The following is an 89480-nucleotide window of genomic DNA, read 5'->3' on the forward strand; positions in this document are numbered from 1 at the left end:
TAGGATTGCGTGTGCCTTTTTAAAACACATCTTTTAATCCTAAAATTGAAAAAAATCAACAAAAACCATAATGGATGAAAAAGAAAATCGCCTAAAAATAACTTTTTAGACGACCTCTTTTTGTTATATGATCGATTATTTAATTTGAAAGTGGTCTGTTTAAGATCAAATTCAAATACAAATTTATCTTTTGTTTCAACTCATGTCTTGGTGTGATGAAATCCAAAAAGCCATGTTCTTTTAGAAATTCTGCCGTTTGGAATCCTTCAGGTAGTTCTTTTCCTGTAGTGTCCCTAACTACTCTAGGGCCTGCAAAACCAATTAAAGCACCTGGTTCTGCAATGTTAATATCTCCTAACATAGCAAATGAAGCGGTAGTACCCCCTGTAGTTGGGTCGGTACATAACGATACATAAGGAATTCCAGCATCTGCCAATTGCGCTAGTTTGGCAGAAGTTTTGGCAAGCTGCATTAATGATAATGCTGCTTCCATCATACGAGCACCTCCTGATTTAGAAATGATCATCAAAGGAACTTTGTGTTTTAGCGAATAATCTGCTGCTCTTGCAATTTTTTCACCTACAACGCTTCCCATAGAACCACCGATAAAAGAAAAATCCATACATGCCACTACCAAATCATTTCCATTTGATTTTCCTACTGCGGTACGAATTGCATCTTTTAGGTTTGTTTTTTCCTGAGCTTCCTTTAATCTGTCAACATATTTCTTTTTATCCTCGAACTTAAGGGGATCCTTTGAGCTAAGGTTTTTGTCTAATTCCTTATACTTATTATCATCAAATAAGATTTCAAAATATTCTTTACTACCTATTCTAACATGATAACCATCCTCTGGACTTACATAGAAATTTTTTTCAAGCTGTTCTGCATCTACGATTTTTCCAGTTGGTGATTTGTACCAAAGGCCTTTTGGAACATCTTTTTTGTCCTCTGTTGGGGTTTGGATACCTTTTTGTGTTCTTTTAAACCAAGCCATATTGTTTGTATATTAAAATCTGGAATCTTATTTAAAGACTTCAGTTTTGGTTCTATAATGTGTTTACATTATTTAAATCTTCAAAAGCTTTTTTAAGTCGGGTCTTGAAAGTTACTTCCCCTTCTCTTAACCACTTTCTTGGGTCATAATATTTTTTGTTAGGTTCTTCAGAACCTTCTGGATTACCTATTTGTGTTTTTAGATACTCGATTTTGGTATTCATGTAATCACGAATCCCTTCATTAAATGCAAACTGAAGATCAGTGTCGATATTCATTTTGATAACTCCATATCCAATAGCTTCTCTAATTTCTTCTAGAGTAGATCCACTACCACCATGAAAAACAAAGTCAATATGATTAGATTCTACATTGTATTTTTCTGAAATAAACTCCTGAGAATTTTTAAGGATTTTCGGAGTTAATTTTACATTTCCTGGCTTATATACCCCATGTACGTTCCCAAAAGCAGCAGCTACAGTAAACTTATCACTTACTTTACTTAGCTCTTCATAAGCATAAGCAACTTCTTCTGGTTGTGTATATAATTTAGAATCATCTACATCTGTATTGTCAACTCCATCCTCTTCACCACCAGTGATTCCTAGTTCTATTTCAAGCGTCATACCGATCTTACTCATGCGATCTAAGTATGATTTACAAATATCAATATTTTCTTCTATAGGCTCTTCTGATAAGTCAATCATATGCGAGCTATACAGAGGTTTTCCTGTTTCTTTAAAAAACTTTTCTCCTTCATCTAATAAGCCGTCAATCCAAGGTAATAGTTTTTTAGCACAGTGATCGGTGTGTAGTATTACAGGTACACCATATGCTTCTGCCATTAAGTGAATGTGCTTGGCACCTGCAACAGCACCAGCTATGGCTGCTTTTTGGTTTTCATTTGATAAGCCTTTTCCGGCATTAAATTGTGCTCCACCGTTTGAGAATTGAATAATTACAGGCGAGTTAATTTCTGCAGCTGTTTCTAAAACTGCATTAATCGAATTAGAACCGATTACATTAACTGCAGGTAAAGCAAAAGCTTTTTCTTTAGCATATTTAAATATAGCTTGCACTTCGTCTCCTGTAGCAACCCCTGGTTTGATGTTGTGACTCATAATTTAGTTTTGGTTTATAAGGCTACAAAAATAGTAAAATTATACTGAAACCTAAACCATAAAAAAATAGCTTTGTAACTTATATAGCTATGATAATTTATACCCTTTAATATTTAGAATTACGTGATAAAACATGCTTTTTTTTCAAAATATATAAATATGACTGCATGATTATCTTTACAAGAAAGCAGTTAAGTTGTTGATATATGGTTAAAAAGGATAGTTAATTCCAAAATTATAAACAGCTTCAGAGAAATTATACTTTTTGAACCACCTATTGTCTTCGTCACTAGCCGGGTTAAAAGTTTTAAATCCAATATCGAGGCGTAATACAAAGAAATTGAAATCATAACGAAAACCGAAACCACTTCCTACAGTGATTTCTTGTAGATCGTCCAAGCCAGAGAAAACGGCATCTTCATCTTCGATGTTATCTAACACATTCCAGATGTTACCGGCATCAATAAACAATGCTCCATGAAGCGCTCCTAATACATTAAACCTGTATTCTCCATTTAATGCAATTTTCATATTGGCTTCATTAAACTGATCTTTACCTCCAGTACTTCCTGGACCAAGGCCATAAACTACCCATGCACGATTGTCATTAGGACCTCCTCCAAAAAAACTTCGAGCAAACGGGATATTATTAGCGTTCCCAAAAGGAAGTGCAATTCCACCAAAGGCCCTAAAAGCAATAACACTTTTTCTTCCTAGATCCCAGTGTTTTATATAGTCTAATTCTGCTTTCACATATTGAGAAAATTCTACTCCAAAAATTTCAAAACGGTCATTTTCATTTTTCTTTAAGTTCGTCAAATTAGAAATAGTAGTTAATACATTACCTGCAAGTTCGATCTTTGCTTTAAATCTTGAATAATCTTCGTCATAAAGATTTTCTCTATTATTTTTTGTAAAACTATAATTAGATGCAAAAATAAGATTGTCTTCGGTTAGCCTCACTTTTCTTTCATCAATATCTTTGATTTCCTGTATTTGATCCGGAGTTAAATTTGAGTTAGTTTCTGACCCTAATGTTTGTGCAATAAAACCATTTGCACCATCTGGAATACGTAAAGCAACATTGTTTATGTTTGGTTCTTCATTTGCAGGTTGCAAAAAGAACGAAGAACTGGGGTCAAGTACTTGCAGTGCAATGTCATTTAGTCTATTGTAGGATACATTATATATATTAAAGTAATTACTGGTGTTTAAATTCCTAACATATTGCGTATTGATAATATCTATTTGATGTGATAAGATGTTGCTTGGTTTCCATCTGTAATTAAAAACCCCTGTTGCATTTTGTTTATCCAAACCTATATTTTGCTGGATGTTTGTTCCGAAAATAAGGTTGGTTGTTGGAGACATGTGTTTGGGGATAAGCTTATTTATATTGAGAGGGAAAAGTATTTTAGGAAACGATAGTTTTACATCGGTACCTACCTCTGATATGTTAAAGAATTTTTCACCCCCGTCTACTGCATCACTAGATGATCCGATACTACCACGGGCAGATATTTCTAAAATTTCTGCACCTCTAAAAACATTCCTTATTAATAAAGAGCCACCAAAGCCAATTCCGAATGCTTGGATACTAGAAGTAGAAACATCAAAATCTATGTTAGTGCTGTATTTTTTTTTGGGTGTAAGTAATATATTAGCAATAAGGCTCTTTCCTGTAGGGTCTTTTGGGTCGGTATTGTATCTAATATTGGGGTATTTAAAAGCTCTAAGATTATTAATCTGATTGTAAGTAAATGTTCGGTCTTTATCTTTAAATATTTCACCAGGAGTGATGAGTACCGCATTTGTGATGGCTTTTTTTGTGTAATTAATCTTATCAAATCCATAGATGGAATATCCTTTATAGAAAGCGGTATCTTTAGGAGTTTTATTTCGGTTTTGAAATGTGTAATCTGTAAAAATATTAACCTTACTTACTTTGTGTACTTTAAAAGGGATTTTGGCTACAGAATCTCCAGATGTAACGGTTCTGTTTTTAATAAGTAAGTTTAGATTCACTTTGTGGTCTGTATTTACTGTATCGGCATCAAATTTTATAAATTCTTTTTCAAAATTATATAATCCAGAGTTTCTGTAAAGCGATGTTAATCGGTCTCGTTCTGTTTCAATATCTAGCGTTTTAAATTGCTTTCCTTTTATAATTAAAGATTTTTCTGAATTGTATTTGTAAATAGAATCGGCAACACGAGATTCTATTTTGGTTCGTAACGAGTCAATTATATAAGGATCCCTTAGTGTAATATGATAATCTACAGAAGCCTTTTTATTGTTTTTTGTGTTGATTTTATAGGCTGTTTCAACATTAAACCAACCATTATTCCAGAAATAAGCTTGCAGTTGTTTTGTAGAACGTTTTATTTTGGATTCATCTATGATAGAAGGAGACTCTCCTGTGCTTCTAATCCAATCATTGATTCCGGATAATCCAACTCCCAATCTATCTACCTGTTTTTTAGAAAGTAAATTCGTGATTCTCTTTTTTCGATTCGGTTTTCGGTGTAACCAATCTTGGTATAAAGAATCTTGATCTACTGATGCAAGATTATAGAGATGAAGACGAATAGGAATACTTAATAATTTTGTGTTAGGTTTTAAGTGTAACAGATTGTATATTTTAGAATCCTTGCTTAGGGTACTATCAATAAAAACCTGATTCTTATCTAATAAATATTCCTGCTCAGGAACTCTTTTTACCGCATCACATGAAAATAAAAAAGTGGTGATTAAGGTAATTAATAATATTTTTGTCTGAAAATGTTTCAATCCTTACTTATTATTGATCCAAAAATACACTATTTGTATGGTTAGCAAAAACCAAAAGAAGTTAATAAAGAGTTTATATCAAAAAAAATACCGAAAACAACATGGGATGTTTGTTGCAGAGGGTAAAAAAGTAATTTGTGAGTTTATTGATGCTGGTTTAAAACTACATTCTCTTTTTACTATTGATACCGGTGCTTTTGAAGTAGAATCAAAACTAGAGTTTGAGGTTACTCAAAATGAATTAAAGCAACTAAGTTTTTTAGCAACTCCTCAGGTTGCTTTAGCTGTATTTTATATGCCTCTAAAAAACGTAATGTCTCAAGAAGGATTAATTCTTGCGTTAGATGATGTTAGAGACCCGGGTAATTTGGGTACTATCATACGTTTATGTGATTGGTTTGGTGTTAAAAACCTGGTTTGCTCTTTAAAAACAGTTGATTGTTATAATCCAAAAGTTGTACAGGCTACCATGGGTTCTCTCACAAGGGTTCATGTAGTTTATACAGATTTGGAAAAGTTTTTACAAGAAAAAAAATCAACTATAAATGTTTTCGGAACTTTTATGGAAGGAAATTCTCTTTATAAAGAATCATTACCAGAAAATGGAATTATTGTAATGGGTAATGAAGCAAACGGTATTTCTGATACCATAGAAAAATTTGTGGATACTAAAATAACAATCCCTCGATTTGGATTGGATCAGAAAACAGAAAGCCTTAATGTAGCTACAGCAACGGCTATTACATTAAGTGAGTTTAAAAGACGTGGGTAAAAAAGAGATGTTTTTACTGAAATGTAAAATTAATAAATATCCCTCTTGATGACATCTTATCTATGGTAGATGTATAAGGGCTATTAGGGTCATTATCTCGTACCAATTCGTCAGACATTGCAAATACGCCACGTATTGAAGGAGTAAATTTAAAATAGTATAGATAGAGATCAATCCCAAAACCTATTTCAAAATAATTGGCATTGGTTTTCATTCTAAATTGACCTGCACTGTTATCTTCGGGGTTTTTTTCATTACTCGATAAATTAATAGATCTTGAGATCCCACCAACTATAAAAGGTTTGATGTTATTGATTCTTTTTGTAGATACTTTTAGCAAAAGTGGAAGATGTACATAGGTAGATTTTACTTCTCTTAATGATTCAAATTCTGTGGTAAACTGTGGATCAGTAAATCGTAAATTTCTAGTGTTAAAAGTAACAACAGGTTCGAATCTAAGGTCTAAATAATCGTTTATTCTCATATTTCCTAAGAGACCTACGGTAAAACCCATTGATTCATTGTGATCGATGTCTACAGCAGAAGCATTAGCATCATAATCAAAATTAAAATCATAGAAGTTAAATCCTAAGATATATCCATAGCTAAATCTTGGTTTGTCAAAATTCTGAAGGTTTTGAACCTTTTCTTTAGAAAACAATTGTGCACACAAATTTTGAGTGCATAATACGATAACAATTAAGATAAGTAATCTTTTCATCTAAATTAAAATTAACCTTTGTTCGATTAACACCCTTCATTAAAGTAGTTCATATATGTACTACTCGAATAATTTGTGTTACTATATTATTTTGTGGCTGTATAAATTGTCGCAACACCAAAAGTCTGAGGGGTATCCCTGACATCTATAAACCCAATTTTTTTCAAAATATTGTTGAAAGCTTCTCCATAAGGAAATGCTGCAGCACTTTTACTTAGATACGAATATGCTGATTTATCCTTAGAAAATAACTTCCCTATAAGGGGTAAAATTTTTGTTGAATATACTTTGAATCCCTGTTTATAAGGGGTTTTTGTAGGTAAAGAAGTTTCTAAAACAACAAAAACACCTCCTGGTCTAAGGACTCTAAAAATTTCGGAAAGACCTTTTTCAAGATTTTCGAAATTTCTAACACCAAATGCTACTGTAATTGCGTCAAAATAATTATCCTGATAGGGTAGATTTTCACTATCTCCTTGCACCATTGTAATAACAGGGCTTAGGTTATTGGCAGCAATCTTTTGTTTTCCAATTTCTAACATTCCAGTAGAAATATCCAAACCAATAATTTCTTTAGCACCTGTTTTTGAAAGCGTAATAGCAAGATCTCCTGTTCCTGTAGCTACATCCAGAATTCTATTAGGTTTAGAGTTTCCTACAAACTTAACTACTTTTTTACGCCACTTCACATCAATACCAAACGAGATTACTCTATTTAGACCATCATAATCCCCAGAGATGGTATCAAACATCTGGGTTACCTGTTCTTTTTTGGACTTTGTCTTATCTGTATAAGGAGTTATGTTCTCTGACATTCAAAAAAATTTAGGCAAATATACATTTTTGAGTTTGATCCTCAGAATAGTTTTGAATTAAGTTAAAGGGAATCAAATTTTATCAGTTAATCAATTTACACTATCTTTGTACACTTTTATATTTTAAGGTCTTATTTATTACCCTTTTTACGATAAGTTTCTGGCCTTGATTTGATTTTATCTTTAGATGGAAAACAATATACAAAACCAATGAAAATCATTATTGCCGGCGCAGGTGAGGTTGGATTTCATTTGGCGAAATTACTGTCCTTTGAATCACAGGATATTACACTTATAGATACAGATAAGGAATGCCTTAATTATGCCGATACTCATTTAGATATACGTGTAATTAAAGGAGATTCGACTTCAATAGCAATACTTAAAGAAGCTAGAGTAGAAAATGTCGATATGGTTATAAGTGTAACCTCTAGTGAAACTACAAATATTACAATATGCGTATTGGCCAAACAATTAGGGGCAAAACGTACTATTGCCAGAATTTCTAATACAGAGTTTATAGAAAATAAGGAAGAAGTAGGGTTTATTAAGTTTGGTATCGATGAATTGATCTCTCCAGAAGCGCTTGCTGCTAGCGAAATAGAACTACTCCTTAATCAATCTGCATTTCATGATAGTTATGAGTTTGAAAATGGCGCGTTGACCATGGTAGGTACTACCTTGTTAAAAGAAGCATTGTTTGTAGGCAAGTCGGTTCGAGAAGCTGCAGAAGTTTTTCCAGAACTGCACTTTATGCCAATTGCAATTCAGCGTTTAGGAACCCAATACACACTTATACCTAGAGGAGACACGATTTTTAAAGAAGGTGATCAGGTATATTTTGTAACCTCTAAAGGAGGAGTTGAGGAGTTATATAAACTTACTGGTAAGGTTAAAGAGGATATTAGAAATGTAATGATCCTTGGAGGAAGTAAAATTGGATATAAAACCTCTAGAGACCTTTGTGATCATAAGTTTAGAGTAAAACTTATTGAAAAAGATAAAGAGAAAGCTTTTGATTTGGCAGATGAACTACCGGCCGCATTAATAATTAATGGAGACGGAAGAGATGTAGAGCTTTTGCAAGAAGAAGGTATTGATGATATGGATGCGTTTATTGCAGTAACAGGTAATTCTGAAACGAACATCATGTCATGTCTGGTTGCAAAATCAAAAGGAATAAGAAAAACAATTGCACTGGTAGAGAATATGGATTATTTTCATTTATCTCACTCTATCGGTATTGATACATTAATTAATAAAAAACTCCTGGCAGCCAATAATATATTTCGTTTTATAAGAAAAGGAGAAGTGGTGGCAATGACCAAGCTTAATAATATGAATGCCGAACTTCTGGAATTTATTGTTAAGCCAGATTCAGAAGTAAGTGATAACTTTATTAAAGACCTGGATTTTCCTCGTTCTGCAATTATTGCAGGTGTAATACGAGATGGAGATGGGATGATCCCTTTAGGAGATTTTTATATTCAGGCAGGGGATCGGGTAGTAGTATGCTGTTTGCCAAAATCTATTAAAAAAATAGAAAAACTTTTCTTATAGTAATGCCAAAGTTAAATTATAAAATTATACAACACATTATGGGGCTTTTGTTGCTCTGTAATGGTGGCTTTATGTTATTGGCAACCGTTATTAGTTTTGCGTATAAAGATGGCGTGACCTTAGAGATTATGATGGCTTCTTTGGCAACAATGTTTGTCGGGATTGTACTGATGTTTTTAACCAGAGAGCATAAAAAAGAAGTTAATAAGCGTGAAGGTTATATTGTGGTAACCTTTGGTTGGATATTTATGTCTTTAAGTGGTACATTGCCGTATTTGTTTTCTGGGGCTATACCTTCTTTTACAAATGCATTTTTTGAAACAATGTCTGGGTATACCACTACAGGAGCTACGATTCTTAATGAAATAGAGATTATTCCTAAAGGTATTTTGTTTTGGCGTAGTTTGACACACTGGATAGGAGGTATGGGAATCATTGTACTTGCAATAGCTATCTTGCCTCTACTGGGGATAGGTGGTATGCAGTTGTTTGCTGCAGAAGCACCGGGTCCAAGTGCAGATAAATTGCATCCTAGGATTACAGATACTGCCAAACGATTATGGCTTATTTATTTTGGATATACAGCTGCAGAAACAATTCTTCTTAAGCTTGCGGGGATGAACTTTTTTGATGCAATTAATCATGCTTTAAGTACACTTTCTACTGGAGGTTTTTCTACAAAAAATGCAAGTGTGGCGTATTGGAATGATCAACCTATTATACAATATATTATTATATTGTTTATGTTTTTGGCAGGAATGAATTTTGTTCTTAGTTATTTTGGTTTTAAGGGTAAGGTTCAGAAAATTATCAAAGATGAAGAGTTTAAATTGTATTCTTTGTTTGTTCTTGTTTTTAGTATAATTGCAGCGTTTGTGATTTATTTTAAAACAGACCCTTCTCTTTCTTCTATTGATCATCCTATGGTATGGGGTAAGGCAGAAAGTGCCTTTCGTCATGCTTTGTTTCAGGTGTTGGCAGTGATTACTACAACTGGTTTTGTAAGTGCCGATTTTACTATGTGGACCTCTTTTTTAACAGTTTTTTTCTTTGGTATTATGTTTTTAGGAGGATCGGCAGGATCGACATCAGGAGGTATGAAAGTAGTTCGACATTTAATAACTATTCGAAATGGTATTTTAGAATTTAAACGAACTTTACACCCCAGAGCAGTATTGCCAGTGCGATATAATACCAAAGCAGTTTCTAAAGAGATTGTGTTTAATATACTAGCATTTTTTGTGCTGTATATGTTGTCTTTTATAATTGGTGCGGTAGTATTGGGAGCATTAGGTCTCGATTTTGAAACAGCTATAGGTGGAGCCGCTTCTTCTCTTGGGAATGTTGGGCCAGCTTTTGGAAAACTAAGTCCCGTTAATAACTTTGATATACTACCAGCTTTTGGGAAATGGTGGTGTTCCTTCCTAATGCTTATAGGTAGATTAGAACTTTTTACGGTTTTAATATTACTTACTCCTTTTTTCTGGAGAAATAGATAAATCTAAGTAATATACAAATATTATTATTCAAAAGATGTAATTCTTAATAGTGTACTTACTATTAAGAAGATCTAATCTTTATTGCATTCTCCAATCCCAATTTGCAGAACAATAAGGAAGTGTGTCCCAAAGTTCTGTTACTCTTAAGATAGTATCTTTGACTCTTCCGGTAATGCTTTCAAAATATTGCTCTTCAAGTAAGAAAATATCTAAAATAGATTCGTAATATCCCACATAATTAGGATTGAATTCTTTTTCGGGAATAATGTTTAGAATTTCATCATCTGTTTGAGAAATATCAAAATTTTCTTTGAAAATATCTAAGACATTTTTTTTAACAATACGCTCTTTTTCGAGAGTGTTCATGACAATTGTTTTAAGTTGGTGTTAACGAGATACTTAGTTTTTTTAGGGTATTTCTAAGTATTTCGAAGGGTCTAATATAACATCATTTTTTATTTTTTAGTATTAAATAATCCTTTTAAATTTCTAAAATATGGTTAAAATTTCCAAACAAATGTATTACCGTAATTAGGTTACGTTTTATTTGTATTTTCTAGTGTTTACGGGTTGAAACGGAGTTTTAAGCTCTGCAAAATAAAAACCGATTGTATAAAATCTTATACAATCGGTTTTGGCTTTTTTTTTTAAGAAAAAGTGGTTAGCTTAACTAACTGCTTTTTTTATTCTATCGATAGCTTCAATAATTTCTTTGGTACTAGCTGCATAAGAAATTCTTATACAATTACTATTACCAAATGCTATTCCTGTAACTGTAGCTACATTTGCTTCTTCCAAAATAAACATAGAAAAATCTGTAGCGTTTTCTATAGTATGTCCTTGTAATGTTTTTCCAAAATAGTAAGAAATATCAGGGAAAACGTAAAAAGCACCTTCTGGCTCATTACACTCAAAGCCAGGAATGTCAGCTAATAAGCCTAATATCAATTTTCTACGCTCCTTAAACTCATCTATCATGTATTGAATCTTGCTTACTGGTGCTTCTAGTGCGGTAATTACTGCTCTTTGTGCAATACAATTTGCTCCGCTAGTAACCTGTCCTTGTATTTTGTTACATGCTCTTGCAATGGCTTCGGGAGCACCGATATATCCAATTCTCCATCCTGTCATTGCAAATGCTTTGGCAACACCATTAACCGTGACTGTTCTGTTGTACATGTCCTCGAATTGTGCCATAGATGCATGACTACCACTACCTTTATAGTTGATATGCTCGTATATCTCATCACTTACAACAATGATATCGGGATACTTTTGTAGTACATCTGCCAATGCTCTTAATTCTTCTTTACTATAAATAGACCCACTTGGGTTGCAAGGAGAACTATACCATAACATTTTTGTTTTTGGTGTGATTGCTTTTTCTAGTTGCGATGCGGTCATTTTAAAATCTGTATCTATAGAAGTTGCTACTTCTACAGGAACCCCACCCGCTAGTTTTACGATATCGCTATAACTAACCCAGTAAGGACAAGGTAGAATTACTTCGTCGCCGGGATTAAGGTATACTTGAGCAACATTGTATAGAGATTGCTTGGCACCAGTAGATACGACAATTTGAGAGCGATCATAAATAAGATTATTGTCACGCTTAAATTTTGTAATTATTGCGTCTTTTAATTCAACATACCCATCTACAGGTGTATACGAGTTATAATTGTCATTGATAGCTTGTATAGCAGCTTCTTTAATGAAATCAGGGGTGTTAAAATCAGGTTCTCCCAAGCTAAGACCAATAATGTCTTTACCTTCTGCTTTAAGCTCTCTGGACTTTGCTGCCATGGCTAAGGTAGCAGATGCTTTTAAGGCCTTAATTTTGTCTGATAACAGCATTCTGGTTTCTGATACTTTTGTACTCATTATGGTGAAATAAAATAATTATGATTGTATTGCAGGCTTTATCCCCATTTCTTTAAGATGTTTGAAATGAGCAATAATAGCTTTGCGTGTGGTTTTATACTCGTGATAAGGTAAATTAAATTCTAAAGCAGTTTCTTTTACAATTTTAGAAATTTTGGTGTAATGTATATGGCTAATGTGCGGAAAAATATGATGCTCTACCTGATGATTTAATCCGCCTGTAAACCAATTTACAAGTCTGTTTTTTGTAGAGAAATTTACAGTTGTAAATAACTGATGAATGGCCCATGAGTTTTTCATATTACCTTCATTATCTGGTAAGGGCATTTCTGTGTCTTCTACAATATGCGCCAACTGAAAAACAATACTCAAAATTAATCCAGCTATGTAATGCATAACAAAAAAACCAATTAATATTTTCCACCAGGCAATAGACATAATAATCATCGGAATAACAATCCAAATCAATATGTATATTATTTTGGTAACTACAACAGTACTCCATTGTTTTAGAGGGCTAGGCAGTTTTCCATATGAAAGTTTACGAGCTAGGTAATTTTTTGTCTGTTTAAAATCAGTCGTTAATGCCCAGTTAAAAGTTAATAGACCATAAAGGAATATTGAATAGTAATGTTGAAACTTATGAAAACGTCTCCATTTGGCATGTTTGGTAAAACGAATCACCCTTCCTGCATCCATGTCTTCGTCATGACCATGTATATTAGTATAAGTGTGATGTAATACATTGTGCTGTACTTGCCAATTATAAACATTACCAGCAAGTATATACATGCTACTACCCATTAGTTTGTTGATCCATTTTTTTGAAGAATACGACCCATGATTGCCATCATGCATAACATTCATGCCGACACCTGCCATTCCTATTCCCATAACAATAGTAAGTAAAAGCATTAACCATTGATTAATATCAAGAGTTAACATTAAGAAATATGGAGTCAGAAAAAGGGAAAACATTACGATAGTTTTTAGATGTAGACGCCAGTTTCCGGTACGTTTAATATTATTTTCTTTAAAATATTGATTTACGCGCTTATTCAATGTTTTAAAGAACTTAGTAGAATCTGTTCTGCTAAAACGTATGTTTGTTGAAGCCATAGGTATTGAGGTTGATGACCAAATTTTATATGTCAAAATTATATTTGGTAAAGTTAGGTATTTAAATTTTTTTAAGTTCCTAAAAAGAAATGAAATATATCATCTTAACGCGTATTTTTGTGTTCAAATTTAAATTATTGATGGATATTCTATTAAAATATTTTCCAGACCTAAGCGAAGAACAAAGAAATCAGTTTGCCAAACTTGAAAAGTTGTATAGAGATTGGAATGCAAAAATAAATGTGATTTCTCGTAAAGATATCGAATCTCTGTATGAACGACATGTTTTGCATTCTTTGGGAATTGCAAAAGTTATGAGTTTTAAATCAGGCACACATGTTATGGATGTCGGTACAGGTGGAGGTTTTCCGGGTATCCCTTTAGCAATCCTTTTTCCTGAAACCAAATTTTATTTAATAGATGTAATTGCCAAGAAAATAAAAGTTGTAAACGAGGTTGCAAAAGCATTGGGGTTAGAGAATGTTGTAGCAGAACAAAGAAGAGCGGGAACTTTTGAAGATAAGTTTGATTTTATAGTAAGCAGAGCGGTGACCAATATGCCGGATTTTGTGAAATGGATTCGAAAAAATACCAAAAAGAAGAATGAAAACGAACTGCAAAATGGTATTTTGTATCTTAAGGGAGGAGATCTAACAGAAGAATTATCGTTGTATCCAAAAGCATTGCAACACGATCTCTCAGACTTTTTTGAAGAATCATTTTTTGAAACTAAAAAAGTGGTGTATATGCCCTTGAAGTATAAGGTGTAATGGTTATTTTTTGTGTATAGATAGCTTTTTACTATTAAATTTTGCTCCTATAGGTAAGGATATTCCGTTTTTCATTTCTACAGTGTCATTATCATAGGAGCGTAAATAGCTGGTATTGATAATAAATGATTTTTGAATCCTAATGAAATTGTCGCTTTCTAATTGTAGTAAGCATAGTTTTAAACTAGTGTATACCGTTATTTTTGAATTATCATTTAAATGATAATTTACATAATTACCTAGGCCTTCTATGTATATAATAGTATCGGTAGGGATAATATGAGTACGTCGGTTCGATTTTAATTCGATCGTTTTTGAATTAGTTTCTTCGTTTTTCTCTCTTTCTTTAAAGTACAGAAGTAATATGTAGATGGCAGAAATAAAAAAGACCGTACTGTTTATAAGAATAGACGACCTCACAATAGCCGATGGTTTAAAAATCTTACTAAAATCAAATTGTTCAAGATTTTCGAAGAAAAAATACATAAAAAAGCGTTGCGCCAAGCTTGCAAAAATCAATAAGACTAAATAATAAAAGATAAAATTCTTAAATCTTTTGTAAAGAAGGTATTTGGGGATGAGATAAAGTATACAAAAGTATACTGTCAAAATTCGTATCGGTAATAAAATAAATTCTAGAAAAAAGGAAGATTTGTAATCGTCATTTTTAACCCATATCAGACTAAATGCGATATAGTATAAAATCCAAAACAGGACCTGAAGAATAACCTTATTTTTTTTGGTAAGCTCTGTGATCATACTTTATTAACAGTCAAAAGGGATTATTTGAAATAAAAACTACGGTACTTCGTATAAATTAAAGCAAGTAGCCCCATAATCGTTATAATATTGTCTTTGTGTGAGTAAAAAAAATCCCTCTATATTTTTTTTGATAGCACACTTTTAGTCAACAACTCACAAAGATAAAAACTAAGAAATGAAAAAAATACTTTTAATACTTGTAACTTTTTGTGGTTTTGTAATGCAGGTTTTCTCTCAGGATTTAGCAAGAAGAGCCTCTTTTGAAGCTCAAATTGAGGGACCTGGTAAAGAAATTCCGGGGGCAACAATCCAGCATTTGGAAGAAAAATCTCCGCTGTTTGAAGCGGGTTTTAGGTCAGACGATGTTATTGTTCAAGTTAATGAAAGAAGAGTCGTGTATCCAGAAGATTGGAGTGCTATTGTTTATGGAATTCGCTCAGAAGAACAAACTAAGATAGTAGTTAAGAGAGGACCAGAAAGAATAAGTAAAGAATTAGTTCTAAATCCATTACCCAAAGAAACACATGAGAGTTTAGAAGTTTTTTATGAAAGTATAGTAAGTGAATATGACTTGAAACAAAGAGTTATTGTTACAAAACCTAAAGGAAATGGACCTTTTCCAGCAATTTTCCTGATACAAGGCCTTAGCTGTTCTACTATAGAAAAATATTCGGGAAGAAGTAATAATTGGGTGCGATTAATAGAAGATATAGCCCAAAAATCAAATATGGTTTTACTTAGGGTAGATAAGCCAGGGGTAGGTGATAGTGAAGGAGATTGCGGAAAAACAGATTTTAAAACTGAAATTGCCGGTTACGAAGCCGCAATGCATTTACTGAAGTCAAAAAACTATGTTGATTCAAAAAGAATAGTAATTTATGGGAATAGTATGGGAAGCGCATTAGCACCGTATTTTGCTAATAAATTTGATGCAGTTGGAGTTATATCTGATGGGACTTTCTTTAAGTCCTGGTATGAGCATATGCTCGAGATAGAGCGTAGAATATTAGAAATAGAAGGAAAATCTCAAAAAGAAATATATGATTTAATGAATCAGGTGTATATACCCATATATTATGAAATGCTTATTAAAAAAAGAAGCTATGCAGATGTGTTAAAAGAAAACCCTTTGTATAAAAAGCATCACAGACATTCGTTTCAACATATGTATGGGCGATCTATGAAATATTATCATCAGGTACAGGATTTTAATTTTGCTGCCGAATGGCAAAAAATAAAGGTACCCGTAAGAATTAGATGGGGAACAAATGATTGGATTATGACCGAAAATGATAACGATATGATTATTGATTTACTAGACAAAAAGGGACATAAGGATCATCTGTTATATAAATACGAGGGATTAGATCATTGGTCGACAATTCACTTAGATTATAATTCGAGTTTCAATTTTAAGCCAGGAAAGTGGGAAGATAAAATAAGTCAACAAATTATAGATTGGGCTCATGAATTTGTTAAGTAGATTTGTAGATGGAGAAATAGATTATCCTTTTTCTTTTAAGTTGTAACGCATTTCTACAATATGTCTTTCGAAACCTGCTTTTTCATAAGCGCGAATAGCTCTTGGATTTTTATCATATACTGTAAGCCTTATTTCTTCAATTCCTTTTGAGGTAAACCATTTGGATAACTCTTCGAGAATGTTTTGGACAATTCCTTGTCCGCGATATTCTGGTGCTAAATATATAAAACCAATATATCCAAGTTGTTTTTGTATAAAGTACCCTTTTCGGTTCCTGATTTGGCCATACCCACTTGCAATTACTTTTCCTTCGTGCTCTGCAACAATAACTTCGGTATGATCTGCGGTAATGTAAGATTTGATATCGTAATAACTGATTTTTTCACGTTTTAATGTCACATCCATAGGTCGTTCTGTTTCTATAATTTTTTGTTCAAAATCTAGTAAAACAGGTAAATCCTTTAGAGTAGCCGTTCTAATAAGTATATTGGATTGTTGCATATTGTGTTTTTAATAATCAAATATAATCAATACCGCAGAATGGAAGTTCTTTGATTTCTTTAGAATAAAAAAAGCGCCGTAATGGCGCTTTTTAAAGTATTTTAGAATGTTACTACTCTCCTAAGAAAGGGTATCTGTAGTCTGCCGGAGAAACAAATGTTTCTTTTATCATACGAGGAGAAACCCAACGTAATAGGTTTAGGTATGATCCTGCTTTATCATTTGTACCAGAAGCTCTTGCTCCTCCAAATGGCTGTTGTCCAACAACTGCACCAGTACATTTGTCATTAATATAGAAGTTACCCGCACAATTTTCTAATGCTTTAGTAGCTTCTGCAGCAGCATAACGATCTGTAGAAAAGATAGCTCCTGTAAGTGCGTATTCACTAGTTCCATCAACAAGTTGTAATGTTTCTTCCCATGCTTCGTCTTCATAAACGAATATGGTAATTACTGGTCCAAAAAGCTCAGTACACATTGTTGTGTATTTAGGATCTTTAGTTACAATTACGGTAGGCTCTATAAAGTATCCTACAGATTTATCATAATTACCACCAGCTATAACAGTTACATCTTCATCCTTTTTAGCTTGATCAATATATTTTGCAAGTTTATCAAATGAACTTTCAGTAATAACAGCAGTGATAAAGTTGCTCATATCTTCTGGAGATCCCATTTTGAAAGAAGCAACATCTTCTTTGATATATTTTTCTACATCGGCCCATAAACTTTTTGGGACATAGGCTCTAGATGCAGCACTACATTTTTGTCCTTGGTATTCGAATGCACCACGTGTGATTCCTGTAGCAACTTGCTTAGCATTTGCGCTTGGGTGTGCAATAATAAAATCCTTACCACCAGTTTCACCTACAATTCTTGGGTAGGTTTTGTAATTATGGATGTTGGTTCCTATTTTACCCCAAATATCATTAAATACTCCAGTACTTCCTGTGAAATGAATTCCAGCAAAATCAGGACTAGCTAATAAGGTTTCAGTAATCATAGAAGGACTACCGGCTACTAGATTGATTACTCCTGCAGGTACACCTGCTTCCTGAAATACATCCATAAGCACTTTTGCAGAATACATTTGTGTGCTGCTAGGCTTCCATACGACTACATTCCCCATCAATGCTGCACTGGCAGGAAGGTTTCCAGCAATAGCAGTAAAGTTAAAAGGTGTAATAGCGTAAACAAAACCTTCTAGTGGTCTGTATTCTAATCTATTCCAAGCAGCAGAAGTAGATTCTGGTTGTTCATTATATATCTGAGTCATAAATTCTACATTAAAACGTAGGAAATCTATAAACTCGCAAGCAGCATCGATTTCTGCTTGATATATATTTTTAGATTGTGCTAACATGGTAGCAGCGTTAATTTTCGAACGGTAAGGACCTGCAATAAGTTCTGCAGCTCTTAAGAAAACAGCAGCTCTTTGTTCCCAAGGTAAATTAGCCCATTTCTTTCGTGCTTCTAACGCAGTATCTATAGCTTGTTGAACATGCTTTTTCTCTGCTTTGTGATAAGTCCCTAATATATGTTTATGGTCATGAGGAGGAGACATAGTTCCCGTATCCCCAGTTCTTATTTCTTCGCCATTTATATATAAAGGAACATCAACAGATGAATTGTACATTGATTTGTATGTTGCCAAAACTTCTTCTCTTTCTGGTGTTCCAGGAGCATATGACTTAACGGGCTCGTTTAATGCGGTAGGAACTTGAAAAAAACCTTTTCCCATAACGTGTTGTATTAGTTTAAATTAGTAAAATGTTTTGCTGTCGCGAATTTATTATTTCGGAGGGCAAAGATAGAAAATTATAAAAGGTATATTTACTTTTGACTTTAATATATACTATTCAGAGTGTATTTTTTTTTGTAAGTTGTCAAAAAATTGGCCGACCTAGAATTTATGTGTACAGTAACATTAATCCCAACTCAAGAAAATAATTTTATTTTGACCTCAAATCGTGATGAGGCAATAAATAGAAAAACATTACAACCAGAGTTTTATCGCATTGGTTCGACAAGAATGTTATTTCCAAAAGATGCTTTGGCAGGAGGCACTTGGATTGGTGTAAGTGATAAGAATACGATGATTTGTTTGCTTAATGGTGGATTTGTAAAGCATCAGAGAAAGTCCTCTTATAGACAAAGTAGAGGGGTGGTAGTGAAAGACTTACTTGAAGCTAATGATTTAGAAAAAGCAATTAACCAATATAATTATAAAGGTATAGAGCCTTTTACAATAATAGCTGCAAACTGGCAATCAGAGTTGTTGTTTTTTGAATTAGTTTGGGATGGAGAGCAGGTACATATACGAAGGTTGAGTAAAGAAACGCATATTTGGTCATCCTCTACGTTGTATGATGATGAAATAAAAGCAGTTCGTAAAAAATGGTTTGAAACATTTGAAAACAAAAATGATTTGACCGTTGACTCTCTTTTAAACTTTCATAAAACAGCGGGAGTTGGAGATAAGAATAAAGATTTGCTAATAGATAGAGGTGCACTAAAAACAATTAGCATCACCCAAATAGTAAAAAATGAAGAGGAAATTTCGATGCGATATGAAAATCTTCAGGATAGTAAGGTTAATACTGTTGTTTTTGAAACAGTAACGGCTTAATGAATGATCGATAAATTTTGAAATGTTGAAGTATACTGGTAAAATAATTTCGCTTGCTTTTCCTGATACATTTGTAAAATGTTCTGATGAGCGATTTGTAAAAGCTTTGATAGCAGTGGGTTTTGGAAAAAAAAACTACATCAAAGCCGGCCATGCGGCTTTTGTTCTTATAGAAAATCAAACCGGCAAAGCAGAATATTTTGATTTTGGAAGATATATTACTCCTAATGGATATGGTAGAGTAAGAAGTGCTATAACAGATGTCGAGTTAGAAATCCCTTTTAAGGCAATAATAACTAGAGGTAACAAACTTGATAATTTAGAAGAGTTTTTAGTGTGGTTAGAAGCAAATCCTGAAAAAACACATGGGAGTGGTAGATTGGTAGCTTCGGTCTGTGATTATATAGATTACCAACGTTCCAGAGATTTTGTGCTATCTATTCAAAAGCAGGGAAGTGTTAAGTACAAGGCCTTTGGTAAAATAGGAAGTAATTGTTCGCGTATTGTGACAGACACAATTTTGGCAGGAACAGATCATCCAAAAATAAGAAAGCCTTTGTTAAGAAATAAGTTGTTTACTCCTAGTCCCTTAGGTAATGTAGCTAAGGCTGGTTTAGAAAACCCAATTTATCAGGTAGAAAATGGAGTAATGGATATATATCCAGGGTCGATTTTTAAGGAAAACCTAACAAATTATTTTGATCAAAATATTCCAGAAAACAATACTCACAGTTTGGTAAATGGGGAGTTAAATGGCGAGAATGCCCACTTTCTTGAAGGTATTGGGAGCAGTGCTTATTTTATATTAGAAGAGTCTTGTGAGAAAAATGTTTTTGAGATTAAAAGGTATACAGAATGTGGTAAGCAAGATTTTAATGGCTTGTTCGAGGTAGTAGAGGGTAATTTTGATGCTTCCAAAACATACAGGTTTATTTATGACTCTAATTGTAAATACTGTCATTTAGAACAAAGTGGTAAAAAAATAAAACTAGAACGAGTTAGCAGAACAGTTAATTCAGTGCAAAGGAAGCGAGCAGTTTGAAACTAGGAATCATCACCTGAAACTTTTGCGCTGACGTGAAATTAATCATGTTATAATGCCCTTTCATAGATCCAAAAGGTGAGTTAAGTAAACAGCCGCTATTATAAGTATGAGATTCACCTGGTTTAAGAACGGGTTTTTTGCCAATCACGCCTTCTCCTTCAACAATTTCAGTATTATTTAGAGCGTCTTTAATTTCCCAGAAGCGAGAAGTAAGTTGTACAGGGTACTTGCTTTGGTTTTCTATGCTAATACGGTATCCAAAAGCAAAATGGACTTTATGATTTTTGTAGAACGTACCTTCAAAGTTAGTATCTACCGAAATTTTTATGCCGCTAGTGATCTGTTGAACCATAGGTGTGATATAATAATAGATTCTACAAATGTAAATATATAGAATCCGTTACCGCTAAGATAGAAAATAATCGATTTATAAACAGAAATTTAACAATTGTTTTACCTCAAATTTTTTATTTGTAAAATGTAAATAATACCTGTGATAACAAAGAAGGTGTTCTTTTTATAAACACCCTCTTTATCATTTTTGTTTTATTTTAAGATTAGCTTTTTTGTTTTTGATTTGTTCCCAGATGCTACTGTGATAAGGTATAAGCCAGAACTTAGATCATTTAGATGGATTTCTTCTGTAGTGATTTTACCCTTTTTGACCACTTGCCCAATTTGATTTTGTATATAATAAACCGTGTCGGTTAATAGGTTTGTTTTTATTAGAATAAAGTCATTTGTTGGGTTAGGAAAGATGTTAAAATTTAAAGTTTTTGAATCGGGTTTTTGATCGGTTTTTGATGTTGCATTTATAATAATGTTGTAATCTTCCACTTCTCCATAACGAAAAGAAGCACAGGGGGCTGGAGTGCCGTTATATTGCAAAACAACCCTCATACGTGTAGGTCCGTTTTGTGCATTATCGGGTATTATAAAGTTTCCATTTACTGGAGTTGCTCTTGTAGAGGTATTCCATACCTGTTCTCCTGGATCTGCAAAATTACCGTCTTGGTTATAGTCTATCCATACGGTATATACTTCATTGTAGGTGGTGGTTCTGGGCCATATAGGCGTTATAGAGATGTTATTACTAATTCCTTTTGATAATTCGGTAGATTCTGAAGTAAAGTCACTATACCCGTTGGTGCCAGCCATTGAGGTTTTATTAATTGTTCCAATGGTAACATTTCCAATATATTCGTAAGAAGTATCATTTCCGTTTGATTCGCAATAATTGATTTGCTCATTTAGAGTGGTAAACAAAGTAGAATTACTGTAATTAGAAACAGTATTGTCGGGACATTTACTTCTTATTTGTGCTTCATATGGGGTGTTGGACTTTAAGTTTTCTATGCTATAGGTATTTTCTGCAGTTGAAATGGTAACCCAGTCATTGGTTGTTGTTTCACGATACCTTACATCATAGGTTGCAGATGTAACGATTTTCCAGGATAACTGCACGCTGGTAGTTTTGATATCTGAAGAAGTAATGTCTGATGGTATGACGGCGGTACAGGATGTATCTGTAGAATTTGTCCATATTGCCGTGTTATGAGCTGTAATAGCCCCCGCTTTAGAAAAATTACCTGTTGCAATTATTTTTTGTGTATCGTCTAAGGAGAATGTCATTGCGTTAACAATAATATCTATACCTACACTAGTGTTTGTTCCCATTGCTTTCCAACCACCATTTTCACTCCATTGCGCTATGTTGTTTACGATATCATTGCTAGTATTATTTGATGCAATATCAAAAGCTCCTGCTGCATAAAGATGTGTGCCGTCATGTAATAAAGTGCGTACAATATTATTTACCCCGTTGCCAAGTTTAGACCAGCTTTTTGATTGGATATCCCATTTGGCAATTCGATTTACCGTAGTTCCTCCTGCGAGTGCAAAATTACCTCCTATAAATACACTTGATGGGGTAGTTGTAATGGCTTCTACAAAACCACTGGTTCCAATGCCCAGAGTCCCCCAGTTGGATCCGTTCCAGGTAGCAATTCTGTTGGCTGTATTTCCTCCTGCTTCATCAAAATTACCACCAGCATAAAGAATGTCATCGTTTCCGATAGCCAAAGATCTTATTTCATTATTGGTTCCTGATTGTTGATTGCTGCTATCGGTGAGAGCAGACCATTGGTTTGAATTCCATTGTGCAATGTTTCTTACCTCAGTTCCTCCGGCAGTTTTAAATACTCCGCCAACAAAAACAGTATTGTTGTGGATTTCTATCGCTGCTACAGCTCCATCTACTCCCGATCCCAGGGCAGACCACTGTGTGCCGTTCCATACAGCAATATGATTGGCATTAATACCGCCAATTTTTGTAAATGATCCCCCTGCATATAAGTTACCATTTGTATCTGTTTTTAATGCATTTATACTTCCGTTAATCTCACCTCCCAGAGCAGACCAACCAGAATTTTGATTCCATACTGCAATGTTTTTTGCATTGACTGTACCAGCTTTGTTAAAAACACCTCCATGGTATACGTTGCCATTTGTATCGGTAGCTATGGCATGCACAATACCATCTATACCTTCATTTAAAGCGGCCCATGAGCCTATGCCATTTACTTGGGTTCCTGTAGGAGAGGTAGTTCCATCTACCAATTGGTATATTTTTCCGTTTGTACCATAACTTGAAAAGTAAAGTTCTCCCAGAGTATCTACTCCAAAAGAAGATACAAACAATCCATCGGTTTTAAAAAGTAATGTGCTGTCTGCATCTCCTGTTGAAGGGTTGTAGTTTAGTGCCCAGACTCTACCACTTACATAATCAGCAAAGATATACTTAGAGTTGATATCAGGGTTTAAGCTAGTTATTTCTGAGCCTCGATAAACATAGCCACCGGTAATAGAAACATCTCCCTGATTGTGGTTATAATTAAAAACAGGAGATGCAACAGGCCCAGAAATAACAACATTACTGTTTGCAACCGAATTGCCTTCAAATCTACTCCAACCATAATTCTTACCTTTTTCGATGTTATTGATCTCTTCAAAAGCGTTTTGCCCCACATCTGCACCCCAAAGTTTTCCTGAAACGGCATCAAACGAAAATTTCCACGTGTTGCGGATACCATAGGCGTAAATTTCGTCTAATCCATCAACGCCTACAAAAGGGTTGTCACTTGGGATTTCATAGTTATTATTAGGTAGAACTGGATTGGTTTCTATAGGATTGCTGCCGTCAATATCGACATCAATGCGACAAATACTTCCAAATACCGTGTTTTTGTTTTGCCCGTTGCGTTGGGGATCGTTTCCGCCACCACCATCACCAAAGGATATGTATAAATATGAATCAGAACCAAAGGCTATCTTACCTCCGTTATGATTACTGTTGTTTTGATTTTTATCAAATTGAAAAATTACCAGTTCACTATTAGGGTCTGCCAGAGTAGGATCGTTTGCTTGGGCAGAAAATCGAGATAATACCATTCGGGTTGAAATTCCAGAAACCGGACTGTTCGTAGTATAATACACATAGAAGTATTTATTGTTTTTATAGTCTGGGTGAAAAGCAAGCCCCAAGAGTCCTAATTCCTGTCCGTTCGAAAACTGAACTCTATCCGTAATGTCTAAGAAGGTTTTTACCTGAGATGAGGTAGCTGTTGCTGTTTTTGGGAATACTTTTATTCTTCCTCTTTGCTCTACTACAAACATTTGTTCTGTCTCGTTATCAATACACTGTATTTCTACAGGAAATTCGAAATTTAGATTTGGAAAAGCTGATTGATAGGTGACTTGAGAAAATAATATGTTACAGAAACATAACAGAGTCGTTACGATAAGAAATTTATTGGTTAATGGTTTCATTTTCAGTTGGTTTTGAGTGTTTTACTCAAAACCAATCTAAAAACATATTTATTGTTTAAAGAGAAAATTTATTATAATATTTAACTAAAATTATAAGGAATTAACTATTATTTTGGATGTAACTTATTGATTTATTGTGTTGAAGGTGAGTTGAGGTTGTTTTAAAAAATAAAAATAGACCCTACAAGGATTAGGACTGATCCAATCCCCGCAAGAATAATAAAGGATAGGTTAATGAAAATAAATTTAAAAAATGTTTTACCATTGTTTTGTTGGTAAAACTTACGCATTGCAATAAATAGATAGATTAGAAAAGTAACTATCGCAATGTGAAAAGCAGTTTCATTACCTAGTATTTCATCTATTAGGTACGAGATTCCTATCAAAAAAAAGAACATGGTTTGGGTGTGAAAAGTAAATATTAGATGTTCCATGTAGGTAAATGACCTTCTGAAATAAAATATCCAAAGGACTATTGCAAAAAAAGGTAAGAAAAAGAAAATGATAAAAGGAAGTTTGTTAAAAACAAATTCGAACAAAGCAATAGGATTGTCACTTAGTTTATATGTTTTTAAACTTCTTTTATAAAGATACTTGTTATACCAGTTTTTTTCATGCCCCAGGTTGTCTAATGCGGTTTCAGGAGAGAGTTCATTCGTTTTTTTGTAATACCTGGTGTATGTTTTTAAACGATTATTAAAATCTTCAAAACCGCTCATGGTGTCTAGTTGACTTTCTGAATAATAAACAGGAGATGTGTTTTCTTTAGAAGTAAGATAAGGTGTGAAAATTGATTCTTCTGAGTTATTGATCTCATTATTGGATGTTGTTTTAATCTCTTTTTTTAATGTATTAGCTTCTTTAGTATTTAATTGATTTGACATGTAGTCAAAGTCTATAAACATACCATTTATGATAAAGAAAATAATAGATACACTAAGGTAGAACCTAAAGGGGTTAGAGTATTTTATTCTTTTTCCTTCGATATATTCTTTGGATATTTTTCCGGGCTTAAAAAGTAAGGCAACTACAGTATGTCGAAGCTTTGAGTCATATGAGAAAATACTTGCAAAAAACTCACTAAAAAAATCTTTAAAAGAAAGTCGTTTTGTGGTATTAGCTTGTCCACAATTATGACAATATTTGTCAATAATATCTAAAGGAACACCACAATTAAGGCATTCGTTTCCTCTGTATTTTTTTAAAAACCTTTCTTGGTCTTTCATGCCCATATATGCTGGTTTACTTTTTGTATTGTATTAAAAGAAGGTTTTTAGTTAAGAATAGGGCTAAAAAGATATTTAATTAGTGATGTTGGCAGAGTTTCCGGTTCCTTTGCCAATGGCTCGATCATAACGTGAATTTGGAGCTCTGTAATAGGGGATAACGGTATATTCATTTTCGGTTTCGTCAAAATCACCGCTAATAAAACCATAATCAATGGTATTATCTGGTTTTAAAAGTACGTATTTGTAATTGTAAAACCCTTGTTTAAATAATCTTTTGGTATAATATAAACCACTGTCTTCGTCATAAGAAAGTCTTGTAGAATCGTCTAAAGTAAAGTTGTTGAAATTTCCGTATAAGTGAATTTGACCATCGCCAATGGATTCATAACATTTTAAAACAAAATGCATCCAAACATAATCAGCTTCAGTAGTATTGTCTTCAGCATCTAGATTTCGAATAACAAAACTTCCATTTATATCTGGGTTATAAGTATATCTTCTATTTGACCGAACTATATTTGGGTATAAGTAATTATTGTACAAATCTTTTAATTCGATACTTTGAGTACTAACCGTAGAGGCTCTTACATCTTTACTATCAAATGATAAATATTCATTTCCGCCTCCAAAAGAAGATTCTTGATCATATTTATATACTAATGTATTGGCTATAGTGAATTGAGGAACTAAATTGGTAATGGCGTTTTTTAAATCATTATTCTGTAATACTAATGTTTTTATATTCTGTCTGGGGTTTCTTATAATGTCCTTAGAATCTATTTCAAATTGAACCGATTGTCTTGAGTCAATATATTTTAGATTTCGGGATCTTTTTATATATACCTTTACAGTTGTTAAAGGCTCGTAAATAATAAATTTTCTTGTGAGAACAACTTCATCATCATCGTCATAAATTTCTAACTTATAATTACCGCTAACCTTAAAACCTCTCGTGTCTTCGTTTGGGAGACTCAGGTTGTAATGGCTATAGAGTTTTAGGGTGTTGAAAGAATTTTCGTAGTTTATAATTCTAATTTCGTCAAAACCGTCTAGATATTCATTTTTGTATAAAACAGAGGGGCTCCAGTCAAAGTTATGATGTGTTATTCGATAATAGTAATCTGCTTCATCACCATTTATGTCGTCAAATGAAATTCTTAAGGGTTTCCCCAGTTTTAAGAGAGGTATTCCTGCATACTTTTCACCTGTATGTATTTGTATGGTTTTGATATGTGCTGCAGTTATATTTTCAGAATGATCAGACTGCCCAAATGAATGAACAGGAATTACGATACATAAAAAGAGTGCTATTTGTTTTAATCGTTTAAGCATTGTAAGATAATTATCGAGGGTAAATATAAGTAAAAAGCACTCATTAGGGTGAATAATGAGAACAGCTTATCTACATATTTTATTGTTGTTTGGATTTTTTTTGATTGAATAAGTCGACGTTGGTTTATTATTTAGAACGAATATAAATAAAAATCTTATAACAAAACCAGCTTTCACTTACGTGTTTTAATTAGTAAATTTGCACGATTTTTTTAGTTAATTAACATAGACTACAAATATGTCAAAAGACATTCGTATCAGAAAGGGCTTGGACATTAATCTGGTAGGAGAGGCAGAAAAAGTTACTGCCGATGCTACAAGAAGTAATGTTTACGCAATTAAGCCTGACGATTTTCACGGTATTATCCCTAAAGTTGTTGCTAAACAAGGGACAGAAGTTAAAGCTGGTGAACCGCTTTTTCACTCAAAATCCAATGAAAATTTACTTTTCCCTTCTCCCGTTAGTGGAGAAATTGTAGAAATTATTCGCGGTGCAAAGAGAAAGATTTTGGCTTTCAAAATTCTTGCGGATAAGGAACAACAATATGCAGATTATGGAGTAAAGGACGTAAATGCAATGAACGGTGATGAGATAAAGACTCATTTACTGTCATCTGGTTGTTGGCCTTTTATAAAACAACGCCCTTATGATGTAGTTGCAAATCCTGATGTGGCACCAAAAGCAATTTTTGTTTCTGGGTATTCAACAGCTCCATTGGCAGCAGAGAGTGATTATGTATTGCAAGGAAAAGAGAAAGAGCTTCAGACTGCAATAACGGCATTAAGCAAGTTGACCCAGGGAGAAGTACATGTTTCTGTTGGTAAAAATGGAAATTCTCCATTAGCCGGGTTAGATAATAGTAAGGTGCATAAAGTATCAGGGCCTCACCCTGCAGGAAACGTAAGTGTGCAAATTGCTCAAATCAATCCTATCAACAAAGGAGAGATTGTATGGGTAGTTAGCCCACAAGATCTTGTTATTATAGGAGAACTGTTGTTGACAGGAAAATATAATGCAGAACGTATTATTGCATTGGCAGGCTCATCGGTAAAAACACCTAAATACTTTAGAACAAAAATAGGAGCCGAGGTAGCTTCTGTAGTGTATTCTTCTGGGGTAAATGATGAAGGTAATATTCGTGTGATTAGTGGTGATGTGCTTACCGGCGACAATGTAAAACCAGATGGTCATTTAGGGTATTATCATAATACCATATCTGTGATACCAGAAGGAGATGATTACGAATTATTTGGTTGGAATAAACCAGTTTTTGATAAAATATCTCCCTCAAGAGCATTTACTTTTTCATGGTTGTTCCCCAATAAAAAATATGATTTAAATACCAATACTAACGGAGAGCACAGAGCTTTTGTGGTTACAGGAAGCTATGAAAGTGTTTTTCCTTTTGATATTTATCCATTGCAATTGCTTAAGGCATGTGCTGTAAATGATTTGGATGCGATGGAGCAATTAGGAATGTATGAAATAGCGCCCGAAGATTTTGCGCTAACAGAATTTATATGTGTTTCTAAACAACCACATCAAAAAATTATAAGAGAAGGGTTGGACTTAATGTTAAAAGAAATAGGATAGTGCTATGGGATTAAAAGATAAATTACATAAACTAAAACTTAAGTATAAAGATACAAAGGTGTCTGCTGCATACAATGCAATTCATACCTTTTTGTATATGCCTAACGAAACAACTCATTCTGGAGCACATATTAGAGCTGTAGATGATTTGAAACGTACCATGAATACCGTTATTATGGCGTTGGTGCCATGTCTGATATTTGGAATGTTTAACGCAGGATATCAGCATCACCTAGCAGCTGGTGAAATCGAAGCAGTGAGTAATGGCTTTTTTAGCTCAGTATTCTGGTCTTTCGATAATTTGGTTGTTGGATTATGGAAAGTACTTCCGTTAGTCGTTGTTTCTTATGTAGTAGGACTTACAGTAGAAATTATTTTTGCAACTATCAAAAAACACGAAGTAGAAGAAGGTTACCTTGTTACAGGGATGTTAGTGCCTCTTATTGTACCTATTGATACGCCACTTTGGATGTTGGCAGTAGCGGTTGTTTTTGGAGTTGTAATTGGTAAAGAAGTATTTGGTGGTACAGGGATGAATATTCTTAACCCTGCACTTACTATACGTGCATTTTTATTCTTTGCTTATCCTACCTGGATGTCAGGAGATAAAGTATGGGTGCATGGAGCGGTAGAAAGAGCCAATGAAATAGCAGGAGGAGCACAATTAGATGCAATTTCTGGAGAAACAGTTTTAGGAAGCCTTGCCCAGGGAGCAGAAGTTAAGTATAGTGTTTCAGATATGTTTTTAGGATTTATACCAGGTTCTGTAGGCGAAACTTCTACCATTTTAATTTTATTGGCAGGGTTGTTCCTTGTTTTTGCAAAAATAGGAAGCTGGAGAATCATGCTTAGTGCTACTATTGGAGCCTTGGTAATGGGACTAATTTTTAATGGAGTAGTAAGCTCGGGATGGATAGGAGAAGGAAGCAAGTTCTTCGGATTAATGAGTACAGAATTCTGGCATCATCTACTTATTGGTGGATTTGCATTTGGAGTTGTCTTTATGGCAACAGACCCAGTAACTGCATCACAGACCAATAAAGGGAAATGGATTTATGGATTTCTTATAGGGTTTATATCAATCCTGATTCGAGTTTTCAATCCTGCATATCCAGAAGGAGTAATGCTTGCCATTCTTCTAATGAATGTGTTTGCACCAACTATCGACCATTATGTGGTACAAGGAAATATTAAGAAAAGAATGAAACGTTTAAAATTAAAAACGGCGTAATCATGGCAATTAATACAGATAAAAATTCATATACAATCATTTTTGCCGTAGCTATGGTGGTAGTGGTTGGTTCGTTGCTAGCTTTTACAGCATCTTCTCTTAAAGAGAAAATCGATGCGAATAAGCGTACAGAAAAACAACAAAACATACTTTTTGCTATGGGAGTGTCGGATGCAGAAGACCCTAATGAGTTTGTTCCTGCAGAAAAAGCACAAGAGTTGTTTGATCAATATGTAGGAGATCAACAATATATTATTGTTGGTAGCAAAGCAGAGAAAACTTCTAAAGCATTTGATATAGAAGTAAAGAAAGAGAATGATAAGATAAAGCAAGATGCAAATTATCAAAGAAAAATGCCTTTGTTTATAGGAAAGAAAGATGGAGAAGAGTTTTACGTCGTTCCTATGAGAGGAAATGGACTTTGGGATGCTATTTGGGGATATGTTTCTTTGGATAAAGAATTTAAAACTGTTAAAGGAGCATTTTTTGATCATAAAGGAGAAACTCCTGGATTAGGAGCTAATATAAAAGAGGCTTATTTTAGAGATGATTTTATAGGCGAAAGTATATTAGACGCATCAGGAACTTACAAAGGAATTACTGTAAAGAAAGGAAATGCTGATCCTAAGAATGAGGATAAAACAGATAATGAAGTAGATGCTATGGCAGGTGCAACAATTACTGGTGATGGTGTTACGGTAATGGTAAAGAAAGGCATCAAAATGTATCAACCTTATTTCGAAACTTTAAAAAAATAACAGATGGCTGAAGTAACAGAAGAAAAAGTGAAAGCTAAAGAACCTAAAGAGCCTTTGTTTTCTAAGAAAAACAAGAAATTGTTATCAGATCCTCTAGCAGATAATAATCCAATTACTATTCAAGTATTAGGGATATGTTCGGCTTTGGCGATTACAGCACAATTGAAACCTTCAATTGTAATGGCTATTTCGGTAATTTTTGTATTAGGAATTGGGAACGTCGTTATTTCTTTAATGAGAAATATCATTCCATCTAAGATTAGAATTATTGTACAACTTGTTGTTGTAGCTGCATTAGTAATTATAGTGGATCAGGTACTAAAAGCATTTGCATATACATTAAGTAAAGAGCTTTCGGTATTTATTGGTTTGATTATTACTAACTGTATTATTATGGGACGTTTCGAGGCCTTTGCATTAGGTAATGGTCCTTGGAAATCATTCTTAGATGGTGTAGGAAATGCTGCTGGTTACGGAGTACTATTAATTATCGTGGCATTCTTTAGAGAATTACTTGGGTCAGGAACCTTATTCGGAATAAAAGTATTAGGAGATCCTATCGAGAAAACCGGATTGTATGCTATCGGATACGAGAATAATGGTTTTATGGTATTAGCGCCGATGGCTTTAATTACTGTGGGAATCATTATTTGGATTCAAAGAAGTAGAAATAAAGCATTAATAGAAGATCACTAGAGAGTTCACAGTTGCTGGCTGATAGTTGTATAGTAAACTATCAACCGTCAACCTTCAACTAAAACTGATAAAAAAATGGAATATTTAGAATTATTTTTAAAATCAATCTTCATAGATAATATGGTATTCGCATTCTTTTTAGGAATGTGTTCATACCTGGCTGTATCAAAAAAGGTATCTACCGCCGTTGGTTTGGGGGCTGCCGTTATATTCGTATTGGCTATTACAGTACCACTTAACTTTTTATTAGATAAGTATATCCTTAGAGAAGGAGCATTGGTATGGTTGGGACCAGAATATGCAGATTATGATTTAAGCTTTTTAACATTTATATTATTTATTGCTACCATAGCAACTATGGTGCAATTAGTAGAGATTATAGTAGAAAAATTCTCACCTTCTTTATATAATTCGTTAGGGATATTTTTACCTCTAATTGCTGTAAACTGTGCAATATTAGGAGGGTCATTATTTATGCAACAGAAAGAATTTGCTACCATTTCTCATGCAGCAGTCTATGGTATAGGATCTGGAATCGGATGGTTTTTAGCAATTCTTGCGATTGCTGCGATTCGTGAAAAAATTAGATACTCTAACGTGCCTGCACCACTTCGTGGATTAGGGATTACATTTATCCTTACTGGATTAATGGCCATTGGATTTATGAGTTTTGGTGGAATGTTAACAGGTGGAGAGGAAGAAGAGAAAAAAGAAGCTAAGACTGTACAAACAGAGAAAGAAGAAAAGACTACAAAGAAAGTAGCCGAAAATACTAACGTTACAATACTTAAATAATATGATATTTTTAGCATCTACCGGTGGAACAATCGCGATAACCATAATTTCGTTTTTGGTGCTGATTCTTGTTTTAGTAGGGATTTTGTTATTTGCAAAAGATAAGTTACTTCCTTCGGGACCTGTAAAGATTAAGATTAATGGAGAAAAGGAAATAGAAGTAGCCTCTGGAGGTACACTTTTATCGACTTTAGGTAACGAAAAAATATTTTTACCATCAGCTTGTGGTGGCGGTGGAACCTGTATCCAGTGCGAATGTCACGTATTAGAGGGTGGAGGAGAAGCACTACCAACAGAAACACCTCACTTTTCTAGAAAAGAATTACAACATGGTGCTCGTTTGGCTTGCCAGGTAAAGGTAAAGCAGGATATGAATATCGAAATTCCTGAAGAAGTTTTCGGAATTAAAAAATGGGAAGCAGAAGTAGTACGAAATTATAATGTAGCTTCTTTTATTAAAGAATTCGTTGTACGTATCCCAGAAGATATGGGATATAAAGCAGGTGGATATATACAGATAGAAATACCTCAGTGCGAGATTAAATATGCCGATATTGATATTACGGCACACCCAGAAGAGCACGAAACACCAGATAAGTTTCAGGCAGAATGGGATAAATTTGGATTGTGGCCTTTGGTAATGAAAAACACAGAAACTGTAGAGCGTGCGTATTCTATGGCTTCTTACCCAGCAGAAGGAAGAGAAATAATGCTTAATGTACGTATTGCTACTCCGCCATGGGATAGAGCTAAAAATGGATGGATGGATGTAAACCCTGGAGTTGCTTCGTCTTATATTTTTGCTCAAAAACCAGGTGATAAAGTGGTGATTTCTGGGCCTTACGGAGAATTCTTTATTAACGAATCTGAAGCAGAAATGCTGTATGTAGGAGGAGGAGCCGGTATGGCACCAATGCGTTCTCACTTGTATCATTTATTCAAAACTTTAGAAACGGGAAGAAAAGTAACTTATTGGTACGGAGGACGTTCTAAGCGTGAACTATTCTACTTAGACCATTTCTATGACCTAGAGAAGAATTTCCCTAATTTCAAGTTTTATTTGGCACTTTCAGAACCATTAGAAGAAGATAACTGGAAAGTTAAAAAAGATATAGACGATACAGAAGGTGATGGATTTGTAGGGTTTATTCATAACTGTGTTATTGATAATTACCTAAATCATCATGATGCTCCAGAAGATATAGAATTGTATTTCTGTGGACCACCATTAATGAACAAGGCTGTTCAGAAAATGGGTGAAGATTTCGGGATTCCAGATGAGAATATAAGATTTGATGATTTTGGCGGGTAAACCAACGATAATGATCAATAAGATTTTAAAAACCGATGCATGTTTATGTGTTGGTTTTTTTAGTTTTGTTTAACATTTAAAAATTAAGAATACGTATGAAATCAATACACATAATAAGAACTTTATTTTTTAGTTTATTCATCTGCTTTTTTGTAAATGGGCAAGATTTGAAAAAAAAGTTTATTCCAAAGTGGACAATCGGAGATCATAAGGTTTTTTTAAAAGAAGAAAAAGAAATCATAAGAAAAAAAGATAGTGTACATAGTAAAGTTTCAAGTTCTAAGACAATTATAGATGTAAAAAGCGAGACAGATGAAGCCTATATCATTAATGTTAAATATAGAAATCCAAGTTATACATTAACATGGTATGCATATAAAAATATTGCAAATGTATTGCCTGAGATAGAATATCTTAATTTTGAATTGGCATTCAATAAAAATGATTATTCATTAAAACTTTTAAATAGGAAAGCAGTAAGTAAGGAATATAAACAGTCGATACGTAAAATTGAAAATTATTTTTTCTCAGAGATTAAATATAAAGACGAAAAATTGGCTCCAGTTGGAAGGATTTTATATTCTTATATCTCGATACCTATTAATACTATTAAATACGGGTTTAATACAAAAAAAGGTATTGAGGAATTTATTGTTGCTGAAATGGACGTTTTTTTTAATTCTTATGGAGAGTTTTTTGTAATTAATAAAGAGGAAAAAAACGAAAAATATCTTCCGTATAAAAAGAATCCTAATAAATTAGTAAAAGTTGTAGAAAGTGTAAAAAAATCTGAAATAGATGACGGAAATATGTATTATTCACTTGTTGAAGCAGTTCATTTTGTAGTAGATAAAGATGATAAAGAAGGGAAGGATCCTACAAGTGGATTTTATACCAAAAATATTGATTTGAAACAATTAGACTTTGGTTCTTCCTGGATGGTTAATTATGGAAGTAAAATAGAAGCAAATTATAAGGACAAATTAGTTGAATATAAATCCATTGTGATATCCTTGCAAGAGTAGGTGTATAATACTGTAATAAATTGATAGTATTGTAAGGTATATTTATAGTTATTAAGCATATATTGGAGGGATTTCTTGGAGTGTTAGTTTCAGATACTGTATAAAATGATACTATTAAAACTATGAAAAAATATATTTTATCCCTGATAATTGCAATAACCATTGTAGTGTTATTAAAGAAAACCAGAACGGGAGCCGTAGTGGCTAATCAGGTAAAAGGAGTGGTGGTGAATGCAGTGGTTAAACCTGATTATATAAACACAAAAGGTGATTCTATTGTTACACGGGTGATGGTTCCAGAAGGGTATCAAAGAGTAGCTTATGATCGTGGTACTTTTGCAGAATATTTACGTAACTATAAACTAAAACCTTATGGTAGTAAAATCATTAACTATGACGATAGTGAATATTTTGCACAACATTGGCATGAGGCTATTCTAGAAGTGCCAGTGCCAGCAAATGGGCTTCAACAGTGCGCCGATGCACTTATGAGAATACGATCAGAATACCTTTGGAATGCTAATAGAAAAGATGAGATTGGATTTAAGTTTACATCTGGTCATTATTGTTCCTGGAAAAAATATGCAGCTGGATTTAGACCAAAGGTTAAAGGAAATAAAGTAACCTTTCATAAAACTGCTACAGCCAATCACTCAAAACCTAATTTTTATAAATATCTAAATTTGATATATACCTATGCAGGGACATTGTCAATGTATAATGAGCTTCAAAAAGTAGCAATTAAAGATATTCGAATAGGTGATATGCTTGTTAAACCAGGAACTCCAGGTCATATAGAGATCATTGTTGATGAGATTATAAATGAAGAGGGAACAAAAATGTACCTGTTAGCGCAAGGTAATACCCCTGCACAAAGTGTTTGTCTGCTGAAAAATTTCGAAAATACAGAGACTTCTCCATGGTATGTGTTTCATGAAAATAACCCTGTAGATACACCAAGTTATTATTTTGATAAGGCATTGTTTATACGATTTAAATAGTTTATAATTTACTTTTTAGATAGTATCTTTGCAGGCTATGACAAGAATACTTACCAAACAAGAACTGCATAACCTTGCAATGAACATTGTAGGGAAAGAATTAGAAGAAAAAGGGTATGAGTTTATTGCTATCAACAGCACCCTAGGAAAACACCCTCAATTTGTTTGTATTGATAAAAGTAATCAGCGTTACTTCGTGTTGGTAAAGGCAATTTCGTATCCAGACAATCCTCATAATTATGATATGGTTTGGATGGAGTCTTTTAAGAAACACGCAAGAGAGCAAGAGGCAAAAGTGTTTTATGCAGGAGTAGGACTACAAAACTCTCAAGACCCTAGAAAACCGATATTACTTAATGAAGAATATATCCTAGAATATGCAGGTCTTCAGGTTATAGAAACTCATTTAAATTAAATAAAAATGGTTAAGAATTTCGTTGTTATTGCTGCTTTAATAGTGCTTGTTTCTTGTAAACAAGAAACAAAATTATACCTCAATTATGTGAAAGGAGAAGCTTTTGGAACTACTTTTTCTGCCCAATTTATAGCGAAGGAAGAAATAGACTTTAAGCTTTCTTATGATAGCATCATAGATGTTATAAATACCTCTATGTCTACATACATGCCTAATTCAGATATTTCCAGAATTAATAAAGGAGATACTAGGGTTACAGTAGATGAGCATTTTAAAAATGTATTTAAAGCTTCTAAGAAGATACACGTGGCAACCAATGGGGCTTTTGATCCCACAATTGGTGTTTTGGTAAATGCATGGGATTTTGGCCCAGAAGGTAAAATAACGTCGTTAGATAGCTTAAAAATCGATAGTTTGATGCTTTCTGTCGGTTTGGATAAAGTTGCATTAATAGAAAGTAAAATTGTCAAAAGTCATCCTGAAACTTATATCGATTTTAATGCGTTGGCAAAAGGATATGCTGTAGATGTTTTTGCTAGCTTTATAGAAGCAAAAGGTATTGAAAATTATTTGGTAGAAATAGGAGGAGAGATTCGTGGAAAAGGAAGTAATTTAACCAAGAAAAAACCTTGGAGAATAGGGGTAGAGGACCCTAATTTTGACGATACACAGTCCTATAGTAAAGTAATTTCTCTACAGAATGAGGCTATGGCTACATCGGGTAGTTATCGTAAATATAAAGTAGATGACTTAGGTAATCGGTATGCTCATATTCTTGATGCCAAAACAGGATATCCTCATAAGTCCAAGCTATTAAGTGTGTCAATACTTGCAGCCTCATGTATGGATGCCGATGCATACGCTACGGCGCTAATGTCAATGGGACTAGAGCAAGCAAAAATCTTTTTGAAATCACATCCAGAGTTAAAAACGTACCTTATTTATGAAGATGATCAAAAACAGTTACAAACGCTTGCTGTAAATGGATTTTCTAATGATTAATGTTTGTAGCAAACTGGTAGTATTTCTCCAGGAGCCAGACAATATCTTTTCACTTCTTCGAGAGATAAAACAGCCGTATAGTCTACTTCATCTACTTTAAAACCAATAGCCCTTAACTTTTCAAAATAATCTCTACCATATACTCTAACATGATCGTATTGACCAAAAATTTTAGCTCTCTCTTTAGGATCAGTAATGGTATTGTCTTCAAAGGTGATTTCTCGATCTAATTCTTGAGGGATTTGTAAAATTGCCATACCACCATGTTTTAATACCCTATAGAGTTCTTGCATGGCTTTGGTGTCGTCTGGGATGTGTTCTAATACATGATTACAAAAAATAATATCATAGGTATCATCTGCAAAAGGGAGGTTGCATATGTCGGCCTTTACATCAGCTAATGGAGAGTTAAGATCTGTTGTAGTATAGTCTAGATGCGATAACTTTCTAAATCTTTTATAAAATGCTTGTTCTGGAGCAAAATGCAAAACCTTTGCAGGGGTGGTGAAAAAGTTTGTTTCTGCTTTAAGGTACAACCAAAGTAATCTATGACGTTCTAGCGAAAGCGTAGAAGGAGAAAGTACATTGGTTCTTTGCTTACCATACCCATATGGCAGAAATCTTGAAAAACGTTTTCCATCTATAGGATCCATATAAGTATTTCCTTTTAGAAAAAAAGAAATTATAGGGCGTATCAAATAACTCAATCGAATTAAAAGAGGTCTTGGTACCGTATTTAATATGAATTTAAAGAGTTTTTTCATGATTAATTGTTAGAAAAACGAAGAAACCTTTAAGATTTACAACGTACTACTTTGATTTTATTAGTGAAACTCTGTTTTGAAAAGTTGTGCAGCAAGGCATTCAAAATAGATAATTGAACAAATCCCACTTTTTTAGCGAGATTTTAGTTTTAATACTTCGAAGCTTACTTCGTAACTCTAAAAATCATTCTCTGTTATATGCCTCTTGAGCTTACCTCAAGAATCATTTACAGATACAAATTATATATTCGTTTGTAATTACTATATAGTCAACATTTCTTGTCTAAAAGCATCTTCTTCATCAGACTCAATACCTAACGCTTGGTGTACGTACTTAAATGTAGATAAAATCTCGGGTTGTCCGTCAATAATAGCTACATCATGTTCGAAATGTGCACTTGGTTGTCCATCTTTTGTCAAAATGGTCCATCCATCCTGTAATTGTTTGATGCGATGCGTTCCCATATTAATCATAGGTTCGATGGCTACCACCATACCTTCTAAGAATTTTTTTCCTTTTCCTCGTCGACCATAATTTGGCATTTCGGGATCTTCATGCATTGTACGACCAAGACCATGTCCTACCAACTCTCTAACAACACCATATCCTGCTTCTTCGGTAAATTTCTGAATCGCATATCCCACATCACCCACGCGATTTCCTAGTTTAAATTGGGCAATACCTACATATAAAGATTCTCTTGTAATACGCAATAAACGTTCTACCTCTGAAGAAATCTCGCCAACAGCAAAGGTATAGGCATGATCGCCATAAAACTCATTTTTAAGAGCACCACAATCAATAGAAATAATATCTCCTTCTTGCAACGGTGTATTGTTAGGGATACCATGAACCACTTGCGCATTAGGACTCATGCATAATGTGTTAGGGAAATCATACAATCCCAAAAAACCTGGGACCGCACCATGGTCTCTAATAAACTCTTCTGCTAGCTTATCCAACTGTAATGTGGTTACACCTGGTTTGATTTCTGATGCCAGCATTCCTAGGGTCTTGGATACGATCAATGCGCTTTCTCGCATTAATTCTATCTCTTCACGTGTTTTGGTAATGATCATATGCTAATAAACTGTTCAAAATTCGAGAAGGCAAATTTACAAAGAATAACCTTAATCTTGGTAGGAATGCTTATATGGTTTCTCAGATGTGATCGTTAGCATGTCTTTTTCAAGCGTTTCTCTGGCAAATTCTACATACCTTCCCAGTTCCTTGCCGTCTTTATAAAAAATAAAAGTAGGTACTCTAACAATGTCTAATCCCTTTTCGTACCCTTTTGGAGTATCTTTTGTACGAGTTACAGTAATTAACTCTAGATTGTTGTAGTCGTAATTTGCCTGATCTAGTATTTTATAAAAAGTAGGCGTTTCTCTTTTACTATCGCTACACCATGTTCCCATAAAAGCTTTTATAGTAATGCCTTTTAGATAAGGTTTTAGTTGTTCTACAGTCTTTGTGTCGACTTTGTATTCTTTGTAATTCGTGTTAAACCACTTGCTATAAGGCGCTTGCTCTAATGCTTTTCGATCTTGTTTTCCTACCAAAATCTTTGGTTGGGTTTGGACACCAGAAATTGCAGAAGATGTTTTGTTAGTTGTCTTTTCGGTAGTTGTTTTAGTATTGTCATTAGTAACTATAGTGCTACTGGCGCAAGAAAAAAAATATATAGATAAAATAATAAAGGTTACATTTTTCATGGTATTCATAAAATTAGGTGTTTACGAATATACTATGAACTGGTTTAAACTTTTTTGATTCATACGAAAAATGAGGATTTTTTAATTAATTCAAGTGTTTTTTGTACTTCATAGTAGCGCTACGAATTGAGAAAAGATGAAAATTGAGTAAAATGTTTATTTTCTTTATCGAAGGGTATATAGGTGTTTGAACGATAGTAATAATTTGCACACCTAATTTTTTTAAATCCAACCTCTTTACTCTCGTAACTTTAAGTATATAATCCTAAAAATAGTAAGTCATGAAGTATTTATACCCCATTTTTAAGTTAAGTTTTGAGATGTTAATGTTTTTAAGAACCCTACCAAGTGCATCGCGATATGCATTACGTAGATAGAGTGTCAATTAGTTAATTATTAATCAATAATAAGTATTAATGTGTTAAGTATATCATTTAATTTGAGTGAGAACATAAAAAAGATGAGTATTATATAGAAGCAGGCTCATCTTTTTTATGATTCAATTTATTTTTAATTTGGCTAATTAACGAATTTTGTGTCATTGCAGCCGGTTTCTCCAGTTTCATAAGGTCTAGTATGGTTGGAGCAATATCTCCCAAAATACCATCATTTACAGGGATTTGATCTTTGTCAATTAAAATTATTGGTACAGGATTAGTGGTGTGGGCAGTATGAGGAGAACCATCAGGATTAACCATTGTCTCACAATTACCATGATCGGCGATTAGAATTGTGGTGTAATTGTTTTCTAACCCAACCGTAACAATGTCTTTTACACATTGATCTACAGCCTCACAAGCCTTGATAGCAGCTTCCATAACTCCTGTATGTCCTACCATGTCACCATTGGCAAAATTGAGACAAATAAAATCGGGATTACCTTGTTGTAACTCGGGTAATAAAGCATCTTTTAGCTCGTATGCACTCATTTCGGGTTTTAGGTCATAAGTAGCTACTTTTGGAGAATCTCTCAGAATCCTTGATTCGCCTTCAAAAGGAACTTCTTGTCCTCCTGAAAAAAAGAAAGTTACATGAGGATATTTTTCTGTTTCGGCTATTCTAATTTGCTTTTTTCCAGCTTTTGACAACACTTCTCCCAGAGTTTGAGTAATATTATCTTTATTATAAATGACGTTTACGTTTTTAAAATTTTCGTCATAGTTTGTCATAGTAACATAATGCAAAGGCATTTTTTGTGTACCATACTCGGGCATATTTTTTTGAGAAAGCATTTCTGTTAATTCTCGCCCACGATCAGTTCTGAAATTAAAAAATAGTACTACATCTTCTTCTTGTATGGTTGTTGCTTTTGTTTGATTTTCGTTTACAAAAATAGGTTTAATAAATTCGTCTGTAATACCTTTGTCATAATTAGCTTGTATGCTAGCAAGAGGGTCTGTACTTTTTTCTCCAATTCCATTCACTAATAAATCATAGGCTAATTTTACACGTTCCCATCTTTTATCTCTATCCATTGCATAATAACGCCCAATAATAGAAGCAAGTTTACCGGTGGTTTTTGACATATGTTGTTGTATGTCCTTAATATGACCTTTTCCTGATTTAGGATCTACATCCCGTCCATCGGTAAAAGCATGTAAAAATACATCCTCTAAACCAAAAGAATGAGCAACATCTAGTAAACCTTTAATATGATTGATATGAGAGTGTACGCCTCCATCACTTACTAAACCTAATAAATGAACATTTTTTTTGTTACTTTTTGCATACTCTAAAGCTGCTGTTAGTACAGATTCGTCTTTTAAAGTATTATTTTCTATAGCCAGATTAATTTTTGCTAAATCTTGATATACAATTCTTCCTGCACCCAAATTCATATGACCCACCTCACTATTTCCCATTTGCCCATCGGGTAAACCAACGTGTAAACCATCTGTTCGAAGAGAAGCTGTAGGGTATTTTGTGTATAGGCTATCTATAAACGGAGTATTTGCATGGTCAATAGCAGATACTTTAGGATCTGGAGAAGTACCCCATCCATCGAGAATCATTAGAATTACTTTCTTATTCATATATCTTGTACTACTTGGCGTTATTTTTTAAGAATATTCTTAAAAGAAATACAGAAACGCCAAAGGTACAACATCGCTTATAAGCGCACAAAACTATTAGCTTATATGCGAGTAAATGGTCTTTTTTAAAATGTTGTATAAAAAGATAATTTTTGTGAAATTATTAACGCAATCACGTTAATAAGGTTAAAATTAAGTTATTCTAAGGATTTGAGGCTTTTATGTGTGAATTATGCAATTTATTTGCGCCGTCAAAAAATGACTTACACAAATCATTAAAATTAAACGAAAGAAAAAAACAATGAAAAAATTATCAATCTTAGTAATGTGTATGGTAGTTAGTTTTAGTTTTGCTGGAGATCCAGTAGATGAAAAATTAAACACCTATAAGGTAACCAAAACCAAAATTACCAACGTTGAGCCATTTTGTATTTCTATAGTCGAAGGAAACTATGAAATGGTTAAAAAGATGATAGAGCTTGGCTCTAAAGTAAATGGATATTCTCATGGGATGACTCCTTTAATGTATGCCGCTAGACATAACAAGGTTGAAATAGCCAAACTTTTAATAGCTAATGGCGCAAGAATAAAATCCAGAAATGCTAGAGGGTATAATGCTATGAATTATGCAGAATTATCTCATGCAAATGATATCATTGTATTCTTAAAAGAGCTTAAGAAAAAATAAACCCCGAATGTACCATACTTAACCTATGGTCGCCCGCTTTCTATGTTTACTAATTAGAAAGCGGTTTTTTTTTTATAATTATTTTAATTCGTTAATGTTTTATTTTTCTATAGGATTTCTTACTAAAAACTCTAAAAGTTAAAAATCTGTTATATAATCAAAAATAGTGTAACAGTTACTTACAGTTTGATGTCTTATAAGTATCAATCAAAATAATTTTAAAACGAATTCATTATGAAAAAAACTGTTTTTGCCATTTTAATGGCTATTTGTGTTACTTCTGTAAGTTTTGCATCAGAAGTAAATTTGAAGACTACTAGCTCATTAGATTATGAAGTGACTACTAAAACGACTCCTTTTTGTATGGCTATTATAAAAGGGGATTTTGAAGTTGTCAAAAAAATGATCGAACTAGGAAATGACGTAAATGAAAAATCTCATGGTATGACACCATTAATGTATGCCGCACGTCATAATCGTATCGAAATTATTAAGCTACTTGTTAAAGAAGGAGCTAATGTTAAGACAAGAGATAGTAAAGGTTTTAATGCTATGAAATTTGCAAAAATTTCTAATGCAAAAGAAGCTATAGCACTTTTAGAAGAATTGTCTTAATAGAATAACTGTAGGATTAATTTAGTAATGTTTAGGACCCATCTGCCAATTTAAAATGGTAGGTGGGTTTTTATTTTGTGTTTTAACCATATATTTTATGCGTAATAACACTTAATACACTCAAAACGTACTTTTATGTACTAATATGTGCCGTTTATACAATTACCGATGTTTTTTTGAGAATAGCTTTGTATTTTTACAGAGTAACCTATAAATCCTTCAATGTTAATAATATAACATTTTGTCAAAATGAAAAAACCGTTAGAATATGTACTATGCTAATGGTTTTTTTTATTATAAAAGCTAACGCAATTTTCTTTAGTTTTTACTATATTCTCTAATAGCTTCTCTAATCTTTTCTATTCTATTATCTGGGTCGGGATGGGTACTTTGAAACTCTGGAGTTCTATTGGGACCCGCTGCTGCCTTAAGGACTTTCATAACATCGATCATTTCTTCAGGGTTGTATCCAGCATTAATCATGAATAACACCCCTAATTTATCACTTTCTAATTCGTCGCCACGACCATTACCCAAAAGTACATTTTTTCCTATACCATTAACTAACCCTCCCATATCAGCTCCTACAGAAGCTCCCGTAGATATGGTTTTCCAAAATTCATGTTCAGCAATTCGTTCTGCAGAGTGTCTTCCTAATACATGACCAATTTCATGACCTAAAACACCTGCTACCTGATCTTCATTTTCTAGTTTGGATAGCAATGCATAGGTAATAAATATTTGACCACCAGGGAGTGCAAATGCATTAATTGTATTAGGGTCTGCTAATAAATGAAATTCGTATCTATATGGTGTTTGTTTTGCCATACTAGAATTTACAAGTTTATTACCTATCATATCAATGTAACTTTGTAGCTTTTGATCAGGATATAGTCCACCGTGTTGCTGTGCCATTTCGGGAGCACTTTGTAGACCTATTGCAATCTCTTGATCACTGGTCATATTTATGTTTTGTACCTTGTTGGTGTAAGGGTTTAAGGTTTTATTATTGCATTTCTTAATAAAAGCAAATGCAACAATAGCTATACCTATCAAAATTCTAATTTTTAAACCACCACGTCTCATCAATAAATTAATTTATGATTAAAAAGTCAAATATAAAGTTAGTAAATATAAAAGTTGCTTACTAATAAAATGTAAATAACACTTTTTAGTAAGCAACCACTAGAGGCTTCCGTTTTGAATTACAAAACGGGCTTTTAGTGCTAACCACAGCATAGTTGAGTTAGCGCGGTAGGTTTATAGATAAAATAATTGTGTATAATAATAATTTCCATCGTCATCTTTAATAGCGGCGATACCTATATGGGTATAATTACCTTCGAGATTTTCTCTATGCCCATCACTTTCAATCCAGGCGTTAACAACACTGGCGGCATCTCGATAATGACTTGCTACATTTTCGGCAAAACCAGAAGCATTTACTTGCGCTCTTAACTCATCTCCTCTTTCAGAAAAACCATCATGACTAATTTTTTTTTGAGCAATCATATATAGTGTATGTTCTATTGCTAATTGATCGGCTATTTCATTTGATGCTAAGGCGGCTAATTTTTTTTCTGCTCTATATTCATTTACAAGTTTTAATATTTCACTGGTAATAAGAGCTTCTTCGGGGGAGGTGGTAACAAGGTTTTCATCTTCAGGGGTTGTATCATTATCCTTGGTACAGGATACAATACCACATATAAGTAGCATGATACATAGGTATTTAACCATAGAATTGTTCATAGAAAGGGGTTTTTTATTAAATAACTGAATTACAACCGTTTTAGTATATAAAACCTACGGGTTTTGTAATAATTTGGGATTAATGTCCAATACATTATCTTTAATATATTGTTTTATAAAGTTTTCTGTGATATGAGCATCCCCCAGTAGATTAGCTTTTTTTAACTCCAAGGCTATATCTAGTTTTAGATAGTCTTTTAGCATAGGTATAGAGAGAGGAGCATAGGAGTAATGCCAAGGTTCGTATTTAAAACCTTTTCTGTCTATACGATCTGTATATACCAGAAAAAAACCAAAATCGGCAGCGTGTAGATCTAACCATTCTTTAAATTTACAAAACGGGCCATTTTCTTCAAAATGTTTGGCTAATAGTAAGTTTTTGGGTTGCTTGGCACTCCCATCGACGATATCGATATCCGTCCCCCAGTGATGTCTGGATGTGCCAGGTATAGTAGAATATTCTATGATTTTTGAGATTGCTTTGAGAGGAGATAATCCTTGAGTGGTAAACCTTTTATATTTACCTTCCCATATTCGATTTTGATGCGCATAATTTCTATAGCTAGAAACTACTTTGATATCAAATCCGCTTTTTAGTGCTTCAGTTTTCATTCTTAGAAAAGCATCATGTGCTTGCTTCCTAAGGCGATAACCGTCACCAAAAAGCGGAGGATTATTTTTTCCCATCAAATCTGCCGTAGAAAAATTAGATTGTTTCATTGCAAAGATTGGTAATGACATTCCAACCATTGCTAATGAACTTATACTAATAAAATCTTTTCTTCTCATACGGCAATTTTATACAATACTATTTTCTGAAAATTATAAATAAGATTTATTCTGCAATTCCATCTACAATTCCGTATGCTAAAGATTCTTCTGCATCCATCCAATAATCACGATTGAAGTCTTTTAGAACTTTTTCAACGTCCTGACCACAGTTATCGGCTAAAATCTGAGCACTTAATTCTTTCGTTTTAACAATTTCTGTAGCCTGAATTTCAATATTAGAAGCTTGACCTCTGGCACCACCGCTAGGTTGATGAATCATTACTTTTGCATGAGGTTGTATAAACCTACGTCCTTTTTCTCCAACACTTAGAAGAATAGACCCCATAGATGCTGCTAACCCGGTACATATAGTAGAAACGGGACTTTTTAAACTTTTTATCGTATCATACATAGCAAATCCCGAAGTTACATATCCACCAGGGCTATTTATATATAATTTGATTTCATCATTACTTATCATATCCAGGTACATTAGTCGGTCAATAACATGTTTGGCAGACTTGTCGTCTACTTGACCCCAAAGAAATACACTGCGTTCTTCTATAAATTTTTTATCGATCAGATCTTGTATTTTTCCTGATTTTTCTTTCATTTTTGTGCTATTTGATTCTGTGTTTTATTTTAACTTAAATAGATGTAAAAATTAGTGGTTGCATATACATCTAAAAACATAAATGTATAATTATTTTTGCAGACTAGCATCATTAGAATTTGGCAATTAATAAAAAATCACAAATGCTATTTGTTATGTCCTAAAAACATTTTTTCGAAAAGAGGAAGATTTAAAAATCACTCACTGTAAAATACCAGTCCGCATCATCTATAAATAACGTTGTATTACCGTTAAGTCTTACATATATTTGAACCGTAAAGGTAGTTGTTGTTTGATTCGTTACTTGTATCGAAGACTGAAAAACGCTTGGATCGTTAACAGTTAACTGAATAATGTAATTACTACTTGATCTTGCGGTTCCCAAAGTAACCGTGTAATTACCAACCCCATTTCTTACAGCAGAAGCCCCTTGAGTTTTTAAGTTGGTTCCATTACCTGCTATCTTTCCCAATGCAACTATTGGCGAAGTACCAGAACTACTTCCTCCGATATTATTTATTTGTTGCCAGTTTGTGCCATCACTTTTGATCCATAGAATAGTTTCAGAAGTAATAGTAGTTTGGTTAGCATTGGTATGATCTCTATATGTGCTAATGGTTCTATTGGCATTGGTACTATTTTTTATGACATACATTCGACCTTCACAAGTATTGGCGGCGGGAAGTGTGATGTTATGAGCTCCTATAATATGAATGGTATGATGATCCTCGGTCAAGGTCAGGTTTCCTGTAGTGCTTAAAATTGATGTTGCAAAAGACCCTTCGAGCTGAAGCGTAGAATTGGCCATGGTAAACCCAGATGATGGGTCATCATAATCACTATCTATCGGAACTTCTTGTGTGTTTAGATTGATCCCAAAACGAGTGGTGGCATCTGCAGTATTATTACTTCCTTGTACTCTAAAAAATTCTCTATGAAATTGTCCACGTCTATAATCATATCGTTTAAATACAATTTGCTCATCACCATCATCACCAACGGTAAACTCTAATCGACCATCATTGTTAGGGCCTGCAGACCCTATTTCAAAAATATCAGTTATTCCTGCACTACCTTTTAATCGAAAGCTTCCGTTGGGGGTTGTAAAGAACATTGGTTGGTAGAAAGATCCTCCAGGTGCTCTAAACTGAAGTGCAGATGTAGTACCATTGCCATTGACATGAACCAAAGGTTGATCATTATCGGTATAATCTGGAAGTGCTGCAGTTAGACCCAAAGTTTGTCTGCGTCCAAATTGTAATAGAGGTAAATTGTTAGATCTAATTTCCATAGCAATATCATCGATATGCCCTAGGAAAGAAGTGGTTGGCAACCCGGTATTTCCATCGACTAACCAATTATCATTAGAAGTAGATACCCAATTGGTGCCATCAAAAACATAGATTTTACTATCTTCAAGATTGTATAGAATAGATCCTGTTGCCGCTCCTGTAATTCCATTCATTTCTACTATGGTGGCACTAGTTGGTAATCCCATGACCGAGAGCGCGTCTATTTGAGAAAATACAAATCCAGGTAAAATAAGTAGAATAAAGAGTAGTCTTCTAATCATAACAATATTTTAATTAAACCATCAATTTACTTAAAACTAGGCACAATAAGAAATTGTCATTAGATTATACCGTATGAACAAATATATTATCGATTAATATATAGGTATCCTGCACGATCTTTTTGTCCACTACCAAGTTTTAAAACATAATAATAAGTTCCTACAGGAAGTTCTTCTCCTTTAGCAATAGTAGTTCTTCCTTCAGAAATCCCTCCCCAAGAATTATCATATCCTTTTTTACGATATACTTCTACACCCCATCTATTAAAGATAGCTAATTCGTTATCAGGAAATTGTTCAATACCTTGGATAATAAATGTATCATTATCACCATCTCCATTAGGTGATACTCCTGTAAATACCTCAAGGTCACCGTCTAATAAAATCTCTGAAGAACCGAAAGTAAGTATTTCATAGTTGTCTGGTATGATAAGATCAGATGTGATTTCACCACTATTAAGATCACCGGTAAAAGAAGTGTTTCCAAGGTTCACCCATCGATTTGTGGCTTTATCCCATCCAACAACTCTTAAATTTTCAAGATTGTCTACCAAAGTTGGGATATTACTGTTATCATCCCAGGTAAGTGTTACACGAGTTTCTGTAGTACCATCTAAATCCCAAAACTCAAAGTTACTTACACCATAAAGTAAATTATCAAAATTGTCTGTATCAAAGCTACCAGAGAAAAAATTTGGTGTATTAGGGTTTTCAAAATAATAAGCTCCTTTTGCAGTGTTTACAGCAGCATTTGTTTCAATACGCATAGGACGAAGTCTGAAATCATCTCCTATAGGGAAAGTAAAGTCTAGAACTCCTGTTATAGATGAATAACCATCTACATATCTGGTATCATTTTCGCCCATATATGGAGCGTCATTTATATAGTGTAAGGATATATCTTTTTGATCTCTTGGTGTTTGAACTCTACCGTTTACGAATTCCTGAAAATTAGCTACGCCCACATTTACGTTAAGAAATAAATCATCTATAACATTAACTTCCATATCATAAAAAATAGGTTGATTGCTTCCGGATATGGTTAAACTATTGATTGTATTATAAAAACCTGCAAAACCTCTGTTTTGATCAAAAGTTCCATCATTAATCACATCGATATGGAACCCTACTTGCCCTAGGTCATGTATCTGTACATTGCCAAAATTGCGAAATGCTTCCTGTGCAAGGGAAATATTCGTCAATAAACAAACAGTTATAAAGGCTATTTTTTTCATAATTTTTAGGTTTCTGCACCGTAGTTACGGTATTACAGTAATTGGTATAAGGTAAAAATACTAAAAAAAATGTTATAACCGTAAAATAACTACGATAAAAAGCGTAAAAGTATCGATGAAATGTAGTTTTTGTAGGATAAAGGGGTTTTTTTAGTGTTTACCGTTAATTTTCTAAATTTATTATTGCCTCACTCTATAAGTGATTTTTCTATTTGTAATTATTGTTCCTGTTGTTAATGCCATAGAACCTCCAAATTCAGAAGTTGAATTACCTACTGTTGCGGTCGCTGTTATCATACTACCTACTAGTGCTGGAGATGCTAATGTTATTGTGAAATTGAATCTATTTGTGTTATCTGTATTACCATCTGCATCATTGTACGTAGAAGTTGTTACATCAGAATCTGATCCACTACCTTCTGTAGCGGCTCCTAAAAATATTTGCCCCTCTCCGTAGTCTTGGGATACACCACCAACTTGATTGTCTCCGGCAGTTGCACTTCCTTGGCTAACATCGGTTAGGAAAAATTCGATAGTAGCACCAGGTCTTGACCAACCTACTACTGTCATGGTAGTACCAGATATCGATGCAGATTCGAAAACCGGAAAATTGATACTTTCGTTGGGGCCCACATCTATATCTCCATTATCATTTAGAGTTACTCCATCACCTAAAGGGTTACCTGTTGTAGCTTGATCAATATCAATTCCTAATGAGGGATTTAAAGTACCATTTGCATATATCGAATTTTGCGAAATCAAATTACCAGAAGTATTGCCTCCTGTGATAACAACTCCTGCACCACCACTACTTGTAATAATATTAGAAGTGATAGAAGAGTTATTTCCATATAATCTTATTCCACTGTTTTCGATTGATCCAGAACATAATCCACCGTTCAGACCAGAATTTGTAATGGTGTTTTCATTAATGGTGACACCTCCTGGGTATTGCCACCCTTCAATACCGATAGCAGCGGTATTGTTAATTAAATTAAACTGGACAGATACTCCTGTTCCAGAACCTAATTCAATAGCATCAGCACAAGAATTGGTTCCGTTGGATTCCATCGCATTAAATTGTATGATAGTAGAAGTACCACCACTAATAGTAATACCGGTGCTACTGTTTTGCGAAATATAATTATTAGTAATTTGCGTGACTGCACTACCCGAAACTCTAATACCTCTGCTTAATCGATTACTTATCGCACCATCGGCATTGATCCCAATTAAATTTTCGGTTACCACAAGAGGGTCAGCTACAGATCCAGCAGTATTCTGAATACCTACATTTCCACTAGAATAGATTGCCATATTTCTAAGAGTTACACCATTAGCTTGTACTGTAAACACATCACCCAGCGTAGAACCATCAATTTGAATTTCTGGTAAATTATAAGTGGGTAATGCTGTGACAGAGACTCCAACATTTGTTTGTGAAGGAGCAATTGTACCTGTATTGGTATCACCAGAGTATGCCGTTTGTGTTCTTCCGTCGATATGTGTGTTGTCACTAGTAATTGCAGATAGATTAACACCGTTTCCAATATCAATATTAAAATATCCACTGGTAAAATTTCCATCTGCTGTTCTTCCCAATGCATCACCTGTAGGAGGGATCATAAAAATAGAAGTATCTTCTCCTGCGGCAGGATTAAAAATACTGTTCGCTTCTATATTCAAACCGGTTTCGTCTAAATTGTTAGAGTTTACTATAAATTGTTCTAATGACCCTTGTCCATTTTCGTTAGTATTTACAATGGTGTTGAAGTTGAATCCAAAGTCAAAATCTACAACTCCTTCACTTACAATGGAAGCTGTTGAAATAGTTTGTGCTCCAGTTAAAACACCAATACCAACATCTGCTCCTGCAGGATTAGCTCCTCCAATTTCATTGGTAATATCTGTATAAGTGCCTCCTGTAACATAATTTCTTCTAAATGTTTGTATGGGAATACATGTTGGGCAACTTGTACCACCACCGCGTGTTGAAGGAAGACCACCATTTACAACTCTAACACTATAGGAACCATTTGCCATCCCTCCAAAAGTATAATCTCCGCTGGCATTTGTCGTTGTGGTTTCTTGCAAAACACCTAGATTGTCATATAATTCTAAGGTTACTCCAGGGATACCCACGCCAGAAGAAGTAGCTAAATCTCTTCCAACACCCCCTGGGTAATTAATATCTTCAAAAACGGTACCGGTAATCAAGTTACTAGGTACTTTTAGTAATACAGAATTAAGAACTACAAGATCATTACCGGTTTGTATCTGTGTTGTTGCCGTTGTCTCTCCTTGTGCAATTAAAGAAGAGATGTCATACGTGTCTAAGTCAAAACCAAATAAAGAGGTGTCTTCAAATATAGGAACCGCTGTATCGTCGTATATAGTAGCATTAAATACGTTTTCAAGAACAGCAGAGTTATCTCCATCACCAAGTAGAGTAGTAGTCCCTAAACCAGTAGTAACAGATATTACTTCATTTCCGGTTCTTGCAACGTCTCCTTCCCAGGATAACACTGAAGTTTTAGAACCAGTAGAACCAATAGCATAAAACCCACTTAATGTATAACTGGTTGTATTATTAGATTCGGCATCAAAACCATTGTACATATTGATACTAACCGCAGGAAATGCAGGGTTTGTATAAAATATATATAATGCCCACCCTCCAAATACGGTCGTATTATTACATAATGTTTTATTATCAATAACTAGGTCTGTAAAATCATAAGTATTGGTAGAAGGGTCGGGAATGCCCTGAACAATAGTTGTTACGTCGGCTACCATTCCAAAGAAAGCGCCACCACCAGCCGAATTAATAGTGCTAGCGGTTACAGATTGTCCTTCAAAAGTAACAACGTCATCTGCTGCAGTACTAGAATGCCCCCATAATAAATAAGCATTTTCTATGGTAGATCCTGCTGGGATCGAAGTAGTAAGAACGTTAGATGATGAATCGGTAATAGCACAAGGATCACTAGATTCATCCTCAGTTCTTAAAGTACCTGCTGTTAATGCGTAATCAAAATACCCATTAAATTCATCAAAAAGTGTTAAGGGTACATCGTCGCTTACAGGAGTATCTCCAACATCATCGGTAATTGTTCCTGTCCCTGGAATTAATCCTACCAATGGATTACTTACATTTTCTAAAACGACAAAAAAGTTTTCATTATTTTCGGCAAAGGTATTATTAATAATAGGTACTGTAATTGTTCGAGTTTCACCGTTGGTACCTGCAAAATTTAAAGTACCTGTACTCTCTGTAAAATCAGAATCTGCAAAAGCAGTCCCATCTTCTGTTCTAAAATCTACCGAAAAAGGACCTCCTGTAGCACCATTAAGAGTGGCTGTGAAAGTTGCGGTTCCGGCAGCTTCATTTACTGTTATATCATTAACACTTAAAAATGATGTAGCACAAGAAATGTTTGCAGTCCAACCGTCTTCAACAATACTGAAATCTGAAGTAAAAACAAAAGTTAAACAACCGGAAGGATCTGTAGAAATTATAGGTAATACAGTACTAGGGGCATTGCCATTGTGATAAATATCAATTAATGTGGTTGTAGTTGTGCCATCATACACTGTTAAAAAATCAAAGTTGTTTTCCACATCAAATGATGTAAAATTCAATACGAGTGTAGAGCCAGGTGTATCTGGGCAAAGTGTATAGGTAATGTTTTCATTATTTGCGTATTGACCATTAAAGCTCCCAGAATCAACAAAAAAACCACTACAAGTATTGTCTGTAACAAGGTCTGTAATTATAAATGGTACTTCGTCATCGATAATGGTACCTACACCTTGTGAATCGGTTATCGTAACTGAAGGACTACTTGGACTACTAAGGTTAACAAAAAAACTTTCATTTCCTTCTGTATCAGTATCATTAATAATGGTTACTGTAATATTTTGTGTTTCCCCACTGGTTCCTGAAAAATTAAGGAGTGGGGGGGAGCTGGTTGCAGTATAATCTCCCGGTGCAACTGCTGTATTATCTGCTGTAGCAAAGCTTATCGTAAATCCACCAGGGATATCGGCTCCAGAATGTGTAACCGTAAAAGTTGCAGTTCCAGATGCTTCACCAATAGATACAAGGTCACCAATGCTAATTCCTGCATCATTATCTTGAATGGTTACTTCTCCTTGATTGTCAGCTACCGTAACAAGTGCATTACTTGGAGTACCAAGATTGATGAAAAAATTATGATCTCCTTCTAGATCACTATCATCAATAATAGGAACTGTTATTTGTTGTGTTTCATTAATGGTACCCGCAAAATTAATCGGGGAAGCTGTAGAGCCTGCAGCTGTATAATCAGCGGGATCTGTAGCAGTACCATTTGCTAGAGTATAAGGAACAGTAAATCCACCAGAGACATTAGCCCCTGATAATGTTACGGTTAACGTAGCAGTTCCATCACCTTCATTAACGGTAACATCATTAATAGCTATAGATGCTAAATCATTATCTATAATAGTACCTTGCCCTTGCGAATCTGTTATTATAACTGTTGGGTCACTTGGACTACTAAGATTTACAAAAAATGTTTCAGTCGCCTCTGCTGTGGTATCATTAATAATTGGCACCACAATATTTTGTGTTTCTCCACTAGTCCCCGAAAAGTTAAGAAGGGGAGGGGAACTGGTTAAGGTATAGTCACTAGGTGTCGTTGCTGTATTGTTTGCTGTGGTATAGCTTATTGTAAAACCTCCTGGAACATTTGCTCCCGAATGAGTAACAATAAAAGTAGCAGTACCATCAGCTTCATTAATAGATGCGAGATCTCCAATACTAATACCAGCTTCATTATCTTGAATGGTTACTTGTCCTTGGTTATCCACTATTGTGACCAAAGGGTTACTTGCAGCTCCTAGATTCGCAAAAAAGTTATGATTTCCTTCAAAATCCGTATCATCAATAATCGGAATTGTTATTTGTTGTGTTTCGTTTATAGTACCCGCAAAATTAATTGGCGAAGCTGTAGCACCGGCAGATGTATAATCGGCAGGATCTGTAGCAGAGCCATCGGCAAAAGTAAAAGGAATAGAGAAACCACCAGATACATTAGCGCCTGATAATGTTATGGTTAATGTGGCAGTACCATCCCCTTCATTAACAGTAATATCATTAATAGCAATAGAAGCAGTGTCATTATCATTAATGGTTCCTATACCTTGTGTGTCTGTAATACTTACGGACCCATCACTGGGGTTACTTATATTTACGAAGAAATTTTCAGTATTTTCTGCAAAATTATCATCTATTATAGGTATAGAAATAGTTTGCGTGCTTAATGTTGTTCCTGTAAACGTAATATTTGATGATGATGCAGTAAAATCTCCTGGTGCAACTGCTGTATTGTTGGCGGTTGCAAAATCAACTGTAAAACTTCCGCTAGTTGTTCCTCCTGTATGAGAAACTGTAAAATCTAGAGTTCCTGCATTTTCATTAACTGTAACATCATCTATAGATATTTCTGGAGTTGTAGGTGCAGTGGCAGTAATTACAATATTATCAATAAATATTCTTTCAAAACCTCCATCATAACTACCACTTCCGGATCGAAAACGAATCGCAGAAGCTGCAGAAATTTGATCAGCTGTAAACGTATGATTTAAAGTTGAAAAGAAAGCACCATTAAAAACCAATGTTGCTATAGTTTCATAAGTTCCTGTGTTGTTATTAAACAATTGTACTTGTAAAGATTCATCATTTAGATCAAAAGAGTCGTAATTAAGAGTAAGCGTTGCAGAAGCATACGAAGATAAGTCTACAGACCTGGTAATAGTTCTGTTATTCCTCATGTTTCTAAACGTTAGCCAATTAAAATTGTATCCTATTTGTCCTGAATTTACAAACATTCTTCCTCCATTTGGATTGGTGGTTTCACCAGTTTCTATCCAATTCGATGACCAATTTTGACTCCCTGTATTTAGATTATATGCAACACTATTAAATTGATCACCAAAAGTATCTTGTCCAGTAAGAATATTGGAAAAAAATATGCTTATAGCTATAATTATAAAAGAGTACTTTATACTTGGTATTGGGATCATAATGTTTATACGATTAGGTTTTACTTAACCACAAATACAACATTAATTATTGCATTATTACTTGTTGGTTGACCAATGACACTATAGGTCATAACTCCAAATTCGTTAATTGAAATATTATCAAATATGAAAGGGTCTGCGTAGGTAACATAATAATAAAGTTCTGTATTTTGATAAACGGGTATTGTTGCCGGAGCACCATTACTAACAGCTGTTTCGACAGCTGTTGCACCAATGGGGTCGGGTGATAACGAATATTGTTGTAAATATTGATCGTATAAATCTAATGTGCGTCCAACACCATTAGTAGAAACATCAATTTCTATAGAAGGAGGAAAAAATACACGTCCTGCTTTTGAGGTAATAGGGGCAATTGCCTGCACCACTTGCTCTACATTACTTTCTGTAACTATTGCGGGAGTAGTGGAGGTGGTACCTGTTCCTGTTGAAGTATCGTAATTGACATCAACATTTGTGACCAAGGGTACTTCTGAAGCATCTTGATCATCAGATGAAACAAGTTGCCAGCCATTAGTAAGGCCGGTATATCGATAAAGTTCTTCGTCGGCTGAATTAAATACCACAGAACCAATTTGCGGATTTAAAATAGCATTTATTTCTGTTAAATCAGTGGCAACAGGAACCCCTAACAACGCATTAGCATCATTTGGACCTATTTGAGAATACGTATGATTCATCAGGAATATGAATAATAAATATAGGGGTATTTTCTTCATGTGATAAACTATATTTTTTACTTTTTTAAGCTTTGGTTCGTTCTTTTATTTTTTAGATATCTTATTTTAAAAATCAAATACAGTGATCATGAATTCTAAATCGATATCATCTTTTTCGTTACTTCCGTTATCACTGTCACCAATGTTAACTCTAAATCCACTAGTAGTTTGATTATAGTAAGTAATTCCTGGGTCATCGAATCTAGCATTTGTGTTACCTGGACAATTACCATCACAATCTACCACAGATAATTGAATTACATAATTAGCATCTGGCATTGCATTGGTAAATGTAATTTGATAATCCCCTTCATTAATTCTTGTTACACTCGCAATATTATGTTGTTTCGCAATCGCATGAGATGCATATGTAGAGGTTGCATCGGCATTATAGGTCATTGTTACTTTAGCAATTGCTTTTACCGGGCTAGCAAAGAATGCTCCTCCATCGCTTCCTGCCGAAACTTCATTTCCTGAATCTGTACTTACAACATTTGCTGTTTGTGCAGTACTATTTTCATTGGTATATGTGATAACACCTGTACTTGTATCCTGAGTTAAATTTGTTACAATATTTGTTGCAGGGTCACCAGGTGCACCAGCAGGAGTGAAGTTAATATATCGTAAATCTCCTGCACCAGGTAATGCTAAACCAGTAGCTGAGTCTTCATAAGTTACATCAATCACCCAATTAGTTCCGTTAAATGTTGGTAACGAATTAACTGAATAAGTCACAAAATCGGAAATGTCATTAGGATCTTCCATTAGGATTACAGAGTTCTCTTCTAAACTTTGAATCCAAGCATCTGTTGTAATTCCATTTAGGTCTGTAGGGTGTATTGATATTTCTGTAACCAGGGTATAGTCGCTATTATTGTAACGATATTCATTTGGACCTACATTTCCAGCGGTTGCCGTATTGAAATTATATTCAAAAGTATGTGGTCCCATAGCTCCAGTTTCACCGGTTGCTCCTGTTCTACCAGTCAGTCCAGTACGACCAGTCAATCCTGTGCGTCCAGTTAGTCCTGTTCTACCAGTTAATCCAGTTCTACCGGTTAATCCTGTTCTACCAGTCAGTCCTGTACGACCTGTTAATCCGGTTCTACCGGTTAATCCTGTACGACCTGTCAGTCCTGTACGACCTGTCAGTCCTGTTCTACCGGTTAATCCTGTTCTACCTGTCAATCCAGTGCGTCCAGTCAGTCCAGTACGACCAGTTAATCCTGTTCTACCAGTTAATCCTGTACGTCCTGTAAGTCCAGTTCTACCGGTTAATCCTGTTCTACCTGTCAATCCAGTGCGACCAGTAAGTCCAGTTCTACCGGTTAATCCTGTTCTACCTGTCAATCCAGTGCGACCAGTCAGTCCTGTTCTACCAGTCAGTCCTGTACGACCTGTTAATCCTGTGCGTCCAGTCAGTCCAGTTCTACCTGTTAATCCAGTTCTACCAGTTAATCCTGTACGACCTGTCAGTCCTGTTCTACCAGTTAATCCAGTTCTACCGGTTAATCCTGTTCTACCAGTCAGTCCTGTACGACCTGTTAATCCGGTTCTACCAGTTAATCCTGTTCTACCAGTCAGTCCAGTACGACCTGTTAATCCTGTGCGTCCTGTAAGTCCGGTTCTACCAGTTAATCCAGTACGACCTGTTAATCCAGTGCGACCTGTTAATCCAGTTCTACCTGTCAGTCCTGTTCTACCGGTTAATCCTGTTCTACCTGTCAATCCAGTGCGTCCAGTCAGTCCTGTACGACCAGTTAGTCCAGTTCTACCGGTTAATCCTGTTCTACCTGTCAATCCAGTGCGTCCAGTAAGTCCTGTTCTACCAGTCAGTCCGGTTCTACCAGTTAATCCAGTGCGACCAGTAAGCCCTGTTCTACCAGTCAGTCCTGTACGACCTGTTAATCCTGTGCGTCCAGTCAGTCCAGTTCTACCAGTTAATCCTGTTCTACCTGTCAATCCAGTGCGTCCAGTTAATCCTGTTCTACCTGTAAGTCCTGTTCTACCAGTTAATCCAGTTCTACCAGTTAATCCAGTTCTACCAGTTAATCCTGTACGACCTGTTAATCCGGTTCTACCGGTTAATCCTGTACGACCTGTCAGTCCTGTTCTACCGGTTAATCCTGTTCTACCGGTTAATCCTGTACGACCTGTCAGTCCTGTTCTACCGGTTAATCCTGTTCTACCTGTCAATCCAGTGCGTCCAGTACGACCAGTAAGTCCTGTTCTACCAGTCAGTCCTGTACGACCAGTTAATCCTGTTCTACCAGTCAGTCCTGTTCTACCTGTTAATCCTGTGCGTCCAGTCAGTCCAGTTCTACCTGTCAATCCTGTTCTACCAGTCAGTCCTGTACGACCAGTTAATCCTGTTCTACCTGTAAGTCCGGTTCTACCAGTTAATCCAGTTCTACCTGTTAATCCGGTGCGTCCTGTCAATCCTGTGCGTCCTGTAAGTCCGGTTCTACCTGTTAATCCAGTGCGACCAGTTAATCCTGTTCTACCTGTCAATCCAGTGCGTCCAGTCAGTCCAGTACGACCAGTTAATCCAGTGCGTCCTGTAAGTCCTGTTCTACCAGTCAATCCAGTACGTCCTGTTAATCCGGTTCTACCAGTTAATCCTGTACGTCCTGTTAATCCAGTGCGACCAGTAAGTCCGGTTCTACCAGTTAATCCAGTTCTACCTGTAAGTCCTGTTCTACCTGTAAGTCCAGTACGACCAGTTAATCCTGTTCTACCAGTTAATCCTGTTCTACCAGTCAGTCCTGTTCTACCTGTTAATCCTGTGCGTCCAGTCAGTCCAGTTCTACCTGTCAATCCTGTTCTACCAGTCAGTCCTGTACGACCAGTTAATCCTGTTCTACCTGTAAGTCCGGTTCTACCAGTTAATCCGGTGCGTCCTGTCAATCCTGTGCGTCCTGTAAGTCCGGTTCTACCTGTTAATCCAGTGCGACCAGTTAATCCTGTTCTACCTGTCAATCCAGTGCGTCCAGTCAGTCCAGTACGCTACCAGTCAATCCAGTACGTCCTGTTAATCCGGTTCTACCAGTTAATCCTGTACGTCCTGTTAATCCAGTGCGACCAGTAAGTCCGGTTCTACCAGTTAATCCAGTTCTACCTGTAAGTCCGGTTCTACCTGTAAGTCCAGTACGACCAGTTAATCCTGTTCTACCAGTTAATCCTGTACGACCTGTCAATCCAGTACGACCAGTTAATCCTGTTCTACCTGTAAGTCCGGTTCTACCAGTTAATCCAGTTCTACCAGTCAGTCCAGTACGACCTGTTAATCCTGTCAATCCTGTGCGTCCTGTAAGTCCGGTTCTACCTGTTAATCCAGTGCGACCAGTTAATCCTGTTCTACCAGTCAATCCAGTACGTCCTGTTAATCCGGTTCTACCAGTTAATCCTGTACGTCCTGTTAATCCAGTGCGACCAGTAAGTCCGGTTCTACCAGTTAATCCAGTTCTACCTGTAAGTCCGGTTCTACCTGTAAGTCCAGTACGACCAGTTAATCCTGTTCTACCAGTTAATCCAGTTCTACCAGTCAGTCCAGTACGACCTGTTAATCCTGTGCGTCCTGTGCGTCCTGTAAGTCCGGTTCTACCAGTTAATCCTGTTCTACCAGTCAATCCAGTGCGACCAGTTAGTCCAGTTCTACCGGTTAATCCTGTTCTACCTGTCAATCCAGTGCGTCCAGTAAGTCCTGTTCTACCAGTCAGTCCTGTACGACCTGTTAATCCTGTGCGACCAGTAAGTCCTGTTCTACCTGTAAGTCCTGTTCTACCTGTAAGTCCTGTTCTACCTGTAAGTCCGGTTCTACCAGTTAATCCAGTGCGACCAGTAAGCCCTGTTCTACCAGTCAGTCCTGTACGACCTGTTAATCCTGTGCGTCCTGTAAGTCCGGTTCTACCTGTTAATCCAGTGCGACCAGTCAGTCCAGTACGACCAGTTAATCCAGTGCGTCCTGTAAGTCCTGTTCTACCAGTCAATCCAGTACGTCCTGTTAATCCGGTTCTACCAGTTAATCCTGTACGTCCTGTTAATCCAGTGCGACCAGTAAGTCCGGTTCTACCAGTTAATCCAGTTCTACCTGTAAGTCCTGTTCTACCAGTAAGTCCTGTTCTACCTGTAAGTCCTGTTCTACCTGTAAGTCCTGTTCTACCTGTAAGTCCTGTTCTACCTGTAAGTCCTGTTCTACCTGTAAGTCCAGTACGACCAGTAAGTCCGGTTCTACCAGTTAATCCAGTTCTACCTGTAAGTCCTGTTCTACCTGTAAGTCCTGTTCTACCTGTAAGTCCTGTTCTACCAGTTAATCCTGTTCTACCAGTTAATCCTGTTCTACCAGTCAGTCCTGTTCTACCTGTTAATCCTGTGCGTCCAGTCAGTCCAGTTCTACCTGTCAATCCTGTTCTACCAGTCAGTCCTGTACGACCAGTTAATCCTGTTCTACCTGTAAGTCCGGTTCTACCTGTTAATCCTGTTCTACCTGTTAATCCGGTGCGTCCTGTCAATCCTGTGCGTCCTGTAAGTCCGGTTCTACCTGTTAATCCAGTGCGACCAGTTAATCCTGTTCTACCTGTCAATCCAGTGCGTCCAGTCAGTCCAGTACGACCAGTTAATCCAGTGCGTCCTGTAAGTCCTGTTCTACCAGTCAATCCAGTACGTCCTGTTAATCCGGTTCTACCAGTTAATCCTGTACGTCCTGTTAATCCAGTGCGACCAGTAAGTCCGGTTCTACCAGTTAATCCAGTTCTACCTGTAAGTCCTGTTCTACCTGTAAGTCCAGTACGACCAGTTAATCCTGTTCTACCAGTTAATCCTGTACGACCAGTTAATCCTGTTCTACCTGTAAGTCCGGTTCTACCAGTTAATCCAGTTCTACCAGTCAGTCCAGTACGACCTGTTAATCCTGTGCGTCCTGTGCGTCCTGTAAGTCCGGTTCTACCAGTTAATCCTGTTCTACCAGTCAATCCAGTGCGACCAGTTAGTCCAGTTCTACCGGTTAATCCTGTTCTACCTGTCAATCCAGTGCGTCCAGTAAGTCCTGTTCTACCAGTCAGTCCTGTACGACCTGTTAATCCTGTGCGACCAGTAAGTCCTGTTCTACCTGTAAGTCCGGTTCTACCAGTTAATCCAGTGCGACCAGTAAGCCCTGTTCTACCAGTCAGTCCTGTACGACCTGTTAATCCTGTGCGTCCAGTCAGTCCAGTTCTACCAGTTAATCCTGTACGACCTGTCAGTCCTGTTCTACCGGTTAATCCTGTTCTACCTGTAAGTCCGGTTCTACCAGTTAATCCAGTACGACCAGTTAATCCTGTTCTACCAGTTAACCCTGTTCTACCAGTTAATCCAGTACGACCTGTTAATCCTGTGCGACCAGTAAGTCCTGTTCTACCAGTTAGTCCTGTTCTACCAGTTAATCCAGTACGACCAGTTAGTCCTGTACGACCTGTTAATCCTGTTCTACCTGTTAATCCTGTACGACCAGTTAATCCAGTACGACCAGTTAATCCTGTTCTACCGGTTAATCCTGTTCTACCAGTTAGTCCTGTTCTACCTGTTAATCCTGTACGACCAGTTAGTCCTGTTCTACCTGTTAATCCGGTTCTACCTGTCAATCCAGTGCGTCCAGTCAGTCCAGTACGACCAGTAAGTCCTGTTCTACCAGTAAGTCCTGTACGACCTGTTAATCCGGTGCGTCCAGTCAGTCCAGTTCTACCTGTCAATCCTGTTCTACCAGTCAGTCCTGTACGACCAGTCAGTCCTGTACGACCAGTTAATCCTGTTCTACCTGTAAGTCCGGTTCTACCAGTTAATCCAGTTCTACCTGTTAATCCTGTTCTACCAGTAAGTCCTGTACGACCTGTTAATCCGGTGCGTCCTGTCAATCCTGTGCGTCCTGTAAGTCCGGTTCTACCTGTTAATCCAGTGCGACCAGTTAATCCTGTTCTACCTGTCAATCCTGTTCTACCTGTCAATCCAGTGCGTCCAGTCAGTCCAGTACGACCAGTTAATCCAGTGCGTCCTGTCAGTCCTGTTCTACCAGTCAATCCAGTACGTCCTGTTAATCCAGTGCGACCAGTAAGTCCGGTTCTACCAGTTAATCCAGTTCTACCTGTAAGTCCGGTTCTACCTGTAAGTCCAGTACGACCAGTTAATCCTGTTCTACCTGTTAATCCTGTACGACCTGTTAATCCTGTACGACCAGTTAATCCAGTACGACCAGTTAATCCTGTTCTACCGGTTAATCCTGTTCTACCAGTTAGTCCTGTTCTACCTGTTAATCCTGTACGACCAGTTAGTCCAGTTCTACCAGTTAATCCTGTTCTACCAGTTAATCCAGTACGACCTGTTAATCCTGTGCGACCAGTAAGTCCTGTTCTACCTGTTAATCCTGTACGACCAGTTAGTCCTGTTCTACCGGTTAATCCTGTTCTACCTGTCAATCCAGTGCGTCCAGTACGACCAGTCAGTCCAGTTCTACCAGTCAGTCCTGTACGACCTGTTAATCCGGTTCTACCAGTTAATCCTGTTCTACCTGTTAATCCTGTTCTACCTGTTAATCCTGTACGACCAGTTAGTCCTGTTCTACCGGTTAATCCTGTTCTACCTGTCAATCCAGTGCGTCCAGTACGACCAGTAAGTCCTGTTCTACCAGTCAGTCCTGTACGACCTGTTAATCCTGTTCTACCTGTTAATCCTGTACGACCAGTTAGTCCTGTTCTACCTGTTAATCCGGTTCTACCAGTTAATCCAGTTCTACCTGTTAATCCTGTTCTACCGGTTAATCCTGTTCTACCTGTTAATCCTGTTCTACCGGTTAATCCTGTTCTACCGGTTAGCCCTGTACGACCTGTAAGTCCAGTTCTACCTGTCAATCCTGTGCGTCCTGTAAGTCCTGTTCTACCTGTCAATCCAGTGCGTCCAGTCAGTCCAGTTCTACCTGTTAATCCTGTGCGTCCTGTAAGTCCGGTTCTACCAGTTAATCCAGTTCTACCTGTTAATCCTGTGCGTCCTGTAAGTCCGGTTCTACCAGTTAATCCAGTTCTACCTGTTAATCCTGTTCTACCTGTTAATCCTGTTCTACCGGTTAGCCCTGTACGACCTGTAAGTCCAGTTCTACCTGTTAATCCTGTTCTACCAGTCAGTCCAGTACGACCTGTTAATCCAGTGCGTCCAGTCAGTCCAGTACGACCTGTAAGTCCAGTTCTACCGGTTAATCCAGTACGTCCTGTCAATCCTGTGCGTCCAGTTAGTCCTGTTCTACCTGTTAATCCAGTTCTACCAGTTAATCCAGTTCTACCTGTTAATCCTGTTCTACCAGTCAGTCCAGTACGACCTGTTAATCCTGTGCGTCCTGTAAGTCCAGTACGACCTGTTAATCCTGTGCGTCCTGTTAATCCTGTGCGTCCTGTTAATCCTGTGCGTCCTGTAAGTCCGGTTCTACCAGTTAATCCAGTTCTACCTGTTAATCCTGTTCTACCTGTTAATCCTGTTCTACCTGTTAATCCTGTTCTACCGGTTAGCCCTGTACGACCTGTAAGTCCAGTTCTACCAGTTAATCCAGTACGTCCTGTCAATCCAGTGCGTCCAGTCAGTCCAGTACGACCAGTTAATCCAGTTCTACCGGTTAACCCTGTACGACCTGTTAATCCTGTTCTACCGGTTAATCCAGTACGTCCTGTAAGTCCGGTTCTACCTGTTAATCCTGTACGACCTGTAAGTCCTGTTCTACCAGTAAGTCCTGTTCTACCAGTAAGTCCTGTTCTACCAGTAAGTCCTGTTCTACCAGTAAGTCCAGTTCTACCTGTTAGTCCAGTTCTACCTGTTAGTCCAGTTCTACCTGTTAGTCCTGTGCGTCCAGTTAATCCTGTTCTACCAGTAATTCCTGTAGGACCTGTTGGTCCCGTTAGACCAGTAGCACCTGTTGTGCCAACAGCTCCATTAATATCTATAAGTGTAATTGTACCGTCTTCGGCAGTATACCTGAAAATTCCTCCTCCTAAATCTTCAAGTGTTGATATCGTTTCATTAATGCTTCCTCCTCCATTAGATAAAGTAATTGTCGTTCCAGTTTTACTTAAAACCTGAATCTCATTAGTTGGGTCTGGATCAGGGTCGTTTATTAAAGAGGTTAAATCTACCGAACCTCCATTTTGAAGAGTTAATATGTTAGTTAATGAGTCAAAACTAAGGGTTTGATTGTCGGTTCCCGTACAAAGACTACTCCAACTATTATTATTGTATTGATATATACAATCATCATCTAAGTTGTATACCAATGCTCCGTTTAAAGGGATAATAGCATTCATTTGAGATGTAGTAACTCTTGTTAAAACAAAAGCTTTGTCTATACTTTGTAATTCTAAAACAGATGAGTTATCTATTTGATTGGGGTTGTCACCAATTTTTACCTGAGCCCGCATTTGGGTCAATGTAAAAAGTATGAATATAAGCAGGAGTATTTTTATCTTCATATTAATTGGGGTTTCTAATATATAAAAAGACGACTTTTTTAAATCTACGGTATTAACGTAAGTTATTTGTTTTAAAAGTGTTCTATTTTACTAAAGATACATTAACAGCTAATATATTAATATTTCTTTAACTACAAAAATATAATTTTTTATCGATAAAACACAAATTTTATCGATAAAACGTGTTTTTGTCTTTTGATTTTGAATCAGTATTGACTCATTTTACTAACTTATTGATACTCATTAAATCAAAATAAGGAAACATACTTTTTTGAAAAATATTTTGATTTAGTTTTTTCTTTTTGAAGAAATCTAATACATTTGTTGAAAGTAAAAGCGGGAGTAGCTCAGTTGGTAGAGCGTCAGCCTTCCAAGCTGAATGTCGCCGGTTCGAACCCGGTCTCCCGCTCAAATACTTTATAGATTCTTTTATACCTGTTCAAGGTTTACTTACTAAACATATTCTGAAGATTTTTATAAATATTTATTGTTCTATTTTCTCTCTGTGAATAATAGAAGTTTTACTTCATTATATTTATATTCGTCATTTAAATTAATATTGTTTCATATTATGAATAGTAGAAGTTTTACTAATACCATAAGGTATTTTATGGATGAATGGCTTCCTCCTGCAATCAGAGATTCAAAATTTTTTATGTACCCATTTTATTATTATGCGTATAAAGGAAAGAATTTAAAAGTTATCATGAATTTAAAATCAATAATTTATAAATGGACGGATAAAGAATTCTCTGACTTTTATTCTGCTAGGGATACAAGATTTTCTAACAGTAGGCAAACAGATATGTCAAGACAATGTATTAATTATGTTTTTAATCAAATAAAGTCTGACAATTCTACTTTTATTGATGTTGGTTGTGGAAATGGCTTTTTATTGGATTATGCGAATAAGAAAGGATTTAGAACAACTGGATGCGATATAATCGGAGGTAAAACCTTTGAGCATAGTGATTATTATCAAGCTAGCATTGAGAACCTGCCTTTTGAAGATAATTCATTCGATGTGGTGTTTTCAACTCATACCTTAGAGCATGTTATTGATTTTGAAAAAGCGGTTAAGGAACTTAAAAGGGTAACTAAGAAAACACTTTGTGTGGTTGTTCCCTGTCAGCGAGCTTATTATTATACTTTGGATGAACATGTACGGTTTTTCCCATACAAATGGATGCTCGAGCAAGAGATGAAAATGAAATTTTATACTTGTGAAAAAATTCATGGTGATTTAGTGTTTATAGGTGATATGGAAAAAGAGAAAAATGAAGAGAGTGAATAGTGTCTTTTTAAAGAATAAAATCTTGTTTTATTAATTTCTTAATAAAGTGTTATATTGAAGCGAATAGGTTATTGGGTAAAGTTTATTGGTTTTCTTCTTTTGTTTTTTTTGATCTATAAAATAGGATGGAAAGAAACGATTGCTTCTATACAAAAAATCTCATTTCATCATTTTTTGATTTCATTGTTAATTTTGTGGGTAGCGTTTTATTTGAAAAGTGTGAGATGGAGAGTTATTTCTATTTCATACGGTATACCTTTAAACAATTATCGGGCTTTTAAAGTTTTTTTTATTGGACTTTTTTTAGCAAATATAACACCAGGACGATTAGGTGATTTTGGAAGGTTGTTGTATATAAAAGATGTATTACCAAATCAAAAAGTTGGATGGGCAAGTCTTATTATGGATCGTATTTTTGATCTCATATGCTTGTTGTTATTTAGCTTAGTAGCTCTTTTCTACTATCAATTAAACTTTACAATTCTAAAATTACCGAAAAATGATGGGTCTATTTTGTTTTGGATCTCAGGTGTTATTTTGTTTGCTATTTTCATTTTAATCTTTAGAAGGAAATTCATAAAAATAATTTCCCCGTGGTGGGAGGCTTTTAATTCTCATGATTTGGGATATGCGAAAAGTTTTGGGAGCTTTTTTCTTACTTGTTTAAGTATGTCTTTGATATATGGTGTTTTTAATTATATCGCTTTTTCTATGGGGTTGCAAATTGATCATTTAGGATTGTTTTTAGGAACCTTTATTCTGGGTATATTAACACTTCTTCCGATTTCTATTTTAGGGATTGGAGTTAGAGAAACTTCTTTAGTAATAATTTTTAAGCTCTATGGATTGCCTGCACAGGATGCCATAGCATTATCTTTAATTATATTTTTAATACAACTTATATCATTTATTCCAGGAGCAATCTGGTTTTATCTTTCGCCAATTAGATTACAAGATTTACGTAGGTCTTAAAATAGTATTATTTGGATAGCCTTTCGTTATCCTGAATATCCATCCACATGGCAAATAATAGAGATTGAAAACCAGAGATGGTAAGAAAAATAAATATGATTAAATAATCAGTAGGAGTTTTAGTATTAGGATCAAAAAAATTGACAATTAATTGATATAAAAAATACGTGTTTATTGCCCCAATAATAAAAGCTGACCAATATAACAGGTATAGCGGATGGAAACTCCTGTATAAGTATTTTGTTTGTAGCCTCGTGAAAAAAGAACGTATTAATAAAAGTAGTATAGGTATTGAAACTTTAATAATATTTAGTTTAGATTTTTCACCAACACCATAGATTGGCTTTATTTTTACTTCGCGTATAGTACAAAAGGCTATATTTAGTTTTACCAACAAGTCATTTGGCATGCCATATCTTTTGTATATATCATAAAGAGGGACAGAATTGAGAGCATTGTTGGAAATAGCTGTATATCCACTTTGGGTATCCGAAACTCCCCAATACCCTGAAGCAATTTTTGTAAGTATACTCAAGATAGAGTTTCCTAAAAATCGAACTCTGGGGATGATGACCCAAGCACTTTTATGAATTAATCTATTTCCTTTTACATAATCGATACCTTCATTGACAACAGGAGCACATATAGATTCTAGTTCATTAGGGTCCATTTGACCATCTCCAGCCATTACTGCTGTACAATCTATATCATGGTCTTTGCACCATTTATAACCGGTAGCAATTGCTGCGCCAACACCACCATTTTCCAGATGTTTAATAACAATAATTCGTTCTTCTTCCGGATTTGTATTGATAATCTCTGAAGGGATGAATTTTTGGATTTCATCTATGCTTTTTTGCCTTACTTCAATATCGGCACGGTTATATATGTTATGAGTTATTTCGTTTTTAAGAACAGAGGTTAATTTAAGTGTAGAAGAGTTATCTGTTATAAGTTTCATTACTGTGCCTGCAGTATCATCTTTTGATGCATCATCAACTACAATTATTCTATCGACATAAGAAGGCATACTATCCAAAACCATTTTTATTTGTTTGGATTCATTATAACACGGTACTACAACTGCGACTGTTTTATTATTAAGCATTCTATGGGGGTTTACTGTTTTTTATTGTTTTGTTATTGGATATTATTTGTGGCCCATTTCAGGTTGTTTTTGGCCAGTTGAAAATCAGGGTTTATTTCTAAAGCTTTTTTGCAAGCTTCAGCTCCAAGTTTCCATTCTTTTAATTGATTGTAAGCGACACAGATATTGTTATAAGCATCAGCGTTGTTAGGAGATAATTTTAGCAATTCCTGACAAGCCGAGATGGATTTTCTATACGCTCTCATTTCATAGTATTTAATACTTAAATCTAAGTATAATCTTGGTGTAGGGGTTTGTTTTATTTTTTCAAGTAACAAAGCTATTTCTTCTTCTGCCGAGGTAACATTTCCAGAAATGTGAGCGAGCAATTCTTTGGATTTTGTATGATTAGGGCTTTTGCCGATAGCTAAATTTAAATAATCAGAAGCCTCGTTGTATTTTTTTTGTCCAACAAGATACCTTGCATAGTAATATTCTGGTGCCGGAGATGTTGTGTTTAAGTTAATAGCTGATTTAAAATGTGATACGGCTTTAGTGTGGTTATTGGTTCCTCCGTATAAAATTGCAAGATTTATATGTAAGGTGTAATAGTTAGGTGTAAATTCAAGAGCTCGATTAAAATAATCAAGAGCTATTTCATAATTACCTTTGGCCATATGGGTTAGGCCATAGTTCATTAATCCTCTTCCATTTTTAGGGCTTTTGACAACTACATCTAACCATAAAGACTCACTAGAGTCCCATATGTTGTTTCTTTGCGTTGTTCCGTAGGCATGAGCGACAAGGATCATCACTATTGCTGTAAAGACACGTATTTTATTTTTTTCTAATAGAGTGTACTTTTTTAATGTTAGTAATATTCCCCAGGGAACAGCAATAAAAAGCCCGATAAAAGGGAAAAACATTCTATGGTCATTTGCAATCTGAAACAATGGATTTATCGTTGTTGGTAATAAAGCGATGAAGAACCAGGCGATCCCAAAAGAAACTGGTCTAAGTTCTTTTTTGAAAGCAGTTCTTATCATAATAAATAACAACCCAAGAATTATCGATAATCCAAACAATAATTTTGGACTGTACCAAGGTTTTACAATTGCGATATCTGGATCTGCGCTAAGGTTTATAGGAAGAATGAAATTTCCTACATAATGCATAATTACATACCATTGCGTGCTAATGTATTCAAATCTTGTAACAAAATAATTAGTCGAATCCGTAGACTCGGGAGTTAAATAATATTGATTAAAAAGGAAAAGAAAAGAGCCCAACATTCCTGCAGGGGCAATCTTTTTTATTAGGGCACTTATTTTTTTAGTTGTGTCTTTCTTGAAATCTGTTAATAATGTGTGTTCTTCAAAAAGTATTATGTAAACAAAGAGAATAGGGAAAAACATTACTCCTGTCTGTTTGGTCCATATACCTATACACATTGTGATTAAATAAAGATGCCATTTTTTGCCTAACGGATGAATATATAGGAGGAGTGAAGCTACTATACAAAGTGTAGAAAAAGAATCAGATCTTGCACAAATATAATTTATTGTTTCTGCATTTGCGGTATGCAATGCAAACCATGCAGTGGCAAAAAGAGAAGTTATTCCTATCCATTTGTATTTTGGAAGTGCTTCTTTGTAAAGGTGTTTAGTAAGAATATATACCAAGATGATCAATACCAGAAACCATAAAAAGATGTGGTAATGAAAATATTGGGAGTTTAACCCATCTGCAATAGAATAATCAATAGCATTCATTAAGGTGATCATAGGGCGATATGCTCTATTTGCAGGAAGAGAGCTAAACGTATCAGCATTGGAGAAAAAGGAAGTCCAGTTAGAAAGACTTCTTATAGATTCATTTTCTGAAATGGTATGTGTGTCATCAAAAAAGAAGGGGTTGTCAAAATGATTGAGGTAGACCAAAAATGTTACAATAAGAATTGCTATTAAAGTTTTGGTTTCAAATTTTTGTGAAGTAAAGTTTTTAAACATATACCTTTTTGAAATTAGTAAAGACTATGGGATGTTTCGTTTTTATTAATATCACATATAACATGTAGAGTTTTTCCTACGTAAATAGAATTTATTTAATAAAACTCGTGAATAAATATAACAGTTTTAAGTTGTTTATGATGTTATAGGAGATATTTTTTTAGATTATGCTATAAATGTGTAAAACGTTTTTCAGCTTTTTTCTAAAATTAAAGTATCTTTCAACATCAAAGAAGTGAATTATTTGTTTTTTTGAGATTATAAAATCAAGGAAATCGATATGGTAGTTTTTTAAAAAAATACTATACCTTAGGTGTATTATAAAATAACTCTTTTATTCTCTAACTAAATGAAAAGCCAAAGTATCTCAATAGTAATATCATTATTTAATGAAGCGGGCGGGGTACTTTATTTTTGGAATTCATTAAAGGATGTTCTTACGAAAGAGAATAATATCAATTTTGAATTGATTTGGGTAAATGATGGAAGTACAGATGGTACGCAAAGTCTTATTGATCAGATACTTGAGGAAGACATAGTTAATATTAAAAACGTAGGTATAGAATTTTCTAAGAATTTCGGCCATGAATCGGCAATGATTGCGGGTATTGATAATGCAAAGGGAGATGCAGTTATATGCATTGATTCTGATGGGCAACACCCCCCTGAGGAAATACCAAAAATGATTGAAGCTTATAACTTAGGTCATGATATCGTATTGATGAAGCGTATAGATCGCGGAGATAGTAGTTATTTGAAGAAAAAATTCTCGAAGTTTTTTTACAAAACTATTAACCTGTTGTCCGCTATTCGTTTTGAAGAGAATTCTACAGACTTTTTTTTAATATCAAAACAAATAAAAGGGATTTTAAGATCTAATTTTAGGGATCAAAATAGATTTATTAGAGGGTTTGTTCAATCCTTAGGTTTTTCGAAAAAAACATTGTCTTTTGCTGCTCCTGCCAGGCAATTTGGAGAAAGCAGTTATTCGTATTTAAGTTTACTTAAACTTGCTTTTAATGCCATATTTTCTTTTTCGAACAAACCTCTAAGAATTAGTATTCTTTTATCAGTAGTTTTTATTTTATTTACTTTAGGGATGATTGGGTTTACTTTATATACATACCTGTACGGAACTGAAGCTCCATCTGGATATAATACTATTATAATTTTTATGTCGGCTTCATTTTCTATTCTATTTGTAACACTTTCTGTGCTGTCACTTTACTTTGAAAAACTTATCCAGGAAATGAGAAAAAGGCCTATTTATATCATTAAAGACAAAAAAGATTAATATGAATCAATTGATTAATTGGTTAAGTCAGCTTAATTTATTTCTAAAGAATACAAAAGGGCTTAGGGTAGTTGTGGTACTAATTATTCTGGTGAATACTTTGGTATATGTGAAATCTAATTCTGAACCATTTGTTTCTTCTCAGGTAAGAGCAGATGCGGCTGGTTTTTCGCCTGATAAGGCTTATAAATTTGCCTATTTTTACTTTTATACAGGACAGTTCCCGTTGGCAACGTTAAACACCGATCTCACTTATTCTGAAGAAGGAGCAAAACATGAAATCACTACCAGAGGGAAGGATTTGATAATGGAATATTTGCATTGGTCCAGATTAGGTGAGAGTGCCAGAATTTGGGCATATTTGCCTAATGCGTATTTGAGAGGTTCATCAGAACAACCATCAATCAAACTGTTTAATTCTATATGGTTTGTCATAGGGCTTGTAATACTTTTTTGGGGGTTTTGGCAGATAGAGAAACCTTTGTTTGGATTAGGGTTGGTTATATTAATTAATTGTACACCTTTTTTCTTGTACGAAGTCTATTCTCACGAGAATATTTTTGGATTAATGGGAACAGTGTTTTGTATGATTTTAGGATTAAATATAAAGGTGCTGTTTGTGAAATCTTTAGATTATTTTAGTCTTGGTCTTATGGCGGCTGTTTCAGGAGGTTTAATAGGTTTGTTTAGTGAGTTTAGAAATGAAATATCAGTGGTCATAGTTTCATTGTTGTTGCTTTATGTTTTGTCAAAGCAGATTAAAGTTATTCCTAAAATTGTTTATGTATTGGTCATTGTTTTTTCTTTTACTTCTACTAAGGGATTCATTAGAAACTATTTTAATTTGAAATTTGAAAAAACAAGCCAATTGGTAAGCCTGAATAAAGGGCATGTATATAACGGAGCAAAAATAAGTGGGCATAATTTTTGGCATCCTATGTTTTGCGGTTTAGGAGATTTTGATACCAAATATGGATATGAATGGAATGATATAAAAGCATATGACTATGCAATACCTATTTTAAATAGAAAGTATAAAATGGGAATTAGTTATTCAAGAAAATATCACACAGATGATTATTATGATGATGCTAAATTATATTATAAAAAGCCCGAAGAATTACCTCATTATGAAGAGGTAGTAAAAGAAAAAGTGCTTTCTGATATAAAAAATGATCCTGTATGGTATATTGAGATCATTGTTAAGCGAATATTTAGAACATTAACAAGAACTATTCCTATTTCATATGTGGGCTTACTTTTGCTTCCTTTGGTGTATATTTTAATGAGGCGGAAGCAATGGAATTGGATAAAAGTAATAGTAATTTCTCTTCCTTTGTCAGCTACATCGATCATTGTACACTCAGGAAGAGGAACTACTTATAATTCGGTTTTTGTCTACTTTGTTATAATGATATCGGTTTTGTTGATATATGAAAAATACATAGTAAAAAGAGACATGACAGAATCAATTATCTCGACTAAAAAATCGACAATCCAGTCAAAGTAGTTAACCTTTCTAATGCATACATTCCTAGTTCAGAGTTTCCTTTTGGGTTAAGAGGGGGGCTCCAAACAGATACTGCATAGTGTCCTGGGTGTATGGCGACGATGCCGCCTCCAACACCACTTTTACCAGGTAATCCAACTCTGTAACTAAACTCTCCTGCTTCATCATAAAAACCACAGGTTTGCATAATAGCATTGATACGCTTAACACCTCTGGGTTGTAATATTTGTTTACCATTAGTTAGTTTTCCGCTATTGGCATATATCATAAATGCAGTAGAGAGTTCTTTACATGACATTTCTATAGCACATTGGTAAGTATAAAAATCAAGAACCGTTTCGATATCATTTTTGATGTTTCCAAAAGATTTCATAAGATTTAACAACGCAGCGTTGCGATAGCTATGTTTTTTTTCTGAAGCAAAAACATTAGTGTTTACAGCAATATCATCTGCGCCTGTAATTTGATGAATAAAATCTATAAAATCTTTTTTAGGGTTTTCTAATAGCGATATCAGGATATCACAAATTACCAAAGCACCAGCATTGATAAAGGGGTTTCGGGGGATGCCATTTTCATACTCTAACTGCACTAACGAATTAAAAGGATCACCCGATGGTTCTACATCAACCCGTTTAAAAAGCTCATCTCCCATCAGAGACATGGCCCTTGTTAGTGCAAAAACTTTAGAAATACTTTGTATAGAAAACCGTTCCTCGCTATTTCCAAAATTATAATGCCCAGAATTACTGCAATAGAGATTCATTCCAAATTTATTGGGATCAATTTTGGCTAATTCAGGGATGTAAGAAGCTACTTTTCCAGAGAATAGCTTGGTAGAAATTTCATTTTTAATGATATTCAATATTTCTTGATATTCCATAAAGAAAAATTAATTTAATTCAGACAAAGCACTATTTGTTTCTATTTCATATGGAGTTTTATTTTGCTCAAAAATACGAGCACTAAGATTCCCCTTTAGGGTAATTTCGCTATCCTTAACTCTAAGCCAACTACCTTCTCTAAGGCCTATAACAGGAGGAGAGTTAAACCTATGAAATTCTTTAATTCTTGTTTCTCGAGTTTCTCCTTTGTGAGTAGAATCTGGATCTGGATCAAGATAGTGAGGATTAATATTAAAAGGAACAATTCCAAGTGTTTTAAAACTTGGAGGATAGACGATAGGCATGTCATTGGTAGTTTGCATGGTAAGTCCGCAAATATTGCTTCCTGCACTAGTGCCAAGATATGGAGTTCCTTGCTGTATTTTTGATTTTAAGGGTTCTAAAATTTTGTTTTGATACAGTTGATCGACTAATAAAAAAGTATTTCCACCTCCTGTATAAATTCCTTTTGCATTTTTAATAGCTTCTATTGGATCAGAAAACATATGAACACTAACAATTCTTTTGTGTATTTTTTTAAAGATGTTATTAATTCCTATGGTATATTCATCATGGGAAATCCCCCCGGGACGGGCATAGGGTACAAATAGTATTTCATCAACTCCATCGTACAATTCTATAAGCGTTTCTTGTAAATATGACAAAGGTGAGCTTCCGTGAATAGTAGATGTACTGGCAATTATGCAATTTTTCATTACTTTTTTATAAAAGTTATTTAATGATTCCTTGTTTCTAAAACTTTGCGGAAGATAAAAAAAATGTAGTATCTTAATAAGGAAAATTAATATCATTCATAATGAAAATAAAATTATTTATTCTTTTGGCATGCTTTACACTAAGTACAACTATAGCTCAGATTACATCTCGTGTTATGATTTCGGGAACTATAAACGCCCCAATAGGTGATGATGTAGAGGGAGTTGTTGTGTATAATCGAAGTACTAATAAAGGTACTATTACAAACCAAGAAGGCCGCTTTAAGATTAGTGCAGGAATTAACGATAGGATAGAGGTGGTAGCGATGCAATACCAACACTTTGTTGTATTAGTTGATAAAGGAAGTGTAAATAGTAAACGATTAAATATCTTTCTTAAAGAGACCGTTAATAAATTAGAAGAGGTAGTTGTGACACCTTATGATTTATCAGGAAATGTAACGGTCGATGTAAATAAAGTAGCTAGCAGGCAAAACAAAATGAGTAATCTGACAACAAATTCTTTTCCTGATCCTAATGATCCTAAAATAGATTTTAGACCAGATGAACTTTCTTTGGTGAAAAATAATGCTGTAGAGGATAAAAGATTAATCAATGGGTTAAATTTTGTGAACTTGTTTAAATTGGTTTATGATGCAGGAAGTACTAATAAGAAAATACGTACGAATGATATTGATGTGAAAGTAAGGAATATGTATAATGATCAATTTTTTAAAGATTACCTGGCATTAGAAATTGATCAAATAAATAGTTTTATTGTTTTTGCAGAGAATAATGGTTTAGATGAAGGTTATTTTAAATCAGGAAAAGAATTGGATCTTTTACAATTTCTGGCGTACCAGAGTAAACAATATAAAAACCAGAAGTAATGTATAAGTAAGGTGGCTGCTGCAACATTGATCAGCTCTTTTTGTCTTTACAGTAAATGTTTAAGACTATTTTTATGCAAAAAAAATACTTGCTGGTCCTCTTTTCTTTATTTTTTTTAAATGTTCTGTTTTGTCAAAGAAAAGAGATAAAGGGTACTGTCTTGAATAAAGATTCTGAAGGGATTCATGTTATTAATAAAACAGTAAACTTATTTACAATTACAGATAGTAAAGGTGTGTTTTTTATTAATGCTGCTATAGGGGATGTTATAGTGTTGTCTTCTGTGCAATACGATCTCAAAATTATTAAGGTAGATAATGATATTTATCTGAAAGGAGAACTTCACACTACTTTAAAAGAAAATCTTACCGAATTAGATGATGTTATTGTTGGAGTGCAGTTATCGGGTAATTTAAATAAAGATCTAAAAAAAATTGAAGTAAAAGAACTTTTCTCGCCCGAAGATGTTGGGATCCCAGAATATCATGGAGTACGAGAGGAAAAAATAGTTCCTATGCATCGAGCCATTAAATTCTATGGTGTTGCTTTTGCCGTTGATATAGATGCGGTTTATAAAAACCTTTCTGGATATTATAAAACTTTAAAAGCAACTAGAAAGATGGACCGAGAGAATACTGTTTTGGAAGAAATCCAAAATTTTTATGGTAAAGGATTTTTGACCACAGTTTACAAGCTTCCTAAAGAAAAATTGCATGAATTTTTATTATTTTGTATTGAAACCAGTACTATTCAAAGCGAATTTGCAAATGAAAATCATAATTTGGTTTTGAAAATATTCTCTGACAAACGAAAAGCATATGTTCTAGCAAAAGAGTAACTGTTTTATGATTATATGTGCAAGGTGAATAGTAGTTTATTGTATTTTTGAAATTTTATTGATTTCAGAAACCATTTATAGAATTTAATTTGTGATGAACAAAGTCAAATTATTATTGTTTATAGGAGTACTTTTCGTAGGAAGTTCTTATGCCGTGATCCATAAATTTTATGTAAGCGTTACACAGGTAGAATACAATCCATCTCAACAATCTTTACAGATTGTTTCAAGAGTATTTGTAGATGACTTAGAGGATTTATTGAGAGAAAGATATGATGCTTCGATAAGTTTAAACAAGGACAATACAAAAACTGAAACAGATCGTTATATCGCTACATACTTTGCCAAAAAAATAACTTTTGAAGTTAACGAAAAACCAGTCACTTTTAATTTTATCGGTACAGAATATGAAGATGATCTTATAGTTTGCTATCTTGAGGTAGAAAACATAGCAGCTATAGAAACTATTAAGATTAAAAATCAATTGTTGCTAGATCTTTTTAAAGAACAGCAAAATATAATTCACGTAAAGAAAGGAAATCAAAGAAAAAGCTTGATTCTGGAAGAAGAAAGAGATACAGGCATGTTAAAATTTAGTAAATAAATTATTAAGTTTTTAAAAAACAATTATTTTGCGAGAATATATATAGTTAATTCAAAATGATTACGATGAGAAAGGTACTTTGGGTATTTTTAATTACTTTTTTGGTTTCAGGTATTTCATACGCCCAAAACAAGGAAAAGAATGATAATAAAAGAGAATTAGGGCATACCAATCAGAATAAATTTAAGCAACTCTATGATGAGTTTGCAACACCCAATATGTACCGAACCGGTTCTGGAGCTCCGGGTGCTGCTTATTATCAACAACAAGCTGATTATAAAATGGATATCGAGCTGGATGATAAAAATAAAAAGCTTTCGGGTAAAGAAACCATAACTTATACCAATAATTCACCAGATAATTTAGAGTTTTTATGGGTGCAATTAGATCAAAATATGCGGGCCAGAGATTCTAAAACCCCGTTAATAAGCCCTAATGGTATTAATCCTGCAGAAACGCAGAGTGGCTTTGTAAGTAAGTATCTTACCGATAGTTTTGATGGCGGTTTTAATATTACTTCTGTAAAACATAGTGATGGAGCTCCTCTAGAGTATACCATTAATAGAACAATGATGAGAATAGAACTTCCTAAGGATTTACAATCTGGAGAAAAGTTTGTATTTTCTATAGAATGGTGGTACAACATCAATAATCATGTGAACGGAGGAGGAAGATCGGGTTATGAAGAGTTTGAAGATGGTAATAGATCTTATGTAATTGCCCAATTTTACCCTCGAATGGCAGTATATAATGATGTCGAAGGATGGCAGAACCATCAATTTTGGGGTAGAGGAGAGTTTGCTTTGCCTTTTGGTGATTTTGAGGTAAATATTACAGTTCCTGCTGATCATATTTTGGATGGAACAGGAGTATTGGTAAATAGAAAAGAAATGTACACCAAGGAGATGTTAGAAAGATACGAGGCTGCAAAAAAATCATATGATAAACCTGTAGTTATTGTAAATCAAGAGGAAGCTATTGCAAAGGAAAAAAAGTTCTCTAATAAAAAGAAAACCTGGAAATTAAAAGCAGAGAATGTACGTGATTTTGGGTTTGCTACTTCAAGAAGATTTATTTGGGACATGATGGCAGTTAAGATTGGAGATAGAGATGTAATGGCAGTATCGATGTATCCAAAAGAAGGGAATCCACTATGGGAAGATTGGTCAACAAAGGTAGTGGCCAGTACCTTAAAATCTTATAGTCGAATGACTTTTGATTACCCTTACCATAAAGCAATATCGGTTCATGCCAAAAACCAAGGAATGGAGTATCCTATGATTTGTTGGAACTATGGTAGACCGCAACCAGACGGATCTTATAGTGATCGAGTTAAGTATGGTATGATGAGTGTAATCGTACATGAGGTGGGACATAACTTTTTTCCGATGATCATTAATAGTGATGAACGCCAATGGACCTGGATGGACGAAGGTATTAATACTTTTGTACAATACGTTGCAGAACAGGACTTTGGAGAAAAATACCCAGAAGCGCTTGGAAATAAAAAGAAGTATCCTTCTAAGCGAGGACCAGCACAAAAGATAATACCTTATATGAGTGGTGATCAAAGTTTTTTGGCACCTATAATGACCCAATCTAATAATATCTATCAATTTGCAGCAAATGCATATGGAAAACCTGCGACAGCTCTTAATATATTAAGAGAGACGGTTATGGGTAGGGATTTATTCGATTATTCATTTAGAACATATGCTCAACGTTGGATGTTTAAACATCCAACTCCCGAAGATTTTTTTAGAACTATGGAAGACGCTTCTGCAGTAGACCTTGACTGGTTTTGGAGAGGGTGGTTCTATACAACAGATTATACAGATATTAGTATTTCTGGGGTTAAAAAATATGTAGTGTCAAAAGTACCAACCCTAGAAGCACAAAGGTATGCAGCTCGAAGTAGGAGCTTGAGAGGAGCCAATTTTTCTGATCTGGTTTTTCTTATTGAAGAAGGTAGCGATAACTACAATAGAATAAAAGCAAATGGAGGTGTGATAGAAGATCCAGTTTCTTTAAAAGAATATATGATGGATAATTTTTCTATAGAAGAACGTAAAAACATAAAAGAGCCTAAGTTTTTCTACGAAGTTACTTTCGAAAAACCAGGAGGACTGGTAATGCCTTTAATTGTAGAATATATCTATGAAGATGGAACAAAAGAAACAGTTACTTATCCTGCAGAGATTTGGAGAAAAAATGATGTGGTTAAGAGAGCTATTGCATCAGAGAAGGCGATCTCGAAGATTATGGTAGATCCTAACAGAGAAACCGCAGATATTGATACTTCTAATAACTATTGGCCTAAAAAGAATGTAACAAGCAAATTTCAACAATTTAAGAATAAAGTAAAAGGAGAATAATATAATTTTCTTCTTATCAGAAAGAATGCTAACGTAATAAGAAAAGCCATTTTGAATAATTTCAGAATGGCTTTTTCTATACAATATTGATTATATTTGCAAAGTTATGACAATAGTACCATTATTTATAAGCGGAGCCGAAATAGCCTTTATAGTATTTATTCTGGTTATGGTATTTGGGGCAGATAAAATTCCTGAGATTGCACGTGGCCTTGGTAAAGGAATGCGAGTGGTTAAAGATGCTACCAATGATATAAAAACAGAAATTACTAAAAGTGCAGAAGAGCATGGTATCGATACCGATATAACATCCTCAATCTCTACCGATATAAAAAAGGAAATTGACCAGGTCAAAGATGATATTGACCAAATTACAGGGCCAGTAAAAAGGCAATTTTAGTAAGGTTATATATCGATTTTACGATTATGGCTTGATTCTGTTCCAGATATCAAGATACATCTTCCATTCATTGTTTATTTTTTTCCAGACGATTACATACTTTCCCTGATAAGAAGTTTCTGTTCCATCATCATTTTTGTTTTTACCCTTAAATAGTCCATAATCATGCGCGGTGTCTCCTAAAACCACAATTTCCTCAGGAAAAATTTCATGTTCTACAGGGGTGTAACCACTAGATCCGGTCCATCTTTTTTTGATAGCTTCATATCCTTTAATAATTGGGGTATTGTTAGGGAATATTTTAGCATTTGTCGAGTAAGATTTGGCTAAGGCTTCATAATCCTGCTTTAAATAGGCTTTAGAAAATGCTTTTGCAACAGCACGTATCTGTTCTTCATCAGTAAGTTTTTGAACTTTTTTTCTTCTAATGCATTCGATTTTCCAGGTAGGATAAGAAAAGGATTCATCGAGATTTACCCATTCTCCTTTCCATTTGTAACCAGTACTATTAATATCATAAAAACTTAGTTTGTAATACCCATCCGTTCCGTTGGGTGCTTTTCGTTTACGATACAAAACAATTTTATCATCTTTTTTGTTTCCTTCCCAAACAGAAAGAACTTTTGATGGACTTGCAGATGAATAGTAATGCACATACCATTTACTACTATCCTGATGAAACTGTCGAATACTACCCGAGTGTTTACCATCTGATTTTAGAGTTTGATCCTGTACGCCCATTCCATTCATGATATACTTAAACTCCCAGGACATCTTGATTGGTTCTGCCCATGACTGATCTTTGTTTCTGGTTCTTGAAGTACAATCACAAATTCCTATTAAAGAAGCAAAATCTTGTATTTCTTTAGGAGCATTGGGATTAGGTCTTCCAAATGGAAATGCTTCTGAAGGTTCATATTCGTTTTGTCCCCAGCCAAATGTAGTGATCAATAATGATAGAAGAAATATTGAACGTATCATATGATAATAAAATTGATTAGTAAGGGTAATTTACTTAATTACCAAAGTTGATACACCTAAAAGAATGAAGATTAAGATATAATTAACGAATACTATAAAATGCATTTCGCATAGTATTAGGCTTTTGTTTTATATTCTTTTACAATTTCATCATCCCATACTTGTGCTTCTATGTATTTATCATATTTTAACCTTTCCTCGGTTCGAGACTTTTCTTCAGATGGTAGTCCATATTCATTAATCAGGTTACTTAATTCACTCAATAAGAAAACTTGTCCGTTGCAATTCTTTCTATACATCTCAAGTTTGGGTTCATCATAAAATTGGTATGATACCATACTGTCAGGATAGGTAAAACTTATTTGGTCAGTTTTAAAATCTGTTAATGGGATTTTTATAACGCCAGGGTTTACATACCAGGACTTGGCCCATTCACATGCTCCTAATGTAAAGTATAAAGGGTCATTTCTGTTAGGTTTTCCACCTTTTAGGATAAATTGTTTCCTAATTCTTTTTTCTAAAGAAATCCTTAAATCAATGTAATTATTTGGTCTTCTACTATTCCACCCTTCAGAGATTTTACCTTGAATACTTTCAGCTTTTTCATAACCATATTCGGTAATATTTCTGAATGGCCCGTTGTCAAGTTCGTAGTAATGAAATAAGAATTTGGGTAAGTTCACTTGGTTTAGCCTTAATAAAATCTAACAACAAGAATTAATTTTTTCGATCTCTGCGTTTTCTTGTCCTTGAGTTTTTGTTGTTTTTAGATTCGAAGCTTCTTTTTTCTGAAGTGTTACTTCTGGAGTTTTTATTAGGATGAGTTTTTTTAATCCGTTCTTCATCTAATACAGAAGCTTCTTCTGTTTTGCTAGAATTACCAACATCTACATTAAGAACTTCTAATTCTTTTTCGGTCAGGTAACGCCATTTTCCAACAGGAACATCTAATGGAACATTCATGATCCTTACCCTTTTTAATTTTACAACTTCATATCCAAGATATTCGCACATCCTCCTAATTTGGCGATTTAATCCTTGTGTTAATACAATTCTAAAGTCGTATTTATTGATTTGTTCTACTTCACATTTTCTGGTAACCGTGTCCAAAATAGGTATTCCGTTACGCATTCTCTTTATAAACAGTGGACTGATCAATTTATTTACAGTTACCACATATTCTTTTTCGTGATTATTTCGGGCTCTTAGAATTTTATTAACAATATCCCCATCACTTGTCAAAAAGATAAGTCCTTCACTAGGTTTATCTAATCGGCCGATAGGAAAAATCCTTTTGGGATAATTGATATAATCAATGATATTGTCCTTTTCGTTTTGAGCAGTGGTGCAAACAATTCCGACTGGTTTGTGAAATGCCAGATAGACATGTTTTTCTTTGGGTTTGCTGATTAATTCACCATCTACCCTAACGGTATCTTGAGGGGTAACCTTAACGCCCATTTCAGGGACTTTTCCGTTAATTGTTACTCTGCCTTGATCAATAAGTTTATCTGCCTCGCGACGGGAGCAATATCCAACTTCGCTTAGGTATTTGTTTAATCTGGTAAGTTTAGAGTTTTCCACAGCGCAAAGGTAATTATAATATTGAATTAAGAGGTAATGAATGTATAAGCTATAGAGTAGGAGGTTGGCAGGTAAATAAACTGTAAGGAATTATTGGTTTAAAAACTCAATAATCCAATTATCTACCTGATCATAAAACAAAGAATGTCCAAGGTTTTCGGTTTTTATAAACTGAACTTCTTTCCAGTTTTTATAAATATTTTCTGCTTCAGAGAAAGGAGCAATGGGGTCGTAAATATCATGAATTAATAATCCTTTTTTATGCAAATTTTTTGCAAAACTTGCCATAGAAAACTCCTCAAAATAATATCCGTGTTTGTTTTTAAAAAATTGATTTAGGGCATCCATGAACTTTGCAGAAAGCTTTAAGGTGTTTTGATAGCCGTCCATGATCCTTGATAATTCAGAAGGAGGTGCCAACACTATCAATTTGTCTATTTCATCATTAGGTTGAGTGTATTGATGAAAAATTGTAGCCATTCCTCCTACAGAATGTCCTAGCAAATAGTTGGGTCTGTATAAGTCAATTATTTTCTGAAGACATTGGGTGTATAAAGGAACATTTAATATTTTACCCGAAGAATTACCATGCGCAGGAGCATCAAATGCTACTACGTTATATCCTTGTTGATGTAATTTCTCAATCAAATTTTTCCATCGATGAGTGTTGCTTTCCCATCCATGTACCAATAATATAGTTTCACCTAAACTTGGCCACCTATAGGTTTGTAGATGTAAATTATCTACTGTTATAATTTCGTCCTCAGCATTTTCCAAAAAAACTTCTTGTTCTGGTAATACTTTGCCTTTTCTGGGAGTGCAAAATAGTAAGTAAGCCTTATTTAATGCCTTTTTTTGATTGAAAATAAATAGTGCTTGGATATATTTTCCTAGAATAAGAGGCAGGTACTTTTTATATTTTTTCTTCATTAATTTTCACGATGTACAGTTTCCAAAGAAAATGCAGGAATACAAATGGCAAGGTACTCACATTCTTCATCAAAAGGGTTAGCATATTGGATTTTTGTGTTTTTTTTTATTTTAATAGACTCTCCCGCTTTTATAATTATTTTTTCACCTTCTATAATACATTGTTTTTTTCCTCTAATAATATAAGTAAATTCATCAAATTCGGGAGTTTGAAAAGGTTCACTCCAATGCGGAGGAGCTACCATGTGAGCAATGCTAATTTGAGTGTTTTGATCTGTTGCCATTCCAAAATGTTCTTCAATCAATTTGCCATCGGTTGTTGGTACTACAAAAGGTGATCGTTGGATAATATATCGTTTTTCCATGAAATTTGTGTTTGAATATTGTTACACTTAATGCTTTTTTGTCAAAACACAATAAGTCTTTATACGTTACAGAAAGAATGCTTATTTATGCGTGCTCCAGTCGATCCAAAAATGCTTGATTTTTGCCGAATTTGGGATGTCCTTAGTTGTGATTTTAATATCTGTCGAATGTTGAAACTCTTGAGATAATTCCTTTTTGTCAATTGCAAAATATGCTTGTATACTATCTACAAATACTACTACTGTACTTAGTGTATTATTAATTTTTGAAACTGTATAGTGATCTGTGATATCTTTAAATAAGCTTTCTGTAGATAAGCCCAAATCTGTTTTATATCGAGGGTCAATTATTTGGATAGAAGCGATTTTAGAATTAGGGTCAGTTTCATCATAAGCCTCTAAAATAAGAAGCTTAGCCCCTCCTTTTTCGTAAACTTCAATTTCTTTGATGTTTTTTAAAAACTGATTCCCAGTTCTTGTTTTCGAAATAGAATCATTTGCAAATAAAGAATCTAATTGCCGAACCTTTATTTTGTTTGTAAGTGCTCCAATTCGATTGGTACTAATTTTAAAAGGATCTTGTTTCTCTTCTTTTTGACAGCTTGTTAATACGAGTAGCACAAATAGTACTACTTTAAAAAATACTTTTTTCATAGTGAGTTGAGTAAATAGTGTTCATATCGGTGTTTGCTAAACATTTTTTAGAATGCATCGAGTAAAAACTTTCAGTATTCAGGATATAAAAAAAAGGGGGAAACATTATTGATTATATTATATAGAACATTTACTTTAATAATTTATTGAGAACACCCAAAGCACCTCTGATAAAAGTTGCGCTTGTCAAAACTTTAATAATTGCTTTTTCGGTGGTACTGGTTCTTCTTCTTGATGAAGATGAAGATTTTCGATTTAATTTTTCTCGTTCTTTTTTGGCTACTGCTTTTGCTTCTTGTGCTTCTGCCTTTTCAATTTTTTCGTTTAAAAGTTCGTACGCACTTTCTCTGTCTATTTCTTCATTATATTTGGGAATAAGAGCAGATTTTTTTAATAAAGTTTTTAGTTCTCCATCGGTTAAGATATCCATTCGACTCATTGGAGCTCTTAGCATTGTTGCTGCTAATGGGGTAGGGCGCCCTTTTTCGTCCAGTGCAGATACCAATGCTTCTCCTATTCCTAGCGATGTGAGTATTTCTTTAGTGTCATAATACTCAGAAATTGGATAGTTTTCTGCAGTAAGTTTGATTGCTTTTCTGTCTTTTGCGGTAAAAGCTCTAAGAGCATGCTGTACTTTTAATCCCAACTGGCCCAAAACACCATCAGGTACATCTGTTGGGTTTTGCGTAACAAAATAAAGTCCTACACCTTTAGATCTAATTAATTTTACAATACTTTCAATTTGCCCCATTAAGGCATTAGATGCTTCTTTGAAGATGAGGTGTGCTTCGTCCAAAAATATGACCAATTCGGGTCTTCCACTATCTCCTTGTTCTGGAAATGTACCATATATCTCGGCAAGAAGACTAAGCATGAATGTAGAAAATAGCTTTGGCTTGTCCTGTATATCCGTTAATCTAATAATATTGATAACCCCTCTGCCGTTTTCATCAATTCTGCATAAATCTTGTACTTCAAAGGATTTTTCTCCAAAGAAAATATCTGCCCCTTGTTGCTCTAGTTCTACAATTTTTCGCAAAATGGCTCCCGTAGAAGCAGTAGAGATACGGCCATAGTCTTTTTCAAGTTCTTTTTTGCCTTCTTGTGTGGCAAATTGTAATACCTTTTTTAAATCTTTTAAATCTAGCAAAGGCAGTTTGTTATCATCACAGTACTTAAAAATAACAGAAATAATTCCTGCTTGCGTTGTAGTAACATCTAGGATTCTAGATAATAATACAGGTCCAAACTCACTAACGGTAGCTCTAAGTCGAACCCCATCTTGATCAGAAAGAGACAAGATTTCTACCGGAAAATCTTTGGCTTCAAACGGAATGCCGATTTTCTCATGTCGCTCATCTATTTTTGGATGACCAGGGCTTGCAGCAGCAATACCACTTAGATCTCCTTTGATATCCATAAGCAAAACCGGAATACCCTGTTCGCTTAAGTTTTCTGCTAAAACTTGTAATGTCTTGGTTTTTCCGGTACCAGTTGCTCCGGCAATTAGGCCATGACGATTTAAGGTTTTTAAAGGTATTTTTACATGGGCATCGGTAATCGTTTCGCCATTCAGCATAGCAGCTCCCAATGTTAAGAAATCTCCTTTGGTTTTGTATCCTTCATTAATATGATCAAAGAATGCTTGATTGTCACTCATAACGTATGATGTAATTTTGTATAAAAATAGGAATCTTAAGTTTTGTATCGAAATTATATATTATTTTTAATGGAAAGTATGCTCAATTTCTCATTAGCATATAATGCTAAGTAATAGAAAAATTCAAGATGAGTTGAATAATAGAATTATAAAAAAATAACAATGAAAATAATAGTTGTTTTGTCCTTTTTTTTGTTTTTGGTCGGATGTAAAACTGAAACAACCACTACCAAAAATCCAGTTGTTTTTCATAAAACCCATGAGCCCAAAAAATCTGATGCACCTTTTTCTGATGCGGTTCAGGTTGGAGATTTATTCTTTTTGTCGGGTCAAATAGGAATGGATCATAGTGTAAGAAAATTGGTTGATGGTGGAATAGTGCCAGAAACAAAGCAGACCCTAGAAAATATTAAATCCGTTTTAGAACAACACGATTTACAATTAAAGGATGTGGTAAAATGTACGGTGATTTTGGCCGATATTGAAGATTTTTCGGCTTTTAATAAGATATATAAGACTTACTTTCCGCAGAAACCTGCACGTACTACTTTTGCGGCAAAAGGTTTGGCTGTTGGTGCTAAGATAGAAATCGAGTGTATTGCTTTGCGTAATTAGCATTTATTTTGATGAGGTCCATTAATACTTGCTAACCAATGTTTAACAGATCACTATTATTAATTACCTTTGCATCCTTATGCAAGAAAGTATACAAAAATTGGTTAATGATGGAAAAATGCTTCCTCTGATGGAAGAATTTTATACCATTCAGGGAGAAGGATATCATAAAGGCACCGCTGCGTATTTTGTTAGAATTGGTGGTTGTGATGTTGGTTGTCATTGGTGCGATGTTAAAGAAAGTTGGAATTCAGAATTGCATCCCCCTACAAATACAGATTATATAGTAGAGAATGCTGTGAAATATAGTAATGTGGTAGTGGTTACTGGGGGAGAACCTCTTACTTGGGATATGTCAAGGTTAACGCAAGGACTTAAGGAAAAAGGAGCACAGACGCATATAGAAACTTCTGGAGCGTATCCTTTATCAGGCAGTTGGGATTGGATTTGTCTTTCTCCTAAAAAAGTGAAACTACCTAAGGAAGAAGTATACCAAAAGGCCAATGAATTAAAATGTATAGTGTATAATAAAAGCGATTTTGAATTTGCAGAAGAGCAAGCAGCCAAAGTCTCTGATCAATGCATTCTATATTTACAGCCCGAATGGAGTGTACGAGAAAAAATGATCCCTTCTATTGTAAACTATGTAATGGAAAATCCAAAATGGAAAGTATCTCTTCAAACACATAAATACCTAAATATTCCATAATAAAGATACTTATTGATGTTTTTTGAGTTTTAGATAGGCATTATGTAGAATACTATATAAAATCGATAGGGTATAAAAGGGGAAAAAACCCCTGTAAATGACGTTTTTTAAGTAGGAAAGTTCTATGTCGATAAAATTGTTTTAAGTGATTTTTTTACACTATGTCGATTATAAGTGTTTTATGTCTAAAAAATGATTTAGAAGATGTTAATTATTTTAGGATTGCCGTTTTGGGTGTTATCTTTGTATAACAAATTATAAATCAAAAAGTTATGAAGCTATTTTACGGTATTTTGATTATTGATTTTAAAGCGTTGCGAAATTTTTTAAAACAATTACCATCGGCTTGTAGTAATGCAATCCACAGATAACAGAAATTAAGGAGAAGGTGTAGCTTAATTTAATTGAGTAATTTATCGATAAAATTTGAAATTACATCTAAATCCGAAAAAAATCATTGTTACACTATTCTTTGAGTAGTATCTTTGAAATATAATTAATTATAAAAACAACATATGGGGCTATTTTACACAAAATTTAAGTTAACTTTTAGAGTAGTAATGGATTTTCTAAAAGAATTACCTGGTGCATCGGGACATGCAATACATAGGTAATTAAAGAGCTATTTTACCAAGTTAATTGGGGAAAAATTACTTAATAAAACAACATTGGTTACTATACCAATGTTGTTTTTGTATATAGAATACTCTTGAAGTTAATAAGATCTTAGTAGTAGTTTATTAATAAACTACTTAATTAATCTGTGATTTTTCTATTAAATAACAAAAGGGACTTCAACTCTTGTGGTGTCCCATCCAAGAACCATGTGGTATCCTTTATCAGCTTTTTTGAAAGCGATAGAGAAAACTTCTAATTCTTTTCCTGCAGCTACAGGAACCTTGATTCTTGCAACATCTTTATTTTTATTGTAGGTATAAGCACCCCAAATATCAAGATCAGAATTGATAATAACAGTCCATTCTTTTTCGCCAGGAATAGTGAATAAAGAATAGGTTCCTGCTTTAACAGTTTGTTCGCCTATTTTGGTATCTTGGTAAAACTTAATTTCTGTTGCTTCATCTGCTCCCGTTCTCCATACGGCATCAAACCCTACAAGGTTACCAAAAATTTTACGCCCTTTTTTTTGAGGTCTACTATAAATAACTTTTATTTCGGGTGCAGAATTTCTATCCTTTTTTGCATAAGAAATATCGGTAGGACTCTTTTGTAATCCAGCAAACTTTTGGGCATTTGAAGTGAAAACAACTCCTAAAACGGCAAGCATTACTAATAACAGCGATTTTTTCATAGTTCCAAATTTTATTTTGATTATATCTACAAATATATTGGTCAGTATAGACCCATCATACAATTGACAATATAATATTCTGTTAAATCTACTTGATAACACTTTAATCTCTTTTTGTGTTTTATTCTATATTGAAGTTTCATTTTTTATTGAAAATTTATTTTTTAGTTATAAATTGAAATCAATAATAATCATATTGTTTTTGTTTTGTAACTATATGGTCATATTTACCTTTTAAAATTATATAAAGTAAAGATATGTGTGGAATTGTTTGCGCTTTTGATTTAAAGCAAGAGTCAGAAATATTAAGGCCTCAATTATTAGAAATGTCTAAAAAGATTCGTCATAGAGGTCCAGATTGGAGTGGGATATATTCTAATAACAAAGCAATTCTTGCTCATGAAAGATTGGCTATTGTGGATCCAATTTCTGGTAAACAGCCTCTTTTTAGTGAAGATGAAAAATTAATTCTCGCTGCAAATGGTGAGATTTATAATCATACAAAGTTACGTGAACAAGTTGATCAAAATTACAATTTTCAAACTGCTTCAGATTGTGAGGTTATTTTGGCTTTGTATAAAGAAAGTGGAGTTGATTTTCTGGATGATTTAAATGGTATTTTTGCCTTCGCCTTATATGATGTAGAAAAGGATTCGTATTTGATTGCAAGAGATCATATGGGGATTATTCCTTTGTATATGGGGTGGGATCAAAATGGAACCTTTTATGTCGCTTCAGAATTAAAAGCTTTGGAAGGTGTGTGTACTAAGATCGAATTGTTTCCGCCAGGACATTACCTGTATAGTAAAGAAGGAGAAATTAAAAGATGGTATACTAGAGACTGGTCAGATTTTAGTAGTGTAAAAGAAAATCAAACTAGTATCGATGAGGTTAGAGAGGCTTTAGAAGCTGCCGTTCACAGACAATTAATGTCTGATGTACCCTATGGTGTTTTACTTTCTGGTGGTTTGGACTCGTCTGTTACTTCTGCTATTGCAAAAAAATACTCTGAAAAGAGAATAGAATCTGGTGATACAAAAGACGCATGGTGGCCAAAACTACATTCTTTTTCTGTAGGATTAGAAGGGTCTCCTGATTTGGCAGCAGCACAAAAGGTTGCAGACCATATAGGTACCGTGCATCATGAGATTAAATTTACTATACAAGAGGGGTTAGATGCAATAAAAGATGTGATATATAACCTTGAAACCTATGATATAACTACAATTAGAGCTTCTACCCCTATGTACTTAATGGCTAGAGTTATTAAATCAATGGGAGTGAAAATGGTATTGTCTGGTGAGGGAGCCGATGAGCTTTTTGGAGGGTACTTGTATTTTCATAAAGCACCAAACTCTAGAGAATTTCATGAAGAAACCGTTCGTAAACTGGATAAATTGCATATGTATGATTGCTTGAGAGCAAATAAATCACTTGCCGCATGGGGTATAGAAGGTAGGGTACCATTTTTAGATAAAGAGTTTATGGATGTTGCTATGCGTATTAACCCGCAGGATAAAATGATAAATGGAGAGAGAATGGAAAAATGGGTGATTCGTAAAGCGTTCGAATCTTATTTGCCAGAGAGTGTAGCATGGAGACAAAAAGAGCAGTTTTCTGATGGAGTAGGATATAGCTGGATCGACACATTAAAAGAGGTTGTCGAGACAGAAGTTAGTGATGAACAAATGGCAAATGCACATTTTAGATTTCCAATACAAACTCCACAAAATAAAGAAGAGTTTTACTACCGCTCAATTTTTGAAGGTCATTTTCCTAGCGATGCGGCAGCATTAAGTGTACCGCAAGAGCCATCGGTCGCTTGTAGTACCAAAATAGCTTTAGAATGGGATGAAGCTTTCAAGAACATGAATGATCCAAGTGGAAGAGCAGTGGCTAATGTGCATGATGAGGCATATTAAGGATTAGTCATAAACTTCTTTTTAAAAAGGAAGAGGCTGTCTAAAAAGGCAGTCTTTTTTTTGTAGATTTTTGAGTTATTTTTTAATTTTAAGAATGAGTAGAAAAGTAGTTTTTAAGACCTATGATCAAGATCAGTTAAGTTTATTACCTC

General features: G+C 34.6%; 72 protein-coding genes and 1 tRNA gene. 32 read left to right on the forward strand and 41 right to left on the reverse strand.

Annotated elements, in window-relative coordinates; genetic code table 11:
* Positions 1–139: 139 nt before the first annotated feature.
* The 3 genes from accD to tamL form a co-directional block, all read right to left on the reverse strand.
* The gene (accD, locus tag ABW636_RS15325; RefSeq protein WP_367590940.1) at positions 140–997 is read right to left on the reverse strand and encodes an acetyl-CoA carboxylase, carboxyltransferase subunit beta; all 858 of its coding nucleotides are present in this window, start codon (positions 995–997) and stop codon (positions 140–142) included.
* Between the two features lie 52 nt (positions 998–1049).
* Complete coding sequence (gene fbaA / locus ABW636_RS15330; protein ID WP_367590941.1) at positions 1050–2117, reverse strand: class II fructose-bisphosphate aldolase; 1068 nt, start codon at positions 2115–2117, stop codon at positions 1050–1052.
* Positions 2118–2327: 210 nt separating this feature from the next.
* Positions 2328–4907 (reverse strand): translocation and assembly module lipoprotein TamL, encoded by a 2580-nt coding sequence (gene tamL, locus ABW636_RS15335; RefSeq protein ID WP_367590942.1) that lies wholly within the window; start codon positions 4905–4907, stop codon positions 2328–2330.
* A gap of 37 nt (positions 4908–4944) precedes the next feature.
* Between tamL and ABW636_RS15340 the strand changes: the two genes are divergently transcribed.
* A complete protein-coding gene (locus tag ABW636_RS15340; RefSeq protein WP_367590943.1) occupies positions 4945–5679 on the forward strand; it encodes a TrmH family RNA methyltransferase in 735 nt (244 codons plus the stop codon).
* Between the two features lie 13 nt (positions 5680–5692).
* On the opposite strand, the gene porT is transcribed toward ABW636_RS15340, so the two are convergent.
* Both porT and ubiE read right to left on the reverse strand, forming a co-directional pair.
* Positions 5693–6400 carry a type IX secretion/gliding motility protein PorT/SprT gene (gene porT / locus ABW636_RS15345; RefSeq protein WP_367590944.1) on the reverse strand — a complete coding sequence of 236 codons (708 nt, stop codon included), beginning with the start codon at positions 6398–6400 and terminating at the stop codon, positions 5693–5695.
* 86 nt (positions 6401–6486) lie between these two features.
* Positions 6487–7215 carry a bifunctional demethylmenaquinone methyltransferase/2-methoxy-6-polyprenyl-1,4-benzoquinol methylase UbiE gene (gene ubiE, locus ABW636_RS15350; protein WP_367590945.1) on the reverse strand — a complete coding sequence of 243 codons (729 nt, stop codon included), beginning with the start codon at positions 7213–7215 and terminating at the stop codon, positions 6487–6489.
* A gap of 210 nt (positions 7216–7425) precedes the next feature.
* Here ubiE and trkA point away from each other — a divergent pair, with 210 nt between their 5' ends.
* Both trkA and ABW636_RS15360 read left to right on the forward strand, forming a co-directional pair.
* Positions 7426–8775 (forward strand): Trk system potassium transporter TrkA, encoded by a 1350-nt coding sequence (gene trkA, locus ABW636_RS15355; RefSeq protein WP_367590946.1) that lies wholly within the window; start codon positions 7426–7428, stop codon positions 8773–8775.
* Between the two features lie 2 nt (positions 8776–8777).
* Positions 8778–10274 (forward strand): TrkH family potassium uptake protein, encoded by a 1497-nt coding sequence (locus ABW636_RS15360; protein ID WP_367590947.1) that lies wholly within the window; start codon positions 8778–8780, stop codon positions 10272–10274.
* Between the two features lie 78 nt (positions 10275–10352).
* Here ABW636_RS15360 and ABW636_RS15365 read toward each other — a convergent pair whose 3' ends face one another.
* The 3 genes from ABW636_RS15365 to ABW636_RS15375 all read right to left on the reverse strand — a co-directional run bounded on the left by ABW636_RS15365 (position 10353) and on the right by ABW636_RS15375 (position 13274).
* Entirely contained in the window at positions 10353–10640 is a 288-nt protein-coding gene (locus ABW636_RS15365; protein ID WP_367590948.1) for a hypothetical protein, read from the reverse strand.
* A gap of 300 nt (positions 10641–10940) precedes the next feature.
* On the reverse strand, positions 10941–12155 hold the full coding sequence (locus tag ABW636_RS15370; protein WP_445012691.1) for a pyridoxal phosphate-dependent aminotransferase: 1215 nt from the start codon (positions 12153–12155) through the stop codon (positions 10941–10943).
* An 18-nt stretch (positions 12156–12173) separates the two neighbouring features.
* A complete protein-coding gene (locus ABW636_RS15375) occupies positions 12174–13274 on the reverse strand; it encodes a fatty acid desaturase family protein (RefSeq protein WP_367590949.1) in 1101 nt (366 codons plus the stop codon).
* A 140-nt stretch (positions 13275–13414) separates the two neighbouring features.
* Here ABW636_RS15375 and rsmG point away from each other — a divergent pair, with 140 nt between their 5' ends.
* Positions 13415–14044, forward strand: a complete 630-nt coding sequence (gene rsmG, locus ABW636_RS15380) for a 16S rRNA (guanine(527)-N(7))-methyltransferase RsmG (protein WP_367590950.1) — start codon at positions 13415–13417, stop codon at positions 14042–14044.
* 3 nt (positions 14045–14047) lie between these two features.
* Here the strand turns inward: rsmG and ABW636_RS15385 are convergent, their stop codons facing one another.
* Positions 14048–14530, reverse strand: coding sequence for a LytR/AlgR family response regulator transcription factor (locus tag ABW636_RS15385; RefSeq protein ID WP_367590951.1), 483 nt, complete (start codon positions 14528–14530; stop codon positions 14048–14050).
* Positions 14531–14981: 451 nt separating this feature from the next.
* On the opposite strand from ABW636_RS15385, the gene ABW636_RS15390 reads away from it, so the two are divergent.
* On the forward strand, positions 14982–16289 hold the full coding sequence (locus tag ABW636_RS15390) for an alpha/beta fold hydrolase (RefSeq protein ID WP_367590952.1): 1308 nt from the start codon (positions 14982–14984) through the stop codon (positions 16287–16289).
* 21 nt (positions 16290–16310) lie between these two features.
* Here ABW636_RS15390 and ABW636_RS15395 read toward each other — a convergent pair whose 3' ends face one another.
* Positions 16311–16790: a GNAT family N-acetyltransferase gene (locus ABW636_RS15395; protein WP_367590953.1), complete on the reverse strand. Its 480-nt coding sequence runs from the start codon at positions 16788–16790 to the stop codon at positions 16311–16313.
* Positions 16791–16902: 112 nt separating this feature from the next.
* A complete protein-coding gene (gene pruA / locus ABW636_RS15400; protein ID WP_367590954.1) occupies positions 16903–18531 on the reverse strand; it encodes an L-glutamate gamma-semialdehyde dehydrogenase in 1629 nt (542 codons plus the stop codon).
* A gap of 153 nt (positions 18532–18684) precedes the next feature.
* Between pruA and ABW636_RS15405 the strand changes: the two genes are divergently transcribed.
* Together ABW636_RS15405 and ABW636_RS15410 are read left to right on the forward strand one after the other, a co-directional pair.
* Positions 18685–19419: an NRDE family protein gene (locus tag ABW636_RS15405; protein WP_367590955.1), complete on the forward strand. Its 735-nt coding sequence runs from the start codon at positions 18685–18687 to the stop codon at positions 19417–19419.
* 22 nt (positions 19420–19441) lie between these two features.
* Positions 19442–20461 carry a DUF6695 family protein gene (locus ABW636_RS15410; RefSeq protein ID WP_367590956.1) on the forward strand — a complete coding sequence of 340 codons (1020 nt, stop codon included), beginning with the start codon at positions 19442–19444 and terminating at the stop codon, positions 20459–20461.
* Here the strand turns inward: ABW636_RS15410 and apaG are convergent.
* The 4 genes from apaG to ABW636_RS15430 form a co-directional block, all read right to left on the reverse strand.
* A complete protein-coding gene (apaG, locus tag ABW636_RS15415; RefSeq protein ID WP_367590957.1) occupies positions 20430–20816 on the reverse strand; it encodes a Co2+/Mg2+ efflux facilitator ApaG/CorD in 387 nt (128 codons plus the stop codon). The two genes, ABW636_RS15410 and apaG, sit on opposite strands and share 32 nt — an antisense overlap.
* Positions 20817–21010: 194 nt before the next feature.
* On the reverse strand, positions 21011–24292 hold the full coding sequence (locus ABW636_RS15420) for a PQQ-dependent sugar dehydrogenase (protein WP_367590958.1): 3282 nt from the start codon (positions 24290–24292) through the stop codon (positions 21011–21013).
* A gap of 161 nt (positions 24293–24453) precedes the next feature.
* Positions 24454–25518, reverse strand: coding sequence for a DUF3667 domain-containing protein (locus tag ABW636_RS15425; protein ID WP_367590959.1), 1065 nt, complete (start codon positions 25516–25518; stop codon positions 24454–24456).
* 75 nt (positions 25519–25593) lie between these two features.
* Positions 25594–26853: a type IX secretion system plug protein gene (locus ABW636_RS15430; RefSeq protein WP_367590960.1), complete on the reverse strand. Its 1260-nt coding sequence runs from the start codon at positions 26851–26853 to the stop codon at positions 25594–25596.
* Between the two features lie 238 nt (positions 26854–27091).
* On the opposite strand from ABW636_RS15430, the gene ABW636_RS15435 reads away from it, so the two are divergent.
* The 10 genes from ABW636_RS15435 (at position 27092) to ABW636_RS15480 (ending at position 36682) form a co-directional block, all read left to right on the forward strand.
* Complete coding sequence (locus tag ABW636_RS15435; RefSeq protein WP_367590961.1) at positions 27092–28447, forward strand: Na(+)-translocating NADH-quinone reductase subunit A; 1356 nt, start codon at positions 27092–27094, stop codon at positions 28445–28447.
* A 4-nt stretch (positions 28448–28451) separates the two neighbouring features.
* Positions 28452–29678 (forward strand): NADH:ubiquinone reductase (Na(+)-transporting) subunit B, encoded by a 1227-nt coding sequence (locus tag ABW636_RS15440; RefSeq protein WP_367590962.1) that lies wholly within the window; start codon positions 28452–28454, stop codon positions 29676–29678.
* Positions 29679–29680: 2 nt separating this feature from the next.
* Positions 29681–30436, forward strand: coding sequence for a Na(+)-translocating NADH-quinone reductase subunit C (locus ABW636_RS15445; RefSeq protein ID WP_367590963.1), 756 nt, complete (start codon positions 29681–29683; stop codon positions 30434–30436).
* Between the two features lie 3 nt (positions 30437–30439).
* Positions 30440–31132, forward strand: coding sequence for an NADH:ubiquinone reductase (Na(+)-transporting) subunit D (locus ABW636_RS15450; protein ID WP_367590964.1), 693 nt, complete (start codon positions 30440–30442; stop codon positions 31130–31132).
* A gap of 75 nt (positions 31133–31207) precedes the next feature.
* Positions 31208–31927, forward strand: coding sequence for an NADH:ubiquinone reductase (Na(+)-transporting) subunit E (gene nqrE / locus ABW636_RS15455; protein ID WP_367590965.1), 720 nt, complete (start codon positions 31208–31210; stop codon positions 31925–31927).
* A 1-nt stretch (position 31928) separates the two neighbouring features.
* Positions 31929–33239, forward strand: a complete 1311-nt coding sequence (gene nqrF / locus ABW636_RS15460; RefSeq protein ID WP_367590966.1) for an NADH:ubiquinone reductase (Na(+)-transporting) subunit F — start codon at positions 31929–31931, stop codon at positions 33237–33239.
* Between the two features lie 167 nt (positions 33240–33406).
* A complete protein-coding gene (locus ABW636_RS15465; protein ID WP_367590967.1) occupies positions 33407–34264 on the forward strand; it encodes a hypothetical protein in 858 nt (285 codons plus the stop codon).
* Positions 34265–34386: 122 nt separating this feature from the next.
* Positions 34387–35265 (forward strand): DUF4846 domain-containing protein, encoded by an 879-nt coding sequence (locus ABW636_RS15470; protein ID WP_367590968.1) that lies wholly within the window; start codon positions 34387–34389, stop codon positions 35263–35265.
* A gap of 37 nt (positions 35266–35302) precedes the next feature.
* The gene (locus ABW636_RS15475; protein ID WP_367590969.1) at positions 35303–35680 is read left to right on the forward strand and encodes a DUF8840 domain-containing protein; all 378 of its coding nucleotides are present in this window, start codon (positions 35303–35305) and stop codon (positions 35678–35680) included.
* Between the two features lie 6 nt (positions 35681–35686).
* Complete coding sequence (locus ABW636_RS15480; RefSeq protein WP_367590970.1) at positions 35687–36682, forward strand: FAD:protein FMN transferase; 996 nt, start codon at positions 35687–35689, stop codon at positions 36680–36682.
* Here the strand turns inward: ABW636_RS15480 and ABW636_RS15485 are convergent.
* The 4 genes from ABW636_RS15485 to gpmI all read right to left on the reverse strand — a co-directional run bounded on the left by ABW636_RS15485 (position 36679) and on the right by gpmI (position 41195).
* Positions 36679–37446, reverse strand: a complete 768-nt coding sequence (locus tag ABW636_RS15485) for a methyltransferase domain-containing protein (protein WP_367590971.1) — start codon at positions 37444–37446, stop codon at positions 36679–36681. The genes ABW636_RS15480 and ABW636_RS15485 overlap by 4 nt on opposite strands.
* Positions 37447–37707: 261 nt before the next feature.
* Positions 37708–38526 (reverse strand): type I methionyl aminopeptidase, encoded by an 819-nt coding sequence (gene map, locus ABW636_RS15490; RefSeq protein ID WP_367590972.1) that lies wholly within the window; start codon positions 38524–38526, stop codon positions 37708–37710.
* Between the two features lie 51 nt (positions 38527–38577).
* Complete coding sequence (locus ABW636_RS15495) at positions 38578–39171, reverse strand: thioredoxin family protein (RefSeq protein WP_367590973.1); 594 nt, start codon at positions 39169–39171, stop codon at positions 38578–38580.
* Between the two features lie 458 nt (positions 39172–39629).
* Positions 39630–41195 (reverse strand): 2,3-bisphosphoglycerate-independent phosphoglycerate mutase, encoded by a 1566-nt coding sequence (gene gpmI / locus ABW636_RS15500; protein WP_367590974.1) that lies wholly within the window; start codon positions 41193–41195, stop codon positions 39630–39632.
* Positions 41196–41496: 301 nt separating this feature from the next.
* On the opposite strand from gpmI, the gene ABW636_RS15505 reads away from it, so the two are divergent.
* A complete protein-coding gene (locus ABW636_RS15505; protein ID WP_367590975.1) occupies positions 41497–41883 on the forward strand; it encodes an ankyrin repeat domain-containing protein in 387 nt (128 codons plus the stop codon).
* Positions 41884–42117: 234 nt separating this feature from the next.
* Entirely contained in the window at positions 42118–42498 is a 381-nt protein-coding gene (locus ABW636_RS15510; RefSeq protein ID WP_367590976.1) for an ankyrin repeat domain-containing protein, read from the forward strand.
* 318 nt (positions 42499–42816) lie between these two features.
* Here the strand turns inward: ABW636_RS15510 and ABW636_RS15515 are convergent, their stop codons facing one another.
* The 10 genes from ABW636_RS15515 to ABW636_RS15560 all read right to left on the reverse strand — a co-directional run bounded on the left by ABW636_RS15515 (position 42817) and on the right by ABW636_RS15560 (position 63725).
* Complete coding sequence (locus ABW636_RS15515; protein WP_367590977.1) at positions 42817–43584, reverse strand: M48 family metalloprotease; 768 nt, start codon at positions 43582–43584, stop codon at positions 42817–42819.
* A gap of 174 nt (positions 43585–43758) precedes the next feature.
* On the reverse strand, positions 43759–44217 hold the full coding sequence (locus ABW636_RS15520; protein WP_367590978.1) for a CAP domain-containing protein: 459 nt from the start codon (positions 44215–44217) through the stop codon (positions 43759–43761).
* Between the two features lie 87 nt (positions 44218–44304).
* Positions 44305–45039 carry a M15 family metallopeptidase gene (locus ABW636_RS15525; protein ID WP_367590979.1) on the reverse strand — a complete coding sequence of 245 codons (735 nt, stop codon included), beginning with the start codon at positions 45037–45039 and terminating at the stop codon, positions 44305–44307.
* Positions 45040–45085: 46 nt separating this feature from the next.
* Positions 45086–45634 (reverse strand): ClpP family protease, encoded by a 549-nt coding sequence (locus tag ABW636_RS15530; protein ID WP_367590980.1) that lies wholly within the window; start codon positions 45632–45634, stop codon positions 45086–45088.
* A gap of 190 nt (positions 45635–45824) precedes the next feature.
* Complete coding sequence (locus tag ABW636_RS15535) at positions 45825–47207, reverse strand: hypothetical protein (RefSeq protein ID WP_367590981.1); 1383 nt, start codon at positions 47205–47207, stop codon at positions 45825–45827.
* Positions 47208–47293: 86 nt separating this feature from the next.
* Positions 47294–48442 carry a T9SS type B sorting domain-containing protein gene (locus tag ABW636_RS15540; protein WP_367590982.1) on the reverse strand — a complete coding sequence of 383 codons (1149 nt, stop codon included), beginning with the start codon at positions 48440–48442 and terminating at the stop codon, positions 47294–47296.
* 180 nt (positions 48443–48622) lie between these two features.
* Positions 48623–54511 carry a beta strand repeat-containing protein gene (locus ABW636_RS15545; RefSeq protein WP_367590983.1) on the reverse strand — a complete coding sequence of 1963 codons (5889 nt, stop codon included), beginning with the start codon at positions 54509–54511 and terminating at the stop codon, positions 48623–48625.
* 20 nt (positions 54512–54531) lie between these two features.
* Positions 54532–55248 (reverse strand): hypothetical protein, encoded by a 717-nt coding sequence (locus tag ABW636_RS15550; protein ID WP_367590984.1) that lies wholly within the window; start codon positions 55246–55248, stop codon positions 54532–54534.
* A 66-nt stretch (positions 55249–55314) separates the two neighbouring features.
* The gene (locus ABW636_RS15555) at positions 55315–58227 is read right to left on the reverse strand and encodes a beta strand repeat-containing protein (RefSeq protein WP_367590985.1); all 2913 of its coding nucleotides are present in this window, start codon (positions 58225–58227) and stop codon (positions 55315–55317) included.
* 14 nt (positions 58228–58241) lie between these two features.
* Positions 58242–63725 (reverse strand): beta strand repeat-containing protein, encoded by a 5484-nt coding sequence (locus ABW636_RS15560; RefSeq protein WP_367590986.1) that lies wholly within the window; start codon positions 63723–63725, stop codon positions 58242–58244.
* Positions 63726–64061: 336 nt separating this feature from the next.
* Here ABW636_RS15560 and ABW636_RS15565 point away from each other — a divergent pair.
* From ABW636_RS15565 to ABW636_RS15575, 3 genes are all read left to right on the forward strand, one after another.
* Positions 64062–64134, forward strand: a tRNA-Gly gene (locus ABW636_RS15565).
* A gap of 162 nt (positions 64135–64296) precedes the next feature.
* Positions 64297–65019, forward strand: a complete 723-nt coding sequence (locus ABW636_RS15570) for a class I SAM-dependent methyltransferase (RefSeq protein ID WP_367590987.1) — start codon at positions 64297–64299, stop codon at positions 65017–65019.
* Between the two features lie 54 nt (positions 65020–65073).
* Positions 65074–65991: a lysylphosphatidylglycerol synthase transmembrane domain-containing protein gene (locus ABW636_RS15575; protein WP_367590988.1), complete on the forward strand. Its 918-nt coding sequence runs from the start codon at positions 65074–65076 to the stop codon at positions 65989–65991.
* 7 nt (positions 65992–65998) lie between these two features.
* Here the strand turns inward: ABW636_RS15575 and ABW636_RS15580 are convergent, their stop codons facing one another.
* A complete protein-coding gene (locus ABW636_RS15580; protein ID WP_367590989.1) occupies positions 65999–67099 on the reverse strand; it encodes a glycosyltransferase family 2 protein in 1101 nt (366 codons plus the stop codon).
* Between the two features lie 32 nt (positions 67100–67131).
* On the reverse strand, positions 67132–69087 hold the full coding sequence (locus tag ABW636_RS15585) for a tetratricopeptide repeat protein (RefSeq protein WP_367590990.1): 1956 nt from the start codon (positions 69085–69087) through the stop codon (positions 67132–67134).
* A gap of 349 nt (positions 69088–69436) precedes the next feature.
* Between ABW636_RS15585 and ABW636_RS15590 the strand changes: the two genes are divergently transcribed.
* Together ABW636_RS15590 and ABW636_RS15595 are read left to right on the forward strand one after the other, a co-directional pair.
* A complete protein-coding gene (locus tag ABW636_RS15590) occupies positions 69437–70381 on the forward strand; it encodes a glycosyltransferase family 2 protein (protein WP_367590991.1) in 945 nt (314 codons plus the stop codon).
* A gap of 1 nt (position 70382) precedes the next feature.
* Complete coding sequence (locus tag ABW636_RS15595) at positions 70383–71891, forward strand: hypothetical protein (protein WP_367590992.1); 1509 nt, start codon at positions 70383–70385, stop codon at positions 71889–71891.
* On the opposite strand, the gene ABW636_RS15600 is transcribed toward ABW636_RS15595, so the two are convergent.
* Positions 71863–72774 carry a glutaminase gene (locus ABW636_RS15600; RefSeq protein ID WP_367590993.1) on the reverse strand — a complete coding sequence of 304 codons (912 nt, stop codon included), beginning with the start codon at positions 72772–72774 and terminating at the stop codon, positions 71863–71865. The two genes, ABW636_RS15595 and ABW636_RS15600, sit on opposite strands and share 29 nt — an antisense overlap.
* Positions 72775–72783: 9 nt before the next feature.
* On the reverse strand, positions 72784–73491 hold the full coding sequence (gene pepE, locus ABW636_RS15605) for a dipeptidase PepE (RefSeq protein ID WP_367590994.1): 708 nt from the start codon (positions 73489–73491) through the stop codon (positions 72784–72786).
* Between the two features lie 101 nt (positions 73492–73592).
* On the opposite strand from pepE, the gene ABW636_RS15610 reads away from it, so the two are divergent.
* From ABW636_RS15610 to ABW636_RS15630, 5 genes are all read left to right on the forward strand, one after another.
* Positions 73593–74381 (forward strand): carboxypeptidase-like regulatory domain-containing protein, encoded by a 789-nt coding sequence (locus ABW636_RS15610; protein WP_367590995.1) that lies wholly within the window; start codon positions 73593–73595, stop codon positions 74379–74381.
* 161 nt (positions 74382–74542) lie between these two features.
* Positions 74543–75220, forward strand: coding sequence for a hypothetical protein (locus tag ABW636_RS15615; protein ID WP_367590996.1), 678 nt, complete (start codon positions 74543–74545; stop codon positions 75218–75220).
* A gap of 94 nt (positions 75221–75314) precedes the next feature.
* A complete protein-coding gene (locus ABW636_RS15620) occupies positions 75315–75824 on the forward strand; it encodes a DUF6702 family protein (RefSeq protein WP_367590997.1) in 510 nt (169 codons plus the stop codon).
* A 65-nt stretch (positions 75825–75889) separates the two neighbouring features.
* Positions 75890–78199, forward strand: a complete 2310-nt coding sequence (locus tag ABW636_RS15625) for a M1 family metallopeptidase (RefSeq protein WP_367590998.1) — start codon at positions 75890–75892, stop codon at positions 78197–78199.
* 106 nt (positions 78200–78305) lie between these two features.
* Positions 78306–78599 carry a Sec-independent protein translocase subunit TatA/TatB gene (locus ABW636_RS15630; RefSeq protein WP_367590999.1) on the forward strand — a complete coding sequence of 98 codons (294 nt, stop codon included), beginning with the start codon at positions 78306–78308 and terminating at the stop codon, positions 78597–78599.
* 24 nt (positions 78600–78623) lie between these two features.
* On the opposite strand, the gene ABW636_RS15635 is transcribed toward ABW636_RS15630, so the two are convergent.
* From ABW636_RS15635 to ABW636_RS15665, 7 genes are all read right to left on the reverse strand, one after another.
* Positions 78624–79580, reverse strand: coding sequence for a YybH family protein (locus ABW636_RS15635; protein WP_367591000.1), 957 nt, complete (start codon positions 79578–79580; stop codon positions 78624–78626).
* 116 nt (positions 79581–79696) lie between these two features.
* Positions 79697–80263 carry a hypothetical protein gene (locus ABW636_RS15640; RefSeq protein WP_367591001.1) on the reverse strand — a complete coding sequence of 189 codons (567 nt, stop codon included), beginning with the start codon at positions 80261–80263 and terminating at the stop codon, positions 79697–79699.
* A gap of 34 nt (positions 80264–80297) precedes the next feature.
* A complete protein-coding gene (gene rluF, locus ABW636_RS15645) occupies positions 80298–81164 on the reverse strand; it encodes a 23S rRNA pseudouridine(2604) synthase RluF (RefSeq protein ID WP_367591002.1) in 867 nt (288 codons plus the stop codon).
* 90 nt (positions 81165–81254) lie between these two features.
* Complete coding sequence (locus tag ABW636_RS15650) at positions 81255–82094, reverse strand: alpha/beta hydrolase (RefSeq protein ID WP_367591003.1); 840 nt, start codon at positions 82092–82094, stop codon at positions 81255–81257.
* On the reverse strand, positions 82094–82459 hold the full coding sequence (locus ABW636_RS15655) for a cupin domain-containing protein (protein ID WP_367591004.1): 366 nt from the start codon (positions 82457–82459) through the stop codon (positions 82094–82096). The genes ABW636_RS15650 and ABW636_RS15655 overlap by 1 nt, the downstream gene beginning before the upstream one ends.
* Positions 82460–82540: 81 nt before the next feature.
* Positions 82541–83113 (reverse strand): hypothetical protein, encoded by a 573-nt coding sequence (locus ABW636_RS15660; RefSeq protein WP_367591005.1) that lies wholly within the window; start codon positions 83111–83113, stop codon positions 82541–82543.
* 130 nt (positions 83114–83243) lie between these two features.
* Positions 83244–84773, reverse strand: a complete 1530-nt coding sequence (locus ABW636_RS15665) for a helicase HerA-like domain-containing protein (protein WP_367591006.1) — start codon at positions 84771–84773, stop codon at positions 83244–83246.
* Positions 84774–84935: 162 nt separating this feature from the next.
* Here ABW636_RS15665 and ABW636_RS15670 point away from each other — a divergent pair, with 162 nt between their 5' ends.
* Positions 84936–85388 carry a RidA family protein gene (locus ABW636_RS15670; protein ID WP_367591007.1) on the forward strand — a complete coding sequence of 151 codons (453 nt, stop codon included), beginning with the start codon at positions 84936–84938 and terminating at the stop codon, positions 85386–85388.
* A gap of 79 nt (positions 85389–85467) precedes the next feature.
* Positions 85468–86097, forward strand: coding sequence for a 7-carboxy-7-deazaguanine synthase QueE (locus tag ABW636_RS15675; RefSeq protein ID WP_367591008.1), 630 nt, complete (start codon positions 85468–85470; stop codon positions 86095–86097).
* A 775-nt stretch (positions 86098–86872) separates the two neighbouring features.
* Here the strand turns inward: ABW636_RS15675 and ABW636_RS15680 are convergent.
* Complete coding sequence (locus ABW636_RS15680; protein ID WP_367591009.1) at positions 86873–87406, reverse strand: DUF2911 domain-containing protein; 534 nt, start codon at positions 87404–87406, stop codon at positions 86873–86875.
* 257 nt (positions 87407–87663) lie between these two features.
* Between ABW636_RS15680 and asnB the strand changes: the two genes are divergently transcribed.
* On the forward strand, positions 87664–89328 hold the full coding sequence (asnB, locus tag ABW636_RS15685) for an asparagine synthase B (protein ID WP_367591010.1): 1665 nt from the start codon (positions 87664–87666) through the stop codon (positions 89326–89328).
* The last annotated feature ends 152 nt before the right edge of the window (positions 89329–89480 follow it).

Origin of the sequence: Aquimarina discodermiae, from assembly GCF_040786235.1 — a bacterium.
In the GTDB taxonomy this organism is placed as follows: Bacteria; Bacteroidota; Bacteroidia; order Flavobacteriales; family Flavobacteriaceae; genus Aquimarina.

What these genes read in the sequence shown, in the direction of transcription:
- ABW636_RS15445 (WP_367590963.1), top strand. Translation starts at nt 29,681, where the DNA reads ATGGCAATTAATACAGATAAAAATTCATATACAATCATTTTTGCCGTA.
- ABW636_RS15365 (WP_367590948.1), bottom strand. Translation starts at nt 10,640, where the DNA reads ATGAACACTCTCGAAAAAGAGCGTATTGTTAAAAAAAATGTCTTAGAT.
- ABW636_RS15520 (WP_367590978.1), bottom strand. Translation starts at nt 44,217, where the DNA reads ATGCTACTTATATGTGGTATTGTATCCTGTACCAAGGATAATGATACA.
- ABW636_RS15535 (WP_367590981.1), bottom strand. Translation starts at nt 47,207, where the DNA reads ATGATTAGAAGACTACTCTTTATTCTACTTATTTTACCTGGATTTGTA.
- porT (WP_367590944.1), bottom strand. Translation starts at nt 6,400, where the DNA reads ATGAAAAGATTACTTATCTTAATTGTTATCGTATTATGCACTCAAAAT.
- ABW636_RS15375 (WP_367590949.1), bottom strand. Translation starts at nt 13,274, where the DNA reads ATGGCTTCAACAAACATACGTTTTAGCAGAACAGATTCTACTAAGTTC.
- pruA (WP_367590954.1), bottom strand. Translation starts at nt 18,531, where the DNA reads ATGGGAAAAGGTTTTTTTCAAGTTCCTACCGCATTAAACGAGCCCGTT.
- rsmG (WP_367590950.1), top strand. Translation starts at nt 13,415, where the DNA reads ATGGATATTCTATTAAAATATTTTCCAGACCTAAGCGAAGAACAAAGA.
- ABW636_RS15680 (WP_367591009.1), bottom strand. Translation starts at nt 87,406, where the DNA reads ATGAAAAAATCGCTGTTATTAGTAATGCTTGCCGTTTTAGGAGTTGTT.
- ABW636_RS15585 (WP_367590990.1), bottom strand. Translation starts at nt 69,087, where the DNA reads ATGTTTAAAAACTTTACTTCACAAAAATTTGAAACCAAAACTTTAATA.
- ABW636_RS15425 (WP_367590959.1), bottom strand. Translation starts at nt 25,518, where the DNA reads ATGAAAGACCAAGAAAGGTTTTTAAAAAAATACAGAGGAAACGAATGC.
- ABW636_RS15550 (WP_367590984.1), bottom strand. Translation starts at nt 55,248, where the DNA reads ATGAAGAAAATACCCCTATATTTATTATTCATATTCCTGATGAATCAT.
- ABW636_RS15440 (WP_367590962.1), top strand. Translation starts at nt 28,452, where the DNA reads ATGGGATTAAAAGATAAATTACATAAACTAAAACTTAAGTATAAAGAT.
- asnB (WP_367591010.1), top strand. Translation starts at nt 87,664, where the DNA reads ATGTGTGGAATTGTTTGCGCTTTTGATTTAAAGCAAGAGTCAGAAATA.
- ABW636_RS15410 (WP_367590956.1), top strand. Translation starts at nt 19,442, where the DNA reads ATGTTGAAGTATACTGGTAAAATAATTTCGCTTGCTTTTCCTGATACA.
- ABW636_RS15660 (WP_367591005.1), bottom strand. Translation starts at nt 83,113, where the DNA reads ATGAAAAAAGTATTTTTTAAAGTAGTACTATTTGTGCTACTCGTATTA.
- ABW636_RS15395 (WP_367590953.1), bottom strand. Translation starts at nt 16,790, where the DNA reads ATGCAACAATCCAATATACTTATTAGAACGGCTACTCTAAAGGATTTA.
- ABW636_RS15595 (WP_367590992.1), top strand. Translation starts at nt 70,383, where the DNA reads ATGAATCAATTGATTAATTGGTTAAGTCAGCTTAATTTATTTCTAAAG.
- ABW636_RS15540 (WP_367590982.1), bottom strand. Translation starts at nt 48,442, where the DNA reads ATGAAAAAAATAGCCTTTATAACTGTTTGTTTATTGACGAATATTTCC.
- ABW636_RS15485 (WP_367590971.1), bottom strand. Translation starts at nt 37,446, where the DNA reads ATGAAAAAACTCTTTAAATTCATATTAAATACGGTACCAAGACCTCTT.
- nqrF (WP_367590966.1), top strand. Translation starts at nt 31,929, where the DNA reads ATGATATTTTTAGCATCTACCGGTGGAACAATCGCGATAACCATAATT.
- fbaA (WP_367590941.1), bottom strand. Translation starts at nt 2,117, where the DNA reads ATGAGTCACAACATCAAACCAGGGGTTGCTACAGGAGACGAAGTGCAA.
- ABW636_RS15430 (WP_367590960.1), bottom strand. Translation starts at nt 26,853, where the DNA reads ATGCTTAAACGATTAAAACAAATAGCACTCTTTTTATGTATCGTAATT.
- ABW636_RS15665 (WP_367591006.1), bottom strand. Translation starts at nt 84,773, where the DNA reads ATGAGTGACAATCAAGCATTCTTTGATCATATTAATGAAGGATACAAA.
- ABW636_RS15495 (WP_367590973.1), bottom strand. Translation starts at nt 39,171, where the DNA reads ATGAATACCATGAAAAATGTAACCTTTATTATTTTATCTATATATTTT.
- ABW636_RS15525 (WP_367590979.1), bottom strand. Translation starts at nt 45,039, where the DNA reads ATGAGAAGAAAAGATTTTATTAGTATAAGTTCATTAGCAATGGTTGGA.
- ABW636_RS15510 (WP_367590976.1), top strand. Translation starts at nt 42,118, where the DNA reads ATGAAAAAAACTGTTTTTGCCATTTTAATGGCTATTTGTGTTACTTCT.
- ABW636_RS15580 (WP_367590989.1), bottom strand. Translation starts at nt 67,099, where the DNA reads ATGCTTAATAATAAAACAGTCGCAGTTGTAGTACCGTGTTATAATGAA.
- apaG (WP_367590957.1), bottom strand. Translation starts at nt 20,816, where the DNA reads ATGGTTCAACAGATCACTAGCGGCATAAAAATTTCGGTAGATACTAAC.
- ABW636_RS15420 (WP_367590958.1), bottom strand. Translation starts at nt 24,292, where the DNA reads ATGAAACCATTAACCAATAAATTTCTTATCGTAACGACTCTGTTATGT.
- ABW636_RS15515 (WP_367590977.1), bottom strand. Translation starts at nt 43,584, where the DNA reads ATGAGACGTGGTGGTTTAAAAATTAGAATTTTGATAGGTATAGCTATT.
- accD (WP_367590940.1), bottom strand. Translation starts at nt 997, where the DNA reads ATGGCTTGGTTTAAAAGAACACAAAAAGGTATCCAAACCCCAACAGAG.
- ABW636_RS15675 (WP_367591008.1), top strand. Translation starts at nt 85,468, where the DNA reads ATGCAAGAAAGTATACAAAAATTGGTTAATGATGGAAAAATGCTTCCT.
- ABW636_RS15630 (WP_367590999.1), top strand. Translation starts at nt 78,306, where the DNA reads ATGACAATAGTACCATTATTTATAAGCGGAGCCGAAATAGCCTTTATA.
- ubiE (WP_367590945.1), bottom strand. Translation starts at nt 7,215, where the DNA reads ATGTCAGAGAACATAACTCCTTATACAGATAAGACAAAGTCCAAAAAA.
- ABW636_RS15505 (WP_367590975.1), top strand. Translation starts at nt 41,497, where the DNA reads ATGAAAAAATTATCAATCTTAGTAATGTGTATGGTAGTTAGTTTTAGT.
- ABW636_RS15590 (WP_367590991.1), top strand. Translation starts at nt 69,437, where the DNA reads ATGAAAAGCCAAAGTATCTCAATAGTAATATCATTATTTAATGAAGCG.
- ABW636_RS15670 (WP_367591007.1), top strand. Translation starts at nt 84,936, where the DNA reads ATGAAAATAATAGTTGTTTTGTCCTTTTTTTTGTTTTTGGTCGGATGT.
- gpmI (WP_367590974.1), bottom strand. Translation starts at nt 41,195, where the DNA reads ATGAATAAGAAAGTAATTCTAATGATTCTCGATGGATGGGGTACTTCT.
- ABW636_RS15370 (WP_445012691.1), bottom strand. Translation starts at nt 12,155, where the DNA reads ATGAGTACAAAAGTATCAGAAACCAGAATGCTGTTATCAGACAAAATT.
- ABW636_RS15635 (WP_367591000.1), bottom strand. Translation starts at nt 79,580, where the DNA reads ATGATACGTTCAATATTTCTTCTATCATTATTGATCACTACATTTGGC.
- ABW636_RS15450 (WP_367590964.1), top strand. Translation starts at nt 30,440, where the DNA reads ATGGCTGAAGTAACAGAAGAAAAAGTGAAAGCTAAAGAACCTAAAGAG.
- nqrE (WP_367590965.1), top strand. Translation starts at nt 31,208, where the DNA reads ATGGAATATTTAGAATTATTTTTAAAATCAATCTTCATAGATAATATG.
- pepE (WP_367590994.1), bottom strand. Translation starts at nt 73,491, where the DNA reads ATGAAAAATTGCATAATTGCCAGTACATCTACTATTCACGGAAGCTCA.
- ABW636_RS15560 (WP_367590986.1), bottom strand. Translation starts at nt 63,725, where the DNA reads ATGAAGATAAAAATACTCCTGCTTATATTCATACTTTTTACATTGACC.
- trkA (WP_367590946.1), top strand. Translation starts at nt 7,426, where the DNA reads ATGAAAATCATTATTGCCGGCGCAGGTGAGGTTGGATTTCATTTGGCG.
- ABW636_RS15480 (WP_367590970.1), top strand. Translation starts at nt 35,687, where the DNA reads ATGGTTAAGAATTTCGTTGTTATTGCTGCTTTAATAGTGCTTGTTTCT.
- map (WP_367590972.1), bottom strand. Translation starts at nt 38,526, where the DNA reads ATGATCATTACCAAAACACGTGAAGAGATAGAATTAATGCGAGAAAGC.
- ABW636_RS15435 (WP_367590961.1), top strand. Translation starts at nt 27,092, where the DNA reads ATGTCAAAAGACATTCGTATCAGAAAGGGCTTGGACATTAATCTGGTA.
- ABW636_RS15470 (WP_367590968.1), top strand. Translation starts at nt 34,387, where the DNA reads ATGAAAAAATATATTTTATCCCTGATAATTGCAATAACCATTGTAGTG.
- ABW636_RS15625 (WP_367590998.1), top strand. Translation starts at nt 75,890, where the DNA reads ATGAGAAAGGTACTTTGGGTATTTTTAATTACTTTTTTGGTTTCAGGT.
- ABW636_RS15620 (WP_367590997.1), top strand. Translation starts at nt 75,315, where the DNA reads ATGAACAAAGTCAAATTATTATTGTTTATAGGAGTACTTTTCGTAGGA.
- ABW636_RS15655 (WP_367591004.1), bottom strand. Translation starts at nt 82,459, where the DNA reads ATGGAAAAACGATATATTATCCAACGATCACCTTTTGTAGTACCAACA.
- ABW636_RS15545 (WP_367590983.1), bottom strand. Translation starts at nt 54,511, where the DNA reads ATGATCCCAATACCAAGTATAAAGTACTCTTTTATAATTATAGCTATA.
- ABW636_RS15610 (WP_367590995.1), top strand. Translation starts at nt 73,593, where the DNA reads ATGAAAATAAAATTATTTATTCTTTTGGCATGCTTTACACTAAGTACA.
- ABW636_RS15530 (WP_367590980.1), bottom strand. Translation starts at nt 45,634, where the DNA reads ATGAAAGAAAAATCAGGAAAAATACAAGATCTGATCGATAAAAAATTT.
- ABW636_RS15385 (WP_367590951.1), bottom strand. Translation starts at nt 14,530, where the DNA reads ATGTATTTTTTCTTCGAAAATCTTGAACAATTTGATTTTAGTAAGATT.
- ABW636_RS15570 (WP_367590987.1), top strand. Translation starts at nt 64,297, where the DNA reads ATGAATAGTAGAAGTTTTACTAATACCATAAGGTATTTTATGGATGAA.
- ABW636_RS15360 (WP_367590947.1), top strand. Translation starts at nt 8,778, where the DNA reads ATGCCAAAGTTAAATTATAAAATTATACAACACATTATGGGGCTTTTG.
- ABW636_RS15650 (WP_367591003.1), bottom strand. Translation starts at nt 82,094, where the DNA reads ATGAAGAAAAAATATAAAAAGTACCTGCCTCTTATTCTAGGAAAATAT.
- ABW636_RS15475 (WP_367590969.1), top strand. Translation starts at nt 35,303, where the DNA reads ATGACAAGAATACTTACCAAACAAGAACTGCATAACCTTGCAATGAAC.
- ABW636_RS15340 (WP_367590943.1), top strand. Translation starts at nt 4,945, where the DNA reads ATGGTTAGCAAAAACCAAAAGAAGTTAATAAAGAGTTTATATCAAAAA.
- ABW636_RS15390 (WP_367590952.1), top strand. Translation starts at nt 14,982, where the DNA reads ATGAAAAAAATACTTTTAATACTTGTAACTTTTTGTGGTTTTGTAATG.
- ABW636_RS15600 (WP_367590993.1), bottom strand. Translation starts at nt 72,774, where the DNA reads ATGGAATATCAAGAAATATTGAATATCATTAAAAATGAAATTTCTACC.